Annotated in this window: 103 protein-coding genes (2 of these 103 cut by a window edge); 54 read left to right on the forward strand and 49 right to left on the reverse strand. The window is 67.1% G+C overall.

Annotated features, from left to right (window positions below; genetic code table 11):
* Window positions 1-443 carry the 5' portion of an outer membrane lipoprotein gene (locus AC1DOP_RS06905; RefSeq protein ID WP_442124100.1) on the reverse strand. Its footprint begins 64 nt before the window's first position, so the window shows 443 of its 507 coding nt (coding positions 1-443); the start codon lies at window positions 441-443; the stop codon falls past the left edge of the window.
* 208 nt (window positions 444-651) lie between these two features.
* Here AC1DOP_RS06905 and AC1DOP_RS06910 point away from each other — a divergent pair, with 208 nt between their 5' ends.
* The 3 genes from AC1DOP_RS06910 to AC1DOP_RS06920 all read left to right on the forward strand — a co-directional run bounded on the left by AC1DOP_RS06910 (window position 652) and on the right by AC1DOP_RS06920 (window position 3,022).
* On the forward strand, window positions 652-1,182 hold the full coding sequence (locus tag AC1DOP_RS06910) for a hypothetical protein (RefSeq protein ID WP_442124101.1): 531 nt from the start codon (window positions 652-654) through the stop codon (window positions 1,180-1,182).
* 88 nt (window positions 1,183-1,270) lie between these two features.
* Window positions 1,271-1,585, forward strand: coding sequence for a BON domain-containing protein (locus AC1DOP_RS06915; RefSeq protein ID WP_442124102.1), 315 nt, complete (start codon window positions 1,271-1,273; stop codon window positions 1,583-1,585).
* Window positions 1,586-1,738: 153 nt separating this feature from the next.
* Window positions 1,739-3,022, forward strand: coding sequence for an AI-2E family transporter (locus AC1DOP_RS06920; protein ID WP_442124103.1), 1,284 nt, complete (start codon window positions 1,739-1,741; stop codon window positions 3,020-3,022).
* A gap of 173 nt (window positions 3,023-3,195) precedes the next feature.
* Here AC1DOP_RS06920 and AC1DOP_RS06925 read toward each other — a convergent pair whose 3' ends face one another.
* Together AC1DOP_RS06925 and AC1DOP_RS06930 are read right to left on the reverse strand one after the other, a co-directional pair.
* Window positions 3,196-4,215, reverse strand: a complete 1,020-nt coding sequence (locus AC1DOP_RS06925) for a YihY/virulence factor BrkB family protein (protein ID WP_477250599.1) — start codon at window positions 4,213-4,215, stop codon at window positions 3,196-3,198.
* Window positions 4,216-4,336: 121 nt separating this feature from the next.
* Entirely contained in the window at window positions 4,337-5,368 is a 1,032-nt protein-coding gene (locus tag AC1DOP_RS06930) for an OmpA family protein (RefSeq protein ID WP_442124105.1), read from the reverse strand.
* A gap of 609 nt (window positions 5,369-5,977) precedes the next feature.
* Here AC1DOP_RS06930 and AC1DOP_RS06935 point away from each other — a divergent pair.
* The 5 genes from AC1DOP_RS06935 to phbB all read left to right on the forward strand — a co-directional run bounded on the left by AC1DOP_RS06935 (window position 5,978) and on the right by phbB (window position 9,946).
* The gene (locus tag AC1DOP_RS06935) at window positions 5,978-6,583 is read left to right on the forward strand and encodes a winged helix-turn-helix domain-containing protein (protein ID WP_047825542.1); all 606 of its coding nucleotides are present in this window, start codon (window positions 5,978-5,980) and stop codon (window positions 6,581-6,583) included.
* Between the two features lie 187 nt (window positions 6,584-6,770).
* Window positions 6,771-7,541 carry a glutathione peroxidase gene (locus AC1DOP_RS06940; RefSeq protein WP_442124106.1) on the forward strand — a complete coding sequence of 257 codons (771 nt, stop codon included), beginning with the start codon at window positions 6,771-6,773 and terminating at the stop codon, window positions 7,539-7,541.
* Window positions 7,541-8,416 carry a M90 family metallopeptidase gene (locus tag AC1DOP_RS06945; protein ID WP_477250736.1) on the forward strand — a complete coding sequence of 292 codons (876 nt, stop codon included), beginning with the start codon at window positions 7,541-7,543 and terminating at the stop codon, window positions 8,414-8,416. Before AC1DOP_RS06940 ends, AC1DOP_RS06945 begins: the two co-directional genes overlap by 1 nt.
* Window positions 8,417-8,505: 89 nt before the next feature.
* The gene (locus AC1DOP_RS06950) at window positions 8,506-9,060 is read left to right on the forward strand and encodes a hypothetical protein (protein ID WP_442124107.1); all 555 of its coding nucleotides are present in this window, start codon (window positions 8,506-8,508) and stop codon (window positions 9,058-9,060) included.
* A gap of 127 nt (window positions 9,061-9,187) precedes the next feature.
* Window positions 9,188-9,946 carry an acetoacetyl-CoA reductase gene (gene phbB, locus AC1DOP_RS06955; RefSeq protein WP_477250600.1) on the forward strand — a complete coding sequence of 253 codons (759 nt, stop codon included), beginning with the start codon at window positions 9,188-9,190 and terminating at the stop codon, window positions 9,944-9,946.
* Between the two features lie 12 nt (window positions 9,947-9,958).
* Here phbB and AC1DOP_RS06960 read toward each other — a convergent pair whose 3' ends face one another.
* The 8 genes from AC1DOP_RS06960 to AC1DOP_RS06995 all read right to left on the reverse strand — a co-directional run bounded on the left by AC1DOP_RS06960 (window position 9,959) and on the right by AC1DOP_RS06995 (window position 17,181).
* Window positions 9,959-10,342, reverse strand: coding sequence for a TraR/DksA family transcriptional regulator (locus tag AC1DOP_RS06960; RefSeq protein ID WP_442124109.1), 384 nt, complete (start codon window positions 10,340-10,342; stop codon window positions 9,959-9,961).
* Window positions 10,343-10,425: 83 nt separating this feature from the next.
* Window positions 10,426-10,935 carry a hypothetical protein gene (locus AC1DOP_RS06965; protein WP_442124110.1) on the reverse strand — a complete coding sequence of 170 codons (510 nt, stop codon included), beginning with the start codon at window positions 10,933-10,935 and terminating at the stop codon, window positions 10,426-10,428.
* 21 nt (window positions 10,936-10,956) lie between these two features.
* Entirely contained in the window at window positions 10,957-11,823 is an 867-nt protein-coding gene (locus AC1DOP_RS06970; protein ID WP_477250601.1) for a hypothetical protein, read from the reverse strand.
* An 84-nt stretch (window positions 11,824-11,907) separates the two neighbouring features.
* The gene (otnI, locus tag AC1DOP_RS06975; protein WP_442124112.1) at window positions 11,908-12,687 is read right to left on the reverse strand and encodes a 2-oxo-tetronate isomerase; all 780 of its coding nucleotides are present in this window, start codon (window positions 12,685-12,687) and stop codon (window positions 11,908-11,910) included.
* A 10-nt stretch (window positions 12,688-12,697) separates the two neighbouring features.
* A complete protein-coding gene (locus tag AC1DOP_RS06980; protein ID WP_442124113.1) occupies window positions 12,698-13,996 on the reverse strand; it encodes an MFS transporter in 1,299 nt (432 codons plus the stop codon).
* Between the two features lie 21 nt (window positions 13,997-14,017).
* Window positions 14,018-14,452, reverse strand: a complete 435-nt coding sequence (locus tag AC1DOP_RS06985) for a MarR family winged helix-turn-helix transcriptional regulator (RefSeq protein ID WP_442124114.1) — start codon at window positions 14,450-14,452, stop codon at window positions 14,018-14,020.
* 173 nt (window positions 14,453-14,625) lie between these two features.
* The gene (locus tag AC1DOP_RS06990) at window positions 14,626-16,083 is read right to left on the reverse strand and encodes a DEAD/DEAH box helicase (protein WP_442124115.1); all 1,458 of its coding nucleotides are present in this window, start codon (window positions 16,081-16,083) and stop codon (window positions 14,626-14,628) included.
* A gap of 318 nt (window positions 16,084-16,401) precedes the next feature.
* On the reverse strand, window positions 16,402-17,181 hold the full coding sequence (locus AC1DOP_RS06995; RefSeq protein WP_442124136.1) for an inositol monophosphatase family protein: 780 nt from the start codon (window positions 17,179-17,181) through the stop codon (window positions 16,402-16,404).
* 65 nt (window positions 17,182-17,246) lie between these two features.
* Between AC1DOP_RS06995 and AC1DOP_RS07000 the strand changes: the two genes are divergently transcribed.
* The 8 genes from AC1DOP_RS07000 (at window position 17,247) to AC1DOP_RS07035 (ending at window position 23,711) form a co-directional block, all read left to right on the forward strand.
* Window positions 17,247-17,381 carry a hypothetical protein gene (locus AC1DOP_RS07000; protein WP_477250602.1) on the forward strand — a complete coding sequence of 45 codons (135 nt, stop codon included), beginning with the start codon at window positions 17,247-17,249 and terminating at the stop codon, window positions 17,379-17,381.
* The gene (locus AC1DOP_RS07005) at window positions 17,362-18,117 is read left to right on the forward strand and encodes an RNA methyltransferase (protein WP_442124117.1); all 756 of its coding nucleotides are present in this window, start codon (window positions 17,362-17,364) and stop codon (window positions 18,115-18,117) included. Before AC1DOP_RS07000 ends, AC1DOP_RS07005 begins: the two co-directional genes overlap by 20 nt.
* Before the next feature lie 312 nt (window positions 18,118-18,429).
* Window positions 18,430-18,951 (forward strand): twin-arginine translocation signal domain-containing protein, encoded by a 522-nt coding sequence (locus tag AC1DOP_RS07010; RefSeq protein WP_442124118.1) that lies wholly within the window; start codon window positions 18,430-18,432, stop codon window positions 18,949-18,951.
* Between the two features lie 9 nt (window positions 18,952-18,960).
* Window positions 18,961-20,643, forward strand: a complete 1,683-nt coding sequence (locus AC1DOP_RS07015; RefSeq protein ID WP_442124119.1) for a GMC family oxidoreductase — start codon at window positions 18,961-18,963, stop codon at window positions 20,641-20,643.
* Between the two features lie 7 nt (window positions 20,644-20,650).
* Window positions 20,651-21,580 (forward strand): esterase/lipase family protein, encoded by a 930-nt coding sequence (locus tag AC1DOP_RS07020; protein ID WP_442124120.1) that lies wholly within the window; start codon window positions 20,651-20,653, stop codon window positions 21,578-21,580.
* Between the two features lie 41 nt (window positions 21,581-21,621).
* Complete coding sequence (locus AC1DOP_RS07025) at window positions 21,622-22,383, forward strand: response regulator (protein WP_442124121.1); 762 nt, start codon at window positions 21,622-21,624, stop codon at window positions 22,381-22,383.
* A gap of 84 nt (window positions 22,384-22,467) precedes the next feature.
* A complete protein-coding gene (locus AC1DOP_RS07030) occupies window positions 22,468-23,148 on the forward strand; it encodes a TetR/AcrR family transcriptional regulator (RefSeq protein ID WP_442124122.1) in 681 nt (226 codons plus the stop codon).
* A complete protein-coding gene (locus AC1DOP_RS07035; protein WP_442124123.1) occupies window positions 23,145-23,711 on the forward strand; it encodes an LOG family protein in 567 nt (188 codons plus the stop codon). The genes AC1DOP_RS07030 and AC1DOP_RS07035 overlap by 4 nt, the downstream gene beginning before the upstream one ends.
* On the opposite strand, the gene AC1DOP_RS07040 is transcribed toward AC1DOP_RS07035, so the two are convergent.
* Both AC1DOP_RS07040 and AC1DOP_RS07045 read right to left on the reverse strand, forming a co-directional pair.
* Complete coding sequence (locus AC1DOP_RS07040; protein WP_442124124.1) at window positions 23,708-24,820, reverse strand: diguanylate cyclase; 1,113 nt, start codon at window positions 24,818-24,820, stop codon at window positions 23,708-23,710. The two genes, AC1DOP_RS07035 and AC1DOP_RS07040, sit on opposite strands and share 4 nt — an antisense overlap.
* Window positions 24,817-27,510 carry a bifunctional diguanylate cyclase/phosphodiesterase gene (locus tag AC1DOP_RS07045; RefSeq protein WP_442124125.1) on the reverse strand — a complete coding sequence of 898 codons (2,694 nt, stop codon included), beginning with the start codon at window positions 27,508-27,510 and terminating at the stop codon, window positions 24,817-24,819. The genes AC1DOP_RS07040 and AC1DOP_RS07045 overlap by 4 nt, the downstream gene beginning before the upstream one ends.
* Before the next feature lie 333 nt (window positions 27,511-27,843).
* Between AC1DOP_RS07045 and AC1DOP_RS07050 the strand changes: the two genes are divergently transcribed.
* From AC1DOP_RS07050 to AC1DOP_RS07080, 7 genes are all read left to right on the forward strand, one after another.
* Complete coding sequence (locus AC1DOP_RS07050; RefSeq protein ID WP_477250603.1) at window positions 27,844-30,639, forward strand: type VI secretion system Vgr family protein; 2,796 nt, start codon at window positions 27,844-27,846, stop codon at window positions 30,637-30,639.
* Window positions 30,639-32,192, forward strand: coding sequence for a hypothetical protein (locus AC1DOP_RS07055; RefSeq protein ID WP_477250604.1), 1,554 nt, complete (start codon window positions 30,639-30,641; stop codon window positions 32,190-32,192). Before AC1DOP_RS07050 ends, AC1DOP_RS07055 begins: the two co-directional genes overlap by 1 nt.
* 25 nt (window positions 32,193-32,217) lie before the next feature.
* Window positions 32,218-33,198 carry a hypothetical protein gene (locus AC1DOP_RS07060; RefSeq protein WP_477250605.1) on the forward strand — a complete coding sequence of 327 codons (981 nt, stop codon included), beginning with the start codon at window positions 32,218-32,220 and terminating at the stop codon, window positions 33,196-33,198.
* A 46-nt stretch (window positions 33,199-33,244) separates the two neighbouring features.
* The gene (locus AC1DOP_RS07065; protein ID WP_477250606.1) at window positions 33,245-33,508 is read left to right on the forward strand and encodes a PAAR domain-containing protein; all 264 of its coding nucleotides are present in this window, start codon (window positions 33,245-33,247) and stop codon (window positions 33,506-33,508) included.
* Window positions 33,509-33,562: 54 nt separating this feature from the next.
* On the forward strand, window positions 33,563-33,976 hold the full coding sequence (locus AC1DOP_RS07070) for a DUF2946 domain-containing protein (protein WP_477250607.1): 414 nt from the start codon (window positions 33,563-33,565) through the stop codon (window positions 33,974-33,976).
* Window positions 33,977-34,115: 139 nt separating this feature from the next.
* Window positions 34,116-36,398 (forward strand): TonB-dependent receptor, encoded by a 2,283-nt coding sequence (locus AC1DOP_RS07075; protein WP_477250608.1) that lies wholly within the window; start codon window positions 34,116-34,118, stop codon window positions 36,396-36,398.
* Window positions 36,386-37,798, forward strand: a complete 1,413-nt coding sequence (locus AC1DOP_RS07080; RefSeq protein ID WP_477250609.1) for a PepSY-associated TM helix domain-containing protein — start codon at window positions 36,386-36,388, stop codon at window positions 37,796-37,798. The genes AC1DOP_RS07075 and AC1DOP_RS07080 overlap by 13 nt, the downstream gene beginning before the upstream one ends.
* A gap of 15 nt (window positions 37,799-37,813) precedes the next feature.
* On the opposite strand, the gene AC1DOP_RS07085 is transcribed toward AC1DOP_RS07080, so the two are convergent.
* The 4 genes from AC1DOP_RS07085 to AC1DOP_RS07100 all read right to left on the reverse strand — a co-directional run bounded on the left by AC1DOP_RS07085 (window position 37,814) and on the right by AC1DOP_RS07100 (window position 42,835).
* Window positions 37,814-40,498: a sensor domain-containing diguanylate cyclase gene (locus AC1DOP_RS07085; protein ID WP_442123116.1), complete on the reverse strand. Its 2,685-nt coding sequence runs from the start codon at window positions 40,496-40,498 to the stop codon at window positions 37,814-37,816.
* A 170-nt stretch (window positions 40,499-40,668) separates the two neighbouring features.
* Window positions 40,669-41,187, reverse strand: a complete 519-nt coding sequence (locus AC1DOP_RS07090; protein ID WP_442123115.1) for a M48 metallopeptidase family protein — start codon at window positions 41,185-41,187, stop codon at window positions 40,669-40,671.
* Window positions 41,188-41,361: 174 nt separating this feature from the next.
* Entirely contained in the window at window positions 41,362-41,694 is a 333-nt protein-coding gene (locus AC1DOP_RS07095; protein WP_442123114.1) for a KGG domain-containing protein, read from the reverse strand.
* 118 nt (window positions 41,695-41,812) lie between these two features.
* Window positions 41,813-42,835, reverse strand: a complete 1,023-nt coding sequence (locus AC1DOP_RS07100) for an NADP-dependent oxidoreductase (protein WP_477250610.1) — start codon at window positions 42,833-42,835, stop codon at window positions 41,813-41,815.
* 132 nt (window positions 42,836-42,967) lie between these two features.
* On the opposite strand from AC1DOP_RS07100, the gene purU reads away from it, so the two are divergent.
* The 3 genes from purU to AC1DOP_RS07115 are packed head-to-tail and all read left to right on the forward strand — an operon-like array spanning window position 42,968 to window position 44,876.
* Window positions 42,968-43,837 (forward strand): formyltetrahydrofolate deformylase, encoded by an 870-nt coding sequence (gene purU, locus AC1DOP_RS07105; protein WP_442123112.1) that lies wholly within the window; start codon window positions 42,968-42,970, stop codon window positions 43,835-43,837.
* A gap of 25 nt (window positions 43,838-43,862) precedes the next feature.
* Entirely contained in the window at window positions 43,863-44,411 is a 549-nt protein-coding gene (locus tag AC1DOP_RS07110) for a YaeQ family protein (protein WP_477250611.1), read from the forward strand.
* Window positions 44,412-44,426: 15 nt separating this feature from the next.
* Complete coding sequence (locus tag AC1DOP_RS07115; RefSeq protein WP_477250612.1) at window positions 44,427-44,876, forward strand: copper chaperone PCu(A)C; 450 nt, start codon at window positions 44,427-44,429, stop codon at window positions 44,874-44,876.
* Between the two features lie 34 nt (window positions 44,877-44,910).
* Here the strand turns inward: AC1DOP_RS07115 and AC1DOP_RS07120 are convergent, their stop codons facing one another.
* The 3 genes from AC1DOP_RS07120 to AC1DOP_RS07130 form a co-directional block, all read right to left on the reverse strand.
* Window positions 44,911-45,690: a head GIN domain-containing protein gene (locus tag AC1DOP_RS07120; protein ID WP_442123109.1), complete on the reverse strand. Its 780-nt coding sequence runs from the start codon at window positions 45,688-45,690 to the stop codon at window positions 44,911-44,913.
* A gap of 147 nt (window positions 45,691-45,837) precedes the next feature.
* Window positions 45,838-47,133 carry a UbiA family prenyltransferase gene (locus AC1DOP_RS07125; protein ID WP_477250613.1) on the reverse strand — a complete coding sequence of 432 codons (1,296 nt, stop codon included), beginning with the start codon at window positions 47,131-47,133 and terminating at the stop codon, window positions 45,838-45,840.
* Window positions 47,130-48,080, reverse strand: a complete 951-nt coding sequence (locus tag AC1DOP_RS07130; protein WP_477250614.1) for a hypothetical protein — start codon at window positions 48,078-48,080, stop codon at window positions 47,130-47,132. Before AC1DOP_RS07130 ends, AC1DOP_RS07125 begins: the two co-directional genes overlap by 4 nt.
* Window positions 48,081-48,203: 123 nt before the next feature.
* Between AC1DOP_RS07130 and AC1DOP_RS07135 the strand changes: the two genes are divergently transcribed.
* Window positions 48,204-48,677: a DMT family transporter gene (locus tag AC1DOP_RS07135; RefSeq protein ID WP_477250615.1), complete on the forward strand. Its 474-nt coding sequence runs from the start codon at window positions 48,204-48,206 to the stop codon at window positions 48,675-48,677.
* Between the two features lie 112 nt (window positions 48,678-48,789).
* Window positions 48,790-49,911 carry a type IV pilus twitching motility protein PilT gene (locus tag AC1DOP_RS07140; protein WP_477250616.1) on the forward strand — a complete coding sequence of 374 codons (1,122 nt, stop codon included), beginning with the start codon at window positions 48,790-48,792 and terminating at the stop codon, window positions 49,909-49,911.
* 94 nt (window positions 49,912-50,005) lie between these two features.
* On the opposite strand, the gene AC1DOP_RS07145 is transcribed toward AC1DOP_RS07140, so the two are convergent.
* The 3 genes from AC1DOP_RS07145 to AC1DOP_RS07155 form a co-directional block, all read right to left on the reverse strand.
* Complete coding sequence (locus AC1DOP_RS07145; RefSeq protein ID WP_477250617.1) at window positions 50,006-50,851, reverse strand: PEP-CTERM sorting domain-containing protein; 846 nt, start codon at window positions 50,849-50,851, stop codon at window positions 50,006-50,008.
* 185 nt (window positions 50,852-51,036) lie between these two features.
* Window positions 51,037-52,293 (reverse strand): c-type cytochrome, encoded by a 1,257-nt coding sequence (locus tag AC1DOP_RS07150; RefSeq protein ID WP_477250618.1) that lies wholly within the window; start codon window positions 52,291-52,293, stop codon window positions 51,037-51,039.
* Window positions 52,290-53,045, reverse strand: a complete 756-nt coding sequence (locus tag AC1DOP_RS07155; protein ID WP_477250619.1) for a c-type cytochrome — start codon at window positions 53,043-53,045, stop codon at window positions 52,290-52,292. Before AC1DOP_RS07155 ends, AC1DOP_RS07150 begins: the two co-directional genes overlap by 4 nt.
* 180 nt (window positions 53,046-53,225) lie before the next feature.
* Between AC1DOP_RS07155 and AC1DOP_RS07160 the strand changes: the two genes are divergently transcribed.
* On the forward strand, window positions 53,226-54,866 hold the full coding sequence (locus AC1DOP_RS07160; RefSeq protein WP_477250620.1) for a hypothetical protein: 1,641 nt from the start codon (window positions 53,226-53,228) through the stop codon (window positions 54,864-54,866).
* 14 nt (window positions 54,867-54,880) lie between these two features.
* Here the strand turns inward: AC1DOP_RS07160 and AC1DOP_RS07165 are convergent, their stop codons facing one another.
* The 3 genes from AC1DOP_RS07165 to AC1DOP_RS07175 are packed head-to-tail and all read right to left on the reverse strand — an operon-like array spanning window position 54,881 to window position 56,565.
* A complete protein-coding gene (locus AC1DOP_RS07165; protein WP_442123100.1) occupies window positions 54,881-55,258 on the reverse strand; it encodes a c-type cytochrome in 378 nt (125 codons plus the stop codon).
* A 53-nt stretch (window positions 55,259-55,311) separates the two neighbouring features.
* Window positions 55,312-56,010 carry a 3'-5' exonuclease gene (locus AC1DOP_RS07170; protein WP_442123099.1) on the reverse strand — a complete coding sequence of 233 codons (699 nt, stop codon included), beginning with the start codon at window positions 56,008-56,010 and terminating at the stop codon, window positions 55,312-55,314.
* 18 nt (window positions 56,011-56,028) lie between these two features.
* Window positions 56,029-56,565 carry a ProQ/FINO family protein gene (locus AC1DOP_RS07175; protein WP_442123098.1) on the reverse strand — a complete coding sequence of 179 codons (537 nt, stop codon included), beginning with the start codon at window positions 56,563-56,565 and terminating at the stop codon, window positions 56,029-56,031.
* Between the two features lie 600 nt (window positions 56,566-57,165).
* On the opposite strand from AC1DOP_RS07175, the gene rpoD reads away from it, so the two are divergent.
* The 3 genes from rpoD to AC1DOP_RS07190 all read left to right on the forward strand — a co-directional run bounded on the left by rpoD (window position 57,166) and on the right by AC1DOP_RS07190 (window position 61,762).
* Window positions 57,166-59,898 carry an RNA polymerase sigma factor RpoD gene (rpoD, locus tag AC1DOP_RS07180; protein ID WP_442123097.1) on the forward strand — a complete coding sequence of 911 codons (2,733 nt, stop codon included), beginning with the start codon at window positions 57,166-57,168 and terminating at the stop codon, window positions 59,896-59,898.
* Window positions 59,899-59,990: 92 nt separating this feature from the next.
* On the forward strand, window positions 59,991-60,806 hold the full coding sequence (locus AC1DOP_RS07185; protein ID WP_477250621.1) for a transporter: 816 nt from the start codon (window positions 59,991-59,993) through the stop codon (window positions 60,804-60,806).
* Window positions 60,807-61,024: 218 nt separating this feature from the next.
* Entirely contained in the window at window positions 61,025-61,762 is a 738-nt protein-coding gene (locus AC1DOP_RS07190; protein ID WP_442123095.1) for a hypothetical protein, read from the forward strand.
* A 51-nt stretch (window positions 61,763-61,813) separates the two neighbouring features.
* Here AC1DOP_RS07190 and ppc read toward each other — a convergent pair whose 3' ends face one another.
* On the reverse strand, window positions 61,814-64,633 hold the full coding sequence (ppc, locus tag AC1DOP_RS07195) for a phosphoenolpyruvate carboxylase (protein WP_477250622.1): 2,820 nt from the start codon (window positions 64,631-64,633) through the stop codon (window positions 61,814-61,816).
* Window positions 64,634-64,803: 170 nt separating this feature from the next.
* Between ppc and hemC the strand changes: the two genes are divergently transcribed.
* The 5 genes from hemC to ppa all read left to right on the forward strand — a co-directional run bounded on the left by hemC (window position 64,804) and on the right by ppa (window position 69,563).
* Window positions 64,804-65,784, forward strand: a complete 981-nt coding sequence (gene hemC / locus AC1DOP_RS07200) for a hydroxymethylbilane synthase (protein ID WP_477250623.1) — start codon at window positions 64,804-64,806, stop codon at window positions 65,782-65,784.
* On the forward strand, window positions 65,784-66,554 hold the full coding sequence (locus tag AC1DOP_RS07205) for a uroporphyrinogen-III synthase (protein WP_442123121.1): 771 nt from the start codon (window positions 65,784-65,786) through the stop codon (window positions 66,552-66,554). The genes hemC and AC1DOP_RS07205 overlap by 1 nt, the downstream gene beginning before the upstream one ends.
* Complete coding sequence (locus tag AC1DOP_RS07210; RefSeq protein ID WP_442123092.1) at window positions 66,551-67,723, forward strand: uroporphyrinogen-III C-methyltransferase; 1,173 nt, start codon at window positions 66,551-66,553, stop codon at window positions 67,721-67,723. The genes AC1DOP_RS07205 and AC1DOP_RS07210 overlap by 4 nt, the downstream gene beginning before the upstream one ends.
* A 10-nt stretch (window positions 67,724-67,733) precedes the next feature.
* Window positions 67,734-68,930, forward strand: a complete 1,197-nt coding sequence (locus tag AC1DOP_RS07215) for a heme biosynthesis HemY N-terminal domain-containing protein (protein WP_477250624.1) — start codon at window positions 67,734-67,736, stop codon at window positions 68,928-68,930.
* Between the two features lie 96 nt (window positions 68,931-69,026).
* Window positions 69,027-69,563, forward strand: coding sequence for an inorganic diphosphatase (gene ppa / locus AC1DOP_RS07220; protein WP_442123090.1), 537 nt, complete (start codon window positions 69,027-69,029; stop codon window positions 69,561-69,563).
* A 64-nt stretch (window positions 69,564-69,627) separates the two neighbouring features.
* Here the strand turns inward: ppa and AC1DOP_RS07225 are convergent, their stop codons facing one another.
* The 11 genes from AC1DOP_RS07225 to AC1DOP_RS07275 all read right to left on the reverse strand — a co-directional run bounded on the left by AC1DOP_RS07225 (window position 69,628) and on the right by AC1DOP_RS07275 (window position 81,158).
* Window positions 69,628-70,035, reverse strand: coding sequence for a hypothetical protein (locus tag AC1DOP_RS07225; RefSeq protein WP_442123089.1), 408 nt, complete (start codon window positions 70,033-70,035; stop codon window positions 69,628-69,630).
* A gap of 129 nt (window positions 70,036-70,164) precedes the next feature.
* Window positions 70,165-71,637 (reverse strand): PA domain-containing protein, encoded by a 1,473-nt coding sequence (locus AC1DOP_RS07230; RefSeq protein ID WP_477250625.1) that lies wholly within the window; start codon window positions 71,635-71,637, stop codon window positions 70,165-70,167.
* Window positions 71,624-72,064 carry a post-PEP-CTERM-1 domain-containing protein gene (locus tag AC1DOP_RS07235; RefSeq protein ID WP_477250626.1) on the reverse strand — a complete coding sequence of 147 codons (441 nt, stop codon included), beginning with the start codon at window positions 72,062-72,064 and terminating at the stop codon, window positions 71,624-71,626. The genes AC1DOP_RS07230 and AC1DOP_RS07235 overlap by 14 nt, the downstream gene beginning before the upstream one ends.
* Before the next feature lie 12 nt (window positions 72,065-72,076).
* The gene (locus AC1DOP_RS07240; protein WP_442123086.1) at window positions 72,077-72,742 is read right to left on the reverse strand and encodes a choice-of-anchor J domain-containing protein; all 666 of its coding nucleotides are present in this window, start codon (window positions 72,740-72,742) and stop codon (window positions 72,077-72,079) included.
* Between the two features lie 245 nt (window positions 72,743-72,987).
* Complete coding sequence (locus AC1DOP_RS07245; protein WP_442123085.1) at window positions 72,988-74,052, reverse strand: branched-chain amino acid ABC transporter permease; 1,065 nt, start codon at window positions 74,050-74,052, stop codon at window positions 72,988-72,990.
* 2 nt (window positions 74,053-74,054) lie between these two features.
* Window positions 74,055-75,080 (reverse strand): branched-chain amino acid ABC transporter permease, encoded by a 1,026-nt coding sequence (locus AC1DOP_RS07250; protein WP_442123084.1) that lies wholly within the window; start codon window positions 75,078-75,080, stop codon window positions 74,055-74,057.
* Window positions 75,081-75,087: 7 nt separating this feature from the next.
* A complete protein-coding gene (locus AC1DOP_RS07255) occupies window positions 75,088-75,813 on the reverse strand; it encodes an ABC transporter ATP-binding protein (RefSeq protein WP_442123083.1) in 726 nt (241 codons plus the stop codon).
* Complete coding sequence (locus AC1DOP_RS07260) at window positions 75,806-76,585, reverse strand: ABC transporter ATP-binding protein (RefSeq protein WP_477250627.1); 780 nt, start codon at window positions 76,583-76,585, stop codon at window positions 75,806-75,808. Before AC1DOP_RS07260 ends, AC1DOP_RS07255 begins: the two co-directional genes overlap by 8 nt.
* Window position 76,586: 1 nt before the next feature.
* The gene (locus tag AC1DOP_RS07265) at window positions 76,587-77,780 is read right to left on the reverse strand and encodes a substrate-binding domain-containing protein (RefSeq protein WP_442123081.1); all 1,194 of its coding nucleotides are present in this window, start codon (window positions 77,778-77,780) and stop codon (window positions 76,587-76,589) included.
* Window positions 77,781-77,813: 33 nt separating this feature from the next.
* Complete coding sequence (locus AC1DOP_RS07270) at window positions 77,814-78,686, reverse strand: alpha/beta fold hydrolase (protein WP_442123080.1); 873 nt, start codon at window positions 78,684-78,686, stop codon at window positions 77,814-77,816.
* A 66-nt stretch (window positions 78,687-78,752) separates the two neighbouring features.
* Window positions 78,753-81,158: a TonB-dependent receptor gene (locus AC1DOP_RS07275; protein WP_477250628.1), complete on the reverse strand. Its 2,406-nt coding sequence runs from the start codon at window positions 81,156-81,158 to the stop codon at window positions 78,753-78,755.
* A 273-nt stretch (window positions 81,159-81,431) separates the two neighbouring features.
* Between AC1DOP_RS07275 and AC1DOP_RS07280 the strand changes: the two genes are divergently transcribed.
* Window positions 81,432-82,352 (forward strand): LysR family transcriptional regulator, encoded by a 921-nt coding sequence (locus tag AC1DOP_RS07280; RefSeq protein WP_477250629.1) that lies wholly within the window; start codon window positions 81,432-81,434, stop codon window positions 82,350-82,352.
* Complete coding sequence (locus tag AC1DOP_RS07285; RefSeq protein WP_442123077.1) at window positions 82,349-82,837, forward strand: GNAT family N-acetyltransferase; 489 nt, start codon at window positions 82,349-82,351, stop codon at window positions 82,835-82,837. The genes AC1DOP_RS07280 and AC1DOP_RS07285 overlap by 4 nt, the downstream gene beginning before the upstream one ends.
* Here AC1DOP_RS07285 and fliD read toward each other — a convergent pair.
* The gene (gene fliD, locus AC1DOP_RS07290) at window positions 82,827-84,155 is read right to left on the reverse strand and encodes a flagellar filament capping protein FliD (RefSeq protein WP_442123076.1); all 1,329 of its coding nucleotides are present in this window, start codon (window positions 84,153-84,155) and stop codon (window positions 82,827-82,829) included. The two genes, AC1DOP_RS07285 and fliD, sit on opposite strands and share 11 nt — an antisense overlap.
* Before the next feature lie 168 nt (window positions 84,156-84,323).
* Here fliD and AC1DOP_RS07295 point away from each other — a divergent pair, with 168 nt between their 5' ends.
* The 12 genes from AC1DOP_RS07295 to AC1DOP_RS07350 are packed head-to-tail and all read left to right on the forward strand — an operon-like array spanning window position 84,324 to window position 96,120.
* The gene (locus AC1DOP_RS07295) at window positions 84,324-84,974 is read left to right on the forward strand and encodes a cytochrome c3 family protein (protein WP_442123075.1); all 651 of its coding nucleotides are present in this window, start codon (window positions 84,324-84,326) and stop codon (window positions 84,972-84,974) included.
* Window positions 84,971-87,832: a 4Fe-4S dicluster domain-containing protein gene (locus AC1DOP_RS07300; RefSeq protein ID WP_477250630.1), complete on the forward strand. Its 2,862-nt coding sequence runs from the start codon at window positions 84,971-84,973 to the stop codon at window positions 87,830-87,832. The genes AC1DOP_RS07295 and AC1DOP_RS07300 overlap by 4 nt, the downstream gene beginning before the upstream one ends.
* Window positions 87,829-89,205 carry an NrfD/PsrC family molybdoenzyme membrane anchor subunit gene (nrfD, locus tag AC1DOP_RS07305; protein WP_477250631.1) on the forward strand — a complete coding sequence of 459 codons (1,377 nt, stop codon included), beginning with the start codon at window positions 87,829-87,831 and terminating at the stop codon, window positions 89,203-89,205. Before AC1DOP_RS07300 ends, nrfD begins: the two co-directional genes overlap by 4 nt.
* Entirely contained in the window at window positions 89,202-89,747 is a 546-nt protein-coding gene (locus AC1DOP_RS07310; protein ID WP_442123072.1) for a DUF3341 domain-containing protein, read from the forward strand. The genes nrfD and AC1DOP_RS07310 overlap by 4 nt, the downstream gene beginning before the upstream one ends.
* Entirely contained in the window at window positions 89,744-90,373 is a 630-nt protein-coding gene (locus AC1DOP_RS07315; RefSeq protein WP_477250632.1) for a c-type cytochrome, read from the forward strand. Before AC1DOP_RS07310 ends, AC1DOP_RS07315 begins: the two co-directional genes overlap by 4 nt.
* Window positions 90,370-91,404, forward strand: coding sequence for a hypothetical protein (locus tag AC1DOP_RS07320; RefSeq protein WP_477250633.1), 1,035 nt, complete (start codon window positions 90,370-90,372; stop codon window positions 91,402-91,404). Before AC1DOP_RS07315 ends, AC1DOP_RS07320 begins: the two co-directional genes overlap by 4 nt.
* Window positions 91,397-91,729 (forward strand): hypothetical protein, encoded by a 333-nt coding sequence (locus AC1DOP_RS07325; protein ID WP_477250634.1) that lies wholly within the window; start codon window positions 91,397-91,399, stop codon window positions 91,727-91,729. The genes AC1DOP_RS07320 and AC1DOP_RS07325 overlap by 8 nt, the downstream gene beginning before the upstream one ends.
* Window positions 91,726-92,562, forward strand: coding sequence for an SCO family protein (locus tag AC1DOP_RS07330; RefSeq protein WP_477250635.1), 837 nt, complete (start codon window positions 91,726-91,728; stop codon window positions 92,560-92,562). The genes AC1DOP_RS07325 and AC1DOP_RS07330 overlap by 4 nt, the downstream gene beginning before the upstream one ends.
* The gene (coxB, locus tag AC1DOP_RS07335; RefSeq protein WP_442123067.1) at window positions 92,559-93,509 is read left to right on the forward strand and encodes a cytochrome c oxidase subunit II; all 951 of its coding nucleotides are present in this window, start codon (window positions 92,559-92,561) and stop codon (window positions 93,507-93,509) included. Before AC1DOP_RS07330 ends, coxB begins: the two co-directional genes overlap by 4 nt.
* On the forward strand, window positions 93,484-95,115 hold the full coding sequence (ctaD, locus tag AC1DOP_RS07340) for a cytochrome c oxidase subunit I (protein ID WP_442123066.1): 1,632 nt from the start codon (window positions 93,484-93,486) through the stop codon (window positions 95,113-95,115). The genes coxB and ctaD overlap by 26 nt, the downstream gene beginning before the upstream one ends.
* Before the next feature lie 5 nt (window positions 95,116-95,120).
* Window positions 95,121-95,783 carry a cytochrome c oxidase subunit 3 family protein gene (locus tag AC1DOP_RS07345; RefSeq protein WP_477250636.1) on the forward strand — a complete coding sequence of 221 codons (663 nt, stop codon included), beginning with the start codon at window positions 95,121-95,123 and terminating at the stop codon, window positions 95,781-95,783.
* Window position 95,784: 1 nt separating this feature from the next.
* On the forward strand, window positions 95,785-96,120 hold the full coding sequence (locus AC1DOP_RS07350; protein ID WP_477250637.1) for a cytochrome C oxidase subunit IV family protein: 336 nt from the start codon (window positions 95,785-95,787) through the stop codon (window positions 96,118-96,120).
* Between the two features lie 18 nt (window positions 96,121-96,138).
* Here AC1DOP_RS07350 and AC1DOP_RS07355 read toward each other — a convergent pair whose 3' ends face one another.
* From AC1DOP_RS07355 to AC1DOP_RS07390, 8 genes are all read right to left on the reverse strand, one after another.
* Window positions 96,139-97,326, reverse strand: a complete 1,188-nt coding sequence (locus AC1DOP_RS07355) for a family 1 glycosylhydrolase (protein WP_477250638.1) — start codon at window positions 97,324-97,326, stop codon at window positions 96,139-96,141.
* Complete coding sequence (locus tag AC1DOP_RS07360) at window positions 97,323-98,483, reverse strand: alpha-hydroxy acid oxidase (protein ID WP_442123062.1); 1,161 nt, start codon at window positions 98,481-98,483, stop codon at window positions 97,323-97,325. Before AC1DOP_RS07360 ends, AC1DOP_RS07355 begins: the two co-directional genes overlap by 4 nt.
* A gap of 12 nt (window positions 98,484-98,495) precedes the next feature.
* Window positions 98,496-100,127 (reverse strand): GMC family oxidoreductase, encoded by a 1,632-nt coding sequence (locus AC1DOP_RS07365; protein ID WP_477250639.1) that lies wholly within the window; start codon window positions 100,125-100,127, stop codon window positions 98,496-98,498.
* Window positions 100,127-100,744, reverse strand: coding sequence for a gluconate 2-dehydrogenase subunit 3 family protein (locus tag AC1DOP_RS07370; protein WP_477250640.1), 618 nt, complete (start codon window positions 100,742-100,744; stop codon window positions 100,127-100,129). Before AC1DOP_RS07370 ends, AC1DOP_RS07365 begins: the two co-directional genes overlap by 1 nt.
* Window positions 100,741-101,637, reverse strand: a complete 897-nt coding sequence (locus AC1DOP_RS07375) for a hypothetical protein (RefSeq protein ID WP_477250737.1) — start codon at window positions 101,635-101,637, stop codon at window positions 100,741-100,743. Before AC1DOP_RS07375 ends, AC1DOP_RS07370 begins: the two co-directional genes overlap by 4 nt.
* Before the next feature lie 68 nt (window positions 101,638-101,705).
* Window positions 101,706-103,490 carry a thiamine pyrophosphate-requiring protein gene (locus tag AC1DOP_RS07380; protein ID WP_477250641.1) on the reverse strand — a complete coding sequence of 595 codons (1,785 nt, stop codon included), beginning with the start codon at window positions 103,488-103,490 and terminating at the stop codon, window positions 101,706-101,708.
* Entirely contained in the window at window positions 103,487-104,248 is a 762-nt protein-coding gene (locus tag AC1DOP_RS07385; protein ID WP_477250642.1) for an SDR family NAD(P)-dependent oxidoreductase, read from the reverse strand. The genes AC1DOP_RS07380 and AC1DOP_RS07385 overlap by 4 nt, the downstream gene beginning before the upstream one ends.
* A gap of 66 nt (window positions 104,249-104,314) precedes the next feature.
* Entirely contained in the window at window positions 104,315-105,466 is a 1,152-nt protein-coding gene (locus AC1DOP_RS07390; protein WP_477250643.1) for a GNAT family N-acetyltransferase, read from the reverse strand.
* A gap of 31 nt (window positions 105,467-105,497) precedes the next feature.
* On the opposite strand from AC1DOP_RS07390, the gene AC1DOP_RS07395 reads away from it, so the two are divergent.
* From AC1DOP_RS07395 to AC1DOP_RS07405, 3 genes are all read left to right on the forward strand, one after another.
* Window positions 105,498-107,588 (forward strand): NAD(+) synthase, encoded by a 2,091-nt coding sequence (locus tag AC1DOP_RS07395; RefSeq protein WP_442123228.1) that lies wholly within the window; start codon window positions 105,498-105,500, stop codon window positions 107,586-107,588.
* Between the two features lie 14 nt (window positions 107,589-107,602).
* Window positions 107,603-107,941: a P-II family nitrogen regulator gene (locus tag AC1DOP_RS07400; RefSeq protein ID WP_477250644.1), complete on the forward strand. Its 339-nt coding sequence runs from the start codon at window positions 107,603-107,605 to the stop codon at window positions 107,939-107,941.
* Window positions 107,942-108,059: 118 nt separating this feature from the next.
* Window positions 108,060-108,401: a response regulator gene (locus AC1DOP_RS07405; protein ID WP_442123226.1), complete on the forward strand. Its 342-nt coding sequence runs from the start codon at window positions 108,060-108,062 to the stop codon at window positions 108,399-108,401.
* Between the two features lie 6 nt (window positions 108,402-108,407).
* Here the strand turns inward: AC1DOP_RS07405 and AC1DOP_RS07410 are convergent, their stop codons facing one another.
* Window positions 108,408-109,013, reverse strand: coding sequence for a trimeric intracellular cation channel family protein (locus AC1DOP_RS07410; RefSeq protein ID WP_442123225.1), 606 nt, complete (start codon window positions 109,011-109,013; stop codon window positions 108,408-108,410).
* Window positions 109,014-109,068: 55 nt separating this feature from the next.
* A protein-coding gene (locus AC1DOP_RS07415; RefSeq protein ID WP_442123224.1) for an ATP-binding protein crosses the window boundary here: on the reverse strand, window positions 109,069-111,268 show its 3' portion. Its footprint extends 20 nt past the window's final position; the window shows 2,200 of its 2,220 coding nt (coding positions 21-2,220); its start codon lies off the right edge, out of view; its stop codon occupies window positions 109,069-109,071.

Raw genomic sequence — 111,268 nt, forward strand, 5'->3', positions numbered from 1 at the left:
TTGTCCTGCACGATGGTGCGGTATTCGCCGTTGTCCATGCGGATATTCACCGCATAGGCCTGCTGGCCGTCGCCGGCATTGCGGTTGCGCTCGACGTTGTTGCCGATCGCCGCGCCGGCCACGCCGCCGGCCACGGTGGCCGCGGTGCGTCCGCCGCCGCTGCCCACCTGGTTGCCGGCCAGTGCGCCGACCAGGCCGCCGACGATGGCGCCGGCGCCGCTGGTGCGGGCTTCCGCATTCGTCACCTGGATCGATTCGATGGTGCCGTAGCCGGCCGAGGCGCTGTCGCGGTAGCCGTCATTGCGATAGCCGTCGTTGCGGTAGCCGGTGTCGGCACCGCGGTAGCCATTATTGCCGTAATAGGGGTCAGGGCTGCTGCTGGCGCAACCGCCAAGGACTGCACCGGCCGCGACCAGGGCGGCGATAGTTCGGATAGCTTTCATGACTTGTTCTCCTGGCAAAGATGTAAGCCCAGATTAAGCAGCGGCATGCCTGAGGTCTGTGCGATGACGCACCCTATCTCATTGCATCTGATCCATGTCCTTACAACACCTTTTGACTGTGTTCGGCACCGAACAGAACTCTTCGTTACGGCAGAGTAAAACATCACCTGAGTGTTTAAAAAGGAGAAAAACAATGAGGACACCCCATATGATTTTATTGCTCGGCGCCGCCATGCTGTGGGCAGCGCACGTGCGGGCGGCAACGCCGGAGTCCAAGCTCGCCTACCAGCAGGCGCGTGAACAGGCGGCCGCCAATTACAAGAACGCGCGCGCCCAGTGCGATGCCGTGACCGGCAATCCGAAGGATCTGTGCGTGGCAGAAGCCAAGGCGGTGCGCGTGCGGGCCGAGGAAGAGGCGCGTGCGAAATACGAAGACACGCTGAAGGCTTACACCCGCGCCCGCCTGAAGATCGCGGATGCCAACTACGACCGCGACAAGACGCGCTGCGCCGGCCTGGCCGGCAACGACAGGGACGTCTGCCAGGCCCAGGCCAAGGCCACGCTGGTGGCCGCGCGCGCCGACGCCAAGGCCGACCAGAAGACCATCGAAGCGCGCAATGAGGCCCGTGACGACAAGCTGGAAGCCGCATGGAAAGTCGCCAAGGAACGCTGCGACGCCTTTGCCGGCGCCGCCCGCGACCAGTGCATGTCGGACGCCAAAGCCCAGTTCGGCAAATGAGGTAAACGCGAACCACAACCCGATTTATAACCGGCCTCAAGGCCATCCCGTATCACCCGTGTGATGCATTGACAACAAGGAGCTCATCATGACCATGACCAAACGTATCGCCACCGCCGTCTTCACCGCCACTGTCGCTTTCGCCGTCGTCGGCTGCGCCCAGACCGCCACCCACGAAAGCACCGGCCAGTACCTGGACGATGCCGGCATCACCACCAAGGTGAAGGCCGCCTTCGCCGCCGACCCGAACGTCAAGGCAACCGAGATCAACGTCGAGACCTATCAGGGCACCGTCCAGCTGTCTGGCTTCGTGGCCAATCCGGCCGACGCCCAACGCGCCGCCGACATCGCGCGCGGCGTGAAAGGCGTGTCCTCGGTCAAGAACGACATTCGCGTGAAGTAAGCCGGCGCGTAGAATGAGCTGACGCCGGATGGTGTGTTCCGGCCGCGCGGGGGATCCCTGTTTGACTCACCAGGGGGTCCGCCCGGGCGCGTCGGCTGGACAGCAACATATCGGCCAGCCCCAGGGTTGGCCTTTCTTTTTTCAGGTATCGACATGCAGCTCGCTCCCACCGCCAAGACTTCGGCCGAGCAATCGGACCACCCAACCCCGGCGTCAGCCACCGAGGAGCCGCGCTCGCCGGAAGAGGCTGCGCGCGAAGCCGGCCTGCTGAGCGCAGAAGGCGCCCCTACCGGCGAAGAGCTGGGGGCCCAGCACGGCGCCCTGCGCCTGCCGGTCCACGTCAACGCACGCGGGATGTCGCTCGGCATCCTGGCCACCGTCGCCTTCATTTTCGCCCTGCAATGGGCCAAGAATTTCCTCGTGCCGCTCCTGCTCGGCATCTTCCTCGCCTACACCCTCAGCCCGGTGGTGCGCTGGCTGGAGCGCTGGCACGTCAAGCGCGCGATCGGCGCCACCCTGGTCACGGCCGCGATCCTGGCCGGCATGGCGCTCACCGCCCAGCGCCTGCAGGGCGAGTTCTTCAATATCATCGACGGCCTGCCGGCGCTGACCCACAAGGTCACCAGACTGATCACCCAGAATTCCGACGGCCAGCCCTCGACCATCCAGCAGGTGCAGGCCGCCGCCGCGGAGATCGAGCAGGCGGCCGCCCACGCCGCCGGTGCGGACGCGCGCCGCGCCCAGCAGCAAAAGCATCCGGCGCCGGCCGGCGTGCCGGGGGCCAGCAATTTCCGCGTGATGGACTGGCTGCTGGCCGGGTCGGTGGGCCTGGCCAGCTTCATCTCCCAGGCCACCATGGTGGTCTTCCTGGTGTTCTTCCTGCTGCTGGCGGGCGACACCTTCAAGCGCAAGCTGGTCAAGCTGACCGGGCCTTCGCTGACGCGCAAGAAGGTGACCGTGCACATCCTCGAGGACATCAACACCTCGATCCAGAACTATATGTTCATGCTGCTCGTCACCAACACGCTGCTGGCCCTGCTGATGTGGGGCGTGCTGCGCATGATCGGCCTGGAGAACGCCGGCGCCTGGGCCATCTTCGCCGGCGTCGCCCACATCATGCCTTACTTCGGGCCGCTGCTGATTACCTCGGCCACCGGCCTGGTCGCCTTCCTGCAGTTCGAATCGCTGCGCATGGTGATCCTGGTGGCCGGCGCCTCGCTGGCGATCGCGACCCTGGTGGGCATGGTGGTGACCACCTGGATGACCGGCAAGATCGCAAAGATGAACCCGGCCGCCGTGTTCGTCAGCCTGCTGTTCTGGGGCTGGCTGTGGGGCATGTGGGGCTTGCTGCTCGGCGTGCCGGTGGTGGTGGTGGTGAAGGTTGTGGCCGAGCGGGTGGAAGGGATGGAGGTGGTGGCGGAGTTGTTGGGGGAGTGATTTCACCCGCCGTTCCCGCATCTCCCCGTCATTCCCTCCACGCCGAGCGGCCGAAGCCGGTACTCTCCGAAACGCGGCAGGGATATCGGATGACCTGAATCCGGTTGTTCAGCATGGATCCCCGCCTGTGCGGGGAGTCATTTCGGGCAATGTCCGGAATGACGCTGACGTGTTCAGGCATTGTGGCCGACAGCCACTCCCAACCGCCGATCCGGCGCCCCGCCCGTGCGTCGATCACGCGAGCCCGCGGTGCGGCGTTCGCGGATGCGGCGTTCCGGCCGGCCATCCGGCAGGTCGCCCAGCGGGGACACTTCCTTGCCTTCCTTCTTGCTCAGGCTGCCCATCTGGATCGCGTACTGGCGGGCGAATTCGGCGCCCAGGAAGAAGATCTGCGCCGAGTAGTACACCCACAGGAGCAGGGCGATCAGGGAGCCGGCCGCGCCGAAGCTGTTGGTGGTGCCGCTGTTGCCGATATACAGGCCGATCGCGTATTTCCCCAAGGTGAACAGGACCGCGGTGCCGAGCGCGCCGATGGTGACGTCGTGCCAGGACAGCTTGATGCGCGGCAGCAGCTTGTAGATCACGCCGAACAGGGTGGCGATCACCAGGAAGCTGAAGGCCCAGGCGACCCAGCCGAAGATGACGGTGGCGTTATGCCAGTAGCCGCCGAGGAATTTCTCGGCCACGGTCAGCGCCGCCGATACCACGAGCGAGGTCATCAGCAGCAGGGCCAGGGTCAGGATCAGGCCGAAGGACAGCAGGCGGGTGCGAATCGTGTCCCAAAAGCTGGCGTCCTTGGGCGGCGGCACGCCCCAGATCTCGTCCAGGCTGTCCTTCAGTTCGGCAAAGGCGGTGGTGGCGCCGATCACCAGCAGCACGGTGGCGACGATGGTGGCGAACAGGCCACTGTCCTTGTTCTGGGCGCCGGCCAGGATGGCTTCGATGGTTTGCGCGCCCTTCGGGCCGACCAGGCCGCGCAGTTCGCCGATCAGCTGGCCCTGGGCCGCTTCGGCGCCGTAGAAGAAGCCGGCGACGGCGATCACCAGCACCAGGATGGGCGCGAGCGAAAACAGCGAATAGAAGGCCAGGGCCGCGCCCTTGCTGGATGCGCGGTGCTCCATCCATTCGGTGACGGCGCAGCGCATCACGTGGATGACCTTGCGCGAAAACGGTGCCCAGTTTTTTACATCCATATCGCTTCTCCAAAAAAAGAACGCGCCCGAAGGCGCGTCGAGTGACCAGCACGGGTCGGGGTCCTGCGGGTGGCCGGGCCGGCGGGAACGCGTGCGCTCCCGCTCATGTTCACCCTACTGCTTACTGCACGCGGCGTTCGACGGTGATCTGCTCGACTTCCACGCGACGGTTCGGCGCCAGGCACGCGATCAGCTCCGAACGCTTCTTCTGGTGGCAGTCGGTGACCACCGGATTCTTCTCGCCCTTGCCGTAGGCCTTCAGGCGGTTCGCGTCGACGCCCTTGCCGACCAGGTATTCGCGCACGGCGTTGGCGCGGCGCTCCGACAGCTTCTGGTTGTACTTCGGCGAACCGATGCGGTCGGTGTAGCCGGTGATGTCGACGTCGGTGATCGACGGATCGGCCTGCAGGGCGGCGGCGATGTCGTCCAGCTTGGGCTGCGGCATCGACAGGGTGGCGCTGTCGAAGGCGAACAGTTCGGTCGCCGACAGGGTCACCTTCTCGAAGCGGGCCGGCGGCGGCGGCGGCGGCGGGGCTTCCACGACCGGGGCCGGTGCCGGTGCCGGGGCTTCCACGACCGGAGCCGGGGCCGGTGCCGGCGGTGCCGGCGGCGGGTTGAAGGCGTAGATCAGGCTGAAGCCGACATACTTGGTGAGGGCTTTCGAGAAGCCGAATTCGTCGTCGTGGCGCAGGTTGCTCTTCACGGCGCGGCCGTCGAGCTGCACCGACCAGCGGTCGTTCAGGCTGGCCTGGACGCCCAGGCCGGCGGTGTAGTACGGCGACCAGCCGGAGGCGTTGTAGTTGCCACGGCTTACGCGGTCACGCTCGCCACCGACGCCGACCAGCAGGAAGGGGCGGATCTGTTTGCGCGAAAGCATCAGCAGCGCGTCGACACCAACCAGGGTCTGGCGGTAATTGGTGAGGCTGTTGTCGGAGCGGGCATGGGTCGCGCCGATCTGGATGTCCCACAGCGGGTGCACCGGTTTACCGAACTTCAACCCGCCGCCCCAGTCCTTGTCGCCGACGCCGAAGTCGTGGTCGGGCTTGATGCCGACGACGGTCGGCGCAATGTACCACGACGGATTGATGACTTCTTGAGCCAGCGTCGAACCAGCCGAGCAGAGCAGGGCGGCAGCCAGAGCGATCTTCTTCATATTATTCACAGGTAACTCCCATTGGTTGTAAATGTGCTTACATCGCGTGCCTAAACAGTGATGTTGTGGTCAAGAATACAAGCCTGTGTTTCCCAGGGTCCGTGCGCTACCGCACCAAGGCAACTGTGTTTGTGACAAATTCGCAACGCGACAGTTCCATTTTTTTCCTGCTCAGCCACAAAGGGTGGCTTAAGATGGGCTCATCTTCGGCTATGTCGTTGATAAATTCCCCGTACGCAAGAAAACTAGAGAAAGTGTTATCACTAACTGTTTCATTTTGTAATAGTTGTTCGATCGCGGTGTAACGATCTTTATCTTCTTCCCCGGACATACAGCCTGGGACACCCGGTCACTTACTACCGTGGCTGTCATAAAAACCGCTGTTCTTTCCCGTTTTCTCAATTAAACGCTTGTGCCGCGTCAATACGCTGGCTCACTTAATAACTTTGAGAAATTTTCGGCAATGTTGGCTGGCGCACAGAACTCCGGGTCTGACGCAGGCAACCTTGTATCCAGTTAAGCGGAACCGGCGAGTTGTCTGGGGGTCATACAGAAAAACGCCGGTCCGGGCCACACAGAACACAGTCTCATTAAATGGAGTAAACCAACATGCATGCAGCGACTCACCACAATGCGGTGCAAGGCGACATCGGCGCAGTGCACACTTCCAGCAACTCTGCACTGATCGAACGTGTCCCGCCGCAACCGACCGAACGCGCGCCCATCTCGCTGGCGCCGATCGAGCGTGTGCGGTCGACCTCGGCCACCCAGCGCCGCATCGAGAACATGCAGAAGCTGATTGGCGAGCTGCAGACGCACGAAATGCTGGCCGACGAAATCGCCTGGTTCCTGAAATTCTCGCCGTCGGGCGCCCGCAAATACATCCGCGACCTGCGCGAAGCCGGCGTGATCGAGCTGGCCCGCTATATCGAGGGTACCGCCACCTACCTGGGCAAGGCCGTGTACCGCATCTCCCCGGATCCGGAACGCGTCAAGGCCTTCCTGGCCGCGATCTGCCAGCCGAAGCGCGAAGGCGCCGCCCCCCGCAAGGAGCGCCCGGGCCTGCGCGAACAGAGCATGGCCGGCACCGGCCGCCATTTCCACATCCTGGCCGACGACACCCACTACGCGATCCGCGTGAACCGCAGCCCGGTTTCCCGCGATCCGCTGGTCGCCGCCCTGTTTGGCCCGGCCCCGAGCCAGGTCGCCAAATAAGCCGGCCAGCACCGAATCTGCCCTGACCCCGTACGCGGCACAGACAGCCGCCATGCGGGGAAACGGCACGATGCGCGCCACCGCCTCCGGGCGGTGGCTTTTTTTTTACCAATTGAAAAGTCGATAAGGGCTCCCATATGCGGCGGGAAGCGGCAAGTCGCCGCGCCCGTCAACCACAGGAGATCCCATGTTACCGAGTGCCGAATCGCTGGAAGGAAAGCCCGTTCCCCAGGTCACGTTCAAGGCGCGGCCCGACGAGCAGTGGCGCGACATCACGACCGACGAGCTGTTTAAGGGCAAGACCGTGGTCGTGTTCGCCTTGCCGGGCGCCTATACGCCGACCTGTTCTTCCGCCCACCTGCCGCGCTATAACGAACTGGCGCCGGTGTTGCGCGATAATGGCGTGGACGACATCGTCTGCATCACCGTCAACGATCCCTTCGTCGTCAACGAGTGGCAGCGCAGCCAGGAAGCGGACAATATCACCATGATCCCGGACGGCAACGGCGATTTCAGCGAAGGCATGGGACTGCTGGTCGACAAGCGCGAGCTCGGCTTCGGCAAGCGCTCCTGGCGCTATTCGATGCTGGTGAAGGACGGCATCGTCGACAAGATCTTCATCGAGCCGGACAAGGAGGGCGATCCCTTCGAAGTGTCGGACGCCGACACCATGCTGCGCCATATTAATCCGGAAGCGAAGCCGATCGAGCCGGTGGTCATGTTTTCCAAACCCGGCTGCCCGTTCTGCGCACGCGCCAAGGCGGTGCTGAAGGCGCGCGGCATCGCCTTCACCGACATCCCCCAGGACCAGAAGATCACCACCAGCGTGCTGCGCGCCGTCTCGGGCGAGATGACCTGGCCGCAGGTGTTCGTCGGCGGCACGCGGATCGGCGGCGCCGATGCGGTCGAGGCGCATTTCGGGCAGTCCGGCGCGCCGGCGGGCGCCCAGGCCGCGTGATGGAGACCGGCGCCGCCATCGCCTGCGCCGCCATCGCGGCCGGGCTGCTGCTGGCCTGGGGCCTGCCGCGCTGGCGCCTGGGGCGGGCGCTGGCGCGTCCCCTCGACGCCGCCCAGCTGGGATTCATCGAGCGCAACGTGGTCCAGTACCGCGGCATGCCGGCGCCGCTGCGCGAGCAGCTGCAGGTCCTGGTCAAGCGCTTCCTGCACGAGAAGACCTTCGTCGGCTGCGCCGGGCTCGAGATCACCGAGGAGATGCGGGTGACGATCGCGGCCCAGGCCTGCCTGCTGCTGCTCAACCGCACCACCGAGGTGTACCCTGGCCTGCACGCGGTGCTGGTGTATCCGGGTGCCTTCCTGGTGCCGCGCAAGGAGGTCGATGCCGGCGGCGTGGTCACCGAGACGCGCCAGGACCTGCTGGGCGAATCCTGGGGCGACGGCCGCGTGATCCTGTCCTGGGACCACGTGCAGCGCGCCGGCCACCAGCCGGAAGGCGCGCAGAACGTGGTGCTGCACGAGTTCGCGCACCAGCTCGACAGCGAATCCGGCAGCACCAACGGCGCGCCCATCCTCGGCAGCACGGAAAGCTACCAGCGCTGGTCGGCGATCCTGTCGCGCGACTTCGAGCTGCTGCGCCGCGATACTTACTGGGGCTACCGCGACGTGCTCGATCCCTACGGCGCCAGCAGCCCGGGCGAATTCTTCGCGGTCGCCACCGAGAGCTTCTTCGAGCAGCCGCACGCGCTGGCGGCGCGCCATCCGGACCTGTACGCCGAATTCAGGCGTTATTTCCGCGTCGATCCGCGCGACTGGTTCCCGCAGCCGCTATGGCAGGAAGCGGAGCCGCAGGGCATGGTCTACGGCCAGTGGCGCTGACTGCGCCAGGCTGCGTGCGTTTGCGCACAGAGCGCCGGCAGCCGCTCGCGCATGCTCTGCAGTAATAACGAATCCAGGAGGGTTGACCAATGTCCATGATCATTGCAGGGCACTTTCAGCTGCTGGAAGACATCGAGCAGGCGCGCCGCGCCCTGCTCGACGCCGGTTTCGCGGGCGAGCGTATCAGCGGCTTCTACCTGAGCCAGCCGGGCCAGCACGACCAGACCCCGATCGGCGGCGACCACATCCAGTCGCCGGGCGCCAAGGAAACGCCGTTAGGCGTGGTGGAGGGCGCCAGCGCTGGCGCGGTGATCGGCGCGGTGGCGGGCGCGGCCACGATCCCGTTCACCGGGCCACTGGGGCCGGTGGTCGGCGGCCTGGTCGGCGCCCACGTCGGCTCGCTGTTCAGCTTTTCGAAGATGAAGGAAGCCGGCGAGCGTGAAAAGGGCGGCGAGGCGCCGGCCGAGATCCGCCATGCCGGCATGCTGGTCGCGGTCGCTTTCGACGATTCGGGCATGGAGGCGCGGGCGGTGGACGTGCTGCGTGGCCTGGGCGCCACCCAGATCGAGCGCGCAAGGGGTAATATCGTGGATGGCGACTGGGCCGATTTCGAGCCGTGCAGCACCCCCGACATCATCCGCTGAGCATTTCCCGGACATTCCCCGGGTCAGGGCTGTTTGAGATTTGTCAACGCTGAGTACGGCAGCGCTTCTAGACTCGGTGTTTCCGCCGCGCTCACGGCGCGGCCTTACCGGCGAGGAGACGACAGACATGCACGAAGACAAAGCAGCTGCAAAAGTAGCCTTGGTAACGGGGGGAATGGGCGGGCTGGGCACGGCGATCTGCCGCCGCCTGCACGACGAGGGATTCCAGGTGGCGGCGACCTGGTCGCCGCACAACCCCGCGCCGGAAGCCTGGCTGGCGGCCCAGCGCGACGACGGCTACCGCTTCCAGGCCTACAAGGTCGACGTCACCGACTACGGCGACTGCGAGTGGATGATGCAGAAGCTCTTGTCCGAGATGGGTCGGCTGGACGTGCTGGTGAATAATGCCGGCATCACGCGCGACCGCAGCCTGCGCAAGATGAGCCTGGAGGATTGGCAGGCCGTGCTGCGCGCCAACCTCGACAGCGTATTCAACCTGAGCAAGCAGGCCATCGAACCGATGATGGCGCGGCGCTGGGGCCGCATCGTCAACATCTCCTCGGTCAACGGCCAACAGGGCGCCTTCGGCCAGACCAACTACGCCGCCGCCAAGGCCGGCATGCACGGTTTCACCAAGGCGCTGGCGCTGGAGATGGCGCGCCACGGCATCACCGTCAACACGGTGTCGCCCGGCTACCTGCGTACCCGCATGGTGGAGGCGGTGCCGCCGGATGTGATGAGCGGCAAGATCCTGCCGCAGATTCCGATGGGCCGCCTGGGCGAGCCGGGCGAGGTGGCCGGCCTGGTGGCCTATCTGGTGTCCGAGGATGCCGGCTTCATGACGGGGTCGAATTTTGCCATCAACGGCGGCCAGCACATGTACTGATCGTCGGGATCGTCAGCGGGAGCGCTCGGCGCGCGTCTGGCAGGCGATACACAGGCGCGCTTCGGGCTTCGCCAGCAGGCGCGACTCGCCGATAGCCTGGCCGCACATTTCGCACAAGCCATAGCTGCCGTCTTCGAACTTGGCCAGCGCGTGGCGCAGCACCTGCATCTCGGCCGCATGGTGGCCCGCCGCTTCGCGCGAAAGGTCGTTCAGCAGGCGCACGGTGGCGCGGTCGAGCGGCGAACTTTCCACTTCCGAAACCGGCAGCTCGCCCTCGGCGGCTTGGGGCGGCGCCGCGCTCTCCAGCGCCCGCAGGCGCTGCTCCAGCATCGATTTCAGACGTGCGAGCAGGTCCAGGTCCGCGCCGCCGGACTGGACGCTTGGATTGACGCTCATGGGAAGGGCCCTCCGATGGATGCTGCGCGAGAACCCAGTGTAGCGCAAACTTCGAGCGCCTAACAAAAACCCTGGGGCTTCTGTCAGGCGCTCGCGGCCGGCGGCGCCTCGTGCATGGCAATGACGTCGAGCTGGGTCTTGAGCTGGGAGATCGCGGCCAGGATCGGCAACACCTGGCCGGTGCTGGCCGCCGCGGCCAGGCCCAGCAGGCGGGCGACCAGGGTGATGCCGTCGCCGATGCGGGTGATCTTGCGGATCTTGTCGGCGGCGTCCAGAGTGAGGGCGACCAGGTGCTGCTGGGACTGGCCGAGCGAGCCGACCACGCAGGCGGCGGCGTCGTCGTAGAGGCGGTTGGCGCGCTGGCGCAGCTCGATCTCGGCGTCGAGCAGGGCACGGGCCACGGCCTGCTCGGATTCCGGCACCTCGCCGTGGTGCTGTTCCTGGCTCTGGTGGATGTCGCGCATCACCCGCTCGTGGATGCTGTCGGCGCAGGCGGACAGCTTGTCGGCCAGTTCCTCGACCTGCTTCGCGGTGGACAGGGCCTCGGCCGGGGTCGGCGGCGCCTTGGGCGGGGTGGGCTTGTCGTTTGCCATGGGTTTCCTCGGGCTCGGGAATCAGGGGGAGTCGGACAGGGCGTCGCGCAGGGCGATCAGGTCGCGCCCATAGGCGGACAGCAGCGCGCGCACCTCCGGCGACGTCAGATTGTGCAGGTTCTCGCGCATCTTCTGGTGGCCTTGCGCCACCTTGGTCAGGCCCTGCATGGCCGCGTCATAGCGCTTGTCGATCAGCTTGTATTCGTTGGCCTTGCTCATGTAGTGCACCTTGGCCAGGGTCACCAGCATGCGGTCCGAATTCTTGGTCGAGAATGGGATCTCGACGTCGAAGATGCCGAGGATGGTCTTCTTCTCGTTCTCGTTGGTCTTCGCGTACAGGCGGGTCAGGGCGATCATCGCGTCCAGCAGTATCTGCACGTCGGCGTCGCCGTCGCGCACCATGGTCTCGACGCTGCGGTTCTGGTAGCCGGAGGCGATCGCCCGGGTCAGCAGGCGGGTCAGCCCGGTATAGGCGGCGATGTGGCGCTGCTGCAGGCCGGACTCGGCATTCGCCTTCAGGCCGTTGCCGAGATCGTCGAGCTGGGGCGAGAGGTCATAGCGGGCATCGCCGGCCAACAGGCTCAGGGTCTGCATATACAGCACCAGGCTCTTCTGGATGCTGATGTAGTCTTCGTAGACGGCCTTGCGGCGCGCATCGTTCTCTTTCGCGATGCGGTCGGCGGCCGGCGACAGGTAGGGCTGCTCGCGCTCGTAGGTGTCGCGGTAGCGCCTGGACAGCTCGGCATGGCCGCCGAGGCGGGCCGAAGCGTCGGCGAACTGCCGGACTTCGGCCAGGCTGAGCTGGCCGCCGGGACCGGCGCAGGCGGCCAGCGTGAGGCCGGCGGCAAGGACAAGCAGGTAACGCGTGAGAGTGCGACAGATGTCCATGGGTCCTTTCTAGCCGGCAAAAGGCCGCGCTCGAAAAACCCATTCTTTCAAAGTTGCCTGCTGGCTACCTTGCCTCGGATCAAGTCAGCGGACGAAAGCCTCACGCCAGCTCAGGCCCGCCACGGTATCGCCCTGCGGGATGTATTCGCAGCCTACCCAGCCTTCGTAGCCGAGCTGGTCCAACAGGCGGAACAGGAAGGGGTAGTTGATCTCGCCGCTGCCCGGTTCGTGGCGGCCCGGCACGTCGGCGATCTGGATGTGGCGGATCAGCGGCAGGCGCTCGCGCAAGGTATTGGCGAGTTCTCCCTCCATGCGCTGCATGTGGTAGACGTCGTACTGCAGGAAGAGGTTGGGGGCGCCGCATTCCTCGATGATGGCGGCGGCCTGGCTGCTGTGCGTCAGGAAGTAGCCGGGCATGTCGCGATCGTTGATCGGCTCGATCAGGACCTCGATGCCGTGGCGCGCGCAGGCGTCGGCGGCGAAGCGCAGGTTGGCCACGAAGGTGGCGTGGGCGCGCGCCGGCGCCACGTTCGACGGCAGCTTGCCGGCCATGCAGTGCAGGCGCGGCACGCCGAGTTCGGTCGCATGGTCGAGGGCCTGCTCGACGCTGTCCTGGAATTCGCCGACCCGGCGCGGATCGCAGGCGAAGCCGCGCTCGCCCGCGGCCCAGTCGCCGGGCGGGAAATTGTGCAGGACCAGCTGCAGCTTGTAGCGCTGCAGGCGGCCCAGGATCTGTTCCGGCTCGAAGGCATAGGGGAACAGGAACTCGACCGCGTCGAAGCCCGCCGCGCGCGCCGCGGCGAAGCGTTCGAGGAAGCCGAGCTCGTTGAACATCAGGCTGAGGTTGGCGGCGAATTTTGGCATAAGATTAATTTTAGCTTATTGACGCCGGCGGCGCGGCGTCGGCCATCTTCGCCATCGGCGTGAACAGCCAGGCCGCCAGGGCCGCCACGCTCAGGCCCAGGCCGGCGCCGACGAACAGGCTCGCCAGGGTGACGGCGCTGGCCAGCCAGCCGGCGACCGCCGCGGCCAGCGGCGCCAGGCCCATGAAGACGAACATGAAGATGCTCATCATGCGTCCCAGCATGCTCGGCGCCACGCGCTGCTGGATCCAGGTGAACACGGCCACTTGCACATAGCCGCCCAGCACCCCGATCGCCGCGAGGATCAGCATGCCCTGCCAGCTCGCCGTGACCAGCCCCAGCGGCATCAGGAGGAAGCCGGCCAGGCCGTCGACCAGTAGCAGGGTCAGGCCGAGACTGCCCAGGCGGCGCCTGCCGAAGCTGCCGGACAGGGCCATGCCGGCCAGCGCGCCGGTGCCGTGGGCGCCCATCAGCAGGCCGAGGGCGGAGGCGCCGTGCAGGCGCTCGCTGGCCAGCAGCGGCATCGCCACCTGCATCACGCCGCCGGTCACGCAGGCGCACAGGCCCCAGTAGAAGAAGGCGGTGCGCAGGGTGGTGTCGCGCCATACGGTCGCCAGGCCGGCGCCGACCGCGCGCAGCACCGGCTCGCGTGCCTGCTGCGGCGCGCTTGCCGCCAGCGGCCTGACTTTCGCCAGGGTCCAGGCCGACAGCGCGAAGCTGACGGCGTCGAAGCCGAAGGCCAGGCCGAGGCCGGCGGCGCCGCCGCCGCGAACGCCGGCGCTGCCGTCGCCGGCCAGCAGGAACAGCAGGCCGGCCAGCAGCGGCCCGGCCAGCATCGTTACCTGGCGCACCGCCATCATCATGCCGTTGGCCGCCTGCAGGTGCTGCAGCGCCACCGCCTGCGGCAGCATCGAGGTGCCGGCCGGGATACTGAAGGCCGAGGCGATGCTCAGGACCACGGCCAGCGCCGTCACCAGCGGCAAAGTCGCGCGGCCGCTCAGCACCAGGGCCGCAAGCAGGCCCAGCAGCACTGTGTTGACGTGCTTGGTCAGCATCAGCACCCGCTTGGGCGAATGGCGGTCGACCAGGGCGCCGCCGAACAGAATCAGGACGGCGCGCGGCACGCCCATCACGGCCACCATCATGCCGAGCGCGAGCGGATCGTGGGTCAGCTGCAGCACCAGCCAGGGCAGGGCGATCATGGTGAACTGGTCGCCGAGGGCGGAAATCACGCCGCCGCTCATCAGCCAGGCGAAGTTGGGGTCGCGCAGCAGGGCGCCGCGCCGATGGTGTTGATCCTTGTTGTCCATGGCGTTCCGATTGAAGAAGGATTATTGGCCGCCGCCCGCCAGCTGGGCCAGCAAGGCCGAGGTCGCTTCCAGCTGGGCCCGCGACGGCGCGCCCAGCATGGCGCGGCTGATGTCGTCGACCACGGCGGTGGCATTGCTTACCATGTCGTTGCCGGTGGCCGTGATGATGGCGTAGCCGACGCGGGCGTCGCGCGGATCGCTCTGGCGGTCGACCAGGCCGATCTTTTCAAGCGGCAGCAGCGAGCGGGTCACGCCGGAAGCGGTCAGGCCCAGCTTCTCGGCCAGGTCGACGCGGCGCAGGCGTCCGCCGGGCGCGCGCTGCAGGTGCAGCAGCATCTGGTAGTCGGCAAAGCTGATGCCGAAGTGGCCGCCGAGGGCGCTGTCGAGGCGGCGCGAGAGGGTGGCCCAGGCGCGTCCCATGCGCAGGCAGAATTCGGTGGTGAGGGTGTCGCTCATGATGGTCCTCCAATATTTGAAAAGTACTTGACTGCTCAAATATATAGGGTTTTGCAACGCTTGCAAAGTACTTGAGTGCTCAACTATCTCATCGAGGCGTAAAAAAACCGGGGCCGCGCAACAGGGAAGTTTGCGCGGCCCCGGTTTCTCAGGCCCTGAGGCGTCTGTCCGGCTTAGCGGCCACCGCCGCTGCGTGCATTGGCCGGACGCGGACCACGGCCGCCACCGCCGCCATTGCCACCGTTGCCGCGTGCGCCGCCGCCATTGCCGCCGCGGTTGGCGCCGGGCTGGCCACCGTTACGCGGCGCGCCGCCTGCCGGTGCGCTGCCGCGCTGACCGGCCGGCGCGGCGCTCCTGCCCGCCGGCGCTGCGCCGCGCGGAGCACCGCCGCCAGGACGTCCACCGCCCGGACGGCCGCCACGGCCGCCATGGCCGGGCGCGCCGCTGCGCAACTGGATCGGCTGCGCCTTGGCGTTCGGATCCGGCTCGAAGCCCGGGATCACCTGGCGCGGCAGGGTTTGCTTGATGAGCTTCTCGATGTCCTTGAGCATCTGGTGTTCGTCGACGCAGACCAGGGACACGGCCTCGCCGGTGGCGCCGGCGCGGCCGGTGCGGCCGATCCGGTGCACGTAATCTTCCGGCACGTTCGGCAGGTCGTAGTTGACCACGTGGGGCAGCTGGTCGATGTCGATGCCGCGCGCCGCGATGTCGGTGGCGATCAGGGCGGTCAGGCTGCCGTCCTTGAACTCGGCCAGGGCCTTGGTGCGCGCCGACTGGCTCTTGTTGCCGTGGATCGCCATCGCGCCGATGCCGTCCTTGCCGAGCTGCTCGACCAGTTTATTGGCACCGTGCTTGGTGCGGGTGAACACCAGCACCTGTTTCCAGTTGTTGGTCTTGATCAGGTGGGCCAGCATCGGGTGCTTCTTGTCGCGGTCCACCGGGTGGATCATCTGCTCGATGACTTCCACGGTCGAGTTGCGGCGCGCCACTTCGATCAGTGCCGGGTTGTTCAGCAGCTTGTCGGCCAGTGCCTTGATCTCGTCCGAGAAGGTGGCCGAGAACAGCAGGTTCTGGCGCTTCGGCGGCAGCACGGCCAGCACCTTCTTGATGTCGTGGATGAAGCCCATGTCCAGCATGCGGTCGGCTTCGTCCAGCACCAGGATCTCGATCTTGTCGAGCTTGATGGTGCCCTGGCCGACGTGGTCGAGCAGGCGGCCCGGGGTGGCGACCAGGATGTCGACGCCGTTGGCCAGCAGCTTGATCTGCGGGTGGATGCCGACGCCGCCGAAGATCACGGCGGAGTTCAGGTTGGTGTACTTGGCGTAGGTGCGGATGTTTTCTTCGACCTGGGCCGCGAGTTCGCGGGTCGGGGCCAGCACCAGGGCGCGGATCGGGCGCTTCGAGCTTTTATTCGCCAGCGCCAGGCCGGCCTTGTCGGTCGACAGGCGGTGCAGCACGGGCAGGGTGAATCCGGCGGTCTTGCCGGTGCCGGTCTGGGCGCCGGCGAGCAGGTCGCCGCCGCCGAGCACGGCCGGAATGGCCTGTGCCTGGATCGGGGTCGGCGCGGTGTAACCCGCTTCAGTAACGGCACGGACGAGGGCGTCGGTCAGACCGAGAGTATTGAATGACATAGTTTTTCTGTAGGGATCGGCCCGTCGTCCTCGCATCGAAGACGCCAGTCCAGCCGATCGGATTACACGACACGAGGAGGCCGGTACTGGAGCCGGCACACACCGAGAGGCGCGGCGCCGGCAAAAGAGGGTCGGCGCCACACGGCATTATAGTTAAAAATGTTTCGCTATGGAAATTTTAGCGCGGCGACATTGCCGGTGGAAGCGGGCAGCGCGGCGCCGTGACTGGCGCTGAAGCACTGGCCGCGCCGGGCCTGCTCTTGCGAGCGCCCGGACTGACACGGCCTCTATTCTACGCGAAAGGCCGCAAGAACGTTTTTATGCGAACGGTTTCAGGACCGCGACCATGCCGGCGAAGACCTTCGGGCCGGCGGCAATGATGTCGCCCTTGTTCAGGTATTCGGATTCGCCGCTGAATTCGCCGACGATACCGCCCGCTTCGGTCACCAGCAGCGAGCCGGCGGCGATGTCCCAGATCTTCAGGCCCTTCTCGAAGAAGCCGTCGACGCGGCCGGCGGCCACGTTGGCCAGTTCCAGCGCGGCCGAGCCGCTCGAGCGTACGCCGTGGCAGCGCTGGGCCACCACTTCGTACATGCGCAGGTATTCGGCCAGCGCGCGCGGGTCGGTGCCGTGGCCGGAGCCGATCAGGGCCTTGTTGATGCGTTCCGGGTTGCGCACGCGGATGCGCTTCTCGTTCAGGTAGGCGCCGGCGCCCTTGGTGGCGGTGAACAGGTCGTTGCGGACCGGGTCGTAGACCACGGCCTGGGTGATCATGCCGCGTTGCTGCAGCGCGATCGAGATGCAGTAGTTCGGGTAGCCGTGCAGGAAGTTGGTGGTGCCGTCGATCGGATCGATGATCCAGACGTATTCGCTCTCGTCGTTCAGGTTGCTCGATGCGCCGGTCTCTTCGCCCAGGATCGCGTGGTCGGGGTAGGCCTTCAGCAGGGTCTCGACGATCGCCTGTTCCGAGGCCTGGTCGATGTCGGTGACGAAATTGTTATGGCTTTTTTCGCTGATGGTGATACGGTCGAGATCGAACGATGCGCGGTTGATGACCGTGGCGGCGCGGCGGGCGGCCTTGATGGCCGTGTTGAGCATTGGGTGCATGAGGGCTTCCTGAAAAATGCTGACGCCCACCGCGCAGCAGGCGCCGTGAACGATCCATGAACGAGAATGACAAAGAGCAAAGCGGTGCCGAAACCGTTAAAATCGCCGCCGGATCCTTCGACCCAGACTGCATTTCAACCGCTCGTCACCGCGCGATGGCGCTATTTTACAATGAACCCGACCGAAACTGACATATCTCTCTTTAAACGCCTACGCTTTGTGCTAGTGGAAACCAGCCGCGCGGGCAATGTCGGCTCGGTCGCGCGCGCCATGAAGACCATGGGCTTCAGCGACCTGGTGCTGGTGTCGCCGCGCTGCGACAGTCCGCTGATTGATGCCGAGGCGGTCGCCTTCGCCAGCGGCGCCATCGACGTGCTGGAGGGGGCGCGCATCGTCGGCAGCGTGCAGGAAGCGCTGGAGGGCTGCAATTTCGCCGCCGCGGTGTCGGCCCGGCTGCGCGAATTCTCGCCGCCGGTGTGGTCGCCACGCGATTTCTCTGCCCATGTGGCCGCGATGGCCGACCTGCGCCCGGCCCTGATCCTCGGCAACGAGCGCGTCGGCCTGCCGAACGACATCGTCGCCGGCTGCAACGTGCTGATCAACATTCCGGCCAACCCGGCGTATTCCTCGCTGAACCTGTCCCAGGCCGCCCAGGTGCTGGCCTACGAATGCCGCCTGGCCGCGGAAGGGGAGAACCGCACCCAGGCCGGCATCGGCTTCCAGGGCGAGGCCGCCACCATGGCGCAGATCGAAGGCATGTACGCCCACCTCGAAGAAGCGCTGGTCGCCATCGGCTTCCTGAACGCCGACAACCCCAAAAAACTGATGCCGCGCCTGAAACGCCTGTTCGCCCGCACCCAGCTCGAAACCGAAGAAGTCAACATCCTGCGCGGCATCGCCCGCCAGATGCAAAAGCACCGCGACTAAAATTCGGGGTCAGAGCACTTTATTGTTTAAATTCGGGGTCAGAGCACTTTTCTGAACAAGGGCTCACCGGAATGGCAGGCAAAGGAAGTTTGCCGTCCAGGCCTCCAGCGCAAACGAAATCTGGCATTCTGGCCGTCCATGCAAGCGAGCTTCGCCTGGGCCGGCAAGGTGAAAATCGCTCTGACCCCGAATTAAGTCAGAAATGTGCTCTGACCCCGAATTTTGGCGGCTAGACGCGGCGCTCTAGTTTTCGGCGTTTTGCTGTCGGATCTTTCGCTTACACTAGGCAAAAAAGCAAGATAGGGGTTCGATATGGAGACTGGCCGCAGATCCTTCCTCAAGGCGGGCGCCCTGGCGACGCTCGTGCTGGCCGCCGGCGGCGGCCTCTACCGTTATGCGCATCCGCCGGCGCCCCGGCGTTTCGTGCTCGACGGCGAGGCGCGCAATGCCCTGCATGCGATCGTGCCGGCGGTCCTGGCCGGCGTGCTGCCCAGTGAACCGGCGCAGCGCGCCAGGGCCATCGCGTCAACGACGGAAAGGCTGAACCAGACCATCCACGGTCTGCCGCTGGCCACCCAGCAGGAGGTGCAGGATCTGTTCGGCCTGCTCGCGCTGGGACCGGCGCGGCGCCTGCTGACCGGCATCCCGCACGGCTGGCTGGAGGCGAAGGACGATGAAGTGAGCGCCTGGCTGCAGGACTGGCGCACCCACCGGCTGGCCCTGTTCCGCACCGCCTACCAGGCCCTGCACGACCTGGTGCTCGGCAGCTGGTACAGCGACGACGCCAACTGGGCGGCGATCGGCTATCCGGGACCGCTGAAGGAACTCGCATGAGGAGCGCGCATGAGTAATACCGCCATCATCCCCGACCCATACGAAGCCGGCCTGGCGCGCGGCTGGAAGATCGTCGACGGCGCCCGCCTCGACACCGATCGCACGCTCGACGCCGACGTCGTCATCGTCGGCAGCGGCGCCGGCGGCGGCGTGACGGCCGAGATCCTGGCACTCAGCGGACTGTCCGTGATCATCGTGGAAGAGGGCGCGCTGAAATCCTCGCGCGACTTCAAGATGCGCGAAGCCGACGCCTACCCCACGCTGTACCAGGAATCGGCCGCCCGCAAGACCAAGGACAAGGCGATCACCATCCTGCAGGGCCGCACCGTCGGCGGCTCGACCACGGTCAACTGGACCTCGAGCTTCCGCACCCCGCCCGACACCCTCAAGTTCTGGCAGCAGCGCCATCGCCTCGACACCTACAGCGAACAGGACCTCAAGCCCTGGTTCGAGCTGATGGAGGCGCGCCTGCACATCGGCGACTGGCAGGCCGCGCCGAACGAGAACAACGACCTGCTGCGGCGCGGCGCCGACAGGCTCGGCATCCCGACCGGCTTCATCCGCCGCAACGTCAACGGCTGCTGGAACCTCGGCTATTGCGGCATGGGCTGCCCGACCAATGCCAAGCAGTCGATGCTGGTATCGACCATTCCGTCAAGCCTCGACCATGGCGCCACGCTGGTCACGCGCGCCCGCGCCGAGCGCTTCCAGATCGAAGGCGAAAGGATCGCGGCGCTCGACTGCAGCTTGCTGGACGCCGGCGGCATCCAGCCCACCGGCCGCAAGCTGCGCCTGCGCGCGAAACACTATGTGCTGGCGGGCGGCGCGATCAACTCGCCGGCGCTGATGCTGCGCTCGAAAGCGCCGGATCCGAACGGACTGCTGGGCAAGCGCACCTTCCTGCACCCGACCTTGATCTCGGCCGCGATTTTCCCCGAGCGCGTCGAAGGCTATGCGGGCGCGCCGCAGACCGTGTATTCGGACCACTTCCTGCACACCCAGGCGATCGACGGCCCGCTCGGCTACAAGCTGGAGGCGCCGCCGCTGCACCCGGTGCTGTTGTCGACCACCATGACCGGCTTCGGCGTCCGGCATGCGGAGATGATGCGCCAGTTCCCCCACCTGCAGGGCATGCTGGCCCTGCTGCGCGACGGCTTCCACCCGGACTCGCGCGGCGGCAGCGTCCAGCTGGGCGCGGGCGGGGCGCCGGTGCTCGACTATCCGCTGAACGATCCGGTCTGGGACGGCGCCCGCCGCGCGCTGTTGACGATGGCCGAGATCCAGTTCGCGGCCGGCGCCGACGCCGTGCAGGTGGCGCACGAGACCGCACCGCGCTACGCGTCGTGGAAGGAAGCGAAGGAGGGCATCGCCGCGCTGCCTTACCGCCCGCACCTGCCCAAGGTGGCCTCGGCCCACGTGATGGGCGGCTGCATGATGGCGGGCGACCCGCGCGCCGGCGTCACCGGCCAGGACGGGCGCTACCACGGACTGGCCAACCTCTCGGTGCACGACGGTTCGCTGTTCCCGACCTCGATCGGCGCCAATCCGCAGCTGTCGATCTACGGCATCACCGCGCGCCTGGCCAGCCAGCTCGCGCAGTCGCTCACCGGCCGCCCGGCGGCACGCCCTGTCGCCGCACCGGCGCCGGCAGCGGGCAAGCCGGTGGCCGCGATCCAGCCCGCGGCCGCGTGAGGGCAGCATGAAGAGCGCGCGCCGCCTGCTGTGGGCGCTGCTGCTGGTGCAGCTGGCGGCGGCGCTCCTGATCGGCTGGAGCGCCGTGGCTTTCCTGGAGATGGCGCCCTGGCGGGCGGCCCTGCTGGGCGCGGGCAGCGTGGTGCTGGTGCGCCTCTTGATCAACATGAACAACTTCGTGATGGCGGCCCACTTCGCCAGCGCCACGCCGCCGGCCTTCCGCCTCGGCGCCAGGGCCCGCCTGCGCCTGCTGGCCGAGGAATTCCGCGCCAGCATGCTGGTGACGTCCTGGTTCGTGCCCTGCGCGCGCGCGGCCACCCGCATCTACCCGGACAGCCGCCAGCCGCCGGTGCTGCTGCTGCACGGTTACGGCTGCAACAGCGGCTACTGGGCCCACCTGCTGCCGCTGCTGGATGCGGCCCGCATCAGCCACGCGACGGTGGACCTGGAACCGGTGGCCGCCGACATCGACGACTACGTGCCGCTGGTCGAACGCGCGGTGCGCGAGCTGTGCGCGGCCGCCGGCACCGACCGGGTGGCGATCGTCGCTCACAGCATGGGCGGACTGGTGGCGCGGGCCTGGATGCGCGCCCACGGCAGCGCGGCGCTGGCGCGCGTGATCACCCTCGGCACGCCGCACCACGGCACCGCGCTGGCGCGCTTCGGCCTGGGCAAGAATGCCTTTCAGATGCGGCCCGGCAGCGACTGGCTGCGCGCGCTGGCGGCAAGCGAGGACGGCGCTGACCGCGCCCTCGTCACCTCGCTCTACACCCACCACGACAACATCGTGTCGCCGCAGGAATCGAGCCGCCTGGAAGGCGCGCGCAACATCGAATTCGGCGGCGTCGGCCACGTCGCCCTCGGCAGCAATCCGCGCGTGCTGGCCGCGGTCATGGACGAGCTGGCGGCACTGGCTTCCGGCGCGCCCCGGTGCTAGAGTAAAACGTGTAAATACAAGGCCGAACCGTGGAGTCCACCATGCCAGCGCGCATCCTCATCGTCGAAGACGACCCGCCCACCCGCGAGCTGATGGCATGGCTGTTGCACGCGGCCGGGCACACGGTGAGCGAGGCCGGCGACGGCGCGGAAGGCCTGCGGCTGGCGCTGGACGGCCGGCCCGACCTGGTGGTGTGCGACCTGCGCCTGCCTTCGATGGATGGCTATGCGGTGGCGCGCGTCCTGAAGCGGGAGCCCGGCTGCGCGGCGATCCCGCTGCTGGCCGTGAGTACGCTGCGCCCGGAACAGGACCGCGAGCGGGTGCTGGCGGCCGGCTTCGACGGCTATGTGTGCAAGCCGATCGAACCGGCCAGCTTCGTCGCCGAGGTCGAGGCCTTCCTGCTGACAGCACCTGAAGCGCCGGCGCTGCCGACCCTGCTGGTGGTCGACGACGACAGCTTCATGCGCGAGGTGCTGGTCGACAGCCTCGAGGGCGAGCCCTGGCGCATCCTCAGCGCCGGCTCGGCCGAGGAGGCGCTCGACCTGCTGGCCCGCCATCCGGTCGACGTGATCCTGTCCGACCAGTGCATGCCGGGCATGCAGGGCACCGAACTGATGGCCCATGTCGGCCGCCTGTATCCGCACACGGTGCGCCTGATCCTGTCCGGCCTGTCCGAGCGCGAGCCGATCGAGCGCGCCTGCGCCGCCGGCCTGGTCGACCGCCACCTCGCCAAGCCCTGGGCCGCCGGCGCCCTGCGCGAGGACCTGCGCGCCGCCTTCCGGGAGCGCAGCGCCGGCAGCTGAGCCGAAGATCGGCCCGCCCGCCGATATGGCCGAGGCCGACGGTCGGTGTTATCCTTGCGGGTGAGTTCAACCATGCCGTCTTCCATGCAACAAAAAGCGCCCCGCCGGACCCGCGAACGGATTCTCGAATTGTCGCTCAGGCTGTTCAACGAATTCGGCGAGCCGAACATCACGACCACCGTGATCGCCGAAGAGATGAACATCTCTCCGGGGAACCTGTATTACCACTTCCGGAACAAGGACGACATCGTCAATTCGATCTTCGCCCAGTTCGAGGCCGAGATCGGGCGCATGCTGACCGTGCCGGCCGGACGCCGCTCGAACCTGGAAGACGTCTGGCTCTACCTGCGCATGATGTTCGAGCTGATCTGGCGCTACCGTTTCTTCTACCGCGACCTCAACGACCTGCTGTCGCGCAACCGCAAGCTGGAACTGCACTTCAAGGCCATCCTGGCCCACAAGATCAAGGTCGCGCGCCAGCTGTGCGAAGACCTGCGCAGCGAAGGCTCGCTGGAAGCCGGCGACAGCCAGATCGGCGCGATGGCCACCAATATGGTGGTGGTGGCAACCTACTGGCTGTCCTACGAATACGTGCGCAACCCGCGCAAGTACAGCGAACAGCAGGCGATCGCCGACGCCCTCGCGCGCGGCTGCTACCAGGTGCTGTCGATGCTCGGCCCCTACCTGCGCGGTGAGACCCGTGACCTGTTCGAGCGCCTCGCCGACGACTACCTGAAGCAGCTGCCCCCCGAAGGAAAAGCATGAAAGCCATTGCCGTCTACTGTGGCGCCTCGCCCGGCGCCGATCCCCTGTATGCCGACGCCGCGCGCGGCCTGGCCCGCGTGCTGGTGAGCCGCAACATCGGCCTGGTCTACGGCGGCGGCAAGGTCGGCCTGATGGGTGTGATCGCCGACGAAGTGCTGCGCCTGGGCGGCGAAGCCACCGGCGTGATCCCGCGCGCCCTGCTCGAGCGCGAAGTCGGCCACACCGGCCTGACGCGCCAGTTCGTGGTCAAGGACATGCACGAGCGGAAGGCGATGATGTCGGACCTGGCGGACGGCTTCATCGCCATGCCGGGCGGGATGGGCACGCTGGAAGAACTGTTCGAGATGGTCACCTGGGCCCAGCTGGGCATCCACGCCAAGCCGATCGGCCTGCTGAACGCGCACGGTTTCTGGAACGGCTTGTCGGCCTTCGTCGGCCACATGGTGGAGCAGGGCTTCGTGCGCCCGGCGCATGCGGGCCTGATGATGCTGGAGGCCGATCCGGACGCCCTGGTGGCGCGTCTACAAGCGGCGGCGCCGCCGCGCGCAGAGCCTCTCGTCTAAGCCGAGACGACGCGGTCGCGCCCCGCGGACTTGGCCTGGTACAGGGCCTTGTCGGCGCGGTTGACGGTATCGGCCAGCGCTTCGCCGCCGCGGCGCGCGGTCAGGCCCGCCGAAAAACTGATCCGGTGTCCGTCCGCCACGCCCTCGACGGCCAGGGCGCCGACGCGCGCGCGGATGCGCTCGACCACGGTCCGGGCTTCCGGCTCGCCGCTATCGGGCAGCATCAGCAGGAATTCTTCGCCGCCCCAGCGCGACAGCACATCGCCCGCGCGCAGCTCGCCGCGGGCGGCGGCGGCAAAACTGCGCAGCACCGTGTCGCCGGTGGCGTGGCCGTAGCGGTCGTTGATCTGCTTGAAGAAGTCGATGTCGAGCAGGGCGATGCAAGTCCCGCGGTCCGCCGTTCCGGTGCCTGCGCCGTGGCGCCGCTCTTCCTGCGCCAGCACCTCGTTCATGTGGCGGCGGTTCGACAGCGCGGTCAGCTCGTCGACCGTGGCCAGGGTCCGGATCGTCTCCAGTGCCTGCTCCAGCGCTTCCTTCTTGCCCTTCAGGCGGGCGCGCAGCTTGCTGGCCTCGCCCGTCAGCAGGGTCACCGACATCGAGCAGCCCGCCATGATCATGAAGGTCACGGCTTCCACCAGCGGCGGATAGTTGTCCGGATCGTGGGCCTGGTGCCACCACATGGTGACGCCCATGGCGCCCACGGCGGCTGCGGTCAGGACCAGGGTCTGGCGCGGGCGCAGTGCGAAGGTGCAGAACACCACCACCACCATCAGCCCCATCAGGATGGCGCCGCGCAGCGGCCCGAAGATCGAATACGCCCATATGGTGCAGGTGATGGCGAACACGGCCTGCAAAGCGGCGGCGCCGGTCGGCGCCAGCCCGATGCCGGCGCTGAAGCGCACCAGCAGGTAGGACAGGACGATGCAGCCGGCGGTATAGCTGGACAGGCCGAGCGCGGCGCGGTGGTCGATCAGGCCGCGGCTGCCGGCCGCGATCAGGATGGCCATGAAGACCGTGTACAGCGCCGCCGTCGCGCCCCAGTAGGTCATCATGCGGCGCAGCTTGGGGTCGGCGCCGAACAGGGCGCGGGACCATCCCGATGGGTTCATGCGGCGCGCTCCGTCTGTACCTGGGCCAGCAGCATCTCCGTGATGCGTTCGGCCGGCACCGGCGGCGAGAACAGATAGCCCTGCATCTCGTCGCACTCGTTGGCGACCAGGAATTCGCGCTGCTCCTCGGTTTCCACGCCTTCGGCGATCACCCGCAGCTGCAGGCGGTGGCCGAGCGAGATCACGGCCAGCGCGATCGCCTGGTCATCAAGGCTGTGGCCCAGGTCGCGCACGAAGCTTTTATCGATCTTCAGGGTGCTGATCGGGAAGGACTTCAGCGCCGACAGGCTGGAATAGCCGGTGCCGAAGTCGTCGATCGACAGCGAGACACCCATGTCCTTCAGCCCGCGCATGCGCTCGACGGCCTGGGTCATGTCGCGCATCAGCAGGCTCTCGGTGACTTCCACTTCCAGCGCGGAGGGCGGAAGGCCGGTATCGCGCAGGGCCGTGGCGATGCGCTCGACCAGGTGCTTTTCCTCGAACTGGCGGGCCGAGACGTTGACCGACACCGTCAGCGGCTCGAGGCCGGCGGCGCGCCAGAGCTGGGCCTGGCGGCAGGCGGTGCGCAGCACCCATTCGCCGATCGCGACGATCAGGCCGGATTCCTCGGCCAGGCCGATGAAGCGCGGCGGCGGCACCATGCCGTGCTCGGGGTGGCGCCAGCGGATCAGGGCTTCGACCCCGAAGATGCGGCCGGTGCGCAGGTCGACCTTGGGCTGGTACATCAGGAAGAAGCGGCCGGCGGGCGCCGGCACCGCCGGCGAGTCGCCGCCCTGGGTCGCATCGAAGGCTTTGCGCAGGCCTTCCAGCAGCATCAGTTTTTCTTCAACGCTCGCGTTCATCTCGCGGGTATAGAACTGGAAGTTGTTGCTGCCCAGGTCCTTGGCGCGGTACATCGCGGCGTCCGCGTTCATCATCAGGGTCTTCGGATCGTCGCCGTCGCGCGGGTAGATCACCACGCCCATGCTGCAGCTGATCTGGACCGCCTGGTCGCCGATCGGCACCGGCTCGGTGACGGCCTGGCGGATCTTTTCCAGCACCGGCGTGAGCGCCAGGGCGTTGTCGGAGACGTCCGGCAGCAGGATCACGAATTCGTCGCCGCCCAGGCGGCCCAGGGTGTCGTTGCGGCGCAGGCAGGCCTGCATGCGGCGGCCCACCTCCTTCAGCAGTTCGTCGCCGGCGCTGTGGCCGAGACCGTCGTTGACCAGCTTGAAGCCGTCCAGGTCGACGAAGGCCAGCGCCAGGTGCTTGCCGTTGCGCTGGGCGTTCAGCACCGCCTGGTCGAGGCGGTCGCGGATCAGGCTGCGGTTCGGCAGGCCAGTCAGTTCGTCGTGGTGGGCCAGGTGGCGGATTCGCTCCTCGGCCTGCTTGCGCTCGGTGATGTCGCGCACCATGGCGACCGCGCCGCCTTCGACCGGCACGATCTGGCGCTGCAGCCAGCGGCCGACGGCCGGCGAGGTGGCGGCCTGCCACTCGGTCTCGACCGCCTTGCCGTCGACTACCACCGAGACCAGTTCCTCGAACATGCCGTTCATGCGGTAGAAGGGCAGCAGCTCGCCCATCAGGCGGCCGCGCAGCTGTTCCTTGGGGATGCCGGTGACCTGCTCGGCGCGGGTGTTGGTCTCCTCGACCAGGAAGTCGACCACCTTGCCGTCGGCATCGAGCACGCTGCGCAGCACGAAGAAGGCGTCCAGGCTGGCCTCCGAGGCCGCCGCATAGGTTTCCTGGGCGCGCCGTTCGCGCCGGCGCGCCTTGGCCAGCTGCCAGGACCAGGCGCTGATCAGGCCAACCAGCGCGATCAGGAGGGCGCTGGCGGCGGCCGCGGCCACCAGAAAACTGCCGCGGCGCTCTTCGTAGTCCGTCATCTCCTCGCTCTCGGCCAGGCCGATCACGGCGGCCAGCGGAAAGCCGTGCAGGCGGCGCACGCTGACGTAGCGCGCCACGCCGTCGGGCGCGGTGGGGTGGGGGTCGAGGGCGTCGCTGGCCATGTTGTCGAGCGCCACCTGCTGGCCCCACGAGACCTTGTCGCCGACGCGCAGCGCGCGCGCCACGCCGTCGCTGCCGATCAGGCCGACCAGCCCCAGCTCGCCCTCGCGCGAACGCTCGTAGGTGCTGGTGAAATAGGCCGGGGCGGCCGCCACGATGGCAACCCCGGCGAAGCGGCCGGCGGCATCGTCGATGCGGCGCGAGAAATGCAGGTGCGGCTCGACCCGGGCGGCGTCGCCGACGGCCTGGCTGACGAAGGGCGCCGCCGATGCGCTGGCGCGGTGGGCCGTGAAGAAGGTCTCGTGCGAGACGTCCCGCGGCCGCATGGCCGGGTTGCTGGCGACGATGCGGCCATCGCGGTCGGCGATTCCGACCACGAACACCAGCGCGGGCGGCAACAGGCCCTCGCGGCGCAGCTCGTCGATGGCCGCCGCCGGACCGTGCTGCTCGGCCGCGTACTTCAGCACCTTCAGGGTCTGGTCGATCGCGGTCAGGCGGTGCGCCATCTGGGCTTCGTAGGTATCGACCAGTTCGCGGGTCGCTTCGCGCGCTTCCGTGACGGCGGCTTCGCGCTCGGCGGCGATGAAGTGGAAGGCCGCGATCCAGATCGCCACCAGCGGCAGCAGTGCGAACAGCGGCAGCGCGATATAGGTCTCGAGCGCGTGACCGAGCAGGCGGGAGAGGCGCGGTGCACGCGGGAGCAACTGGAGTCGACCGGGAGAGTGTTGCGGCATCACTTACATATTGGACGGAGCAGGCAGCGAAATTGACTTTATACGTAGGGATACCGAAAGTCGATAGCTAACTTCTAATGCTCAAGGGAATCAATCAATCTGTTGCGTATCGGCAACATGAGTTTTTGAGTTCTGTGATGGATGGCATGGGGCAATGGTCCAGATCGAAGCACGGGTAAAGCTGACTAGCTCGAGAATTTTTTCGCCGGAGAGCACTAGATGTTTGTAGTGACCAGCCTCAAGTGGCGCAGCTGATTACCGTGGCAAGTTCTTGTGCGAATCTTTTTAACCTGGAGAGCGCACATGAATTCACTGAACCTGCCTGGGCTGCATCCCGGTCCAACGCAAGCGCATCGTCCGATTCGCGTACGTTTGGCACACCAAAGTTCAGTTCTTGAGGACGTTTTACTCGTCAAGCATGTCAGCGGTCAGGAAACGCTCTGCGGCGGGATCGAGTATCGACTCCTGTGCGTTTCCATGCAAGCAGCACTCCCTCTGAAAGAATTCATCGCACTGCCGGCCGAACTGCAATTCGTCACGGATCGTGGCGAGCTGCGTTCGGTTTGTGGCGTTGTGGTGCAAGCATCGGCGGGTCAGAGCGACGGCGGACTGGGAACCTATCAATTGGTCATTCGTGATGCGTTGAGCTTGATGGAGCAGTCAACCAATACCCGCGTTTTCCGCTGTCGAAACGAAGTCGATATTTCCCTGGCGTTGGTAAGCGAATGGCGCCACGTTAACCCAATTCTGGCTAATGCTCTTGAAGTCGATGTTTCTGGCATTTCTGGCACATACCCAGCGCGTGAGTTCGCAATGCAGCACAACGAATCGGATGCAGCCTTTGTACGTCGGCTATGGAAGCGGCGCGGCATTGCCTGGTTCTTTCGGGCTGGCCAGTCGGGCCAACCCCACAGTTCGTCTGTGCCTGTCCATACATTGGTGCTGTTCGATACGCCGGAGGCGCTGGCGCAAAACAGTGCAGGAGCCGTGCGCTTTCATCGCGATGCAGGAACCGAAACCCGTGATGGGATTTTCAACTGGAGCGCCGTTCGCTCCTTGAAAGCCGGTAACGCCACTCGCCAAAGCTGGGACTATCTTCAAGGCCGAATGATGTCCACGCACGCCCCGACCACCATGCAGCAAGGCGAAGCCGGCGACCAGTTTGCATTCAGTCTTGACGATTACAGGATCGACCCACCGCACTTTGGGAATGACAACAGCGACTTCCGAAGACTGGGAGAATTGCGGATGCAGCGCTACGAGTACGAGGCCAAGTGCTTTTGTGGCGAGAGCGGTGTCCGAGATTTGCGCGTCGGTGAATGGTTCCAGCTCGATGGGCATCCCGAAATCGATACACATCCGAACGATGAACGTAAATTCGTCCTGACGGAGCTATTCGTGGCAGCAGAAAATAACCTGCCCGAGGATATCGACGAACGCGCACAACGCCTTTTTTCCGCTAATGGCTGGTACCAGAGCGCTGATAATTTCGGGCTTGAGCAAGCTGGCAATGAACGGGATGTCAAATACACCAACCGCTTCACTTGCGTTCGCCGCGGCATACCGATGGTGCCGGGTTTCGATCCGCGCACCGACCTTCCGCCTGTGCATTTACAGTCAGCGATTGTGGTCGGACCGCCGGGGGAAGAAGTGCATTGCGATGCATTTGGACGTGTCAAGCTGCGCTTTCCTGGAACGCGCGAAAAAGACCATATGGATGGTGCCGGTGCCAGTGATACGGATCGGGATTCGGCCTGGGTTCGTGTTGCCAGTCATTGGGCGAGCGACCGTTGGGGCAACACTACCTTGCCACGGGTTGGAGATGAAGTACTCGTGGACTTCCTGGGAGGTGATCCAGACAAGCCGATTGTCGTGGCTCGCGTGCATGGCGCCATCGCTCTTACGCCCGCCTTCAGCCATACGGGTGGGTTACCAGGCAACCGCTTCCTTGCGGGCATCAAAAGCAAGGAAGTGCATGGCATACGTTACAACCAGCTCCGGCTGGATGACACCCCTGGACAGATCAGCGCGCAACTGGCCTCGGAGCATGGACACAGCCAGTTGAATCTCGGCTGGTTGACACATCCGCGAAGCGATGGCGATGGCCAGGCGCGCGGCGAAGGGGCCGAATTACGGAGTGATCAGTCCGTTGTGGTGCGCGCCGCCCGGTTGATGCTGTTGACTACCCAAGCCATGCTTGGTGCGGCAGGGAAGCAACTTGAACGCGAGCCTTTGCAAGCCCTCCTCGGAGCTTCGCAGGCGCTACTCAAGGAATTAGGCGAGTTCGCGGAACAGCATCAGTCCATGCCGGTCGATCTCGCGCCACACCGCGAGCTGGCGGAAGGCCTGATCGATGCCGAGAAAGGCGGTGCCCCGCTGATCGCCCAGTATTCACATGGTGGATTTGTCAGCGCCACGCCAGAATCCTCCGTCAGTTACAGCGGTCGGCAGCAGAACATTCTGGCGCAACAGAGTATCCAGGCGTTTGCCGGGCAGCGTGTGAATATCAATGCGGGAAGGGGTATTGCGCTGTTTGCGCACCAGGATGGGATAAAACACATTGCTAGAACCGGCAGGGTCGACATCCAGGCCCAGCAGGACAGTATCGGAATTGCTGCCGATCGCGATGTCAAAATCACCGCCAGCCAAGGCGACGTCGTGATTGCCGCCAAAAAGAGCCTCACGCTGTTATGCGGCGGCGCGTATATCAAGATCGTGGACGGCAAGATCGAGCATGGCTGCGGCGGTGATTTCATTGTGAAAGCCGGGATGCACAAATGGGACGGCCCTGCGCGGCAAGACGCTGACCTGCCGTTTTTCCCTGCTGCCGATCACACCAATTGGCTGAAGCTCGACCTCGACGGCTACCAAGGGGCGCCAATGGCTGGCGTGCCCTATACCTTGTATTTCGCAAACGGCCAGCAGAAAAGTGGCACTCTCGACGGCAACGGCATGGCCGAAGAGCGCAACCTGCCGGAAACCATTACCAAAGTTGTCTATCACAACGCACCTGCCGCCAAGGATGCAGCACGGCCAGAAACAAGTGACTTCCTGTCCGGGCTCGATCCGCTCATGGGCGAAGAACGAGGAGGCAACTAATGGCGACCACCAACGACACGCTGGGCGCGTTGAATGAAGTCCAAGGACAGGAAAAACCCGAAGAAATCGGCTTGGGCGAATGGGTCTGGGGTGCGCTGCAAGGCGACTTCAATGCAGATCGCTCTGCCGGACAGATCGGATTCGATATGGTGGTCTCGTTGATCCCGGTGGTCGATACCGTATGCGACCTCCGCGATCTATGTGCGAACATCCGGCAATTCTGCAAGGAGCCTTCCAACAAGGTCACCTTGTTCTTTATCGTGACGACGATTGTCGGGTTTGTCCCGGAAATTGGCACGGTCGTCAAAAGTACGCTGCGCCTTGTCTGGGTATATCTCAGGCCGATCATCCAGCATGCCGACGATATCGTTAACGTCGAGAAGTTATTGGCTGCTGCCCATCGGGCGTGCGATGCCGCCCTCCCTAAAATTACCGAGTATCTGCAGCACAATCGGGTAGTGAAATGGGCAACCGATGGAAAATTGCCTGACGTATACCGTTTCGTGTCGACAACCATTCGCGAAGCATCGGACAAGCTCAGTCCTGCCATGCTGGGGCGTCTGCTGAATGCGAAATGCGACGACTTGAAGAGCCTGTTGCAAAAGATCCGGCCTATCGTGCCGAGCACCATCCGCGAACGTATCGATGACTTCATCAAGCTGATCGATACGAAAAGACGCGCCATGAACAGCGCAATCCAGGAACTCATCCAGCCAGTGCGGACCGTATTGAAAATCGTTGCCAAACGGCTGGATGACCAGGCATGGCATGTGCAGACATACCAGACTAATCGGGGTTGGATCGCACCGATGTCGGAATTGGGCTCGGCGAAGTTGATCAATGGGAAGCCGCCGAAGTGGGTAAAAAAAATTAAACGACAAACGAAATATCCACGTTTGGAATTGGACGACAAGGAAATTCAAGCATTGACGAAAGCACACCCGAACCATCCGCCTCTTCAGGACTGGCTTGTTAAAACCTTCGCAAAGAAAGACGGCGGTATCCGAGCCGGTGCTATTGCGGGGCCAGCAAAGCTCTATCGTATTGTTGATCCCTCAAATGAGGGCGCGGGAATTTTTTGGATGACGGAAGCAGAGTACAAGGCACTCAAAAATCGTGATGAATGGCGCAGTAGATTCGCCGTCAAGCCGGAGTGGAATCAGAATGGATGGGTCGTCGAATACGAAGTGAAGGCTGGTGAAACACTCCCTGTTTGGCGAGGCCCTGCCGCTAGTCAAAAGCTTGAAGGGACTGAATATTACCTTGAGGGAGGGGGCGAGCAGATAGTATTCTTTCCCGGCAGTCGTGACGAGATGGTTAACGCGATGCCGAGGGTGGATCGAAATACTGGGCAATCCTTGAGGGATCATGCAGGTAATGAAGATCGCAGAATTGAATATGTTGACGTGGCCGGGGAATCCACCTCCGTGAAGCTACGAGCACGCATTACAGATCCACGCATCAAAGGTCCGAGCGAAACCGGATGGGGAGCGACAGATTACACGCCGCAGGAAGCACAACGCATTTTGTTAACGGTCCCTGCATCAGCGTAAATTTTTACTTATGGAGAAGGAGTACATGCGAAATCTGAATTTGGAAGCCGGCATATGGAATCTTTTTGCGTCGGCCGAATTTTTCGAAGCTGCTGCGCGTGAGTGCGACGATACGATGTCGTGGTTTGGAACCCTTGCTGTTTCGCGTGGTGCCGCCAATTATGGAAGAAATGGCCAGATCTATGACGTATGCAAAAAATGGGCACGTGATTTCAGACGTGGCGCCGAACTGGCGAGGTTAGGTGATTTTAAGTCGATATGGAATACCGCAGGCTATGTCAGCGGAGATGTCCACGGTATGCTGGAACAGCCGTTGCATGGTTGGATGACCGAGGCTGAGTATAAAGAGTTTAGCAATATCAGGATTAGCCGAATATTAAAGTATGCTGGAAGAATTGAAGCAGTACTTAACAATGCGATGGTCGGGGCCAACAGCTTTTTCGACCCGGATCCAGATTGTCCTGAGCGAAGTAACGATGATGATGGATTTCCCGGCGACGATATACTACGCTGGTATGACGACTACAAAAATTCACAAAAAGGCCCGTTTTTCCCTGTACTTCCTGACCCTCTGTCGGAATACGTCGTTGATAGAACCATCGCATGCGAAACGGGAGAGGAGGTACCTCAAACCGGGGTTTGGTATCCCATAACAGGGTTGGAAAGACACAGTCTCACCTTTGCCATCAAGGGATTACGGATGCAACCAGCTTTTCGAATAATTAAAACTACGGAAGAACTTAGAACTGCAGACTGTATGTTTCCTTCCCCGGAAACAGTCGCCGTCGCCACTACCTGGCACCCCCTGATCCCATCCGGCCGTACCGTCACTGTCGACAGGAATGAAGAACTACGGGCAAAAGCCGGGCAACTCTGCCCTAAAGCCGGCATTTGGCAATCGGCCGATCCCGGCGCAGCGCGACGCTTCTACAAAGCTGGCGAACCGATGGCCGATCTAAAATCCGCTTACGGCTACACGGTCTGGCAGTGGGTAAGCGACCGATGATCCAACAATCCTGCGAGGGCAATCGGTCAAGCTTGGGAGGCAGAAGATGAAAGGTGTTATCCGATTAGGTGACGCAACCAGCCACGGCGGCAAGGTGATTGCCGCCTCTGGCACCTCGTTCGTCAACGGCATAGCGGTGGCCCGTCAAGGAGACGCATGTGTTTGTCCGGTCAATGGCCATGCTTCTTGTGTAATTGCGGAAGGCGATCCAATGGTGCTGGATAGAGGAATGCCGGTGGCCTTCGAAGGACATAAAACATCGTGTGGGGCAACGCTGATCTCGTCCACGCCGTCGTCGGGCAAGATTTAGCTACCTCGCAGAATCGTTTCGAACCCTCGCCCGACTGTGCTCTATAATTCGGGCATGCATACCCCGACACGGCATTGGCGCACACGCGCGCGGATCGCCTGGATCGCCTGCCTGGCCATCCTGTTCAACGTGTTCGCCCCGCTGGTATCGCATGCGATGGAACCCGCTACCCGCGCGCCCCTGGTGATGGAGATGGAAGTCTGCACCGCGATGGGCATGACCAGCATGCCGGTCGTGCTGGCGCCCGCCGGTACCGACGAGTCCACCGCGGGCAAGCTGCACAAGAACATGAACCATTGCGGCTATTGCGCAGCCCACGCCAGCGCCCACGGCCTGCCACCGCCGATGGATGCCGCCTTCGCCCCGCTTGCCGGCCGGGATGTCTATCCGCCGCTCTACTATCACGCCTCGCGCCCGCTGTTCCCGTGGTCGCTGGCGCAGCCGCGCGCGCCGCCTTTCCTTGCCTGACCCCGGCGGCCCCGCGCCGCCAGCTCAGACCCGCACCGTCAGGCCCCGGTCCCGCTTCGCGCAAGGGCTGGTGGTTTGACGTGTGCCGAGCGCCCCATCGGGCGACTGAACCAATCCCAGGTCAAGCACAGGAACAACAATGAAAAATACAAGCACAGCGCTGGCCCTGACGGCGCTGGCCGCCGCCATGTCCACGGCCTTTGCCCAGGACGGGCCCGGCCAGGAAAGCCAGCTCGGGACCGTCATCATCACCGGCAAGCACCCGACCTCGCTGCCGACCCAGATCCCGACCACGATCGAGACCATCACCGGCGACGAGATCGCGCGCGGCATCAACGCCAGCGACGCCGAGGACGCCCTGAAATACCTGCCCAGCCTGCTGGTACGCAAGCGCTACATCGGCGACTACAACCACGCGGTGCTGTCCACGCGCGCCTCGGGCACCGGCAACAGCGCCCGCTCGGCCGTGTACGCGGACGGCATCCTGCTCTCCAATTACCTCGGCAACGGCGCGGCCTTCGCGCCGCGCTGGGGCATGGTCAGCCCGGAAGAGATCGAAAGGGTCGATGTGCTGTACGGTCCGTTCTCGGCGGCCTATGGCGGCAACTCGGTGGGCGCCGTGGTCGACTACGTGACGCGGATGCCGTCCCGCTTCGAGGCCCACGCCAGGCTGTCGGCCTCCCTCCAGCCCTTCAAGCTGTACGGCACCGACGATACTTACCATGGCCGGCAGGGCAGCGTCTCGCTCGGCAACCGCGCCGGCCGCTGGTCCTGGTATTTGAATGTCAGCCGCCTCGACAGCGACGGACAGCCGCTGACCTTCCCGACCCGCTACCCGGCCGCTATCGGGTCCGCGGCAGGAACGCCGGTGAGCGGCGCCGTGCCCGGCCAGGACCGCACCGGGCGCGACTGGCTGATCCTCGGCGCCGCGACGCGCTACCACACGGTGCAGGATCACCTGAAGGCCAAGCTGGCCTACGATTTTTCGCCGACTTTGCGCGCCACCTATGTGTTCGGGCTGTGGGACAACGATTCCCAGGGCCGTCCCGAGTCCTACCTGCGTGATTCCGCCGGCCAGCCCGTCTACAGCGGCATGGTCAATATCGGCGGCCGCGCCTACACCCTGGCACCCGCCGACTTCAACCAGTCGAACGAAAGCCTGCACCACCTGATGCACGGCCTGACCGTGAAGAGCAGCACCCGCGGCAGCTTCGACTGGGAAGTCGCCGCCAGCCTCTACGACTACGACAAGGACAGCCTGCGCGCGCCGACGGTCGCCCTGCCGGCCGCCGCGAACGGCGGGGCGGGGCGCATCGTCGACCAGCACGGCACCGGCTGGCACACCTTCGCGGCCAAGGGTGTGTGGCGGCCGGACGGTGTCGCCGGCGCGCATGTGGCCGAATTCGGCTGGCAGGAGGAAAGCTACAAGCTGCGCAGCATCGAGAACGCGACCGCCGACTGGCTGAACGGCGCGCCCGGCGCGCGCAACCAGGCCTTCAGCGGCCGCACCGGCATCGACGCCCTGTATGCCCAGGACACCTGGAAGTTCGCGCCGCGCTGGAAGACGGTGCTGGGCCTGCGCTACGAGCGCTGGGAGGCGCGCGAGGGCAGGACCTCGAACGCCACCACCACCGTCAGCCACGGCAGCCGTCGCGAGGATTATTTTTCGCCCAAGGCCGCGCTGGCCTTCCAGGCGAGCGACGACTGGCTGCTGAAGGCCTCGCTGGGACGCGCGCTGCGCATGCCGACCGTGTCGGAGCTGTACCAGGGCGGCATCAACGCGGCCGGCACCCTGATCAACAACGACCCCAAGCTGAAGCCGGAAAAATCCTGGACCGGCGAGCTGACGGCCGAGCGCAAGTTCGAGACCGGCCAGCTGCGCCTGACGGCCTTCGGCGAGCGCACCCGCGATGCCCTGTACTCGCAGACCAATGTGCTGGTGGTGCCCAACGTCACCAACGTCCAGAACGTGGACCGCATCGCCACCAAAGGACTGGAAGTCGCCTACGCCGCCAGCGACGTCGTCCTGCGCGGCCTCGACCTGAATGCCAGCCTGACCTGGACCGATTCGAAGATCGGGCGCAATGACAAATTCCCGGCCAGCGTCGGCAAGTGGCAGCCGCGGATTCCGGAATGGCGCGCGGCCGGCCAGGCGACCTGGCGCTTCGACGACAGGCTGGCGGCCACGCTGGCGGCGCGCTACAGCGGGCGCCAGTACTCGACCCTGGACAATTCGGACCCGAACGGCTTCGCCTATCAGGGCGCCAGCAAGTACTTCACGACCGACCTGCGCCTCACTTGGCGGATCGACCGGCAGTGGTCCGCCGCCCTCGGCATCGACAACCTGAACAACTACAGGTACTGGAACTTCCACCCTTATCCCCAGCGCACCTGGGTGGCGGAGCTGAAATGGGATCTGTGACCATGGAGGACAGCGTCGACAGCTTGTCCAGCCTGGCGGCGCGGCGCCGCAGCCTGTTCTGGCGCATCCACTTCTGGGCGGCGCTGATCGCCTCTCCCTTCGCTTTGGTAGCGACCCTGACCGGGCTGGCCTACGTCTTCACGCCGCAGATCGAAGCGCGGTTGTACGGCGGGCTGGAGCGGGTGGCGCCGGAGGGCGCGCGGCTGCCGCTCGATGCTGCGGTAGAGGCGGCGCGCAGGGCGGCGCCGGACGGGCTCGTGGTGCAGGCGGTGATCCCGCCCGCGGCCGCGGAAGACGCGGTACGGGTGAGCTTCGGCCAGCCCGCGCCGGGCGCCGGCGAGCATGCGGGCCACGGCCAGCCGGCCGGAGCGGCAGCGGCGGCAGCGGCAGCCGCTCCGGCGCCGGCGGGCGCGCGGCCGGGGCGGAGGGGGGGACAAAGCAGCGACCGCGTCACCGTGTTCGTCGACCCCTACCGTGCCACGGTGCTCGGCAGCCAGCGCGACCAGGACCGCTTCAGTGAATGGGCGCGGGGCCTGCATTCGCGCCTGCTGCAGGGCGAGTCGCTGCGCTGGATGATCGAACTGGCGGCCAGCTGGATGCTGGTGATGCTGCTGACCGGCGTGGTCCTGTGGTGGCCGCGACCCGGCCAGCCGGGCCTGCCGCGTGCCTCGGCGCGCGGGCGCGCCGGCTGGCGCCAGTGGCATGCCTTCCTCGGCACCCTGCTGAGCGTGCTGAGCCTGGCGATGGTCCTGACCGGCCTCACCTGGAGCAAATACGCCGGCGACAACGTGCGGACCCTGCGCGACTGGGCCGGACAGGCCGGGCCGCGGGTGCCGGAGCGCCTGCATTCGATGCCCCAGGACCGGCCGCAGATGAATTTCCAGCAGGCCTGGGACCGTAGCCGCGCCCTGGTGCCGGGCGTGACGCCGTCCTTGATGCCGCCGCGCGGCCCGCATGGGGTCTGGCGCGTGGCCTCGGCCGACAGGCGCCATCCGGCCAGCCGTTTCGACCTGGTGCTGAACGGCTATGACGGCCAGGCGCTGTACTACGCGGGCTGGGACCGGCAGACGGCCTTCGGCAAGGCCACCACGGTCGGCATCCCCTTCCACCGCGGCGAGCTGGGCATCTGGAACCAGGTGCTGCTGTGCGTGTTCGCGGCCGGGGTGCTGTTCTCGCTGGTGTCGGGCTGGGCGATGTTCTTCAAGCGGCGCCGCGCCGGCCTGGCCGGCCTGCCGGCACTGCTGCCGGGCGCCTGGCGCTCGGCGTCGCCTGCCGCCGTCGCGCTCGCGATCGGCCTGTGCGCGCTGATGCCGCTGCTGGCCCTGAGCGCGGCCGGGCTGGCGGCACTGGAAGCGGCGCTGGCCTGGCGCCGCCGGCGGGAAGGACTGGCCGCCGCCTGAGCCGTCCGAGCCGCTTCAGGCGTGGGCCGGGACCTGGCTGTGGCCGAGGCGCAGCATCGCATAGGTGCCGCGCCCGGCTTCCTTGGCGGTATACAGGGCGCGGTCGGCGGCGTCGAGCAGGCGGCTCGGCGACAGCTCCGGCTGTTCCGCCAGCGCCGCCCCGATCGAGGTGCCGACCTGCAGGATCAGCGTGCCCACTTCGAAGGGGGCGCGCATCGCCGTGAGGATCTTCCGGGCCACCAGTTCGACGTCGGCCTCGCCGGCCACCTCGTTCAGCAGCACCGTGAATTCGTCGCCGGCCAGGCGCGAGACCAGGTCGGAGCTGCGCACTGCGCCGCCCAGGCGGCGCGCGAACTCCACCAGCACGGCGTCGCCGACGGCATGGCCATAGCGGTCGTTGATCTGCTTGAAGTGGTCGACGTCCAGGTAGAGCAGGGCGGTGCCGCGGCCCGGCCGGGGCGCGCGCTCCGCATCCTGCAGGGCGGCCTGGAAGCGGCGCCGGTTCGGCAGGCCGGTCAGGGTGTCGGTATGGGCCAGCGCGTGCAGGCTGCGCTCGTGCATGCGCGAGGCGGTGGCGTCCGTGGTCAGCACGTAGACGCCGGTCACGGCACCGTCGCGCAGCTGCGGCAGGAAGGTCGTGTGGGCGATCCGCATCTGCTTCTTGCGCACGATCTCGTGCTCGCACTGCGAGGCCTGGCCGCGCCAGGCCTGTTCCAGCGCCGCCGCCTGGGGCGCGAGGTAGTCGGCGCCGAAGGCTTCTTCCATGGTCTTGCCGAGGATCTCGCCGGCGGGCTTGCCGAGCCAGGACTGGTGCACGGCGTTGGCGAACACGTAGCGGCGCTCGCTGTCGAGGTGGGCGATCAGCACCGGCACGTTGTCGGTGATGGTGCGCAGCCTCTCCTCGCTCTCGGCCAGGCGCAGCTCGCTGGTCTTGCGCTCGGTGATGTCGAAGGCCATCGCGTAGAAGCCGTCCGGCTGCCCGCCCGCGGTACGCTGGGGGACCAGGCAGCACTGGAAATGCTGGGCCCGGGCGTCGCTGCCGGACACGAATTCGAAGAAAACCCGCTCGCCGGCCGCCACCCGTTCGATCCAGGGGACCAGTCGCGCGTAGTCCTCGGGACGGTAGGCGCTGGACACGTGGCGCCCGAGCAGCTCGTCGGCGCGCTTGCCGTACATCTTGAGCGCGTAATCGTTCAGGAAGACGAACTCGCCGGCCGCGTTCAGCTTGCCGATCATGGCCGGCAGGTTCTCGGTGATGGCGCGCAGGCGGCGCTCGTTGGTTTCGAGCTGCGCGCGCGAGGCATTCGCTTCGGTGACGTCCTTCATCACCACCACCGCGCCCAGCGGACGGCCGGAGGCGCTGCGCAGCGGCCGGCCGCTGACCAGCACGGTGTGCGGCGGACCGTCCGTGCGCGCGATGACGACGGCCTCGTCGCGCACCGTCTCGCCGGTCAGGGCGCGCGCCAGCGGCACCTCGTCCATCGCCAGCGGGGTGCGGCCGTCGGCATGGCACAGCGCGTAGTGTTGCGCCCACTCGGCCGGCGCGATGGCCTTCATGTCGCGTCCGAGGATGCCGCGCGCCGCGCGGTTGAACAACGCCAGGTTGCCGACCGCGTCGCACAGCACCACGCCGACGTCGATCGATTCCAGCACGGCGTCCACCAGTTCCTGCTTTTCCTCAAGCTGCTGGCGGGTGCGGATGCGTTCCGAGATATCGTTGATGAAGGCGCCGACGCAGCGCTTGCCCTTCCACTCGTAGCTGCTGATGGTCATCTCGATCATGATCTGGCGGCCGCTCGCGGTCAGCGCCGGCAGTTCGAGCTTACGGTCCAGCATGGCGGCTTCGCCGGTGGCGTGCCAGCGCCGCATGCCGGCGTCGTGCAGTGCGCGCAGCGGGGGCGGCACCAGCAGCTCGGACAGGCTGCGGCCGAGGGCCTCGGCGCGGGGCCAGCCGAAGATCCGTTCGGCCGAGGCATTCCATTCGATGACGCGGCCTTCGGCATCGGCGCCGACGAAGCCGCTCCAGGAGGCGGCGACGATGGTGCGGTTCCAGTCCTCGCTGTGCTGCAGCGAAACCTCGACCGCCTTGCGGTGGGCGATCTCCTGCGACAGTTCGGCCAGCTTGCCTTCGAGTTCGGCGGTGCGCTCGGCCACCCGCTGCTCGAGCTGGGTGTTCAGCGCCTTCTGGGCCTGCTCGGCCATCAGGCGGGCGGTGACGGTCTTCACATGGTTCAGCTCGGCCTCGGCCAGCTCGGCGAGGTCGCGCAAGGCCTGGCGCTGCTCTTCCGTAAACACGCGCGGCGCCGAGTCGGCAATGCACAGGGTGCCGACCGGCTGGCCGTTGCTATGCAGGGGCTGGCTGGCGTAGAAGCGGATGTGCGGCGCCCCGGTCACCATGGGATTGGCGGCGAAGCGCGGATCGGCGGCTGCATCTTCGATCACCAGCATCTCGTCCAGGGTCACCGTATGGCTGCAGAAGGCGACCGCGCGCGGCGTCTCGGAGGCCTCGATGCCGCAGCGTGCCTTGAACCACTGGCGGGTGCCGTCGACCAGCGAGATCGCCGCTGCCGGGACCCCGAAGGTCATTGCGGCCAGTCGCGTGAAACGGTCGAAACGCTGCTCCGCCGGCGTGTCGAGGACATGCAGCGAATCGAGTGCGTTGAGTCGGTCTTGTTCGGAAGAAGTGATCGGGTGGGGCATGGCCGCTCCAGGAATCCGGATGGACAACGGCGGGGTAGGGGCCGGGACGTCATCGGCGCCGGGGACGGGGGGCAACCGATGAGCACATCCTATCATGCGTTCCGCATGGAAACTATTTCCGCGTAGATACTCATGGCGGAGTGTTGCGCGCCAGCCTTGACCTTTCGGCATTACCCCCACAGCCGCTCGCCGCCCAGCTCCAGCTGGGTCAGGTAGAGGCGCAGGTCGAATTCGAACTGGTGGTAATCCGGTTCCATCCAGCAGCACAGCTTGTAGAAGGCCTTGTCGTGCTGCTTTTCCTTCAGGTGGGCCAGTTCGTGCACGACGATCATGCGCAGGAACTCGGGCGGCGCATCGCGGAACACGCTGCCGATGCGGATCTCGTGCTTGGCTTTCAGCTTGCTGCCCTGGACGCGGGAGATGGCGGTGTGCAGGCCGAGGGCTTGCTGGACGATGCCGATCTTGCTGTCGAAGCCGACCTTGGCGACCGGTTCGGCGTTGCGCAGGTATTCATCCTTCAGGTCCTGCACATAGCCGTAGAGGGCCTTGTCGGTGCGTACCGCGTGGGCTTGCGGATAGCGGCGCAACAGGTGCTCGCCCAGGCGGCCCTCGGCCAGCAGGCGGTGGACCTGGTCGAGCAGGTGGGCGGGATAGGCCTTGAGGTATTTAAGGGTATTCGGGTCGGACATGGGCTACGCACTCTAGCACAGGATGAGACAGCCGGAGTGCGCAGCCGCTTGGCGTGATCGTTGAAGAATGGGGCCGGTGAAGATCAACCGGTAAAGGGAATCGCCGCGCCCGATGCCGGCGGCGCAATCATTCCCTGGTCAGGTAAGGAGCCTGGCGATGCCGCTTTCCTTATCTTATTCCGCCTTGCCGCCCTGGCGGTTGCCTCCCTTGGCGGCGGCCGCGGCGCGGTTGGCCGATTGCCGGCTTTCTCCGCCCTTGCGGCCGATGTCGGCCATGTGGGCGCGGTTGCGGCTGACCACTTCCCCGCCTTTCTGGCCTGCGCGGCGCGCTTCCTCCGAGTCGAACTCGTGCGCCGTTCCCTTCTGGTGGGCGGCCTGGCCGCCCTTGCTGGCGATTTGGCGCTGCTGGTTCTGGTCCATCGCAGCGAAACCGCGCTTGGCAGGCTGGCTTTTCTGCTCGTTGCCGCCCGAGCTCGCGCTCTTGCCGCCGTCCTTGCTTGTCGCCATATCGATCTCCTTGTGCCTGTCGGTGAACAATCAAACCCGAGCGTCACGGATGCGCTCGTGCGTTTAGAGAGGCGGGGGAGGCAATAGTTCCGGCCGATGGCGACGGCAATGGCGCGTTTCAGGCGTCGGCGATCTTCAGCACCAGTTTTCCGAAGTTCTTCCCTTCGAACAGCATCAAGAGCGCGGCCGGGAAGTTCTCGAGGCCGTCGACCACGTGCTCGCGGTGCTTGACGCTGCCCTCCCGCAGCCATTGGGCCAGGCGGGCCACACCTTCAGGATAGCGCGGGGAGAAATCGAACACCACCATGCCCTCCATGCGCGCGCGGTTCACCAGCAGCGACAGGTAATTCGCCGGGCCGCGCACGGGCGTGGTGTTGTTGTACTGCGAGATCGCGCCGCAGATCACGATCCGCGCCTTCAGGTTGATGCGGGTAAGGACGGCGTCCAGGATCTCGCCGCCGACGTTGTCGAAATAGACGTCCACGCCGTCCGGGCAATGCTGCTTCAGGCCCGGGCCGATCGGCCCCTCCTTGTAGTCGATGCAGGCGTCGAAGCCGAGTTCCTCGACCACGAAGCGGCATTTGTCGGCGCCGCCGGCGATGCCCACCACGCGGCAGCCCAGGTGTTTCGCGATCTGCCCGACCGTGGCCCCGACCGCGCCGGCGGCGGCCGATACCAGCACCGTCTCGCCGGCTTTCGGCTGGCCGATGTCGAGCAGGCCGAAGTAGGCGGTCATGCCCGGCATGCCGAGCACGTTCAGCCAGGCCGGCAGCGGCGCCAGGCCGGGGTCGATCTTCGCCAGGCCGCCCTGGTCGTCGGCTTGGCCGGTCCAGAAGCGCTGCACGCCGAAGGGGCCGCTGACGTGGTCGCCCGCTTTGAAGCGCGGCGAACGCGATTCCGTCACCACGCCCACCGCGCCGGCGCGCATCACCTCGCCGATCGCCACCGGGCGGATATACGACTTCCCTTCGTTCATCCAGCCGCGCATGGCCGGATCGAGCGACAGGTACAGCACCTTCACGCGCACCTGGCCGTCTTCCAGCGGCGCCAGGGCTTCTTCGGTGAGCTGCCAGTTCTCCGCGGTCGGCATGCCGACGGGGCGGGAGGCCAGGCGGAATTGCTGGTTGGTTTGGGTGGACATGGGGGTCTCCTTGTTTGACATGTTGGCTTGTCAACTATAGCGGAACGAGGTGCGAATGTCGCGTACATGCTCATCCTGCAACTCATGCGACAATGCTCCGACCGTCCTCATCCTCCACGACCTTCCAAGACCATGAAGCACCCCGAATTCATCCTGACCCTGTCCTGCCTGGACCAGCGCGGCATCGTCCTGCGCGTGTCCGGCTTCCTGGCCGAGCACGGCTGCAACATCATCGATTCCGACCAGTTCGGCGACCCGGAATCGAAGCTGTTCTTCATGCGCATCCACTTCGCGCTGGAAGATCCGAACGTCGCGGAGGCCACCCTGCGCGCCGGCTTCGACGCCCTGTGCGCCCACCTGAATGCTGCCGGCCAGCTGCACGACGCCGCGCGCAAGCCGCGCGTGCTGATCATGGTCTCGAAGATCGGCCACTGCCTGAACGACCTGCTGTTCCGCTACCGCAGCGGGCTGCTGCCGGTGGAGATTCCGGCCATCGTCTCGAACCACATGGACTTCTACCAGCTCGCGGCCAGTTACAATATCCCCTTTCACCACTTGCCGCTCGAGGCCGGCGCCAGCGAAGCCGACAAGCTGGCGCAGGAAAGCCGCATCATCGAGCTGCTGGACCGGCACCAGATCGACCTGGTCGTGCTGGCGCGCTACATGCAGATCCTGTCGCCGGGACTGTGCGAAGCCTTGAAGGGGAGGGCGATCAATATTCACCACTCCTTCCTGCCCAGCTTCAAGGGCGCGCGCCCGTATGCCCAGGCGCACCGGCGCGGCGTCAAGCTGATCGGCGCGACGGCCCACTTCGTCACGGGCGACCTGGACGAAGGGCCGATCATCGAGCAGGACGTCGAGCGGGTCGACCACGCGATGAGCGTCGAGGCCCTGACGGCGATCGGGCGCGACGTCGAAAGCGTGGTGCTGGCGCGCGCGGTCAAGTGGTTCGTGGAACACCGCATCCTGCTGAACGGCGACAAGACCGTCGTGTTCAGCTGATTACACTGAAAGACAGAAGAACCAGATGGCCCTGAAAGCAACGATCTACAAGGCAGACCTGAGCATCGCGGACATGGACCGCAATTACTACCAGGAGCACGCGCTCACCATTGCGCGCCATCCGTCCGAGACCGACGAGCGGGTGATGATCCGCCTGCTCGCCTTCGCCCTGCACGCCGACGAGGCGCTTACCTTCGGCAAGGACCTGTTCGACGTCGAGGAGCCGGCCCTGTGGCTGAAGGACCTGACCGGCGCGATCCAGACCTGGATCGAGGTCGGCCAGCCGGACGAACGCCGCATGATGAAGGCCAGCGGCCGCGCCGAGCACGTGGTCGTGTACAGCTTCAGCGCCGTCAGCCACATCTGGTTCAAGCAGGTGGCGAAACAGATCGACCGCGCCCGCAACATTACCATCGTCAACATCGCGGCCGAGACCGCCTCAGCGCTGGAGCGCATGTGCAAGCGCAATATGCAGCTGCAGTGCACGATCCAGGACGGCCAGGTATGGCTGACCGACGGCCTTGAGACCGTGCAGGTCGAACGCGATACACTGCTTTCAGAACGCAATTATTGATCGAACAGGCGGAATATGAACCGACGTCTTCTCGCGCTGGCCCTGGCCAGCCTCGTCTCCCTGCCGGCGCTGGCCCAGGTCAGCGTCAGCGAACCGTGGATCCGCGCCACCGTGCCCCAGGCCAAGGTGGCCGGCGCCTTCATGCAGCTGAAGTCCGCGAAACCGGTGAAGCTGGTGGAAGTGAAGAGCCCGGTCGCCGGCCGGGTCGAGCTGCACCAGATGGCGATGGAAGGCCAGACCATGCGCATGCGCCAGGTCGAGTCCATCGACCTGCCTGCCGGTCAGGTGGTGAACCTGGCATCCGGCGGCTACCACCTGATGCTGTTCGACCTGAAGCAGCAGCTCAAGGAAGGCGAGCAGGTGCCGCTGACCCTGACCGTGGTCGACGCCGCCGGCAAGCGCGAGAACATCGCGCTGTCGGTACCGGTCAAGCCGCTGGCTTATACGGCGCCGCCAGCTCATTAATTCGTAGGTGGGCACGGCGTGCCCACCTACGCGATCAGCGAGGCGCCGGGCCGAGACGGCGCGCGCCGCCGGAGCCGACCACGGACTTGCTGACCTGCGGGTCGCCGTAGTAATTGACGTCGCCGGAACCGGCCACCGTCATGCTCAGGCTGTCGCGCACCCACAGGGTCGCGTCGCCCGAGCCGGCCACCGTCACGCTGGCCCTGTCGACGCGCACCCGCGTCATGTCGATGGTGCCGGAGCCGCCGATCGAGGCCGACAGGCTGCGCGCGCCGCCCTCGATCACCTTCAGGTCGCCGCTGCCGCCCAGGTTGACGTCGATCGATTCTCCCTCGGCCTTGCCGACCTTGATGCTGCCCGAGCCGCCGACGTCGAAACGCACCCGCTTGCCGGCGACACGGTCGGCATCGATATTGCCGGAGCCGGCCAGCGCCAGGCGGTCCAGCTCGCGCGCCTGCACCACGATCTTCAGGTTGCGGGTCTTGAGGTTGACCTTGCGCTTGCTGCGGATCTTCAGGGTGCCGTCCTCGACCACGGTTTCGATCAGCGGCAGCAGGTTCTCGTCGGTTTCGATGCTGAGGCCTTCGCTGTTGCCGGTGCGGATTTCCACATCGCCCGGCAAGGCCATCGCGAGGCCGTTGAAGTGGCCGATGTTGCGCGCCTGGCGCACGATCTTGCCGTTGCCCTGCACCTGTTCGCTGCGGCCGAAGCTCCATTCGGCCAGTGCCGGCACGCTCGCCGTGCCGGCCGCGAGGGCGAGGGCGCAGGCGGCCAGCAGGCGGCGGCGGTTCGGCGAAGTCGGGGTCTGGGTCATGTTTCCTCCTTGCTTATTGTTGTCGGTGATCGATGGGTGCATCTTAGACAAGCCCGCCAGGGAGCGCGGGCGCTTTGCGACGAACTGCACGGCCGGCGGGCCGGATTGCGGATAGGCGGAACAGGCGGCGCGAATGCAGGGGCCGCTTCATCGCGCCGCCCCCACCGCGCAGGCCAGGCATATGGCGAAGACGACGAGGCTGGCGCGGTCGGTGCTGACGTAGAGGACCGGATCCTCGTTGACCTTGCCGCGGTAGGCCAGGATCCACAGGCGCCCGAGCCACAGCACCAGCAGCGGCAGGATCGCCAGCAGCCAGGTGCGGTGCGGGTAGAGCGCAATCACGTTGCTCGAATTGAAGTAGAGCAGGACGATCAGGACCGACAGGAAGGCGCTGTTGATGCCCATGATGCCGACCGCCGCTTTGTCGGCGGTGGTATAGCCGCGTCCCCGCGTCTTTTCGCGCCCCGCGCGCTTCAGGTTGAACAGTTCGCTGTAGCGCTTCAGCAGCGCCAGGCTCAGGAAGAGAAAGAAGGAAAAGGCGATCAGCCAGAAGGAGGGCGCGATGCCGGTGGCGGCGCTGCCGCCCAGCACGCGCAGGCTGTACAGGATCGCCAGCGCGATGATATCGACCATCATCAGGCGCTTCAGCCAGGTCGAGTAGGCCAGGGTGCTGACGAAATAGAAGCCGGCGACGGCGGCCAGCACCGGGTGGAACAGCAGGGCTAGGCCGAGGCCGACCAGCGCCAGGGCCAGGCTGGCGCACAGGGCCAGCGGGATGCCGAGGGCGCCGGAGGCGATCGGGCGGGCGTGCTTGGTCGGGTGCAGGCGGTCGTCGTGGGCGTCCAGGCTGTCGTTCAGCAGGTAGGCGCTGGAGGCGCACAGCGAGAAGGCGGCGAAGGCGACCGCCGACGCGGCCAGCGCCGGCAGGCCGAGCTCATGGCCGGCCAGCATCGGCACGAAGACCAGCAGGTTCTTCAGCCACTGGCGCGGACGCAGGGCGCGCAGCAGGGCGCGGGCGCTACCGCCGCGCCGGCCGGTGGCCGCGTGGGAGGCATCGACGATTTCGTAATCGTGAAGGCCGGCGCGCCTGCCCGGCGCTTCCGCCAGCACCAGGTCGAACAGGCCGAGGTGGGCCGCCACGCGGCGCGCGAAGGGCGGGCTGGCGCCGGCCGCGAGGACGATGCGGCGTCCGCAGGCGCGTTCGGCGGCCAGGTGCGCCAGCAGGGCGCGGTCGTAGGGCAGGGTGGCGGCATCGAGGGCGGCCGCGGCGTACAGGCGCCGCGCGAAGCGGGCGCGGTCGCGCAGCAACCAGAGCGGCAGCATCCAGATCCGGCGCAGGTCCTGTTTCAGGAAGGCCAGCAGGCATTCCCACAGCAGGCCGGAGCGGACCAGGGCGCCGTCCAGCATGACCAGCAGCGGGCGCGAGAGCGGCGGGCCCTTCACTGGGCGGGCGCCTGCGGTTCCGCCTGCGGGGTGCGCAGGTAGGAGGCCGCGAACGGGATCAGGAAGGGGTAGAGTCCCCACACGATGCGGCCCTCGACCCGCACGCACAGGGCCGCATACAGCGGCGGCAGGGCCATCAGGAACAGCAGGCTGCGCAGCGGCTTGAGCGGCGCCGGCGTCTGGCGCCAGCCGAGGACCGCGAGCGGCACGATGGGCAGGCAGGCGCCGGCGATCGAGGCCAGCGAGCGGACGTCGCGCAGCGCGTGGTTGACGGTCCACCAGCTCGGCGCCCAGGTATAGGCGGGCAGGCCCGGGATCAGCCAGAAGCGCACCGCCAGCAGCCAGGCGCCGGCCGCGGCCAGCGCCGCCAGGCCGCCGGCCAGCGGGATGCGGCGCATGGCGAGCAGCCAGACCAGCAGCAGTATGTTTTCTTCGCGCACCGCGGTGCCGAGCAGGCCGGCGAGGGCGGCCAGCCAGGGCTGGCCCGCCAGCACCGCCAGCACGAAGGCGCTGCGGGCGCAGATCGACCCCGGATCGACCAGCAGATACGGGGCGTACCAGAAGGTCGGCAGCGCCACCAGCATCAGGACCCCGGCGCCGGTCGCGCGCTTGCTGTCGAGGCCTGCACGCAGGGCCGCCGCGGTCATCAGGCAGGCGCTGGCGGCCATGAACAGCCAGTTCAGGCCGGCAAACGCCTGGCGCAGGTCGCCGGGCAGGGCGGCGGCGATGGCGGGCACCAGGGTCCGGTAGGGGAAGGGCGGGCGCAGCTGGGCGATGCCGATCTCGCCGCGGAAATAGCGGGCCGTGTCGAAGTAGGCCTGGGAATCCTCGATCGTCCCGCCCCAGCGCCACATCATCAGCGACAGCGCGAGCAGGGCGAACATCAGGAACAGGACCGGCCAGCGGATCGGCTGATCGGCCAGGCGCGCATTGCTGGGTGTCGTCATGGGGCACATTTTGAACGTAACGACGCGAAGTATATGCGCAGACATGTTGTCTGACTAGCCATACGGCTTCGCAAGCCCGTCCGGTTTCGCTACAATCCTGCGCTTTTTCGTCTGCATTTCCTCATGAATCTCCTGTTGCTCTTCATTGCTTTCGGTGCCGGCATCGCCGTGTCCTTCCAGGCTGCCATCAACAGCCAGATGGCGGCCGCGGTCGGCGCCAATTCGGTGGTCGCCGCCCTGGTGTCCTTCATGTGCGGCACGGCGGCGCTGGCGGTGGCGGCCTTCGTCCGCGGCGGCCTGCCCGACGCCCTGGCGGTCCTGCCGCAGCAGCCGCTGTGGAAGTTCTCCGGCGGCTTCCTCGGCGCCGCCTTCATCTTCTGCACCGTGTTGCTGGTGCCGCGCATCGGCCTGCTGAACCTGGTCGTGCTGGTGATCGCCGGCCAGCTGCTGACCTCGATGGCGATCGACCACTTCGGCCTGGTCAATGTCGCCATGCGCAAGGTGTCGGCGGTGCGCCTGGCCGGGGCCGCCGTCATGATCGTGGGCGTGGCGCTGGCCTTGTTCGGCGACCGCATCGTCCAGGCGCTCGACCGCTGAGTTGTTGTAAGTTTTTCACACGAAAAATTCTCTTTCCAAGTGGAACTTTCCGGTCGCTGCTGGTTTTATAATTAATGCATCGTAAGTTTCCACTTCAATCATCGATCGCCCGATGGAACACCACCAGTCCTCGCAGATTCCCACCCTGACGTATATCGAAAACGAAGACCATCCCGTCTTCGGTACCCTGGTCGAGCAGATCCTGCACCTGCTGAATTCGAAGCTGGTGTTTTCGGACATCATCATTCACCAGAACAGTCCGCTGATGCTGCGCCAGCCGAAAGGCCTGGTGGCGGTGACGGATTCGCCGATCACCAAGGAAGAGCTGGAAGAGTTCTTCGACGTCATCGAGCCGAACTGGGCCGACCGGATCCAGGAACGCGCCTTCGACCGCTCGATCGATTTGCACACGGCGCGCATCCGCGCCAACTGCTTCAGCTTCCAGGGCAAGAAACGCCTGGGCTGCGTGATCCGCCGCTTCCCGAAGGAGCCGCTGGCCCTCGATACCCTCGGCCTGCATCCGGACGAGCAGGAATTCGCGCGCCTGACCAGCGGCCTGGTGTTGATCATCGGCGACACCTGCCAGGGCAAGTCGACCACCATCGCGTCGATGCTGGACGAGATCAACAAGCAGCGATCGGGCCACATCATCACCATCGAAGACCCGGTCGAGACCCTGATTCCCCAGCGCAAGTGCATCATCACCCAGCGCGAAGTGGGCGAGGATGCCGACGTCGGCAGCTATTATCTGGGCGCGCTGGACGCACTGCGCGAGCGTCCGGACGTGATCGTGATCGGCGAGATCCGCGACGCCCAGACCGCCCAGGAAGCGCTGGCGCTGGCCGAATCGGGCCCGCTGGTGCTGGCCACCCTGCACGCGCGCTCGACCGAGCTGGGCCTGCAGAAGATGCTGCGCCTGCTGGGCAATTCCGACGTCCAGGGCCAGGCCCTGGCGCACGCCCTGCGCGGCGTATTGTGCCAGGCGCTGCTGCCGTCCAGGCAGGGCAACCGCTACCATCTCGCCACCGAATGCCTGAGCATCAGCCCGCAAGTGGCCGGCATGATCGAGCAGGGCGACCTGGGCGCCATCCGCGCCCACATGAACGCTGGCCGCGAGCCGGGCTGCCACACGATGAACAGCGTGCTGGAAGGTCTGCTGGCCTCGCACAAGGTCGGCGTCGACGAGGCGCGCGCGGCGACCACCGACCGGATCGGCTTTGCGGAGATGGTGTAAGGACTGTTCTGCGATCGGCCATGAAAAAACCGGGCATTGCCCGGTTTTTTTATCGCTTGCCGGCGGCTGGCGGGGCCAGCCTGCCGGCAGGAAATCAGCCGCGGCGACGACGCAGTGCGGCGCCCATGCCGATCATGGCCAGGCCCATCAGCGACAGCGCGCCCGGTTCCGGCAGGGCGTATGCCTGGCCCGGATCGTCCACGCGGAAGCCCAGGATGTTGGTGCCGCCATTCCACTTGGAATTGTAGTTATAGCTGTTCTTGAAGCGCAGGTCGCGCAGGCCCAGGGTGTTGGCGAAGTAGTCCGAGTTCAGCTGCTCGCTCCACAGGCCTTTGGTCGACATGTCGACCGATGCATACGAATCGGCGATGCCGGTCTGGCCGTTGCTGCTCGGGACCACGCTGCCGACGATGGTGTTCGAGGCATTGCCGGTGTCCATGCCGGTGTCGAAATACAGGCGGGCCAGCAGGGTGCCGTCGGTGTAGCCGTTGGCGCAGGAGTAGCCGCAGCGGATGCCTGCAGCGGAAGAGGCCAGCGAGGTGGCGGTCATGCCAGGCACACTCAGGTCGCGCCAGTACAGGTCGAGGTAGCCGCCGGTGGCCGGGAACGGGTTGGTTGCCGATGGCGAACCGGCCTGGATGCCGTAGAACATGCCGGTGATCTGGCCGCCGCTCAGTTTGTTCACGAAGAAGGCGCCGTCGCCGCTCGGATCGATCGAGTCGTGCGGCGTGTTGACGTCGCCGGTTTCCATGGTCGAGACGACGAAGACGCCCCAGTTGATTTCTTTGCCATCGGACCAGGTATGGGCACCGTTGATGGCGATCTGCTCCTGACCGGTGAATTTCAGGTAAATCGGGCCGGCTGGCAGAGGAGTTGCCGGCGCGGCGGTAGCGCCGGCGGTAACGAAGGCGGCTGCTAAGGAAAGGAGAATTTTTTTCATAGTATGGATAAGAAGTTGACGACGATTACCCCATCCCACATTAAGCAGCTTTCGTGCCAGCAATTAGTTGAGCTATTGTAAGTCCTTGTATTCATGGGGGGTTTTTTAGTTACGTTAGTAAACTCACATTGCCCTAAAAGCATTTAAATTATCGAGTGTAAAAAATCTCGACAAACCTGGCCACGTCAATCGAGCGGCACCGCGCGATAGCCGTTGACCTCGGCCGGCGTCACCATGCGTGCCGCATTGCCCCAGCTCGCGCGCGCATAGCTCACCACCGCCGCGACTTCGGCATCGTTCAGCACCGGGCTGTAGGGCGGCATGCCGTAAGGGCGCGGATTGCCCGCGGTCGAGGGCGCGAAACCGCCGTTCAGCACGATGCGGATGGCGTTGACGGGATGCGCCAGCTGGAGCGTCCGGTTGCCGGCCAGGGCCGGATAGGCCGGGCCGCCATCCTCGCCGGCGGCACCGCGTCCATCCTTGCCGTGGCAGTCGGCGCAATGCTGGCCGTAGAGCCGGCCGCCGAGCTTCATTAGCGCCTCCGGCGGCGGCTCTGCCGGCGCGCGCTCGGCGGCGTCCGCCGGCAGGGATGTCAAATACACCGAGATCGCGCCGATGTCGCCGTCCGACAGGTGCTGCAGGCTCTGCCCGACCACCTCCGCCATCGGCCCGAACACGGCGCCGCGCGGCGAGACCCCGCTGCGCAGCAACTGGGCCAGCTGCGGATCGTTCGATGCCAGCGGAGGCGCATACCAGCCCAGCACCGGGATCAGGCCGCCGTGCAGGCCTTCGCCGCTGGCGCCCAGGCCGTTGCGCGGGCTGTGGCAGGCGCTGCAGTGACCCAGTCCGTCGACCAGGTAGGCGCCGCGGTTCCAGTCGGCGCCGCGCGCGGGCTCGGGTGTGAAGACGCCGGGCTTGAAGTAGAGCAGGCGCCAGGCCGCCAGCGCCGCCTGGCTGCCGTAGGGTGCGCTCAGCGCGTGCGGCTGGCGTGCATTGCGCTGCGGCGGCAGGCTGCGCAGGTAGGCGAACAGGGCGTCGGCATCGTCGCGCGTGACCTTCGTATAGTTCGGGTAGGGGAAGGCCGGATAGAGCAGGCGGCCGCCGGGCGCGATGCCGTTGTGCAGGGCGTTCCAGAAATCGTCGGCGCTCCAGGCGCCGATGCCGGTCTCGCGGTCGGGCGTGATATTCGGCGCCATCACCCGGCCGAAGGGCGTGTCGACCGCGCGTCCGCCGGCATAGGCGGCGCCGCCGCGCACCGTGTGGCAGGCGGCGCAGTCGCCGGCGCGCGCCAGGTAGGCGCCGCGCGCGATGTTGCCGGCCTCCGACGCCCAGGCTTGCGGCGAGCGCGAGGGGATGAATTCGGCGCGCGGCCAGGCCAGCAATGCCGCGGCGACGGCGAGGACGAGAAGGACGCCGAGGGCGATCAGGATGCGGCGCTTCATGGCTTCGGCTCCGGGGCGCTGCCGCAGGCCAGCGGCAGGGGATGGGAAAGGGATGGCGCCGGGCTCGGGTCGGCCGGCAAAGCTTCGCTGGCCAGCCAGGCCGAGATCGCCGAGACGTCGGCGAGGCTCAGGCGCGAGGCGATGCTGCCCATGCAGTCCGGGGCGAGGGCGTGGCGGCTGCCGTTGCGCCAGGCGCCGAACTGGGCGTTGATGTAGTCGCGCGGCAGACCGACCAGGCCGGGGATGGCGGGCAGGGCGCCGGTCAGGCGCTCGCCATGGCAGGCGATGCAGGCCGGCACCTTCAAGGCGGTATCGCCACGCGTGACCAGCTGGCGGCCGCGTTCCAGTTCGGCGGCCGGCAGGCTGGCGCGGTCGAGCACCGGCGCCGGCAGGTGCTGGGCCGAGAAATAGTCGGCGATCTCGCGCAGGTAGTCGTCGGACAGGTGCTGGACCATCCAGGTCATCAGCGGGTACTGGCGCCGGCCTTCGCGGAAATTGCTCAATTGGTTATACAGATAGCCGGCCGGCTTGCCGGCAATGCGCGGATAGTACTGGCGCTCGCTGCCGGAACCGGCCGCCGCCGGCGGCGTGGTCGCGCTGCCGTGGCAGGAGGCGCAGGCGGCCAGGCGCTGGGCCAGGGTGCCTGGCACGCGCTGTTGCTGTGCCTTTACTTGCGCCTGCACTTGCGCCTGTACCGCTGCGGGAGCCGCCAGCGCGCAGGCAAGCAGGAAGGGGCGGATGAAACCTCGCATGATGAATTCCGGTTGGGAATGCTGCTAGGGCACGGCAGGCGGCCGCGGCGTTTTTGTCTTCCGAGCAATATTGTAAACGAATAAGCATTGGAGGCGGCAGTGCGGTCGGTATCGCTTCCTTCTCCCGCGGCAATGTTTTTATGCTAAATTTTCTTACTTGCAATTCTGGAAATATGCTCCATGCATAAACTGTCTTCCCTGATCCTTTTCGCGGCCGCCTGGGCCGGCGCCGGCCACGCCGCCGAAGTCGATGTCCGGCTTCGCCTGCTGGCCGCGGATGCGCTGGAAGTCAGCTACACCTTGCCTCCCGCTTGCCATGGCCTTGTTTTCCTGAAGGGCGGCGAGGCCGGCCGCGAGACGCGCGCAGGCTGGCTGCCGCAGGGGCAGGAAGGCGTGGCCGGTGCCGACCGGCTCGAACGGCGCGGCGAAGCGTCCGCTTCGGTGCCGACAACGCTGCGTTTCCGGGTGCCGGCCGGGACCCGCCACATCGGCTTTCCGGCCGCCTTTCCGGTCGGGCAGGGACTGTACGTCCACCTGTCGAACTATGCGGTGGATGGCAGTTGCGGCAAGGTGATATACCGGCTGGCGGCGCCCGGCATCGCCGTCGCTGGACACGCTTACCGGGATGCCGCGGTGGCCGCCGAGGGCGCCGACGCCGCGGTCCTGCTCTTGATGGCGCCGCTCCCGGATCGGGATGGCGCGGTGCCGGCCTATTTCGATCCCCGGCTGCCGGCCGCCGCGGTGGCGCAGATCAGGGCGGTGGCGGACGGCACCGTCGAAGTCCTGCACGGCGCGCTGCCGCATGCCCGCTTCACGCGCCCGATCGTGGCCGCGGCCTATGCCGAGGAGCCGGGCGGCCCGAACATCGGCGGCGACGCTGCCGGCGTGCTGCGCCTGGCCCTGTTCAACTGGCCGCGCGAAGCGGGACCGAACGAGCAGGCCCAGCTGACCCGGCTGGTCTCGCATGAATTCAGCCACCGTTTCCAGTTGCGCGACGCGGCCGACGTCTACCCGGACGCGCGCCTGATCCACGAGGGCGGGGGCGAATTCCTGCGCTGGATGGTGTCGCTGCAGAAGGGCTGGCTGACGCCGGAGAAGGCGGCGGCCGACCTCGACCAGGCGCTGGCCGACTGCATGCTGTATACCGAGGGGCGCAGCTGGCGTTCGCTGTCGGCGCGCGAGATCGCCGGCAACCGCCTCGAATACCGCTGCGGCCTGCCGGCCTGGGCGTATGTGCTGGCGGCGCGCCAAGGCAGCGGCACGGCATTCGCGCGCATCGACGGCTTCTACCGCGAACTGGGCGCCGGCCGCCGGCCCGACTTTGCCCAGGCGCTGGAATGCGGCGAGACGCCGGCATGCCGGGCCCGCCGGCTTCCGGCGCTGCTGGGCGCGGATGGCGCGATGGAGGCGCAATGGGCCGGCCTGTTCGGCGAGACCGGCCTGGCCGCCCCGGTGGCGCCGACCCGGGCGCAGCAGAACGCGATGGTGTTGCGCGCCATGATCAAGCTGATGAAGGACGACTGCGGCGGCGCCAGTGGCACCACGGAAACGCCGGACGGCGTCATCCTCGACGGCATGAAGTCCTGCAAGACCTTCTCCCGCGACGCCTACGTCACCACGATCGAGGGCTTGCCGGTATTCGGCGACCCCGCCACCGGTGCCGCCATGACGGCCGCCTGCACTGCGCGCCATGCGCTGGTGCTGGGCCTGAAGGACGGCGGCACGCTCAGCGCGCCTTGCCCCGAACCCTACCGGATGCGCACGGCCTTCTACCAGGTTGACATCGGAAAGCTGCTGGCCGCGCTGCGGCGCGCGGAATAGCCGCCGAATGACCGCTAGCGCGCATCCTGGTAGCTGCGCAGATAGGCCTGCAGCGCGAGGATCTGGTTGGCGTCGCTGATGCCCCAGAAGCGCATCTTCGTGCCGGGCACCGCCTTGCCGGGGTCGCGCAGGAAGGCGGCCAGGGTCTGTTCGTTCCAGACGATGCCGGCGTTCTTCATCGCCGTGGAATAGGCGTAGTCGGGCGTGGAGCCGGCGCGGCGGCCGAACAGGCCGTTCAGCTGGGGGCCGAAGCCGCCGTGAGCGTTGGGGCCGACCTGGTGGCAGGAGGCGCATTGCTGGAAGATGCGCTGGCCGGTGGCGGCGTCGGTGCCGGAGGGGGCGCAGCCTTGCAGCAGCGATGTTGCGAGCAGGAGAGTGACAAAATGCTTCATGCCGCGATTATAGGCTGCCGGCCCAGACCGGACCGGTAGCCCGGCGGGCGGCGTCAGGCGCTGGCCTGGGCTTGCGCTTGTGCCTCGGCTTGCGCCGCGGCACGCACTGCCAGCCGGGCGGCGTTGCCGGCGGCGCTCTCGGCCGCGGCCGGGAAGTGTTCGCGCCAGTGGCGGTAGATGCGCAGGGCCACGTGGGCATCGTCGGCCGCGTACTGGATCTGCTGTTCGGACAGGCGCGGCAGCGCCCAGTTGGTGGTGGTGATACGGCGCGACTTCTGCAGCCGCTTGCCGAAGAAGCGCGCGACCGCGGTCTTCGCGCCCCAGGCGTTGCGATCGCGCGGCTGGACCGAGCGCAGGGCGGTGGCGAGGTCGATCACGTTGCGGGTGTCGATGCCGAGCTTGGCGCGCAGGCGGCGCAGGTCGTCGCCGAGGCCGAAGCCGACCTTCAGGATCGCCGGCGACTCCAGCACTTGGCGCAGTACCTCGGCCAGGTGCGGCGCGGTGGCGGAGCCGGTCTGGAACAGCCAGGCGCGACGGTCGTCCGCGAGCTGCACCAGATGCGGCCCGGTCGATACTTCGCCTTTCTGGAAAGTCGGCTTCGATTCGGTATCGAAGCCGATCGCATCCGCGGCCAGCAGGGCGGCAAGCGCGGCCTGCGCATCCTCACTGGAACGCACCAGCCGCACGTCCGCCAGCGCGATGCCCTGGTAGGGCGGCAGCTCGTCTTCGGCGGCCGGGATGGGTTCGCTCATATGATCAGTTTTATCTGCTCATTTGCGCGAGAACTTCGACGCCAGCTGCTGCAGCTTTTCCTGGCGCTTGCGCTCCGCCTCTTGCTGGGCCGCGGCTTCGCGCTCGGCCTTCTTGCGCTCGGCTTCCTTCTTGAAGCGCTGCTGCAACAGTTCCTTGGCGTGCTGGCGATGGGTGTCCGTCACCTCGGCGCCCGGCTTGCCGTCCAGGTCGTAGCGCACCGTCGCCTTTTCCATGGCGCGCAGGTAGCGCATCGAACCGGTGTGGATGCCGAGTGCGGCGCGCATCAGCTTGCGGTTCAGGCTGGGCAGGCGGGCCAGCAACTGCTTGTCGATGCCGATCTCGAGCGGCAGGCAGTTGCGGAACGCTTCGAACTGCTGCTGCAGTTGCTTGAGCAGGGCGCGCGGAGAATCCGCGGCCGGCGTCCCGGCGGCCGGCGCTCCGGCGGCCGGCGCATCGGCCGGCGTGGTGGCGGCAGCGACCGGCTCCGGCGTGGTGTCGGCAGCGTTGTTTTCGTTGGCCTCGGGGGATTCGGCGACGTTACTAATCGTATTCATTGACTTCATGGTAAGAACAGGAAGCGGAAGGATAGCATGGCAAGGCGGCAGATGTACCGCTGAGCCGTGTAAGGGTTCGTCGACTCCGCCGGCAGACCGTGATTTCCTTCGCGTGCGGCGGGCGCGGCAGCAAGAAATCGTGTATGATCCGCCCCTTTGCTTGCGCACGGCTTGCGCCGACGCAGACCGGCCAGGGGTCGGAGAATGCAGCGCCAATATGCGGATTCGTTATATCCATTATCGGATATTTCAATTATCGCTAAATATTTCCTTGGTGCATAATATGCCTGTCTCCTCTATTTCTCCCTTTGGAAAATAGCTCAAGCCCGTTCCTTGACGGGCTTTTTTTCGTTCCGACATGCTAAACCGCGATTTCAACCATTTTCCGAGCTGCTCTTGCCCTCCGTCCGTGCGTCCCGATGCCGCCAGTCCAGGCCGCGTCCCACGTCCGCCGGCAAGCGCTGTACGAAGTGCTTGATATCCGGCCGTCTGCCCTTAGTTAGGGCCATCCCGTTATTCCTCGCCCGAGGTCCGCAAGCGGACCAGGTGGCTTATTGACTTCGCAGGCGCGCATCCCGCCTCGACTGGAGAATGTTAATCATGAAAAACACCGCCAAGACATTGACACTGACAGCGAAGAAGGCGCCGGCGAAGAGCACGGCCCAGCTGTCCGTGCCGAAAACCGCGACCTCCTACTTCCTCGAAACGGAAGCGGCGGCAGGCGGTCCGGCGGCCAAGGTCACGGTGGTCAAGACGCGTTCCCGCCTGGCCTCGCTGAAAGCGGCCCAGGCCGAGCAATCGGCCGCCGCCAGCAGCCCCGCCGAAGTCCAGGCCGCGCAACTCCAGCCGGAGCAGTTCGAACGGTCCGCCGCTGCGGAAGCCGTCGCCGAAGGTGAGCAAGCCGCCGAGATCGTCGCCGAGACCGTGGACGACGCCGCACCGGAGGCGGCACCCGTGGTTGGCGCAGTTGCCGCGGTCGCCGCCGACGACGCCGATCCTGTCCCGATGCCGACGGCTCCGGCCGCGCCGCCGGTGATCGTGCGCAAGCGCACCTCGAAGCTGGCCGCCCTGAAAGCCGCCGCCGACACCGCCGTCGTAGCACCGGCCGCGGCACCCGCCGCCGCCGCGGCACCGGTCGCCGAAGAAGCGCCGGCCGCGCGCGTGGTCCGCACCCGCACCCGCCGCATCGACCCGTCGGCGTCGCCCGCCGCCGCGCCGACCGGCAGCGTCAGCACCACCACCGACGCCGCCGCGCTGGCCGCGATCGACACCTCCGGCTATCTGCTGCCGCAGGTGAAGGTGCCGGGCCGCCGCGGCCGCAAGCCGAGCGAGTTCGTGCCGGAGAACGACGAGATCGCCGCGCTGAACGCGGTCGAGCGCGCCGAAATGAAGGCGGCGTCCAAGCTGCGCGAACGCAAGGCCAAGGGCATCCCGGCCATGCTGGGCGCAGAGCAGGGCTTCTCGGGCGAGGAGCTGGAAAAGCGCCGCACCCAGCTGAAGAACCTGATCAACATGGGCAAGGAGCGCGGCTACCTGACCCATGCGGAGATCAACGACCACCTGCCGGAAAACATCATCGATCCGGAAGCGATCGAAGGCATCATCGCGACCTTCAACGACATGGGCATCGCCGTCTACGAGCGCGCTCCGGAAGCCGAAATGATGCTGCTGTCGGACGCCGTCGTGACCCCGACCAGCGAAGACGAAGTCGAGGCCGCCGCCGCGACCGCGCTGTCGACCGTCGACTCCGACTTCGGCCGCACCACCGACCCGGTCCGCATGTACATGCGCGAAATGGGCGCGGTGTCGCTGCTGACCCGCGAAGGCGAGATCGCGATCGCCAAGCGCATCGAGGAAGGCCTGAAGGACATGGTGCAGGCGATCTCCGCCTGCCCGGTGACGATCTCGGAAATCATCGCCCTGTCGCACAAGATCGCCAGCGACGAGCTGAAGATCGATGACGTGGTCGACGGCCTGATGGCGCCGGACGAAGGCGCCCCGGCCGCGCCGGCCAGCGCATCGTCGGACGAGGACGACGAGGAAGAGCTGGAAGACGAGGAAGAGGAAGAAGGCGCTACCTCCGGCAGCGCCGCCGCCGGCTACTCGGCCGAGCAGCTGGCCGCGCTGAAGAAGACCGCGCTGGACAAGTTCTCCATCATCGAGAAGCAGTTCGACAAGATGGGCCACGCCTTCAAGACCCACGGCTACGGTTCGCTGCAGTACATCGCGGCCCAGGACGTGATCTCGACCGAACTGCTGGGCATCCGCTTTACCGCCAAGATCGTCGAAAAGCTGTGCGACACCCTGCGCGGCCAGATGGACGAAGTGCGTTCGATCGAGCGCGCCGTGCTGGACATCTGCGTGAACCGCTGCGGCATGCCGCGCGCCCACTTCATCAAGGTCTTCCCGGGCAACGAGACGGACCTGGAATGGGTGCAGCGCGAAGTCGATTGCGCCTACCCGTACAGCGCCGTGCTGTCGCGTAACGCGCCGGCCATCATGGAACTGCAGCGCCGCATGATCGACCTGCAGGCGCGCGTGGCGCTGCCGCTGGCCGATCTCCGCAAGATCAACAAGCAGATGGCGGCCGGCGAAAAGCGCGCCCGCACCGCGAAGCGCGAAATGACGGTGGCCAACCTGCGCCTGGTGATCTCGATCGCGAAGAAGTACATCAACCGCGGCCTGCAATTCCTCGACCTGATCCAGGAAGGCAATATCGGCCTGCTGAAGGCGGTCGACAAGTTCGAATACCGCCGCGGCTATAAATTCTCGACCTACGCGACCTGGTGGATCCGCCAGGCGATCACCCGTTCGATCGCCGACATGGCCCGCACCATCCGCGTGCCGGTGCACATGATCGAAACGATCAACAAGATGAATCGCATCTCGCGCCAGATCATGCAGGAAACCGGCAGCGAGCCGGACATGGCGACCCTGGCGGCCAAGATGGAGATGCCGGAATCGAAGGTCCGCGAGATCATGAAGATCGCGAAGGAGCCGATTTCGATGGAAACCCCGATGGGCGAGGACGGCGATTCCCAGCTGGGCGACTTCATCGAGGACAACGCGACCCTGGCGCCGCTGGAAGCCGCGATGCACGCATCGATGCGCGGTGTGATCAAGGAAGTGCTGGACTCGCTGACCCCGCGCGAAGCCAAGGTCCTGCGCATGCGCTACGGCGTCGAGATGTCGAACGACCACACGCTGGAAGAAGTCGGCAAGCAGTTCGACGTGACCCGCGAGCGTATCCGCCAGATCGAAGCCAAGGCGATGAGCAAGCTGCGCCAGCCTTCGCGTTCGGACAAGCTGAAGACTTTCCTGCAGAATCAGTAAGCCTCGCGCTTTCTTCTAAAACGCCCCGGTCCGCCGGGGCGTTTTTTTGCCAGGAACAGGGGCGCCAGCACAGGCGCGCTAGAATAGGTCACATGACGAACCGACGACTTCTTTCACTGGCGGCGGCCATCCTTTGCGGCCTGGCCGCCGCCGGCGCGCGCGCCGATGACGGCGATGCAATCTCCACCGACCGTCCCGGCTTTGCCGAATCCAGCCAGACCGTCGGCAAGGGCCGCGTCCAGCTCGAGACCAGCCTGCAGTGGGACCGCCAGCGCGACGACGAACTCCATACCCGCACCTTGAGCACGCCGACCCTGCTGCGCATCGGCCTGGGCGCGAGCAGCGAGCTGCGCATCGAGACCGATGGCCGCACCGTGGTCCACGCCAGCGAGCCGTCCAGCGGCGTGCACACGACCGTGGCCGGCTATGCGGACACCGCGCTCGGCATCAAGTGGCACCTGGCCGATGCGCAAGCTGAAGGCCTGGCCGGCCGGCCCTCGCTGGGCCTGCTGCTGCACGCCGACCTGCCGAGCGGCAGCCGCGAGCTGCGCGGCCATGGCCTGCGGCCCTCGCTGCGCCTGGCGGCCGACTGGGACCTGGCGCAGGGCACCACCTTCAGCCTGATGCCGGGCCTGGCCACCGACAGCGACGACCAGGGCCAGCGCTACGGCTACGGTCTCCTGGCCGCCAACCTGGGCCGGGAATTCAGCGAGCGCCTGCGTGGCTTCGTCGAAGCGGCGGCGACCCAGATCGCCAGCGCCAGGCATGGAGGCACCCAGGCCAGCGTCGACGCCGGCCTGGTCTACCTGGTGAACAAGGATTGCCAGCTCGACGTCTCGCTGGTCCATGGACTCGACCGCCGCAGTCCGGACCTGAGCCTGGCTTTCGGGCTGTCGCTGCGCCGCTAGTGCGGCGGCTCGATCGCCAGGTACATGACGCCATGCAGCAGGGCGTACCAGGACAGTCCGAATTCCTTCGGCAGGCGTGGATGGACGCGATTCCAGGGCCAGGTGTCCGCTTGCGGACACTGTCCGCCGGCTTTCCCTCAGCTGTGGTGTGAGCAAATTGCAGTCTTGCAATCTGGCATGTTAGGATATTTTTAACTTAACATTTGCACAGGCAAGCCATGGCAGAGCTGGAAGTCGCCAAGCACGGCAAGAACGTCATTCACCTGATGACGAAAAAGGAACACAAGGTCTCGCACCGGATCCGCGAAATCGTCATCGAGATCGCGATCATCGTGTTTGCCGTCACCATGAGCATCTGGCTGCATGGCCTGAGCGAGCACCATCACCAGCAGCAGGAGGTGAGGACCTTCCTGATCGGGCTGAAGAGCGACCTGGCCGAGGATGCCGCCTCGCTTGCCGGCATCAAGGAAGGCTACCGCGGCTTCGATGCGAACTATGCCTACCTGGCCAGCCTCGATCCGGACAAGCAGCCGGACTGGGCGAAATTCCGGACCGCCTACGCCGGCTTCGACAGCAACTGGTTCTTCATCCCGACCAGGAGCCGCTACGACGGCTTCCTGATGAGCGGCAAGCTGACGAACATCGAGGACCAGAAGCTGCTGGCCGCCATCCTCAACCTCTACCAGTCCTTGCTCCCGCAGATCCAGACCTCGGAGGGAGGATGGCTGACCCGCCAGCGCAAGCTGCGCGACTATCGCGACGACAAGCTGGAGGCCGATGACGACCTGGCGCATTACCGATTCCTGACCGCGCCGAAGGCCAAGCGCCTGGTGGGGCAGATGCAGACCAGTCCCCAGCTCTACGAGCGCTACCAGGCCTATATCGACCAGAGCAGGCAGATCATCAAGACGGTCGACGCCCTCTATCCGGACCAGGCCGGCCGCAAGGCAAACTGAGCGGGAGGGAACCGTCGCTCCCGCTTTCGCGGGGACGACGGCAATGTCGGATCAGCCGGTGTTGCGCAAGCCAGCCGCAACACCGTTAATCGACAAATGAATCCCCCGATGCACCCGCACATCGATCTGCTCGGGATCCTGCGACAGCGCCCGGTGCCGCTGGATCAGCTCGACCTGCAAGTGGTTCAGCGGATCCAGGTAGGCGAAGCGGTTCTGGATCGACCTTGCCAGCAGCGGGTTCGAGGCCAGGCGGTAGGCAGCGCCGGTTACCTGTTCCAGGCAGCGCAGGGTCGCGCCGTACTCCGCCGCGATGCGCTTGAAGATGCGCTCGCGCAGCTCCACGTCCGGCACCAGCTCGGCGTAGCGGCCGGCGATCGGCAGGTCGGTCTTGGCCAGCACCATGTCCATGTTCGACAGGAGCGTCGCGAAGAAGGGCCACTGCCTGAACATCTCCTGCAGCAGCGCCAGGCGCTCCTCGCGCTTGCCTTCATCTTCGCCAAGCCAGCCCGAGACGGCGGCGCCGAAGCCGTACCAGCCCGGCAGCAGCAGGCGGCACTGGCCCCAGGAGAAGCCCCAGGGGATCGCGCGCAGGTCTTCGATGCGGCGGGTCGACTTGCGCGAGGCCGGGCGCGAACCGAGATTCAGTTCCGCGATCTCGGCGATCGGCGTGGCGGCGAAGAAGTAGTCCGTAAAGCCCGGGGTCTCGTACACCAGGTTGCGGTAGGCGCGATACGCCCGTTCCGACAGCTCGGCCATCACCTTTTCGTATTCGGCCAGGCGCGCCACCTGCACCGGGTCGACGCCGTGCGGCATCAGGCCGGCTTCCAGCGTGGCGGCCACCAGCAGCTCGAGGTTGCGGCGGCCGATTTCCGGGTTCGAGAATTTCGAGGAGATGATCTCGCCCTGTTCGGTCAGGCGGATCTGGCCGTTCACGGTGCCCGGCGGCTGGGCCAGGATCGCATCGTAGCTCGGGCCGCCGCCGCGGCCGACGGTGCCGCCGCGGCCATGGAACAGGCGCAGCTTGACGCTGGCCTGCTCGAACACCTTCACCAGCTTCAGCTCGGCCTGGTAGAGCTCCCAGTTCGAGGTCAGGAAGCCGCCGTCCTTGTTCGAATCCGAATAGCCGAGCATGACTTCCTGCAGCCGGCCCTGGTGCTCGATCAGCTCCTTCACGCCAGGGATCGCCATCCACTCGCCCATGATCTCGCTGGCGCGCTGCAGGTCGGGGATGGTTTCGAACAGCGGGATCACCATCACGTCGCATTCCTTGTCGCCGGGGCGCAGCAGGCCGGTCTCCTTCTGCAGCAGCAGCACTTCCAGCAGGTCGGACACGGTCTCGGTGTGCGAGATGATGTAGTTGCGGATCGCGCGCGCGCCGTAGCGCTGGCGGATCTCGCGCGCCGCGCGCAGCACGCCCAGCTCGGACTGCGTCTCGTCGGAGTAGGCGGCGTAGGGCGTGGTCAGCAGGCGCGGGTGGGCGATCTCGGCCAGCAGCAGCTTCACCTTGGCGGCTTCGTCGAGGCCGGCGTAATTCGCTTCGACGCCGGCGCCCTTGAACAGCTCGGCCAGCACGCGCTCGTGGATGTCCGAACTCTGGCGCATGTCCAGCGAGGCCAGGTGGAAGCCGAAGATGGCGACCGCGCGCAGCAGGCCGGCCAGGCGCGGCTTGACCAGGATGGCGCCGTGGTTGTTGGCCAGCGAATCGGCCAGCACCTGCAGCTCGGCCTGCAGCTCGGCCGGGCCGCCGTAGGCGTCGGCGTGGCCGACTTCCTTGCGCAGCGGATTGGTGGCGCCCAGCAGCCGCGCGGTCGAGGCCAGGCGCGCGTAGATGCCGATCAGGGCGCGCCGGTAGGGTTCGTCGGCGCGGTGCGGCGAGGTGTCCGGCGAGGCCGCCGCCAGGGCTTCGAGAGCGGCGTCGGCCGGCACCAGCAGGGTCGAGGTCGACAGCTCGGCGCCCAGCGCGTGCACTTCGTCGAGGTAGAAGTCGAAGATGGTGGTGGCGTGGCGCACCAGGGCGCGCTGCATGGTGCCGGCGTTGACGTTCGGGTTGCCGTCGCGGTCGCCGCCGATCCAGCTGCCCATCTGCAGGTAGGTGGCATCGCCCAGCTCCGCCTGCAGCTCGTCCTCGATGTCGTCGTACATGGCCGGCAGTTCGCGCAGGAAGGTCGTGCGGTAGTAGGACAGCGCGTTCTCGATCTCGTCGGCCACGGTCAGCTTTTCGTAGCGCAGCATGCGGGTCTGCCACAGCGTCGCCACGCGCGCCTGCAGCAGCATCAGGTTGTGGGCGCGCTCCTTCGGCGTCAGCGGCAGGTCGCGTTCGGCCAGCAGGCGGGCGATGTCGTGCTCGGCGTCGAGGATGGACTTGCGCTGCACCTCGGTCGGGTGGGCGGTCAGCACCGGCGAAATCAGGGCTTCGCGGAGAAAAGCCTTCACCTGCTCGCGCCCGACGCCGGCATCCTGCAGGCGCGCCAGCGCATAGGCCACGCTGGCCGGCTGGGCCTTCGATCCGGCCAGCTGGTGGGCGCGGCGGCGGCGCACGTGGTGCTGGTCTTCGGCGATGTTGGCCAGGTGCGAGAAATACGAGAACGCGCGCACCACCGAATTGGTCTCTTCGCGCGTGAGCTTCTTCAGCAGGGTGGTGAGTTCTTCGCCGGCCTGCGGATCGTCTTCGCGGCGGAAGCGCACGGCGGTCTGGCGAATGGTCTCGACGACGTCGAACACCGCTTCGCCCTCCTGGTTGCGCAGCACGTCGCCCAGCAGGCGGCCGAGCAGGCGGATGTCTTCTTTCAGCGGCGCGTCCTTGTCGCCGGCCTGGACAGGGGCGGCGGTTTGCGGATCGGCTTGGGGATCAAGGTTTGCAGCTTTGTTCATTATCGAGCACAGGTTGAATGATCGGGGTCCCATTGGGGGCACGGATGTACAACGATGCCATGGCGGTTGCCACGGTTCTGCAAGGGGCCGCATGCTAGAATTTGTGGTTGCAGGCATGCCGCCAACCGGCGTCGGCCGATCCTGGCACAACGACAGTGAAAGAAATTGTTTTGAACGCTAATAACGACACGACGCAGCGCGTTCCAACCCGCCTCATTATCGCATCCCGCGAGAGCCGGCTGGCCATGTGGCAGGCCACGCACGTGCGCGACCGCCTCGCGGCATTATATCCGCATTGCCAAATCGATATTCTCGGCATGACCACCCGCGGCGACCAGATCCTCGACCGCACCCTGTCCAAGGTCGGCGGCAAGGGCCTGTTCGTGAAGGAGCTCGAGGTCGCGATGCAGGAGGGTCGGGCCGACCTGGCGGTGCACTCGCTCAAGGACGTGCCGATGGAATTGCCGGAAGGCTTCGAACTGGCCGCCGTACTCGAACGCGAGGATCCGCGCGACGCCTTCGTCTCGAACGACTACGCCAGCCTGGCCGGACTGCCGGCCGGCAGCGTGGTTGGCACCAGCAGCCTGCGCCGCCAGGCCCTGATCGCGGCGCGCTATCCGCAGCTGGTGATCAAGCCGCTGCGCGGCAACCTCGACACCCGCCTCGGCAAGCTCGACCGCGGCGACTACGCCGCCATCATCCTGGCCGCCGCCGGGCTCAAGCGCCTGGGCCTGGAAAGCCGCATCCGCGCCTGTCTGCCGCTGGAAGAAAGCCTGCCGGCTGCCGGCCAGGGTGCGATGGCGATCGAGATCGCTTCCGCCGAACGCAGCGACGGCGTCGACCTGCGCGCACTGCTGGCGCCGCTGAACCACGACGATACGTCGCGCGCCGTGGCCGCCGAACGCAAGGTCTCGCGCGTGTTCGGCGCCAGCTGCCAGATCCCGCTGGCCGCCCACGCTACCGTCGACGGCGCCACGCTGCACCTGCGCGCCATGGTCGCGACCCCGGACGGACGCCGCAGCGCCTTCGCCGAAAGCCACGGTCCGGTGGACGGACCTGAACAGCTGGGCCAGCAGGTATCGGACCGCCTGCGCGAACAGGACGCCGACGCCATCCTGGCCGAGTGCAAGGCCGAGTCGGCCGCACCCTGATGACCGGCGCGGTCGTCATCACCCGTCCCCGCCAGCAGGCCGAGCCGCTGGCGCGCGCCGTGGCCGCCCTCGGCCGCAGGCCGGTGCTGCTGCCGCTGCTGGAGATCTCGCCGCTTTCTGAAACGGAGCAGGGCGGGCTGCGCCGGGTGCTGGCCGGCCTGGACGCCTATGCGCTGGTGGTGTTCGTCTCGCCGAACGCGATCGACGCCGCCTTTGCCCACCTCGCGCACTGGCCCGAGGGCGTCGACATCGGCGTGGTCGGCGAAGGCAGCCGCGCGGCGCTGGCCAGGTACGGCGTGCCGGATGCCGGCGTGCGCGTCCATTGCCCGGCAGACCCGGCCCACAGCGATTCCGAACACTTGCTGCAGGCGCTCGACCTGCGGGCGCTGGCCGGCCGCCGCGTGCTGGTGGTGCGCGGCGACGGCGGGCGCGAGCTGATGCCGGACGCGCTGCGCGGCGCCGGCGCCACGGTCGAGACGGTAACGGCCTACCGTCGCGCGGTGCCCGAGCTGACCCAGGCGCTGGCCGAACAGCTGTCCGGCTTGCTGGCCGCGCCGAACGACTGGATAATCACGAGTTCGGAAGCCCTGCGCGGACTGGTATCCCTGGTCGAGCGCATGGGCGAGTCCCCACAGCGGCTGCGGCGCCAGCGCCTGATCGTGCCGCATGCGCGCATCCACGAGACGGCGCTCGCGCTCGGGTTCGAACAGCTGGTCCTCACCGGTTCCGGCGACGAACGCCTCCTTGCCGCGTTACAATCACAAGCATGAACGAATTGCCCAAACATTCCGAACAACCGAGCACGGGCGGCCAGGTGGTCCCGGAGACCTATATCTCGCCTTCGCCCGCCGAACCGCGCGTGCCGGAAGGCCCCCGCGTGGGCGGGCTGCTGAACAAGCCGCAGAACGTCGCCATCATCGTGCTGGCCCTGCTGCTGGGACTGCAGACCTGGTCGACCCACAGCCGCTTCAACAAGCTGCGCGAAGACGTCGCCAAGACCCTGCAGAAGGATAACGCCGCCAACGCCGAGACGTCCCAGCGGTTGGCAGACACCCAGGAGACGGCCAAGGAGCTGCAGGTCAAGGTCGGCGTGCTGGAAAGCCGCCAGACCGAGTCGGCCAGCCAGCAGGCCGCGCTCGAGCAGATGTACCAGGACATCTCGAAGAACCGCGACGAATGGGCGCTGTCCGAGATCGAGCAGGTGCTGTCGACCGCCAGCCAGCAGCTGCAGCTGGCCGGCAACGTGCAGGGCGCCCTGATCGCGCTTGCCAACGCCGACCGCTCGCTGTCGCGCTCCGACAAGCCGCAGTTCATCACGATCCGCCGCGCGATCGCGCGCGACATCGACAAGCTGAAGGCGCTGCCCCAGGTCGACCAGGCCGGCATCGCCCTGCGCCTCGACAACGCGATCTCGCAGATCGACAACCTGCCGCTGCTGGCCGACGAGAAGCCGGCCGAGCCGATCGCGCAGACCCGCGTGAATCCGCCGGCAAAGGCGGCAAAGCCGGCGACCGGCGCGGTGGCCGGTGCGAACGCGGTCCCGGCGGAAGAGATGTCGCTGGGCCGGCGCATGATCGGCACCTGGCGCAACTGGAGCCAGGAGATGTGGGACGACATGCGCCAGCTGATCCGCGTGCGCACCGTCGACCATCCGGAGGCGCTGATGCTGTCGCCGGGCGAGGCCTATTTCGTGCGCGAGAACCTCAAGCTGCGCCTGCTGAACGCGCGCCTGGCCCTGCTGTCGCGCAACGAAGGCACCTTCCGCGACGATATCGGCAGCGCCCAGGAGACGCTGGCGCGGTATTTCGACACCAAGGCGCGCTCGACCCAGTCGGTGCAGGCACTGCTGCGCCAGGTCCAGGCCAACAACGTCACCATCGAGGTGCCGGACCTGTCGGAGAGCCTGAACGCGGTGCGCAACTACAAATCGAAACCATGAGGAGCTGACGATGCGCTTGCTCCTCTGGTTGGTCGCCCTGATGGCGACGGCGATCGGCATCGCCGTGACCGCCCGCTTCAACCCCGGCAACGTGGTGTTCTTCTACCCGCCGCACCGGATCGATCTGTCGCTGAACCTGTTCGTGGTGCTGGCGGCGCTGCTGTTCCTGGTGCTCTACGTGCTGTTGCGCGCGGTGCGCGCCACCCTCGGCATGCCCGAGCGCGTGGCCGAGTACCGCCAGCGCAAGCGCGAGCGCGAAGCCAACCGCGGCCTGCGCGAAGCCCTGAAAGCCCTGTTCGAGGGCCGCTTCGGCCACGCCGAAAAGGCCGCCAAGCGCGCCGCCGAACTGCCCGAGAACGCCGGCCTGGCGGCCCTGATCGGCGCCCGCGCCGCCCACCGCATGCGCGAACCGGCGCGCCGCGACGCCTGGCTGGCCGGGATCGTGCACGACCAGTCGCTCAAGACCGCGCGCCTGATGACGGTGACCGAACTGCTGGTCGACGAGCACAAGCCGGAAGGCGCGCTGGAAGCCGTGGCCGAGCTGAACGCCAGCGGCCAGCGCCACATCCACGCCCTGCAGTGGGCGATGAAGGCCAACCAGCAGGCGCGCAACTGGCCCGAGGTGCTGCGCCTGGTGCGCACCCTGGACAAGCGCAACGCCCTGCATCCGGCGCTGTCGAGCCGCCTGCGCGAGATGGCCTACGAGGCCCTGCTGTCGGAAGGCGGCCACGATGCCGAATCGCTGCGCCGCATGTGGTCGACGGTGCCGAACGTGGACCGCTGCAAGCCGTATATCGCGGCGCGCGCCGCTAGCGCCTTCAATGCGCGCGGCCTGCACGACGAAGCCCGCCTGATCGTCGAGAACGCCTTGGCGTCCGAGTGGGACGAGCGCGTGGTGCGCGCCTACCGCGAAGCCGCCGGCCCGGAAGGCTCGGCCACACTGCTGGCACAGATCGAGAAGTGCGAGGGCTGGCTGCGCGAGCACCCGGGCGACCCCGAGCTGGCCCTGACCCTGGGCGCGCTGTGCCTGCGCCAGAAGCTGTGGGGCAAGGCCCAGCGCTACCTGGAGGACGCGCTGGTCGATGCGACCAATCCGGAGCACGTGCGTGAAGCCCATCTGAAGCTTGCTCAACTGCACGAAGCCCTCGGCCAGCAGGACGATGCGAGCCGCCATTTCCGCCAGTGCGCGCTGGCGACGGTGCTGTAAGCGGCGTCCGCTCGGGCTTGTGCGGCGCACAAGCCCAGGCCGATTCGCTATAATGGCCCCCTTTATTATTCCTACAGCAACCAAGCAAGGACCACCATGAGCCTGAACAACGTCAACGCCGGCCGCGACGTGCCGAACGATTTCAATGTCGTCATCGAAATCCCGATGAACGGCGACCCGGTCAAATACGAAGTGGACAAGGAATCCGGCGCGATCTTCGTCGACCGCTTCATGGGCACCGCGATGCACTATCCGTGCAACTACGGCTACGTTCCGAACACCATCGCCGACGACGGCGACCCCTGCGACGTGCTGGTGATCACCCCGTTCCCGCTGATCCCGGGCGTGGTGGTGCGTTGCCGCGCGCTGGGCGTGCTGAAGATGACCGACGAAGCCGGCGGCGACTCGAAGGTCCTGGCCGTGCCGGTCGAGAAGCTGGCGCCGCTGTACGCCAACATCAAGACCCATGAAGACGTGCCGGAACTGACCCTGCGCCAGATCCAGCACTTCTTCGAGCACTACAAGGACCTGGAGAAGGGCAAGTGGGTCAAGGTCGAAGGCTGGGAAGGCCCGGAAGGCGCCAAGGCCGAGATCCTCAACGGCGTGAAGACCTACGACGCACAGGCGAAGTAATCGAAGTCTTTGCTGAAAAAACAGAGCCGGGCTTGCCCGGCTTTTTTCATGGTCGCTGCTTTATTCAGCGGCAGTCGTCCGGATGCAGCGCGACCCGGGTGGTGCTGGTGTGGTCGTTGAGCGTCTTCGGCGGGATCCGGATCTCGAATTCGACCGAGACGCCGGCGTTCACGAAGGCCGTCATGTCCTTGCAATACTTCGTCTTGAGGCCTTGCTCGACCGACTGCGCTTCTTCCGGCGAGCGTTCGAACCAGGTGCTGGACTTGGCGTCGTAGTGCAGCGTCCTGTTTTCGTAGGAAACGTCGGTCAGCTCGATCTGGTCACTGATCTTCACCGGCAGCATGGCCTGCTGCTTGGCCACGAGCTGAGGAATTTCCTCGTCGGCCCGCTTGCCCTGCCTGTCGTGGATGAAGGTTTTCGCTACCGCGATCACGACGACAGCGACCAGAAAGACTTTCAGATATCGCCACATTGCCGACCCCAGGTTTGTATTTTTAGATAATGTTGATTCCTGGAAATTTTACAACAAGTTATAAATAATTGCCGGAATTACACATCAACACAACCCCTGGGTGGCCTGCTTCTCCTCACCAGCCGCTCGTCACCAGCCAATATCCTGCAGCAGCGGATAGGTCAAATCGCGCGACGGCGTCACGTCATGCGTCAGGTCGTCGTTGATCGACGGTTCCATTAGCTGGTTCGGCTTGGCCTCGGTGGTGTAGTGCGACACCGTCGAGCCGGGCGAGTAGATGGTCGGCGTGTACATCAGGATCCGGCCCTGCGCATCGGTGCCGGCCAGCCGGTTCTGGTTGATGCCCAGGCTGGCGACCACGCCCGACTGGGTGCGCGAGCGGCGCTGCAGGCTGGCCTTGATCGACACCCCGTTGGCCTGGGTGATGCGCACCGAGGGGATGGCGATGGTCGGATCGTTGCCGCTCATGCCGGCGACGTCGCCCGGCTGATTGTCCGCCACCACCATGCCGATCGCGCCGGCGGTCTGCACGTTCTTCGCCTTGGTGACGAAGTCGCAGCTGCCGCGGTCGACCAGGGCGATGTTGCCGCGTACGGCCAGCGCGTTCAGGGCGCTCAGCGGCGTGCAGGCCAGGCCGTTGCCGTCGCCCTGGTCGACCACCGGCATCAGCTGGCCGCTCACCGGCGGATTCGCCAGCGGCGGGCCGAAGGAGGCGTCGCCGACCTCGTAGTTGCCGGCGGCCTGGCCGGCGGCGCTGCCGGAGACCGCCAGGTTCGACATCGGCGCCAGCACCTGGGGCACGGCGGCGGTCACGCGCGGACCGTTCCACGACAGTCCGCGCCAGGTCACGGCCGACTGGGCGCGCTCGGCGGCGGTGCTCTCGACCCAGGTGCGTTTGGTCTGGTTGTTCAGCAGGTAGTAGTCCCAGATCGAGGGAATGTCCATGATCTCCTGGCCGGTCTCGTCGTCGGTGAAGGTCTGGAAGCCCAGGCCGTGGGCGAACTCGTGCAGCAGCACGGTGACGAGGTCGATCTGGTCGCCGAAGTTGCGGTCCAGGCCGAGGTAGAAGCCGGAGCCGGGCAGGCAGTCCGAAAACAGGCCCAGACGCGAATTGAAACGCGCGATGATGTGCGGCTGACCCGGGGTGGCGACGTCTTCGCCGGCCAGCTTGCTGGCCAGGGCGCTCGGATACCAGGTATTGGCGCGCGGCGCGTTCGGAAAGTCGCTCCAGATCTCGTTGGCGCCGGCCGAGCCCAGCACGGCGCTGGTGGCGGTGCAGGACAGCGGCACGAAGGAAGCGCCGATGCGGATCGTGACGTTGCTGCTCAGGGTCGAGCCCCAGATGCCGGCGGCGTTCTGGAAGGCGACCAGGCGCTGCTGGCCCAGGGTGGTGCCGGGATTGCCGCCGACCGGGGTGGCCGGGGTCGGGTCGTTGAAGCCGACGCCGGGATCGTTCAGGTTGACGATCACGATGTTGGCGGCCGCATGCGCGCTGGTGACGGCGCCGATGGCCAGCGCCAGGGCCAGGGCGATGGTGGCGACGGCGGCGCCGGCGGCCTGCTGCAGGCGCGGATGGCCATTCGGCTTGTCAGCGGGCTTCATGGCTGTGCTCCTTGTGCTCGGCGTTGGCGGGATGGTGCAGCGCATCGTCGGCGGCGGCATCGCCCTGCACGCACTGGCTGCTCAGCTTGCCGTCCGGGCCGCGCGTGACGACCTCGTAGACCAGGTTCTTCTCGCCCAGGCGCACGCCGCGCGCGCCGTCGCGCCGCGTCAGGGCCTTGTTCTGCTGCGGCGTGCCGCTCAGCGCGGCGGCCGAGGGCGGCGCCTTGGCGCGCAGGACGCGCAGTTCTTCCGGCGTCGGCGCCCGCATCTTGCCGGTCTGCGGATCGCGCACCACCACCATGCCTTCCTGGCGGTCGCCCCGGTCCTGCTTTTCCTGCTGGCCGGCGGCCTTGGCGTGCATGGCAAGCGAAGCCAGCACGCACAGCGCGGCCAGCATGCTCATGGTCATCATCTTCTGTCTGGACATGGCATCCTCCGGTCAGGCTTGCGATTTACGGCGGCGCAGGCCGAGCAGGCCGAGGCCGGCGCCCAGCATCGCCCAGGCGGACGGCTCGGGCACCGCGGTCACCACGCTGACCGAATCCAGGCCGACGTAGCTCAGGGTGTCGGCCGGTCCATGGTAGCGGAAGGCGAAGCGCCCGGTGCCGCTGGCGTCCAGCGTGGCGCTGAACTGCTGCCAGTCGGTGGGGTAGTCGGCATTCCCGCCGATGGTGGTGAGGATGGTGGTGAAGCCGGCCGGATCCAGGCTTGAACCGGACGAGAAGCGCACTTCGAGCAGGTCGTTGAAGCCGGGATCGGCAGAGTAGCGGGTAGCGAAGTTCAGCACCGTGATGCCCGACAGGTTCAGGGTCGGGGTGATCAGCCAGTTGTCGACCGTGCCCATGCCGTTGGCCGCGCCGAGGAAGTTGGCGGCGGCATAGGCGTCGGCGGCGCCGGCCTGGGCGGAGAAGATGGCGGTGTTGCCCTGGAACCAGCCATCGCCCGCCGCCGGCAGGCTGTTGTTGACCTGGGCCCATCCGCTCAGGCCGCCGACATTGCCGAATCCTTCGTTGAGTACTTCGACCCCTTCGGCCTGCGCGGCCGGGGCGCCGATCGCGGCCAGCGAGAAGGCCGCTGCCGCAATCACATTGTTGACGGGTTTCATTGAAAGCCCTTTCCTGTTAGCCAGTAGGATGGTGAACCGCTCGCGCTGGCTGATCGACGAGGCCATGCTGAACTCATCATATGATCGAGATGACAACAGGCGTTGATATCCAACTAAGGTGCGGGCTGGACTTTGGAAGTACCGCCGCGCTGGCTGGAAGGGGGCGTGGAGTGGGACTGGGGCGGGACGAAAGAGGCGGAGAGAATGAGGCATGTCGCTCCCGCGAAAGCGGGAGCGACGGGGCATCATTTGCGGCGGAACCGCAGCTTGCCGACGATGCCGATCGGGAAGAAGTAGATCGAGAGGATGAACAGCACACCCAGCCACAGCATCCAGCGGTCGGGATGCAGGGCGGCGGCCAGCATCGGCAGGCTGGACAGCGCCTCGGAGGCCTGGCCCATCAGGGTCTTCAGGTAGTTCTGCGCGATGATGAAGAGGGCGGCGCCGACCACCGCGCCGTACATGGTGCCCATGCCGCCGATCACGACGATCAGCAGGATGTCGGTCATCACCTCGAAGCCGAGCGACGTCTTCGGGCCGACATAGCGCAGCCAAAGAGCCATCAGGGCGCCGGCCAGGGCGGCCACGACGGCGGCCAGCACATTGGCCCAGATGCGGTAGACCACGGTGCGGTAGCCCAGCGCCTCGGCGCGGAACTCGTTCTCGCGGATCGCCTGCAGCACGCGGCCGAAGGGCGAATTCACCAGGCGCAGCAGGAACAGGAAGAGGACCAGGCAGCCGAGGAACACGATGTAGTAAGTGATCAGCTTGCCGTCGATCGAGCGCCCGAAGACCTCGTTCTCGACCAGGGTGAAGCCGGGCGACAGCAGCTCGGGCACGCTGAAGGTGCGGCCGTCCTCGCCGCCCGTGAAGTCGGACAGCTGGGACGCCAGCACCGCGAACGAGGACGCCACCGCCAGCGTGATCATGGCGTAGAAGATGGCGCGCACGCGCAGCGCGAACAGGCCGATCACGAAGGCCAGCACGACGGTCAGCAGCAGGGCCAGGCCGATGCCGGCGAAGACGATGCCCCAGCTGGGCTCCTCGCTGCTCGCCAGGGCGATGCCGACGCCGTAGGCGCCGATGCCGTAGAACATGGTGTGGGCGAAGGAGACGATCCCCGTATAGCCCAGCAGCAGGTCGTAGGACGCCACCAGCACGATGTAGACGCAGATGGTCGCCGCGGTGTTCAGCGGCCGCGCGCCGCTGAACAGGAAGGGCGCCAGCAGCAGTCCCAGCAGGGTCAGGAGCAGGAGGGCGGTCAGCGCGCGGCTGCGCGGCAGGTCGCCGGAAAGAAGTTTGATCAGCATGCTCAGCCTCGCGACTTCGAATACAGGCCGGCCGGACGCCATAGCAGGATGGCGATCATCAGCACGATATTGGACACCAGCGCCACCTTGGGCGCCAGGAAGCCGGCATAGTTGGCCAGCAGGGCCATCAGCAGGGAGCCGATGAAGCAGCCGCCCACCGAGCCCAGGCCGCCGATGATGACGACGATGAACACCATGATCATGACTTCGCTGCCCATGCTGGCGACCAGGGTTTCCTTGTACAGGCCCCACATCACGCCGCCCAGGCCGGCCAGGCTTGAGCCAGCCGCGAACACGCCGACGAACAGGCGGCGGATGCGATAGCCCATGGCTTCGACCATTTCGCCGTTCTCGACGCCGGCACGGATCAAGAGGCCGATCTTGGTGCGGTTCAAGGTCAGGAACATCGCGGCAAAGACCAGCAGGCCGACCACCACCGCCAGCAGGCGGTATTTCTCGATCGCGGCGTCGCCGATGAAGATGGCGCCGCGCAGGGTGGCGGGCAGGGGCAGCGGGATCTGCTCGGCGCCCCAGATCACGTTGATCAGCTGCTCGGACACGATCATGCCGCCCATGGTGATCAGGATCTGTTTCAAGTGCTGGCCGTAGACCGGCATGATGACGATGCGTTCGAAGGCCCAGCCGATCAGTGCCGTCACCAGCATGGCGACCAGCACGGCCAGGCCCAGCACGCCGAGGTTGGCGAGCAGGGAATCGGCTTCGAGCCAGCCGCGCATCGGCAGCAGCACCATGGTGGCGCTGAAGGCGCCGACCGAGACGAAGGCGCCGTGGCCGAAGTTCAGCACGCTCATCAGGCCGAACACGAGGGTCAGGCCGCTGGCCATGATGAAGATCATCATGCCCATGGCGAGTCCGGCCACGGTCAGGGTGAGCCAGGTCGGCAGGGAGACGAAGGGCAGCACGGCCAGGGCCAGCGCCGGGACCAGCAGCAGGGGCGCGAGGTCGCGCCGGGCCGCCGGCAGCGGGGCCTCCGCCTGGGATTGGGAGATGGGGAGGGTTGCGCTCATTGATGGCTCATTGATGGGAATCCAGTGAAAGGCCGAGCAGGCGCTGCTGCAGCGCCTCGTCCCCGGCCAGGTCGTGCATCAGGCCGGCATGCGCGACCCGGCCGTCGTCCATCACGCTGACGGTATCGCCGAGGCTGCGAACGAAATTGAAGTTCTGCTCGACCAGCAGGATGGTGGTGTTGGTGTCCTTCAGCTCGCGGAAAGCCATCATCAGGCTCTGCACGATGGCGGGGGCCAGGCCCTTGGTCGGTTCGTCCACCAGCAGCAGCTTCCTCGGCTCGACGATCGCGCGGGCGATCGCCACCATCTGCTTCTGGCCGCCGGACAGGTTGCCGGCCGGGTAGTTCCAGAATTTCTTCAGGGCCGGGAAGAAGCCGCAGATCCAGTCGACGCGCGCCTCATCCAGCGCGCCGTTGCGGGCCGCCAGGTAGAGGTTCTCGCGCACCGTCAGTTCGGAAAACACGGCCATGCTCTCGGGGACGTAGGCGATGCCGGCGCGCGCGATGTCCGGGGTCGACATCCTGGTGATGTCGCGGCCGTCGAAGACGATGCTGCCGGCGCTGGCCTTCCACAGGCCCATGATGGTGCGCAGGGTGGTGGTCTTGCCGGCGCCGTTGCGGCCCAGCAGGACCGCCAGGCCGCCGCGCGGCACCACCAGGTCGACGCCCTGCAGGATGTGGTACTGGCCGATGTGGGTGTGCACGCCGGACAGGGTCAGGATCGGCTCAGACATGTTCCGGAGTTCCAAGATAGGCTTCCTGTACGATTTTCGATTGCATGACTTCGCGCGGCTCGCCGTCCGCGACCAGGGTGCCGTTGTGCAGCACGATGATGCGGTCGGCCAGCGAACGCACCACGTCCATCTTGTGCTCGACCAGCAGCACGGTCCTGTTGCGCTCGGCCTTGACTTGATGGATCAGGTCGAGCACCACCGGGACCTCGTCCACGCTCATGCCGGCGGTCGGCTCGTCGAACATCAGGATCTCCGGTTCCAGCGCCAGCAGGATCGCCACTTCGAGCTTGCGCTGGTCGCCGTGGGGCAGGGTGCCCACCAGTACGTCGCGTTTGGCGATCATCGACACGCGCTCGAGGTAGTGCTCGGCGCGCGCGATGATCTCCTTGTGGCCGAACCAGACCGAGAACATGTTCAGGCCGATGCCGGCGCGGCTCTGCACCGCCAGGCGCACGTTCTCCAGCACCGTCAGGTGAGGGAAAAGATTCGTGAGCTGGAACGCGCGGCCCACGCCGAGGCGGGTGCGTTGCGCCGCCTTGTAGCGGGTCACGTCGCGGCCGGCCACGTGCACGCTGCCGGATGTCGCCGCCAGCTGGCCGGAGATGAGATTGAAGTAGGTGGTCTTGCCGGCGCCGTTGGGGCCGACGATCACGGTCAGGGTGCCCGGGTAGAACGCGGCCGTCACCTCGTTCACCGCGACGTGGCCGCCGAAGCGGATCGTCAGGTCGCGGGTCGCGAGGGAAGGCTGCGCCTGTCGTTCCTTGTCCGCCATGTCAGCGCTTGTTCCGCACCGGCAGCGGCAGTTCGCTGGCCGGGATCTCGCGCACCAGTTCCAGCAGGTCCCACTCGTTCTTCTGGTCCTTCTTGATGCGGAAGTGGTACATCGGCTGCAGGGCCTGGTGGTCTTCCTTGCGGAAGGTCATGGTGCCCTTCGGCGTCTCGAAGGACATGCCTTCCATCGCCGCCGCCAGCTGGTCGCCGTTCGCGTTCGGCACCTTCGACAGCGCCGCATAGACCGCGCCGGCCGCCGCCATGCCGCCCGCCGTGAACATGTCGGGCGGGGCCTTGAAGCGCCTGGTGTGCTCGGCCACCAGCCAGTCGTTCATCTTGTTCTTCGGGAAGCCGTAGTAGTAATAGATGGTGCCTTCGGTGCCGGCGTAGGCCTTCCAGGTCTTCATCACCGGCAGGATGTTGCCGCCCGGGGCCAGCGTGATGCCGTAGCGCTCGGGCTTCATGTCGGCGATCTTGTTCAGCGGGTTCGGGCCGGCCCAGACGATGGCCAGCACGCGCGGCTGCGGCTTGTCCTTGAGGGCGTCGAACAAACGCTGGGTGGGCGCGGTGAAGTCGGTCGAGGCGGCCGGCGCGTATTCCTCGTGCACGACATTGGCCTTGCTGCCGGTGGCGGCCAGGGCTTCCTTGCCGGCCTTGATGGCGTCGCGGCCGAAGGCATAGTCCTGGGCCAGGAAGGCCACGCTGCCGCTCTTCAGGGTCGAGGCGGCGGCCAGCGCGTCCTGCATCGAGTTGCGCGCGGTACGGAAGATGTACTTGTTCCACTTGGCGCCGGTGATCTCGTCGGCCACCGCCGGTTCGACGATCAGCACCTTCTTGTATTCCTTGGCCACCGGCAGCATCGCCAGCGCCGAGCCGGACGAGGTGGTGCCGACCGCGAGGTCGACCTTGTCGTCGCCGTAGGCTTCGGCCAGCAGCGTGCGGCCGAGGTCCGGCTTGCCCTGGTCGTCCTTGACGATCACCTTGATCTTGCGGCCGTTGATTTCCATCTTCCCGCCGGTCAGGTACTCGAGGCCCATCATGAAGCCGGTCTCGGTTTCCTTGGCATAGGATTCCAGGGCGCCGGTCTTGCCGGCGATGAGGGCGACCTTGAGATCGGGCGCGGCGAGGGCGCTGCCGCCGGCGGTGGCGATGAAGGCTGCCAGCAGGGCAGTTGGGAGGGGCTTGATGCGGGTCATGTGGGTCTCCTCGTTTCTCTTACTGCGTTTTATTCAGGGCACGGTCGCCAGGAAGCGGGCGATCGCCTCGAGTGCCGCCGGTTCGGTCAGCATCGGCGCATGGCCGACCTGGGGCACTTCGACGTACTGCATGCCGGGGGCGGCGCGCCGCATCCAGTCGGACTGGCGCGGCTCCAGCAGGTCGGACAGCTCGCCGCGCACCAGCAGGACGGGACGCTTGCGCGCCAGCCGCCGGAAGGCCATGCGGCCCGCCAGGGACGTCGGACGGAGTTTACCGGTTTGTAATGCAATGGCAATGTTTGGATCGTAGCGCGGCGCCAGCCGGCCCTCGCCGTCCTGCTCGAAGGCGCGGCGCGCCCACTTGTCCCACTCCGCATCGGAGTTGTCGGGGAATGCGCACAGGTTGATGTCCTTGACGTGGCGGGCGGCGTCGTTCCAGGACGCCAGCGAGGCGGTCTTGCCGGCATAGCCGGCGATGCGCGCCAGGCCTTTTTCGGACAGCACCGGACCGATGTCGTTGATGATGGCGGCGGCGATCAGCTCGATGTCCCGGGCCGCCAGCGCCATCGTGATCAGGCCGCCCATCGAGGTGCCGATGAAGACCGCGCGGGCGATGCCGAGGTCGGACATCAGCTTGACCACGTCGCCGGCATAGACGTTCGGGTTGTAGTTGTCGGGATCGGGATCGCGCTGCGAGCGTCCGCGTCCGCGCACGTCGAGCGCCAGCACGCGCCGCGACAGCGCCGCGATCATCGGCGCGAGTTCGTCGAAGTCGGCCGAGTTGCGGGTCAGGCCGTGGATGCAGATCACTGGCAGGCGCGCGGGTCCCGAGGCGGAGGCGTAATCGCGTGCGTACAGCTGCAGGCCGTCATCACTAGTAAAGCTGATTTCAGTGTAGTTGGACATTGGACCCCGTTGTGATTTTAAAAAAGGGCGCCCCGCGGGACGCCCTGCAGCCATCGGGCGGGGCGATCAGAACTTCACGTTGAGGGTGGCGCGCACGGTGCGCGGGTCCCCGTAGAACGCGGTCACGGTATTGAAGAAGCCGGAGAAGTTGTAGCCGGCGGTCTTGTAGCGCTTGTCGGCCAGGTTGCGGCCATGCAGTCCGACCTGGATCTTGCGGTCCGAACTGGTCCAGACCACGCCCGCATCCCACAGCGCATAGCCATCCTGGGCCAGCATCAGGTTGCCGGGGATGGTCGCGTCCAGGGTGGCCACGCCGGTGCTGCGCGCGATCTCGGTCTGGTACACCTTGCTCTTGTAGGAGACGCTGTTCATGAAGCTCATCGAACCCGAACGGCCCATGATGCTGACCGGCCAGTCGTAGTTGATGGCGATGTTGGCCGAGTTCTTCGGGGTGTTCTGGAACTCGGTGCTGCCGGCGATGTTCACCAGGCTGGCGCCGTTCGCCACCATCCACTCGTTGTACTTGGCGTCGATGTAGCTGTACATCGCGTTCACGCTGAGCTGGTTGGTCAGGTAGGCGACCGCTTCCAGTTCCAGGCCCTTGATCTTGGCCTTGCCCGCGTTGGTCAGGCTGCCGGCGAAGCCGTTCACGCTGCCGTCGGCGGCATAGGTCGGGATCGAACCCGGGATCTGCACGTTCTTGTAGTCGGTGTAGAAGACCGCGGCATTGGTCTGCAGGCGGCCGCCGTTCATCGACGACTTCACGCCCAGTTCGATGCTGCTGACTTCCTCAGGGTCGACGCCACGGCGCTTGGCCAGCGACACCACGGAGTTCGGGCCGCCGGTGGCGGCCAGGTCCATGCGCGGATCGAACATGCCGCCCTTGAAGCCCTTCGACCAGGTGGTGTACAGATTGTGTTCCGGGGTCAGCTTGTAGCCGAAGCCGAGTTTCGGCGTGAACTTCTTGTCGGTGCGGTGCAGGGCATCCTTGCCGAGGTTGGTGTTCGGCGCGCCGAAGGCGACAGCGCCGGCATTGCCCAGGCGCGGCGAATCGTTCAGGCCCAGGTAGGTCTGCTTGAAGATCTCGGCGCGGCGCTCGTCCTCGGTATACCGGCCGCCCACCGTGACGCTGAAGGCATCGGTCACGTTGTAGCTGGCGTCGGCGTAGGCGGCCCAGGTCTTGGAGTCGATGTCGTCGTGGGTCAGCAGCGACAGGCCGCCGGCGGCGTTGTACAGCACGTCGAAGTCGTTGTAGGCATTGGTCTTCATGTAGAACAGGCCGGCCACGCCCTGCACCTTGTCGCCGGTGTAGGTCAGCTGGAATTCCTGGCTGGTCTGGTTGTCCTTGTAGAAGGACGGCGCTTCCCACAGCGGCAGTTCGAGCGAATCGAAGTCGATCGGCGCATAGGACTTCGACTTGCGGTAGGCGGTGATCGACTTCACCGACAGGGTCGGGTTGATCGTGTATTCGGCCAGCAGCGAGCTGCCTTCGGTGGTGACCTGCTGCTCGTGGCCCAGCACCTTGTACAGGTTGGCGCGGGTGTCGTAGGTGCCGGAGGCCGGCTGGATATTGCCAGGTGCCGGGCCCAGGGTCAGGCGCCGGCCCTGGCGCGCCTCGGAATCGTCGACGGTCTTGTCGGTGGCCAGGCGGATGAACAGCTCCGGGGACGGGGTCAGCTCGAGGCTGACGCGGCCGGCGACCACGTCCTTGTTGTAGTTCTGGCGGCCGTTCAGGATGTTGTGGCCGAAACCGTCGCGGTTGAAGGTGCCGACGGTGGCGCCGATGCGCAGGATGTCGGAGATCGGCATGCTGCCCTTGACCACCAGGTCCTTCTCGCCGTAGTTGCCGAAGGTGAGCTTGGCGTCCAGGGTGGGCTTCGGCGCCAGCTTGCGGGTCACGTACTTGACGGCGCCGCCGATGGTGTTGCGGCCGTACAGGGTGCCTTGCGGGCCGCGCAGCACTTCGATGCGTTCGAGGTCGTAGATGTCGGTGAGGGCGCCTTGCGGACGGGCCAGGTAGACGTCGTCGAGGTAGATGCCGACACCCTGCTCGTAGCCGGCGACCGGATCCTGCTGGCCGATGCCGCGGATGAAGGCGGTCAGCGTGGTATTGGTGCCGCGCGACGCCTTCAGGGTGGTGTTCGGGGTGGAGTCGGTCAGGGCGGTGATGTCGGGCACGGCCTGCTTTTCCAGCTCGGCGCCGGAGATGGCGGTGACGGCGCCCGGCACGTCCTGGATCAGTTCGGCGCGGCGGCGGGCGGTGACGACCACCTGGTTGATGTTGTCGCCGTTGGCATTGGCATTGGCGTTGGCGGTGGCGGTGGCGGTGGCGGCGGGCGCGGCGCTGGCGGCGGCGTCCGCACCTTCCTGGGCATGGGCTACCCCGACCGCGGCGCCGTAGAGCGCCAGCAGGACGGCGGTGGAGATGGCGGAACGGTTCAGCAGCATCAGTCTGTTTTCGGTACGACGCATTGTATGTCTCCTAATATTATTGATAGCGCATGCGTTCAGGTTTTTTCGCACGGAGGGAAGTTTGCCCCGCACAAGACTGGTTGAATAGATAACAACGCGCTCAACAGGTGTGCAAAAATGCACAGGGATGTTTTGAGACGCACCCATGTGTGACCTGAAAACGCCGGGTCTCACTCTGGCGGTAGGCGGCCGAAGACCTGATTCAAGGAAAGTCTTGGCGCCAAAATGTGCACTGGTGCACAATAATTGTTGCTGATATCAGACAATCAACCTATGAATACCTTGCCCGAGTGGACTGACCTGCGTTTCTTTCTTGAACTGGCGCGTGCGGGGACCCTGTCGGGCGCCTCGCGCCGGCTGGACGTCGAGCACACCACCGTGGCGCGGCGCATCGACCGCCTCGAGAGCCAGCTCGGGACCACCCTGTTCGACCGCTCGCGCGAGGGTTACGAGCTGACCGAGATGGGCCACGCCCTGCTGCCGCATGCGGAAGCGATGGAAGGGGCGTCGCTGGCCGCGCTCGAGCGGCTGGGCGGCACCGAGGTCGGCGCCCAGGGCGTGGTGCGGCTGGGCGTGCCGGACGTGTTCGGGGTGAGGGTGGTGGCGCCGCTGCTGGTCAAGCTGCTCGACACGCATCCCGACCTGTCGATCGAGATGCTGTCGCTGGCGCGCTTCGCCAACCTGGCCAACCGCGAGGCCGACCTCGGCGTGATGCTGGATCCACCGGCCACCGGCCGCTACGTGGTCACGCGCCTGGCTTCCTTCCGCTTCTACCTGTACGGATCGCCCGCCTACCTGGACCGCCATCCGCCGATCCGTACCCACGCCGACCTCGAAGGCCACGATTTCGTCGATTATGTGCAGGACCGCCTGGCGAGCCGCGAGCTGTCCTACCTGAACGAACTCGGATTCACGCCGCGGCGACGCTTCTGCTCGCTCGGCATGGGCGCCCAGGTCGAGGCGGCGGCGCTGGGCATGGGCCTGATGATGGCGCCGCCTTATGCGATCCCGGACGACGGCCGCCTGGTGCCGGTGCTGCCGGGCTTCTACGCCGAACGCTCCTTCTGGCTCGCCGCGCCCACCGACCTCTATCGCCTGCGCCGGGTGAAGGTGGTATGGGACCTGCTGCGCGACCTGGCCGACAACAATCCCTCGCTGTGGTGGATCAAGGACGACATCGGGCGGGCGGCATGATCCGCGTTCGCCCGTATGCGGACGGCGACCGCGAGCTTGTGAACGCGGTGGCGCGCGCCGCCTTCTTGCAGTATTCGCGGGATTACGCCGACTGGCCCAGCTTCATCGAGGGGATAGCGCGGATGGCCGATCTCGCGGCAGGCGCGGATATCCTGGTGGCCGAACAGGCGGGCGAGATCGTCGGCGCGGTCGCCCACGTCGGGCCCGGCCGGCCGCGCGCCGCCTTCTTCCCGATGGCGTGGTCGGTGATCCGCATGCTGGTGGTGGATCCTCGGCGGCGCGGGCAGGGCGCGGGGAGGGAACTGGTGGCGGGCTGCCTGCGCCTGGCGCGGGACGCCGGGGCGCCCGCGGTTGGCCTGCATACGAGTCCGATCATGGCCTCGGCGTTGCGCATGTACGAGGCGCTCGGCTTCGTGCGCGACGCCGACCTGCCGCCGATCCGCGGCGTGCCCTACGGACGCTACGTGCTGCCGCTCAAGCCATGAAGTCGAACAGCGACATCGGCTTGACCTGACCGTTGCCGAACAGCGCGCTGCCGCCGATGCCCGATCCGGCCAGCGAATACTGCTGCGCCAGCATCGCCGCCTGGCGGCTGACGGTGTCGACGATCTTCGCCTTCTTGTCGCTCAGCTTGTCGGCATCCTGCTTGACCGCGTGAGCCTGGTTCGCGACCGTGCCGCCGGTGGCGATCTGCTCGCCGGCGCGCTTGGCCAGCTGTTCGGCCAGGCCCTTGCCGCCATTCGCGAACAGCGCCGTCACCTTGCCCGGGTCGGCGGCGATGGCCGCCTTCAATTTGGTCTCGTCGAGCACCAGGGCGCCGCTCTTGCGCGTAACGCCGATCTCGGCCAGCGCCTTCGGGTCGGCGGCGTCGAGCACCTGGTTGATCTGCGCGGTCACCTGGTTCAGCGCCGAGTCCGAGCCCGGGTCGCCGCTGCGCAGCGTGGCCAGCTGGCTGCCCATGGCGTTGAAGGCGCTTACAAGGCTCTTCACGTTGGCGGCGATCGCGGACGGATCGCGGGCCACCTGCACCTCGCTCTTGCCGACCGCGCCCAGGGTCAGCGAGACGCCGGCGATGGCCTTGTCGACCTTGTTCGTGCTTGCCGTGACGGTCTTGCCGTCGACCACCAGCTGGGCGTCCTGGGCCGCGGTCTTTTCCGTCATCGCGCTGTTGCCGCCGTTGCCGTAGGAGAGCAGTCCTTGCACTGCCGGGTCGCCGCTGACGCTGATGCGCATGCCGTTTGCCGCGCCGCTGGTGCCGGTCAGCCTGAGGGCGAAGCCCTTGCCGTCCTGCACCACCTCGGCGTTCAGGCCGGCGTCGCGCATGGCCTTGGCGATGCCGTCCAGGGTGTTGTTGCTGCCGTCGATGCGCAGCGATTTGGACGCCGAACCGGTGTCGATCTTGATCACCGTGACGGCGCCGCTGCCGATCGGGGCATCGCGGGCGGCCAGGGCCTTGCTGGCCAGCTGCTGGGCCTGGGCCAGCTGTTTGACCTCGACCGTGTGCGAGCCGGCCGTGGCGGTGGCGCCGCTCAGGCTGGCCTCGACCGCCTTGGTGCTGCTGCTGGCCGACATGTCCATCCCGGCGGCGGACAGGCCGCCGGCGGCGTTCCGGAAGCCGTCCAGCGCGAGCGCCATCCTGCCCAGGCTGGACAGGCGCGCATTGTCGCGCTGTAGTTGGGTGTCGATGAGCTTGACGGCCGGGTTCTTCGCCAGCAGCGACTGCGTAGCGCTGGTGTAGAGGCTGGACAGGCTGCCGCTGGTGGCGCCAAGGCCCGGCGACGAGGTCGAGGTCGAGATAGTCATGCGCTCATTATGGGCCAGGCGGCTCCCTCTCGATGTATTCAATTGCAAGGGGTTTACCCGTCAATTCAAGCGTGCGGACCGATTGCCGGCACTCGCCTATACTAGGTAAAGTATCAAAAAAACAACTACATAGCCACCAATCCATTCCTTTAGCTGATAAGCAATCCAATGGCACCGCCGTTTTCCAAGCCTGCCGTGCTGGTCGTCAAACTGGCTTTACTGCTCATCCTCGGCATCGCCGTGGCGGCGGTGGCGGTGGCACGTTGGGAGATGACGCCGCGTAACGGCATCTACGAACCGGTCAACCAGCCGATCGCCTTCAGCCACAAGCACCACGCCGGCGACGACGGCATCGATTGCCGCTATTGCCACACCTCGGTCGAAAAATCCGGTTTCGCCGGCATGCCCTCGACCGGCATCTGCCTGAGCTGCCACTCGCAGCTTTTCCTCGATTCGCCCGCGCTGGCCCCGCTGCACGAGAGCGCGCGCAGCGGCCGGCCGATCCACTGGGTGAGGGTGCACGACCTGCCCGACTTCGTCTATTTCGCACACGATATCCACGTGAACAAGGGCGTCGCCTGCGTCGAATGCCACGGCCGCGTCGACCAGATGCCGCTGACCTGGCGCACCGCCACCCTCGAAATGCAGTGGTGCCTGGGTTGCCACCGCACCGCGCCGCAGCACGTCCGCCCGCTCAGCAAGGTGCTGTCGATGGCGCCGCAGCGGCCGCTGACGCCGGAGGAAGTGCGCCAGCTCGACCGCCTGTACCGCCTGCGCAGCACGAATGCGCTGACCAACTGTTCGACCTGCCACCGATGAAAAGAACCGGCCATCCCGTCATCCCCATCCACGGCCACGATCACGATCACGATCATGATCACGGCCAGGACGAGCCGTCGCGGCGCCGCTTCCTGAAGCTGATGGCGGCTTCCGCGGCGCTGGCCGGCGCCGGCTGCAGCGGGCCGCCGCCCGAGGCCATCGTGCCCTATGTGCGGATGCCGGAGCAGGACGTGCCGGGACTGCCGCTGTTCTACGCCACCGCCTTCGTCCGGCGCGGCTTCGCCCACGGCGTGCTGGTCGAGACCAATATGGGCCGGCCGACCAAGGTCGAGGGCAATCCCGAGCATCCCGTCAGCGGCGGCGCCACCGACGTCTTCGCCCAGGCCTCGATCCTGCAGATGTGGGATCCGGACCGTTCGCAGACGGTGCAGCAGGGTACGGAGCTGTCGAGCTGGTCGGCCTTCGAGGCGGCCCTCGAAGCGCGCCGCCCGCGGTTCGCGCGCGACGGCGGCGCCGGCCTGCGCGTCCTGAGCGGCCCGGCCACCTCGCCGACCCTGGCGGCCCAGCTGGCAGCGCTGCAGAAGAAGTATCCGGCGATGCGCTGGCACGCCTGGGATCCGTTGCACGACGACGGCGCCGCGGCCGCCTCCAGCCTGGCCTTCGGGCGTCCGCTCGACACCCTGTACCGGCTCGACAAGGTGGCCGTGCTCCTGACCCTGGACGCCGACCTGTTCGGCGCCGAGGGCGGGCGGGGCGGCAGCCTGGCGCATGCGCGCGCCTTCACCGCGCCGCGCCGGCTGGGCGCCAGCGTCGCCGCCAACCGCCTGTACGCGATGGAGTCCACGCCGACCCTCACCGGTGCCTACGCCGACGAGCGCCTGGCGCGGGCGCCGCACGAGATCGAGGCCTCGCTGTGGCGCATCGCCGGCCTGCTGGAAGCGGCGCCCGGCGGCGGCACCGCGCCGGATCCCGCCGTCGCGCGCTGGGAGACGGCGGTGGCGATGGCACTGCGCGGGGCGCGCGGCCATGCGCTGGTGGTGGCCGGACCGAGTTTGAGCCCGGCCGGCCGCGCCCTGGCCCACCTGCTCAACCAGCGCCTGGGCGGGCAGCAGGGGCCCATCGCCCATATCGAGCGGGTGGCGCTCGGCGCGCCCGAGCATGGCGCCACGCTGGCCGGACTGGCGGCCGACATGCAGGCCGGCAGGGTCGACACCCTCTTGATGCTGGACACGAACCCGGTCTACACCGCGCCGCCCGCACTCGGCTTCGCCCAGGCCCTGCGTCGCGTGCCGTTGAGCGCCCACCTCGGCCTCTACCGCGACGAGACCGCGCGCGAGGCCGGCTGGCACCTGCCGCTGGCGCACGGCTACGAAGCCTGGAGCGATGCCCGCGCCATCGATGGCACGGCCAGCATCGTGCAGCCGCTGATCGCGCCCCTGTATGGCGGACGCTCCGCGCACACGGTGCTGGCGACCCTGCTGGGCGAGGGCAGCCGCGACGGCCTGGTGCTGGCGCGCGCCGCCTGGCAGGCCGCGCGTCCCGAACTGGCCGGCCCGGCCTTCGACGCCTTCTGGCGCGAAGCCCTGCGCCGCGGCCTGGTGGAGGGCAGCGCGGCGCCGGCGGTGACGGTGCGCGAGGTGCCGCCGGTGGACATGCCGAAGCTGGAAACGCCGCCGCTGGTGGCGTGCTTCGTGCCCGATCCGGCCGTCGATGGCGGCGAGTTCTGCAACAACGCCTGGCTGCAGGAGCTGCCGCGGCCGCTGACCTCGCTCACCTGGGACAACGCCGCCCTGATCGGTCCCGCCACCGCCAGGCGCGCCGGCCTCCTCGATGGCGGCGTGGCCCGGCTGACGGTGGACAGCCGCAGCATCGAGGCGCCGGTGATGGTGCTGGCGGAGCAGGCCGAGGGCGTGGTCACGCTGCCGCTCGGCTACGGGCGCAGTGGCGCCGGCTCGGTCGGCAATGCGGTCGGCTTCGACGCTTACCGCCTGCGTCCCCAGGCCGCGCTGGGCGGACCGGTGCCGCTGCGGCTCGATGCCACCATGGGCGGCCATGTGTTCGCGCTGCGCCAGCGCGAGGTCGACATGCACGGGCGCGATCCGGTGAAAGTGGCGCAGGCCGGGGCGAAAGCCGCGCCGAAGAACCGCGAAGAGCAAGAGGGCGGCAAGACCTCGCTGTATCCGGAGTACCGCTACGACGAGTACAAATGGGGCATGGCGATCGACCTCAACGCCTGCATCGGCTGCGCCGCCTGCACCGTCGCCTGCCAGGCCGAGAACAATATCCCGGTGGTCGGCAAGGAAGAGGTGATGCGCGGCCGCAGCATGCACTGGATCCGGGTCGACCGCTACCGTCTCGGTGCGCGCACCTTGTTCCAGCCGGTGCCCTGCATGCATTGCGAGCATGCGCCCTGCGAAGAGGTGTGCCCGGTCGGCGCCACCGTGCACGACGACGAAGGCCTGAACGTCCAGGTCTACAACCGCTGCATCGGCACCCGCTTCTGCTCGAACAACTGCCCCTACAAGGTCCGCCGCTTCAACTTTCTGCAGTATTCGAACCAGAAGCTCGAGAGCCTGAAGGCGCTGCAGAACCCGGAAGTGACGGTGCGCCGGCGCGGGGTCATGGAAAAATGCAGCTACTGCCTGCAGCGCATCACGCGCGCCCGCATCGACGCCGAGAAGCAGGGCCGCCGCATTGCCGATGGCGAAGTCGTCACCGCCTGCCAGGCGGCCTGCCCGACGACGGCGATCCACTTCGGCGACCTGAACGACCCGCGCAGCGACGTCCTGGCGGCCAAGTCCTCGCCCTTCGACTACGCCCTGCTGCAGGAACTGAACACCCGGCCGCGCACCAGCTACACCACGCGCCTGATCAACCCCGACCCGGAGCTGGAATGAGCGCGCCGCAGCCCAGGTCCCGCGACACCCCGGAACTGCGCGCCGGCTGGGGCTATGCCGACGTCAGCGACAAGATCGCCGGCATCGTCCTGTCCGGGACGTTCGGCTGGAAGTGGTGGAGCGCCTTCCTGGTCGCCTCGGCCGGCGTGATGGCGCTGCTGGTGGCGGTCAGCTGGCTGCTGGCGAAGGGCATCGGCATCTGGGGCGTCGACATCCCGGTGGCCTGGGGCTTCGCGATCGGGAACTTCGTCTGGTGGATCGGGATCGGCCACGCCGGCACCTTCATCTCGGCCGTCCTGCTCCTGCTGCGCCAGCGCTGGCGGACCTCGATCAACCGCTTCGCCGAGGCCATGACCCTGTTCGCGGCCAGCATCGCCGGCCTGTTCCCGATCCTGCACCTGGGCCGGCCCTGGTTCTTCTACTGGATCGTGCCCTATCCGAACGTGATGAACGTGTGGCCGCAGTGGCGCAGCCCGCTGGTGTGGGATTTCTTCGCGATCGCCACCTACCTGCTGGTGTCGCTGATGTTCTGGTACGTGGGCCTGATTCCCGACCTGGCCACCCTGCGCGACCGCGCCGGCGCGCGCGGGCAGCGCGGGGCCCAGGTCGCCTACGGCCTGCTGGCCCTCGGTTGGCGCTTTGATGCGCGGCATTGGGCGCGCTTCGAGAAGGCCTATCTGCTGCTGGCGGGGCTGGCGACGCCGCTGGTGGTGTCGGTGCACACCATCGTGTCGCTCGACTTCGCGGTCGGGAACACGCCCGGCTACCACTCGACCGTGTTCCCGCCTTATTTCGTGGCCGGGGCGCTGTTCTCGGGCTTCGCGATGGTGCTGACCCTGGCGATTCCGCTGCGCGCGGCCTTCGGGCTGCAGGACTTCATCACCGGACGCCACCTGGCGAATGCCGCCAAGGTGCTGCTGGCGACCAGCTGGATGGTGGGCTACGGCTACCTGTCCGAGATCTTCACCGCCTTCTACAGCGGCGACAAGTACGAAACCTACATGACGATCAACCGCTGGGTCGGGCCGTATGCGCCGGTCTACTGGAGCATGCTGACCTGTAATATCGTGCTGCCGCAGATCCTGTGGTGGCGGCGCGTGCGCCAAAGCGTGCCGGCCCTGTTCCTGCTCAGCCTCGCGATCAACTGCGGCATGTGGATGGAGCGCTTCCTGATCGTGGTCTCCTCGCTGCACCGGGACTTCCTGCCATCGAGCTGGGGCATGTTCTACCCGACCCGCTGGGACTGGATCACGCTGTTCGGTTCGATCGCCTTCTTCGTCTGGCTGTTCCTGCTGTTCGTGCGCTTCCTGCCCCTGATCTCGATGGCCGAGATGCGCGAGCTGGTGCGCGACACCGCGGAGGGCAAGAAATGAGGCAAAAACCGAGCCGGGCAGTGTACGGCCTGCTGGCCGAATTCCCCAACGCGGACAGCCTGTGCGCGGCGGCGAAGGAGGCGAGGGCGCACGGCTACACCCAGGCCGAAGCCTACAGCCCGTTCCCGGTCGAGGGCCTCGAAGAAGTGCTCGGCACCCGGCGCAGCTGGGTCGCGCCGGCGACCCTGATCGGCGGCGTGCTGGGCGGCGCGGCCACCTATTTCCTGCAGTGGTATGCGGCCGTGATCGACTACCCGATCAATGTCGGCGGCCGGCCGCTCCATTCCTGGCCATCCTTCATTCCGCCGACCTTCGAGCTGACCATCCTGGGAGCGGCGGTGGCGGCGGTGCTGGCCATGCTGATCCAGAACGGCCTGCCGCAGCTCTATCACCCGCTGTTCGAGGTCGAGGAATTCGAGCTGGCCAGCCGCAACCGCTTCTTCCTCTGCCTGCCCGCCCACGACCCTGTGTTCGCGCCGGGCCCGGCGCGCGATCTGCTGGAAGGCCTGCATCCCATGCTGCTGCGCGAGGTGCCGGCATGAGATTCCTGCCCGGCCTCCTGTTGCCGCTGGTCTTGCTGGCTGCTTGCGAACGGGCCAAGCAGGACATGTACGACCAGCCGCGCTACAAGACCTTCGCCGCCAGCACCCTGTTCCCGGACGGCGCCTCGGCGCGCATGCCGCCGGCCGGCACCCAGCCGCGCGCCCGCGGCGCCTTTTCCGACAGCACCGGCGGGCGCAAGGGCGGCACCGCCGTGCAGGAAGACATCGCCGCCGAGACTGCGCAGACGAATCCCTATCCGGTCGACCTGCGCCTGCTGGAGCGGGGCCGCGAGCGCTACATGATCTACTGCCTGCCCTGCCACAGCCCGGTGGGCGACGGCGACGGCCTGGTGGTGCGGCGCGGCTTTCCGGCGCCGCCGACCTATCACCAGCCGCGCCTGCGCGAAGCCCCGGACCGCCACATCTACGAGGTGATCACGAATGGCTACGGCGTGATGGTGCCCTACGCCGACCGCATCGAGCCGGCCGACCGCTGGGCCATCGTGGCCTTCATCCGCGCCCTGCAGCTGAGCCAGAACGCGCCGGCCGACGGCCTGCCGCCGGATATCCGGGCCAAACTGGACGCGCAACCCGAAACTGCCGCCGCCGCCGGAGCTACGCCATGAGCCGCACCGTGCTCGCGATCGCCGCCGTGGCGACAGCCGCCGTGCTGGCCCTGATCGGCTGGCGCATCGACCTGCGCGCACTGCTGGCGGGCTACCTGGTGCTGTGGTGGTTCGTCACCGGCGCGCTGCTGGGCGGGCTGGCGAATGTCTGGCTGCACCAGCTCACCGGCGGCGACTGGGGAGAAATCATCCGCACGCCGCTGCTGCGCGCGGCGCGCTGGCTGCCGCTGGCCTGCCTGCTGTTCCTGCCGGTGCTGGCCGGCATGCATCTGCTCTATCCCTGGGCCGGCGCCGGGCCGGTGGCGCCGGAAACCGCCTTCCGCAAGCTGTGGCTGAGCCCCGGCTTCTTCGTGGCGCGCAGCCTGGCCTACCTGCTGCTGTGGAGCGCGCTGGCCTGGATCGAATTGCGCGCCCGCCACCGTTCGGCTGGCCGCGCCGCCGCCTGCCTGCTGGCCTTCGTCTTCTCGAGCGGACTGGCGTCGGTCGACTGGCTGATGTCGCTGCGGCCGGAATGGTATTCGAGCGTGTTCGGCTGGCTGACCGGCACCGGCCAGATGCTGAGCGGGCTGGCGCTGGCGGTGCTGCTGATCGACAGGGAGGCCGCGCGCCAGCGCCTGCCGGACTTCGGCAACCTGCTGGTGATGTATGTGCTGACCTGGGCCTACCTGGCCTATGTGCAGTTCCTGATCATCTGGTCGGCCGACCTGCCGCGCGAGATCTCCTGGTACCTGCTGCGCGCCACGCCGGGCTGGAAGGCGGTGGCCTGGACCCTGGCCGTCGTGCACTTCGCGGGGCCGCTGCTGATCCTGCTGTCGCGCCATGCCAAGCAGGCGCCGACGATGATGGGGGGACTGGCCGCGCTGCTGCTGGCGGTCCACCTGCTCGATTGCTGGTGGCTGGTGCTGCCCTCGGTGACGGGCCTGACGGATCACTGGACGTGGCTGGCGCCGCTGCCGGTGCTGGCCGGCGTCCTGCTGGCCTGGCTGGCCTGGCGCGGCGCGGAGACGAAGAGGAGGGCGGCCCATGCCTGAGAGCGAAGACAGCGGCATCCACGTCCGCGCGATCCGGCGCGGGGCGCTGGCGATCGCGGGCGGCATCGTGTTCGCGGTGGCGGGCTCGTGGTGGCTGCTGCACAGACTCGGTCCGGTGGCGAACACGGCGAAGCCGCCGGCCGCGATCCCGGCGCCGCGCCTGCAGCCGGCGCCGCAGGACGAGCGTGCGGCTTACTTCGCGGAAAAAGAGAAGCGCCTCGGCAGTTACGGCTGGGTCGACCGCCAGGCCGGCGTCGCCCACATTCCGCTGGACGAGGCGATACGGCTGATGGCGGCGCGCCGGCAGCAGGAGAGCAAGCCATGATCCGCTTGTTACGCTTGCTACGGCTGCTGGTGGCGGCCTGCTTCATGCTGGCGCTGTGCCGGGGGACGGCCGGCGCCCAGGCCATGCGCCTGCCGGCCCAGCCGGCGGCGGATTTTTCGCCGGCGATCGGCACCCGCCTGCCGCTCGACGCCATGCTGCGCGACGAAGCCGGCCGGCCGCTCCGCCTGGGCGAGCTGTTCGGCGCCGCGCCAGTGGTGCTGGTGCCGGGCTACTACAGCTGTCCGAACCTGTGCAGCACCCTGTTCGAGGGCGTGCTGCAGGCCCTCTCGCTGGGCGGGATGGCGGCCGGCAGCTACCGCCTGGTCGGCTTCTCGATCGACCCGCGCGACGGCGCCCAGGCAGCAAGCTCCAAACGCCAGGCCTATGCTTCCCTGCTGCCCGGCGGCGCGGCCGACCTGCGCATGCTGACCGCCGATGCGCCGGCGCTGGCGCAGATCGAGGCGGCGCTGGGCTACCGTGCGCCGCGCGACCAGGAGACGGGGGAATTTGCCCATGCCGCCGGCTTCGTGGTGGTCGATGCCGGCGGGCGCGTCACGCAATATTTCCCCGGCGTGCGCTTCGATCCGGCCGCCCTGCGCACGGCGCTGCAGGCGGCTCGCGATGGAGGTATCGGCAGCAATAGCGGCAGCGGCGCGGCCTCCCTCGGCGAACGCCTGCTGATGCTGTGCACCCATTACGACCCGGCGCTCGGCAGGAACAGCGGCGCGGCGATGGCGGCGGTGCGCGGCGGCGTGCTGCTGGCCTTGCTGGGCCTGGGCGGCTGGCTGTGGCGCCGGCGCGGCTTCGATGCCACGAAGGAGGGCAGGCCATGACGGTGCCTTTCCACCTGTTGCCGGCCGACGGCGCCGCGTCCGCCACCCGCCTCGACAGCCTGGCGCTGTGCCTGCTGCTGCTGACCGGCGCGGTGGCGCTGGGCGTGCTGGTCATGATGATCGTGTTCTGCGTGCGCTACCGCGCCCGCTCCAAGGCCGACCGCAGCCACGTGCCGTCCAGGGACCTGCCCGTGGAAATCGCCTGGACCGCGATCCCGATGCTGCTCTTCCTCGGCCTGTACGCCTGGGGCGCGATCGACTATGCCGCCCTGTACCGCCCGGATCCCGCCGCCACGCCCGTCTTCGTGGTGGCCAAGCAGTGGATGTGGAAGGCCGAGCACCGCAACGGCCGGCGCGAAGTGGGCCAGCTGCACCTGCCGCTGGGGCGGCCGGTACGCCTGGTGCTGACCTCGCAGGACGTGATCCACAGCTTCTTCGTGCCGGCCTTTCGCATCAAGCAGGACGCGGTGCCGGGGCGTTACACCTCGATCGGCTTCACGCCCAGCAAGGCCGGCGAATACGAGCTGTTCTGCGCCGAGTACTGCGGCACCGAGCACGCCATGATGACGGGGAAGATCGTGGTGCTGCCGCCCGCCGAGTACGGACGCTGGCTGGCCGAGGGCCCGCGCCAGCCAGGCATGGCCGCGCGCGGCTTCGCGCTGTTCCGCCAGTACGGCTGCAGCGGCTGCCACGCCGCCGGCTCGAGCGTGCACGCGCCCGACCTGACGAACCTGCTGGGACGCCGCGTGCACCTGCAGGACGGCCGCGAGATCATCGCCGACGAAGCCTACGTGCGCGATTCCATCTACCTGCCGCGCAAGGACGTGGTGGCGGGCTACGAACCCATCATGCCCTCGTTCGCCGGCCAGATCGGCGAGGAGGACCTGCTGGCGATCATCGAATACATCAGGGAGAGCGGACATGACCCGTCCACAGAGCGACCTTAGCCTGATCGAGGAAGACGACACCCGGGCCGGCCGCAGCTACCTGTCGGAAGGCTGGACCCTGGGCTCCTGGCTGGGCACGCGCGACCACAAGCGCATCGCGCTGCTGTATGCGGTGTCGATCACGCTGTTCTTCTTCCTGGGCGGGATCGCGGCGGCCCTGATCCGCCTGGAGCTGGCCACGCCGCAGGGCGACCTGGTCAGCGCCGACACCTACAACAAGCTGTTCACCGCCCACGGCGTGATCATGGTATGGCTGTTCCTGATTCCCTCGATTCCCTCGGTGCTCGGCAACTTCCTGATGCCGATGATGATCGGCGCGCGCGACCTCGCTTTCCCGCGCCTGAACCTGGCCAGCTGGTACCTGTACATCGCTGGCGGCGCGATCGTCCTGTGGGCGCTGCTGGCCGGCGGCGTCGACACCGGCTGGACCTTCTACACCCCGTTCTCGACCATGTTCTCGAACTCGCACGTGGTGCTGGCCCTGACCGGGGTGCTGGTGGTCGGCTTTTCCTCGATCCTGACGGGGCTGAACTTCATCGTCACGGTGCACACCATGCGGGCGCCCGGCATGGGCTGGTTCCGGCTGCCGCTGTTCGTGTGGGCCAACTATGCCACTTCGCTGATCCTGGTGCTGGCCACGCCGGTGCTGGCCATGACCCTGGTGCTGGTGGCCGTCGAGCGCCTGTTCCAGGTCGGGATCTTCGACCCCGCGCTGGGCGGCGACCCGCTGCTGTTCCAGCACCTGTTCTGGTTCTACTCGCACCCGGCGGTGTACATCATGGTGCTGCCGGCGATGGGCGTGGCCAGCGAGATCATTCCCTGTTTCGCGCGCCGGCCCGTGTTCGGCTACCGCTTCATGGCCTATGCGATCCTGGCCATCGGCGTGATCGGCTTCCTGGTCTGGGGCCACCACATGTTCGTCAGCGGCCAGTCAGTGTATGCGGGCATGGTGTTCTCGCTGCTGTCCTTCATGGTCGCGGTGCCGTCCGCGATCAAGGTCTTCAACTGGACCGCCACCCTGTACAAGGGCCGCATCAGCTTCAGCGCGCCGATGCTGTACGCGCTCGGCTTCGTCGGCCTGTTCACGATCGGCGGCCTGACCGGGCTGTTCCTGGCCGCGCTGGCCCTCGACGTCCACCTGTCCGATACCTATTTCGTGGTCGCCCACTTCCACTACATCATGGTCGGCGGCTCGGTGATGGCCTACCTGGGCGGCATCCACTTCTGGTGGCCGAAGATTACGGGACGCATGTACTCGGAGGCCTGGGGCAGGCTGGCGGCGGTGGTGATCTTCGCCGGCTTCAACCTGACCTTCTTCCCGCAATACCTGCTCGGCTATGCAGGCATGCCGCGCCGCTACCACAGCTATCCGGAGGAGTTCCAGATGCTGCACGTGCTGTCCTCGGCCGGCGCGGTCACGCTGGCGATCGGCTACCTGCTGCCGCTGGGCTACCTGGCCTGGTCGCTGCGCTATGGCCGGCCGGCGCCGCCGAATCCCTGGCAGGCCACCGGGCTCGAATGGCAGGCGGCATCGCCGCCGCCCGTCCACAACTTCGCCCAGCCGCCGGTGGTGGCGCGCGGCCCCTACGCCTACCATACCGATTGAATCCCATGACTACGGTCAAGCAGCCCCACGCCGAGCAGTTCACCAGCCGCGAGCAGCAATCCTTCGCCGGCACCTTCGGCATGTGGGTGTTCATCGCCAGCGAACTGCTGTTCTTCGGGCCGCTGCTGTTCGGCTACCTCTACCTGCGGGTCCACTATCCCGAGGCCAGCGCCGCCGCCAGCCGCCATACCGACTACCTGCTCGGCACGGCCAACACCGCGGTGCTGCTGACCAGCAGCTTCCTGATGGCGCTGGCGGGCAATGCCGCGGAAAGCGGCCGGCGGCGGCGCGCCATGCGGCTGTTGTGGGCGGTTGCGGCGCTGGGCTTCGTCTTCCTGGTGCTGAAGGGCTGGGAATACCACAATGATTTCCAGGACAAGCTCTTCCCCGGTCCCGGCTTCCGGCCGGAGCATGGCGGCCACTTGCAGCAGATGCCCGGCATGCAGCTCTTCTTCATCCTGTATTTCGTCCTTACCGGGCTGCATGCGGTCCACCTGACGATCGGCATCCTGGTGTGCCTGGCGATGGCCTGGCGGCTGCGCCTTCCGCCGCCAATGGGGGTATCCGCCGATGCGATCGAATACGCGGGCCTGTACTGGCACTTCGTCGACGTGGTCTGGATCTTCCTGTATCCGCTGCTCTACCTGGTCGGCAGGGCGGGAGGCTAGCATGGAGCGCGATACCCGCATCCTTCGCCGTCCCCCGGTCCTGACCTGGCTGGCCTTGCTGGTCCTGCTGGCGATCAGCGCCGGCACGTCCTGGCTGCAGCTGGGCTGGATCAATACGGCGATCGGACTGGCGGTCGCCACGGTCAAGGTGGTGCTGGTGGGCCTGGTCTTCATGCGCCTGCGGGTGACCCATCCGCTGCTGCGCCTGACGGCGCTGGCGGGACTGGCCACGCTGGCCCTGCTGTTCATCCTGTCCGGCGCCGACTACGCCACCCGCAGCGAGGTGCAGGCGCCCTGGCAGCATCCATCCACGGTGGCGCCGCGCCTGGGACGCTGATCCGGCCCGGGTCCGGTTTCAGGCGTCCAGGCGGACCGCCCAGTCGGCGATCAGCTTGCGGTAGGCTTTGCCGACCGGCCGGATCTTGCGGTCCAGGTCGAACAGCCCGCGCGGATTGACCACGCCGCGCTGCTCGCGCAGTTCGATGTCCCAGTCGACCTGGTCGGTGACCGAATACCAGGTGAAGCCCGTCACCGCGACCCCGGCCCGCATCAGGCCGCGCACCAGCGCCCATTGCCTGGCCAGCCAGGCGCAGGCTTCAGTGCCCTGCGGTCCCTGGTCGCGGTTGGTCTCGGTATGCATCAGGGGCAGGCGGTAGCGCTCGGCGTATTCGCGGGCGATCACCGCATAGCCCAGCAGTTCGTCGACCGGATGCATGCCGCCGTCGGCCTCGACGTGGTGCTCGTTCGAGCGGTAGTAATCGGTGCCGAGGATACAATGCTTGCGCAGCGCATGGTTCTCGAAGAAGCGCAGCTCTTCCTCGCTCATGCCGTTGTCCAGCACGAAGCCGCGCAGCGTGGGTTCCAGCTCGCGCCCGTAATTGAGGTCGAGGGTAAGGAAGCGCCGCAGGTTGCGCGTCTCGGCGATCGGTTCGGCGTCCGGCTCGGTGGCGTGGAAGTATTCGCTGGACTCGCTCTGGATGAAGCGGGTACCGGGACGCAGGGCGCGGATCGCATGCATGGCCAGCAGGTTGGCCTTGACCAGGTGCTTGATGGCGGTGACGTAGGCATGCTCGTCGCTCAGCTGTTCGTTCCACAGGCCATAGAGGGCGGAGAAACGCGCGCACACATACATCTCGTTGACCGGCGTGAACATGTGGATCCAGGGATAGCGCTGGGCGAAATCGGCGGCATAGCGCGCGAACAGCTCGGGGAAATCCGGATTCTGGAAATTGCCGATCCAGTCCGGCACGCCGAAGTGGCAGAGGTCGGCGATCGGCTCGATGCCGAGGCGGCGCAGCTCGGCGAAGGCCTGGTCGGCGAAATCCCAGTCGTAGCGCTGCGGGGCCAGCCAGCTGCGGTGCAGGGGCACGCCGTAGCGCAGGGTGCGGATGCCGAGCCCGTCCGCCAGCGCGAAGTCGGTGCGCCAATGGGTGTAATGGCCGCATTCCTCCATCTGGTCGCGGCGGATGCGGCCGTGGCCGATGGTGGGGCTGCTGTTCTCGATCCCGCTGGCGAACTTGAAAGAGGAGGGTGGCGCCGTCATCGGCGTCCTCCGAGCGGCGGCTGCGGGGTGACGACGCCGGGCGGGACCTCGGACACGCTGGACAGCCCGGACAGCATCATGCAGTCCTGCAGCTCCTGCTCGAACAGCTGCAGCGCGCAGTAGACGCCGTCGCGGCCCTTGGCGCACAGGCCGTACAGGCAGGCGCGCCCGCTCAGGCAGGCTGAAGCGCCGAGGCCGAGGGCCTTGACGATGTCGCCGCCGGTGCGGATGCCGCCGTCGAACAGCACTTCGATGCGGCTGCCGACCGCCTCCGCGATCTGCGGCAGCACCGAGATCGAGGAGGGCGCGCTGTCCAGCTGGCGCCCGCCGTGGTTGGAGACGACAATGGCGTCGGCGCCGATGTCGAGGGCGCTGCGCGCGTCGTCTGGATGCATCACGCCCTTCAGGATCAGCTTGCGCGGCCATTCCTTGCGCACCCAGCGCACGGTGTCGAGGTCGAAGCTCGGGTCGAACTGGGCTTCGATCCACTTCGACAGCGAGCCCACCGAGCCGCCTTCCTTGATCTCGTGTTCGAGGTTGCCGAAGGTGTGGCGGCGGCTTCCCGCCATGCCGGCCAGCCAGCGAGGATGGGTCAGCATCTCCATCAGGTTCTTTGGCGTCAGCCGCGGCGGCACGCCCAGGCCTTCCTTCTCGTCGGCCCAGCGCTTGCCCTGGGTGTGCAGGTCGATGGTCAGCACCAGCGCCGAACAGTTGGCCTCCAGCGCGCGGCGGATCAGGTTTTCGTTGACCTTTTTATCCTTCATCAGGTAGAGCTGGAACCAGAAGGGCTTGCCGCTTGCCTCGGCCACGTCCTCGATCGAATTGATCGAGCAGGTCGACAGGCAGTAGGGCACGCCATAGTCCGCCGCCGCGCGCGCCGCCTCGCACTCGCCGTTCGGCCACATCAGCCCCGCCAGCCCGGTCGGCCCCACCGCCAGCGGGATGCGGGCGGGGTCGCCGGCCATGGTGGTGGCGGTGTCGCGCCTGGCCACGTTGCGCAGGCTGTGCTGGCGCAGCGCCAGGGCGCGCAGGTCGTCCAGGTTGCGCTGCAGGGTCAGCTGCTGCTCGCTGCCGCCGTGGATGTAGTCGAACAGCACGCCGGGCAGGCGGGACCTGGCCAGGGTTTCGAGGTCGAAGATGCTGGCGATTTTGCTCATGGCTTGGTCATGTCAGAGTTCTCCACGGGCGGCCAGGATGCGGATGCGGTCGCCGATGCGGCAGGCCAGTGCCTGGATCGTGAGCGAGGGGTTGACCCCGCCGCTGGTCGGGAACAGCGAGCCGTCGCAGACCCACAGGTTACGCACGTCCCAGCTGCGCCCGTCGGCGTCGACCACGCTGGTGTCGGGATCGAAGCCCATGCGGCAGGTGCCGAGGATGTGGCTGGTGTCTTCGCTGGTCCACAGGTCCTTGCCGCCCGCCGCCTCCAGCATCCGGCCCATGTAGCGGCGGGCATGTTCCTGCATGCGGCGGTCATTGTCGGAGTACGAGAATTCGACGTGGGCGATCGGCAGGCCATGCTGGTCGCGTTCGCCGGCCAGGATGACGCGGTTGCCGGGCCGCGGTTCGGTCTCGGCCACCGCCACCAGGCCGCTCATGTAGTTGTAGTCGAGCATGGCCTGGCGCAGCCGCGCGCCCCACAGCTGGCGCGAGGTGGCGACCAGCTGGGCCCAGGCGCGCGGCAGCGGGCCCTGGCTCATGAAGGCATAGCCGCCGGCGAAGTCCTTGCCTTCGTCGGCGTAATTCCAATGCTCGCAGACGGCCATGTTGGGCGGCCCCTTGTTCCAGCGGATTTCCTCGTCGAAGCGCGCCCACACGCCCGGTCCCGCATGGGTGGTCAGGTGGGTGCCGACCAGGCCGGAGCGGTTGGCCAGGCCCTGGGGAAAGGACGGGCAGCTCGAATTCAGCAGCAGGCGCGGGGTCTCGATCGCGTAGCCGGCCACCACCACGTTGCGCGCGCGCTGGAAGCGCCATTGCCCGCTGCGGCGGTAATGCACGCCGCTGGCCAGGCCATTCGCGTCCAGTTCGATGCGCCCGGCCATGGCGAGGTCGCGCACCTCGGCGCCGGCGCGCAGCGCGCGCGGGATCCAGACCACCAGCGCGCTCTGCTTGGCATTCGTCGAGCAGCCGAAGTTGCAGAAGCCGCGGTAGACGCAGGGCGGCGACTTGCCGCGCGGCGCCGACACCGTCGCCAGCGGCACCGCCGACCAGGCCACGCCCATGCGCTCGGCGCCGCGCGCCAGCACCAGGCCGGCGGCGTTCATCTCGTGCTCGCGGTAGGGATAGCGACGGTGCGGCGGGCCCCAGGGATAGCGCAGCGGGCCGGCAATCGCCAGCGCGTGCTCGGCTTCCTCGTAGTACGGCGCGATCTCCTCGTAGCTGAGCGGCCAGTCGAAGCCATAGCCGAGCAGGCTGCGCGAACGGAACCACTCGGGCCGGAAGCGCAGCGAGATCATGCTGAAGTGGACCGTCGAGCCGCCCACGCCCCAGCCTGAATTATTGCCGCCGAGGGCGATCGGGTCGTCACCGGAGGTCAGGCGTTCGTCCAGCCAGTACAGCTGCTGCTGGGCTTCCTCGTCGGAGGCGAAATCCTCGAGCGGGCGCCAGAACGGACCGGCCTCCAGCACGACGACCGAGAAGCCGGCCTCGGCCAGCTTGCAGGCGAGGGTGCCGCCGCCGGCGCCGGCACCGACGATGGCGAAGTCCACGGCGGCATCGTCGCGGTACTCGCGCATCGGCATCCAGCCCCCGCGTTCGAACACGTCGGGCGCGCGTCCTTGTCCGGTGCGTGGCTGGTAGTCCATCAGCCCGGGTCCTCCGCCTTGCCTGCGCGCGCCTCCCATGGGTCGCGGCTGTCGAATCCGAGGCGCACGTAGCCGCGCGGGCTGGCCGGGCCGCCGAACCCGATCTCGCTCCAGGACCAGGGGTGGGCGTAATAGATGCCGGCCGCGGTCTTGAGCAGCCAGTGCGTGAAGAAGCGTTCCGAATGCAGGGCCTGCCATTGCGGCGAGCGCACGTCCTGGTCCGCCAGCGCCTGCAGCACGGCATCCTGTTCCGCCGCATCGAGTGCCGTGAAGTCGCGGCCGTGGCGGCAGCGGGCCTCGTCGGCGAGGGCGGCGAGGCCCAGGCGCCAGCATTCGCGCAAGGGAGGCATGTCCGGATGGCGGAAGCCTTCGCCGCGATCGTCATGCAGCATGGCGTCGATCCAGGGCGTGATCGGGATCGGTTCGAGACGGTCCGGCTGGGGCAGCAGGTGCCGGTTGACGGCTTCCAGCAAGTCCCATTCGGCTTCGCTCAGGAAGCGGCGCGGTGGAACCTGGTCCAGGCGTTGGGCCAATACGCGCCGGGTGGTGTCGTCGAAGGAAGGGCTGTCCCACTTGGCCAGCACGTCGTAGCCGGGATAGCGGGCGTTGGTGTTCATGCCGCCTCCCGCCAGGCCGGCTCGCGGGCGCGCAGCGCCAGGGCGGCGCGTCCGGCCAGCGCCAGCGCGGAAAAGCTGGGCGGCGCCGGCAGCGGCGGGCCGCTCAGCAGGTTCTGGCTCCAGTTGCGCCAGCCGCCCATCTGGCGCGCGATCCCGAAGGCGTGGAAGGCGACGCCCCCAGCGCCCAGCCAGGCGGTGGCGGCCAGCCAGCCGCGTGCCAGGCGCGAACGCCTGCGCGATGGCGCCGCCGGCGCGCTCGCCGCTGCCAGCAGCGCGGCGCCGACCGGCGGCAGGCCGACCGGCAGCCACATCGCCGGGTTGTGGTAGGCGCCGCGGAAGTGCAGCAGTGCCGCTTCCATGCTGGTGCCGGCCAGGCCGGCCGCCGCCAGCATGCCGAGGGCGCGGCCGCGCGGCATGCCGGCCAGGGTCGGCTCGCCACGCCCGACCTCGCGCGCGGCCAGCCCGAGCAGGCCGGCCAGGGACAAAGCCGCCGGCGCGCCGACCGGCGCCGCATAGAACAGATTGCCCCAGGACAAGCCGCCGGGCCGGCGCAGCACGTTGTAGACGTGAAAGCCCAGACCCGCCACGCCGATCGCGCAGGCGGCGCCGAAGGGCAGGGCGGCCACGCGCCGGCCGGGTTGCCGCGCCGCCTTCGAGGCGCCGGCCAGGACCAGGGTGGCGCTCGCCAGCGGCGCGAACATGCCCGGGTTGTCGAAGCCGCCGCGATAGTGTTCGAGGGCGCTGTCGCTCAGCACCGAGGCGGCCAGCATCGCCGAGGACAGGTAGAGCTGGCCTGCGGCGCGGGTTTCGGCGTCGGCGGCGCGCGGCGCTGCCGGGGAGCGCACCGGGCGCACGGAACGCGGCCGCGAGCGCGCCGCCAGCACCGCCGCCAGGGCCAGGCCGAGGGTGACGGCGCCCAGCGCCCGCGCCCCCGGCCCGGACTCTGTGCGCGCCAGCCGGGTCACGGCTTTTCCTTGGGCAGGATGCCGCTCAGCACCTGGCGCGCGACCCCGGCCAGCATCGAGCCTTCCTTGGGATCGCCCTTGACGACGGTCTCCATGAAGGCCTTGGCCTGTTCCAGCGTGATGTGGGAGGGCAGCGGCGGCACTTCCGGATCGGTCCTGAACTCCAGCACCACCGGGCGGTCGGCGTGCAGGGCTTCGCGCCAGGCGGTGCGGACTTCTTCCGGATTGTCGCAATAGATGCCCTTCAGGCCGATCAGCTCGCCGAACTTGTGGTAGGGCACGTCGGGGATCTGCTGGGTGGCATTGAATTTCGGATCGCCTTCCATCACCCGCTGCTCCCAGGTCACCTGGTTCAGGTCGCCGTTGTTGAAGACGCAGACGATCCAGCGCGGATCCTTCCACAGGCGCCAGTACTTGGCCACCGTGATCAGCTCGGCCATATTATTCATCTGCATGGCGCCGTCGCCGACCATGGCGATCACCGGCCGATCCGGGTGCGCGAACTTCGCCGCGATCGCGTACGGGACCGCCGCGCCCATCGAGGCCAGGCCGCCGGACAGCGAGAACATCTGGCCGCGCCGCACCTTCAGGTCGCGCGCATACCAGTTGGCGCAGGAGCCGGAGTCGCTGGTGACGATGGCGTCGATGGGCAGCTGCGGTGACAGGTCCCAGGCCACGCGCTGCGGATTGATCGGATTGGCCGGCTGCAGGGCGCGGTTCTCGAGCAGCTTCCAGGAGTCCGCCACTTCGCTCTCGACGTGGCGGCGCCAGTCGTCGGCCTTCTGTTCCAGCAGGGGCAGCAGCAGGCGCAGGGTCTCGGCGCTGTCGCCATGCAGGTTGACCTCTGCCGGGTAGCGGATGCTGAGCATGGTCGGGTCGATGTCGATCTGCACCGCGCGCGCCTTGCCTTCTTCCGGCAGGAACTCGGCGTAGGGGAAGCCGCTGCCGATCATGAGCAGGGTGTCGCAATGCGTCATCAGGTCCCAGCTGGCCTTGGTGCCGAGGATGCCGATCGAGCCGGTGACCCAGGGCAGCTCGTCGGGCAGGACGCCCTTGCCGAGCAGGGCCTTGGCGGCACCGGCCTGCAGGCGGTCGGCCACGGCGATGACTTCGTCGGTGGCGTGCAGGGCGCCGGCACCGACCAGGATCGCCACCTTCTTGCCGGCGTTCAAGACCTCGGCCGCGCGCCGCAGGTCGGCCTCGTGCGGCACCACGCGCGGCTTGCTGTAGCCGATGCCGGACCGGACCGAGCCGTGCTTGCGCGGCGGATCTTCGTAAGGCAGTTCCTGCAGGTCGCCGGGAAGGATCAGCACGCCGACGCCGTTGCGCCCGAGCACCGTGCGCATCGCACGGTCGACCAGGTGGCGCACCTGGGACGGGGCCTCGGCCTCGTAGACGTAGTCGGCAACGTCCTGGAACAGGCGGTCCAGGTTCAGTTCCTGGGTGTAATGGGCGCCGCGCGCGGTGCGCGGGGCCTGGCCGCAGATCGCCAGCACCGGCATGTGGTCCATCTTGGCATCGTACAGGCCGGTCACCATGTGGGCCGCGCCGGGGCCGCCGGTCGACAGGCAGACGCCTGGCTGGCCGGTGAACTTGGCATGGGCGGACGCCATGAAGGCCGCCATTTCCTCGTGCCGCACCTGGATGAAGCTGATCTTGTGCTTGGACCGCTGGAGGGCGCCCAGCACCCCGTTGATGCCGTCCCCGGGATAGCCGAAGATGGTGCGTACGCCCCAGTCGTACAGGCGCTCGACGAAGAAATCACCGACGGTCTTGCTCATCCTTTCCTCCTTTTGCTCAATCCAGGCAGGCGCACGCCCAGCGCGGCGGCGCCCCACCGCCAGCCGCGGTGCTTCGCCGCCCAGAATTCCGGGCTGACGGTCCAGGCGCCGCGGTCGAAGCTGGCGTGGGCGGCGAAGGGCCGCGGCACCGGCTTCCACAGCTTGTCCGGCCGGTCGGCCGGAATCGCTTCATCGGTCTGCTGGCCGGCGATGCCGGTTCGGGCCCGGTAGCGGTCGAGCAGGTGGGGCACGAATTTCTCGGCCAGCACCGCGCCCAGGGTCGGATAGCCGAGGCAGATCTCGGCGCGCCGGGAATGCGCGGCCCAGTAAATGGCGCGACCGGCCACCTCGGGCCGGTAGCAGGCGGCGGTCGGCCTGGGATGGCGGTGCAGGGTGGTCTTGCACCACTCGAACTGCGGCGTGTTCACGCCCGGCATGTCGACGATGACGAGGTGGACCTTGCTGCGATCGTGCTCGCGTTCGGTGTGCAGGGCTTGCGTGAAGCCCTTGATCGCATGCTTTGCGCCGCAATACGGCGACTGCAGGGGAATCGAGCGGTAGGCGAGGGCGGAACCGACCTGCAGGATGGTGCCGCGGTCGCGCGCCCGCATGCGCTTGAGGGCCACCATCGCATTGTTGACCCAGATGGCTATCGGGCCCAGTTCCTGTTCTGCGCGCTCGGCGGCAGCGTCCGCCGCGCGGCCGATGCCCGCGTTCGCGCCGGTGATCACCACCACTTCTGCGGCTCGGTCCGGCATGCTCTCTCCTTGCGTTTGCCAGGAATGAGGGAAGCTTAGCACCGCGCGGCTTGACGCCACGTTCCGTTAGGTTTGTGCAAATGTTCCGGGCTTGAAGGGATTGCGATCGTTTAACTCATCGATATAGTCGTCGATCCCGCCGCTTTCCCTTTCCAGGAAGCGCTCGACCGCATCGGCAAACGAGGGATGCGCCAGCCAGTGTGCCGACCAGGTGCGGGTCGGCAGGAAGCCGCGCGCCATCTTGTGCTCGCCCTGGGCGCCGCCCTCGAACACCTGGATGCCCTGCTCGATGCAGAATTCGAGCGGCTGGTAATAGGCGGTCTCGAAGTGCAGGCAGGGCACGTGTTCGAGCGCCCCCCAGTAGCGGCCGTACAGCGTGGTCTCGTCATGCACGACCAGCGAGGCGGCGATCGGGTTGCCGTCGCGCTCGGCGATGACGAGCAGCAGATTGCCCGGCATCTCGCGCCCGATGCGGCGGAAGAAATCCAGGTTCAGGTAGGGCTTCGAGAAATGCTCGGCATAGGTGTGGCGGTAGCAGCGGGTGAAGAAGCGCCAGTCCTCATCAAGCGCGTCGACGCCGCGCACCCGGCGCATCGTGATGCCCGCTTCGGCCACCTTGCGCCGCTCGGCCCGGATGTTCTTGCGCTTCTTTTGCTCCAGGGTCGCCAGGAATTCCTCGAAGTTCGCGTAGCCGGCGTTCATCCAGTGGAACTGCACGCCGCTGCGCAGCAGGTAGCCTGCGTCCGCCAGCTGCCTGGCCTGCTCGTCCGGCGGGAACAGGATATGGGTCGAGGAGACATCGGCGGCCTGCTGGGTCGCGCGCAGCACCTCGACCAGGGCCGCGCGGGCGGCGTCGTCGCGGGCCAGCAGGCGCGGTCCCGTCACCGGCGTGAACGGAATCGCCGACAGCAGCTTGGGATAGTAATCCAGGCCGTTGCGCTGGTAGGCGTCGGCCCAGGCCCAGTCGAACACGTATTCGCCGTAGGAGTGTCCCTTCACGTAGAGGGGCAGGGCGGCGGCGAGTTCGTCATCGTCGTAGAGGGCGATGAATTGCGGCTGCCAGCCCGTTTCCGGCGTGGCGCTGCCGGATTCGTGCAGGGCGTGCAGGAAGGCGTAGGAAAGAAAGGGATTGGGGTTGTCTTGCCGGGCCAGCAGGCTGTCCCAGGCCCCCTGGCCGATCTCTGACAGAGAGGAAGCGATATGCGTGCGATAATTCAAGATGACTTCCGAATATGAAAAGCTGACTTCAATGGATAAGCGATTCTTCAACCTGTACTCGCACGATTTCGCGCGCGTGGCAGTCGCCAGTCCGCGTTGCCGCGTGGCCGACCCCGCCTTCAACGTCCAGGAAACGCTGCGCCTGGCGCGCGAAGCGGCAGACCAGGGCGCCGTGCTGGCCGCCTTCCCGGAACTGGGCCTGTCCGCCTATACCTGCGACGACCTGTTCCACCAGCGCGCCCTGCTCGACGCCGTGCTCGACGCCTTGCAGCAGCTGGTCGAGGCCTCGCGCGAGTTGCCGCTGGCCATGGTGGTCGGGGCGCCGCTGCGCCTGAACCACGTGCTGTTCAATTGCGCGGTGGTGGTGGCGGCGGGGCGCATCCTGGGCGTGGTGCCGAAAAGCTACCTGCCCAATTATGGCGAATTTTACGAAAGCCGGCAGTTCAGCGCGGCGGACAACGCGGCGGCCGACCGCATCACGCTGCTGGGCCAGGACGTGCCCTTCGGTCCGGAGCAGATCTTCGAGCTCGAGGGTGTGCCGCTGTTCCGCTTCCACGTCGAGATCTGCGAAGACGTCTGGGTGCCGGTGCCGCCGTCGTCCTTCGCGGCCCTGGCCGGTGCCACCGTGCTGGTCAACCTGTCGGCCTCGAACGTAGTGGTGGGCAAGAGCGGCTACCGCCACCAGCTGGTCAGCCAGCAATCGGCGCGCTGCCTGGCGGCCTATCTGTACACCTCGGCCGGCCTGGGCGAATCGACCACCGACATGTCCTGGGACGGCCAGTCCCTGATCTACGAGAAGGGCGACCTGCTGGCCCAGTCGCCGCGCTTCCTGCAGGACTCGCACCTGATCTTCGCCGACGTCGATCTCGAACGCCTGTCGCTGGACCGCATGCACACGACCACCTTCGCGCAGTCGGTGCGCCGGCATGCGGCGGAGGTCGAGCGCTTCCGCAGCACGCGTTTCGCCCTCGCGCTGCCGCTCGACAAAGACCTGCCGCTGGCGCGCACCATCGAGCGCTTCCCCTATGTGCCGGCGGACGGCAAACGCCGCGACGAGCGCTGCACCGAGGTCTACAACATCCAGGTCCAGGCCCTGCTGCAACGCCTGCAGTCGTCCGGCCACCAGAAGGTCGTGATCGGCATCTCGGGCGGCCTCGATTCGACCCATGCGCTGCTGGTCTGCGCCAAGGCCATGGACCGCCTCGGCCTGCCGCGTTCGAACATCCTGGCCTATACGATGCCCGGCTTCGCCACCAGCGAGCGGACCCTCCAGCAAGCGCGCCAGCTGATGGAAGTGGTCGGCGCCACCGCCCACGAGATCGACATCCGCCCGAGCTGCATCCAGATGCTGAAGGATCTCGGCCATCCCTATGCCGAGGGCAGGGAAGAATACGACGTCACCTTCGAGAACGTGCAGGCGGGCGAGCGCACCAGCCACCTGTTCCGGCTGGCGAACCACCACCATGCGATCGTGATCGGCACCGGCGACCTCTCCGAGCTGGCGCTGGGCTGGTGCACCTACGGCGTGGGCGATCATATGTCGCACTACAACGTGAACGCCAGCGTGCCGAAGACGCTGATCTCCCACCTGGTGCGCTGGGTGGCGGACACGCAGCAGATCGGTGAGAACGGCGCCGACGTCCTGATCAAGGTGCTGGAAACCGAGATCAGCCCGGAACTGGTGCCCGCCAAGACCGGTACCGGCAAACAGGCCGGCATCGCGCCGGCCGGCAAGCCGGCCCAGGTGACGGAAGACTTCATCGGGCCCTACGAGCTGCAGGACTTCAACCTGTATTACACGCTGCGCTACGGCTTCGCGCCGACCAAGGTGGCCTTCCTTTCGTACAGCGCCTGGCACGACCGCGATGCCGGTCCGTGGCCTGAAGGCGGCAGCCCGGCGCGCAACGAGTACGGGCTGGCGGCGATCAAGAAGAACCTGGGCATCTTCCTGTGGCGCTTCTTCAAGACCAGCCAGTTCAAGCGCTCCTGCGTGCCGAACGGGCCGAAGGTCGGCAACGGCGGTTCGCTGTCGCCGCGCGGCGACTGGCGGGCACCGAGCGATTCCGAAGCCACGGTATGGATGGAGCAGCTGGCGCGCATCCCGGACCAAGAATCAACCTGAAAGGAGAAAACCCCATGAAACAGATTACCTGCGTAATCAAACCCTTCAAGCTGGACGAAGTGCGCGAGGCGCTGGCGGAAGTGAACGTCACCGGCCTCACCGTGACCGAGGTGAAGGGCTTCGGCCGCCAGAAGGGCCATACCGAGCTGTACCGTGGCGCCGAGTACGTGGTCGATTTTTTGCCAAAGGTAAAAATCGAGGTGGTGGTCGACGATTCGATGACCGAGCAGGTGGTGGATGCCATCATCAAGGCCGCGCGTACCGGCAAGATCGGCGACGGCAAGATCTTCGTGCAGGAAGTCGAGCAGGTGATCCGGATCCGTACCGGCGAAACCGGCGCGGACGCGGTCTGAGCCCGCTTCCGTCAATTCGATCAAATCCGCTTGTCGTTCAGACCAGGCTCATGTTACATTTCCATTTTGAAATGTCACATTGGCCTGGGCGGCCATTCAGCATGCGGATGAGTCTACGGTGAAGCATATCCTGGTAGTCGACGATGAAGAAGCGGTAGGGTACGTGTTCGAGCGCTACCTGGCTATCAAGGGTTACCGGGTGTCGGTGGCTTACAGCGGAGAACAGGCGCTGGCGGCCTTCGAGGCCGACCGGCCCGACCTGGTGGTCACCGACTACAAGATGCCCGGCATGAACGGCGCCGAGCTGCTGCTGCGCCTGCGCGCCATCGATCCCGCCCTGCCGGCGGTCATGATTTCGGCAAATCCCATCGAGGTCGGCCCGACCCTGGAGGGCGTCCGCTTCTTCCCCAAGCCGGTGTCGCTGGAGACCCTGGTCGAGCATATCGGCACCGTCATCTGAGCCGCCTCAGCGCCCTACCTGCAGGTTGAACTTCCAGGTCAGCAGGCGCAGGCCGCTGATGAAGAAGGCGCTCGACCACAGCGCGAACTCGCGCGGTACGCCGTACATCCCCATCAGCAGGAACATCCAGCTGCCGAGGAAGGCGCAGATCGCATAGGGCTTGCCGTCGCGGAAGACCATCGGCACCTCGTTGCACACGATGTCGCGCAGCACCCCGCCGAAGATCCCGGTGATCACCCCCATCATCGAGGCGATGAACAGCGGCATATGGGCTTCCATCGCCGCCGATGCGCCCGCCACCGAGAACAATCCCAGCCCGAAGGCGTCGGCGATCACGATCAGGCGTTCGGAAACGATGTGCCGCAGGGTGCGCATCAGGGGCGAAGCCACCAATGCCAGTACGAAGATCAGGATCGCGTACTCCTGGTGCTGGACCCAGAACAGCGGTCTTCGGTCGAGCAGGATGTCGCGCAGGGTGCCGCCGCCGAATGCGGCGATGAAGGCGACGGTGAATACGCCGACCAGGTCCATGCGCTTGCGCCTCGCTTCGATGAAGCCGGAGAACGCGGCGACCAGGACCGCCGTGATTTCGATAATGGTGACCAGTCTCATGCAATGCGGGCAAGTGGCAACGTTGCTAGACTAACATGCCGAGCCCGACATTGGCTTAATCCTGAGCCGCGAGCGGCAGCTGCACCGTGAATATCACCGCGCTGGTGCCCTGGCCGCCGGCGCCGGCCTGGTGGCGGTAGGCGATCTCACCCTGGTGCTCGCGCACGATCTGCTGGGCGATATAGAGGCCCAGGCCCATGCCGGTGCGGTTGCGCGGATTGTTCAGCGAGCTGCGCTTGAAGGGATTGAACAGGCCGGACTCGATCTCGTGCGGGATCGGCGCACCGGCATTCGCGATGCAGACCTCTGCCCGGCCGTCGTCGCGGCGCAGCAGGATCTCGATCGGCTGATTCGGCTCGCCATGGTGGCGCGCATTGCTCAGCAGGTTGGACAGCACCTGGCCCAGGCGGCCGCTGTCGGCCATGACCACGGCCGGGCCATCGATCTTCAGCTCGTAGACGATGGTCGGGTAGGCCAGGCGGGCCTCCTCGACCATGTCCTCGACCAGCGCCGCCAGGTCGACCCGCTCCAGCGCCACGCCGAGGCCCATGCCGCGGTCGATGCGGCTCATGTCCAGCACCTGGCCGATCATGCGCTGCATGCGGTTGCTGGACGACTGGATGCGGCGTCCCAGGGTGCCGCCCTTGCTGGCGCTGTCGGTCTTTTCCAGCACGATGCCGGCCATGTTGATGGAGTGCAGAGGGTCGCGCAGGTCGTGGCCCAGCATCGCCAGCAGTTGGGCGCGCGTCGCTTCGGTCTGGGCGCGGCGCGCGTTCGAGACCCGGGCCAGTTCGCCCAGGGTCATGCGGGCATGGATCAGGACGCCATCTTCCCATTCGTGGGCGCAGCCGCGCACTGTTTCATGCCAGGCGTCGAAGGAGCCGCGCGGGGTCAGGCGTTCGCCCATCGGCCCGATCTGGCCGCTCTTGTCCGGCTTGCCGCCCCAGGCGACTTCCTCGATCTGTTCATGGCGCAGCAGCAGGCACCAGCCCTTGCTGGGCGGGTCGTAGGGCAGGCCCAGCATGCCGGACCACTTTCCCAGGCCTTCACGCGCCTCCTCGGGCCAGTCGGCGGAACATTGACGCACCAGCAGTTCGTGCACATTGTCCGGCAGGGTGGCGACGATGGCCTCGCCGCTGCCCTGGTCGATGCCGCGGCAGACCACGCGGTCGAACTGGGTCGCGATCATGGCCTGGGCGCGCGCCGCGACCAGCATGCCGTCGGCGTGCTCGATCAGGGCCTCGAGCGGATCTTCTTCCAGCAGCAGCGATTCGACCAGGCTGGTACGGACCTTGGCGGCGCGCTCGACCAGTTCGGCTTCCTCGCGCGATTCCAGGCCCTGGATCGTCGAGGCGATGACCTGGGCCAGCACGTCGGCCGCCATGCGGATCGAGTAGGGTACGCGCTTCGGGCCCATGTGGTGGCAGGCGAGCAGGCCCCACAGGCGGCCGTTGATGACGATCGACACGCTCATCGAGGCGCCCACGCCCATGTTCTGCAGGTACTCGACGTGGATCGGCGAGACGCTGCGCAGCAGCGCGAAGCTCATGTCCAGCGGCGCGGCGCCCGGTGCGCCGACCAGGGGCACGGCGTGATAGGTGACGTCGGCGATCATGCGCAGGGTGTTCAGCACGTACAGGCGGCGCGCCTGCGGCGGGATGTCGCCGGCCGGATAGCGCTGGCCGAGGTAGGGCACGAGGTCGTCGCGGCGCGCCTCGGCCACCACGTCGCCGCTGTCGTCGGGGCGGAAGCGGTAGGCCATCACGCGGTCGAAGCCGGTGAACTCGCGCACCTGGCGCACGGCGGTGTCCAGCAGGGCGTCCACGTTCTTCTGGCGGCGCAGGCGGTCGATCGAGGAGTGGGCCTTGATGGCGAACTGGGCGACGGTATCGGCGGCGACCTCGCGCGCCTCGAACTCGGCGATCACGCGGCCCTCGTGGGCATGCACGACGCAGTCGTATTCGGTGTCGCCGACGGTAATCGCGGCAACCATCGGCATGGCCTCGCCCTCGCTCATGCTGTCCAGCGATTCCTGGATCAGCTCGGTGACTTCGGCCGGCAGGCCGAGTTCGCCGAAGGGCTTGGCGAGTTCGAGATGGGCGGCGAGGGCGGCGGGGGCGTTTTCGGTCCAGCCTTCGACCTCGCCGGCGGCGGTGAAGAAGATCAGTGCTCCGTGCGGCTGGATCGAACCCGGGATGTGGATCGGTTCATCTGCACAGTTGAGCAGGTCGACACGCATCGGGGCGCCCATCGGC

This window comes from Massilia sp. 01N410, from assembly GCF_056399665.1.

What these genes read in the sequence shown, in the direction of transcription:
- AC1DOP_RS07250 (WP_442123084.1), bottom strand. Translation starts at nt 75,080, where the DNA reads ATGAGCGCAACCCTCCCCATCTCCCAATCCCAGGCGGAGGCCCCGCTG.
- AC1DOP_RS06930 (WP_442124105.1), bottom strand. Translation starts at nt 5,368, where the DNA reads ATGAAGAAGATCGCTCTGGCTGCCGCCCTGCTCTGCTCGGCTGGTTCG.
- AC1DOP_RS07000 (WP_477250602.1), top strand. Translation starts at nt 17,247, where the DNA reads ATGAACGAGAATGACAAAGAGCAAAGCGGTGCCGAAACCGTTAAAATC.
- AC1DOP_RS07150 (WP_477250618.1), bottom strand. Translation starts at nt 52,293, where the DNA reads ATGAAGCGCCGCATCCTGATCGCCCTCGGCGTCCTTCTCGTCCTCGCC.
- AC1DOP_RS07400 (WP_477250644.1), top strand. Translation starts at nt 107,603, where the DNA reads ATGAAACAGATTACCTGCGTAATCAAACCCTTCAAGCTGGACGAAGTG.
- AC1DOP_RS07030 (WP_442124122.1), top strand. Translation starts at nt 22,468, where the DNA reads ATGCAACAAAAAGCGCCCCGCCGGACCCGCGAACGGATTCTCGAATTG.
- AC1DOP_RS07310 (WP_442123072.1), top strand. Translation starts at nt 89,202, where the DNA reads ATGAGGCAAAAACCGAGCCGGGCAGTGTACGGCCTGCTGGCCGAATTC.
- rpoD (WP_442123097.1), top strand. Translation starts at nt 57,166, where the DNA reads ATGAAAAACACCGCCAAGACATTGACACTGACAGCGAAGAAGGCGCCG.
- AC1DOP_RS07110 (WP_477250611.1), top strand. Translation starts at nt 43,863, where the DNA reads ATGGCCCTGAAAGCAACGATCTACAAGGCAGACCTGAGCATCGCGGAC.
- AC1DOP_RS07205 (WP_442123121.1), top strand. Translation starts at nt 65,784, where the DNA reads ATGACCGGCGCGGTCGTCATCACCCGTCCCCGCCAGCAGGCCGAGCCG.
- AC1DOP_RS06940 (WP_442124106.1), top strand. Translation starts at nt 6,771, where the DNA reads ATGTTACCGAGTGCCGAATCGCTGGAAGGAAAGCCCGTTCCCCAGGTC.
- AC1DOP_RS07215 (WP_477250624.1), top strand. Translation starts at nt 67,734, where the DNA reads ATGCGCTTGCTCCTCTGGTTGGTCGCCCTGATGGCGACGGCGATCGGC.
- AC1DOP_RS07025 (WP_442124121.1), top strand. Translation starts at nt 21,622, where the DNA reads ATGCCAGCGCGCATCCTCATCGTCGAAGACGACCCGCCCACCCGCGAG.
- AC1DOP_RS07155 (WP_477250619.1), bottom strand. Translation starts at nt 53,045, where the DNA reads ATGCGAGGTTTCATCCGCCCCTTCCTGCTTGCCTGCGCGCTGGCGGCT.
- AC1DOP_RS07385 (WP_477250642.1), bottom strand. Translation starts at nt 104,248, where the DNA reads ATGCCGGACCGAGCCGCAGAAGTGGTGGTGATCACCGGCGCGAACGCG.
- AC1DOP_RS07040 (WP_442124124.1), bottom strand. Translation starts at nt 24,820, where the DNA reads ATGAACCCATCGGGATGGTCCCGCGCCCTGTTCGGCGCCGACCCCAAG.
- AC1DOP_RS07320 (WP_477250633.1), top strand. Translation starts at nt 90,370, where the DNA reads ATGAGCCGCACCGTGCTCGCGATCGCCGCCGTGGCGACAGCCGCCGTG.
- AC1DOP_RS06945 (WP_477250736.1), top strand. Translation starts at nt 7,541, where the DNA reads ATGGAGACCGGCGCCGCCATCGCCTGCGCCGCCATCGCGGCCGGGCTG.
- AC1DOP_RS06970 (WP_477250601.1), bottom strand. Translation starts at nt 11,823, where the DNA reads ATGGACATCTGTCGCACTCTCACGCGTTACCTGCTTGTCCTTGCCGCC.
- AC1DOP_RS06965 (WP_442124110.1), bottom strand. Translation starts at nt 10,935, where the DNA reads ATGGCAAACGACAAGCCCACCCCGCCCAAGGCGCCGCCGACCCCGGCC.
- AC1DOP_RS07090 (WP_442123115.1), bottom strand. Translation starts at nt 41,187, where the DNA reads ATGTCCGACCCGAATACCCTTAAATACCTCAAGGCCTATCCCGCCCAC.
- AC1DOP_RS07295 (WP_442123075.1), top strand. Translation starts at nt 84,324, where the DNA reads ATGGCACCGCCGTTTTCCAAGCCTGCCGTGCTGGTCGTCAAACTGGCT.
- AC1DOP_RS06950 (WP_442124107.1), top strand. Translation starts at nt 8,506, where the DNA reads ATGTCCATGATCATTGCAGGGCACTTTCAGCTGCTGGAAGACATCGAG.
- AC1DOP_RS07145 (WP_477250617.1), bottom strand. Translation starts at nt 50,851, where the DNA reads ATGAAAAAAATTCTCCTTTCCTTAGCAGCCGCCTTCGTTACCGCCGGC.
- AC1DOP_RS07135 (WP_477250615.1), top strand. Translation starts at nt 48,204, where the DNA reads ATGAATCTCCTGTTGCTCTTCATTGCTTTCGGTGCCGGCATCGCCGTG.
- AC1DOP_RS07075 (WP_477250608.1), top strand. Translation starts at nt 34,116, where the DNA reads ATGAAAAATACAAGCACAGCGCTGGCCCTGACGGCGCTGGCCGCCGCC.
- AC1DOP_RS06995 (WP_442124136.1), bottom strand. Translation starts at nt 17,181, where the DNA reads ATGCTCAACACGGCCATCAAGGCCGCCCGCCGCGCCGCCACGGTCATC.
- AC1DOP_RS07160 (WP_477250620.1), top strand. Translation starts at nt 53,226, where the DNA reads ATGCATAAACTGTCTTCCCTGATCCTTTTCGCGGCCGCCTGGGCCGGC.
- AC1DOP_RS07345 (WP_477250636.1), top strand. Translation starts at nt 95,121, where the DNA reads ATGACTACGGTCAAGCAGCCCCACGCCGAGCAGTTCACCAGCCGCGAG.
- AC1DOP_RS07140 (WP_477250616.1), top strand. Translation starts at nt 48,790, where the DNA reads ATGGAACACCACCAGTCCTCGCAGATTCCCACCCTGACGTATATCGAA.
- AC1DOP_RS07395 (WP_442123228.1), top strand. Translation starts at nt 105,498, where the DNA reads ATGGATAAGCGATTCTTCAACCTGTACTCGCACGATTTCGCGCGCGTG.
- AC1DOP_RS07240 (WP_442123086.1), bottom strand. Translation starts at nt 72,742, where the DNA reads ATGAAACCCGTCAACAATGTGATTGCGGCAGCGGCCTTCTCGCTGGCC.
- AC1DOP_RS07010 (WP_442124118.1), top strand. Translation starts at nt 18,430, where the DNA reads ATGGAGACTGGCCGCAGATCCTTCCTCAAGGCGGGCGCCCTGGCGACG.
- AC1DOP_RS07020 (WP_442124120.1), top strand. Translation starts at nt 20,651, where the DNA reads ATGAAGAGCGCGCGCCGCCTGCTGTGGGCGCTGCTGCTGGTGCAGCTG.
- AC1DOP_RS07055 (WP_477250604.1), top strand. Translation starts at nt 30,639, where the DNA reads ATGGCGACCACCAACGACACGCTGGGCGCGTTGAATGAAGTCCAAGGA.
- AC1DOP_RS06960 (WP_442124109.1), bottom strand. Translation starts at nt 10,342, where the DNA reads ATGAGCGTCAATCCAAGCGTCCAGTCCGGCGGCGCGGACCTGGACCTG.
- AC1DOP_RS07325 (WP_477250634.1), top strand. Translation starts at nt 91,397, where the DNA reads ATGCCTGAGAGCGAAGACAGCGGCATCCACGTCCGCGCGATCCGGCGC.
- AC1DOP_RS07005 (WP_442124117.1), top strand. Translation starts at nt 17,362, where the DNA reads ATGAACCCGACCGAAACTGACATATCTCTCTTTAAACGCCTACGCTTT.
- AC1DOP_RS07315 (WP_477250632.1), top strand. Translation starts at nt 89,744, where the DNA reads ATGAGATTCCTGCCCGGCCTCCTGTTGCCGCTGGTCTTGCTGGCTGCT.
- AC1DOP_RS06910 (WP_442124101.1), top strand. Translation starts at nt 652, where the DNA reads ATGATTTTATTGCTCGGCGCCGCCATGCTGTGGGCAGCGCACGTGCGG.
- AC1DOP_RS07130 (WP_477250614.1), bottom strand. Translation starts at nt 48,080, where the DNA reads ATGACGACACCCAGCAATGCGCGCCTGGCCGATCAGCCGATCCGCTGG.
- AC1DOP_RS06985 (WP_442124114.1), bottom strand. Translation starts at nt 14,452, where the DNA reads ATGAGCGACACCCTCACCACCGAATTCTGCCTGCGCATGGGACGCGCC.
- AC1DOP_RS07265 (WP_442123081.1), bottom strand. Translation starts at nt 77,780, where the DNA reads ATGACCCGCATCAAGCCCCTCCCAACTGCCCTGCTGGCAGCCTTCATC.
- AC1DOP_RS06925 (WP_477250599.1), bottom strand. Translation starts at nt 4,215, where the DNA reads ATGGATGTAAAAAACTGGGCACCGTTTTCGCGCAAGGTCATCCACGTG.
- ppa (WP_442123090.1), top strand. Translation starts at nt 69,027, where the DNA reads ATGAGCCTGAACAACGTCAACGCCGGCCGCGACGTGCCGAACGATTTC.
- AC1DOP_RS07380 (WP_477250641.1), bottom strand. Translation starts at nt 103,490, where the DNA reads ATGAGCAAGACCGTCGGTGATTTCTTCGTCGAGCGCCTGTACGACTGG.
- AC1DOP_RS07070 (WP_477250607.1), top strand. Translation starts at nt 33,563, where the DNA reads ATGCATACCCCGACACGGCATTGGCGCACACGCGCGCGGATCGCCTGG.
- AC1DOP_RS07260 (WP_477250627.1), bottom strand. Translation starts at nt 76,585, where the DNA reads ATGGCGGACAAGGAACGACAGGCGCAGCCTTCCCTCGCGACCCGCGAC.
- ctaD (WP_442123066.1), top strand. Translation starts at nt 93,484, where the DNA reads ATGACCCGTCCACAGAGCGACCTTAGCCTGATCGAGGAAGACGACACC.
- AC1DOP_RS07065 (WP_477250606.1), top strand. Translation starts at nt 33,245, where the DNA reads ATGAAAGGTGTTATCCGATTAGGTGACGCAACCAGCCACGGCGGCAAG.
- AC1DOP_RS07080 (WP_477250609.1), top strand. Translation starts at nt 36,386, where the DNA reads ATGGGATCTGTGACCATGGAGGACAGCGTCGACAGCTTGTCCAGCCTG.
- otnI (WP_442124112.1), bottom strand. Translation starts at nt 12,687, where the DNA reads ATGCCAAAATTCGCCGCCAACCTCAGCCTGATGTTCAACGAGCTCGGC.
- AC1DOP_RS06915 (WP_442124102.1), top strand. Translation starts at nt 1,271, where the DNA reads ATGACCATGACCAAACGTATCGCCACCGCCGTCTTCACCGCCACTGTC.
- ppc (WP_477250622.1), bottom strand. Translation starts at nt 64,633, where the DNA reads ATGAACAAAGCTGCAAACCTTGATCCCCAAGCCGATCCGCAAACCGCC.
- AC1DOP_RS07285 (WP_442123077.1), top strand. Translation starts at nt 82,349, where the DNA reads ATGATCCGCGTTCGCCCGTATGCGGACGGCGACCGCGAGCTTGTGAAC.
- AC1DOP_RS07300 (WP_477250630.1), top strand. Translation starts at nt 84,971, where the DNA reads ATGAAAAGAACCGGCCATCCCGTCATCCCCATCCACGGCCACGATCAC.
- AC1DOP_RS07175 (WP_442123098.1), bottom strand. Translation starts at nt 56,565, where the DNA reads ATGAATACGATTAGTAACGTCGCCGAATCCCCCGAGGCCAACGAAAAC.
- AC1DOP_RS07060 (WP_477250605.1), top strand. Translation starts at nt 32,218, where the DNA reads ATGCGAAATCTGAATTTGGAAGCCGGCATATGGAATCTTTTTGCGTCG.
- AC1DOP_RS07280 (WP_477250629.1), top strand. Translation starts at nt 81,432, where the DNA reads ATGAATACCTTGCCCGAGTGGACTGACCTGCGTTTCTTTCTTGAACTG.
- AC1DOP_RS06990 (WP_442124115.1), bottom strand. Translation starts at nt 16,083, where the DNA reads ATGTCATTCAATACTCTCGGTCTGACCGACGCCCTCGTCCGTGCCGTT.
- AC1DOP_RS07410 (WP_442123225.1), bottom strand. Translation starts at nt 109,013, where the DNA reads ATGAGACTGGTCACCATTATCGAAATCACGGCGGTCCTGGTCGCCGCG.
- AC1DOP_RS06920 (WP_442124103.1), top strand. Translation starts at nt 1,739, where the DNA reads ATGCAGCTCGCTCCCACCGCCAAGACTTCGGCCGAGCAATCGGACCAC.
- AC1DOP_RS07210 (WP_442123092.1), top strand. Translation starts at nt 66,551, where the DNA reads ATGAACGAATTGCCCAAACATTCCGAACAACCGAGCACGGGCGGCCAG.
- AC1DOP_RS07190 (WP_442123095.1), top strand. Translation starts at nt 61,025, where the DNA reads ATGGCAGAGCTGGAAGTCGCCAAGCACGGCAAGAACGTCATTCACCTG.
- phbB (WP_477250600.1), top strand. Translation starts at nt 9,188, where the DNA reads ATGCACGAAGACAAAGCAGCTGCAAAAGTAGCCTTGGTAACGGGGGGA.
- AC1DOP_RS06935 (WP_047825542.1), top strand. Translation starts at nt 5,978, where the DNA reads ATGCATGCAGCGACTCACCACAATGCGGTGCAAGGCGACATCGGCGCA.
- fliD (WP_442123076.1), bottom strand. Translation starts at nt 84,155, where the DNA reads ATGACTATCTCGACCTCGACCTCGTCGCCGGGCCTTGGCGCCACCAGC.
- AC1DOP_RS06980 (WP_442124113.1), bottom strand. Translation starts at nt 13,996, where the DNA reads ATGGACAACAAGGATCAACACCATCGGCGCGGCGCCCTGCTGCGCGAC.
- nrfD (WP_477250631.1), top strand. Translation starts at nt 87,829, where the DNA reads ATGAGCGCGCCGCAGCCCAGGTCCCGCGACACCCCGGAACTGCGCGCC.
- AC1DOP_RS07370 (WP_477250640.1), bottom strand. Translation starts at nt 100,744, where the DNA reads ATGAACACCAACGCCCGCTATCCCGGCTACGACGTGCTGGCCAAGTGG.
- AC1DOP_RS07225 (WP_442123089.1), bottom strand. Translation starts at nt 70,035, where the DNA reads ATGTGGCGATATCTGAAAGTCTTTCTGGTCGCTGTCGTCGTGATCGCG.
- AC1DOP_RS07355 (WP_477250638.1), bottom strand. Translation starts at nt 97,326, where the DNA reads ATGACGGCGCCACCCTCCTCTTTCAAGTTCGCCAGCGGGATCGAGAAC.
- AC1DOP_RS07270 (WP_442123080.1), bottom strand. Translation starts at nt 78,686, where the DNA reads ATGTCCAACTACACTGAAATCAGCTTTACTAGTGATGACGGCCTGCAG.
- coxB (WP_442123067.1), top strand. Translation starts at nt 92,559, where the DNA reads ATGACGGTGCCTTTCCACCTGTTGCCGGCCGACGGCGCCGCGTCCGCC.
- AC1DOP_RS07115 (WP_477250612.1), top strand. Translation starts at nt 44,427, where the DNA reads ATGAACCGACGTCTTCTCGCGCTGGCCCTGGCCAGCCTCGTCTCCCTG.
- AC1DOP_RS07185 (WP_477250621.1), top strand. Translation starts at nt 59,991, where the DNA reads ATGACGAACCGACGACTTCTTTCACTGGCGGCGGCCATCCTTTGCGGC.
- AC1DOP_RS07165 (WP_442123100.1), bottom strand. Translation starts at nt 55,258, where the DNA reads ATGAAGCATTTTGTCACTCTCCTGCTCGCAACATCGCTGCTGCAAGGC.
- AC1DOP_RS07245 (WP_442123085.1), bottom strand. Translation starts at nt 74,052, where the DNA reads ATGCTGATCAAACTTCTTTCCGGCGACCTGCCGCGCAGCCGCGCGCTG.
- AC1DOP_RS07255 (WP_442123083.1), bottom strand. Translation starts at nt 75,813, where the DNA reads ATGTCTGAGCCGATCCTGACCCTGTCCGGCGTGCACACCCACATCGGC.
- AC1DOP_RS07120 (WP_442123109.1), bottom strand. Translation starts at nt 45,690, where the DNA reads ATGACCCAGACCCCGACTTCGCCGAACCGCCGCCGCCTGCTGGCCGCC.
- AC1DOP_RS07235 (WP_477250626.1), bottom strand. Translation starts at nt 72,064, where the DNA reads ATGTCCAGACAGAAGATGATGACCATGAGCATGCTGGCCGCGCTGTGC.
- AC1DOP_RS07035 (WP_442124123.1), top strand. Translation starts at nt 23,145, where the DNA reads ATGAAAGCCATTGCCGTCTACTGTGGCGCCTCGCCCGGCGCCGATCCC.
- AC1DOP_RS07360 (WP_442123062.1), bottom strand. Translation starts at nt 98,483, where the DNA reads ATGAGCAAAATCGCCAGCATCTTCGACCTCGAAACCCTGGCCAGGTCC.
- AC1DOP_RS07015 (WP_442124119.1), top strand. Translation starts at nt 18,961, where the DNA reads ATGAGTAATACCGCCATCATCCCCGACCCATACGAAGCCGGCCTGGCG.
- AC1DOP_RS07170 (WP_442123099.1), bottom strand. Translation starts at nt 56,010, where the DNA reads ATGAGCGAACCCATCCCGGCCGCCGAAGACGAGCTGCCGCCCTACCAG.
- AC1DOP_RS07365 (WP_477250639.1), bottom strand. Translation starts at nt 100,127, where the DNA reads ATGGACTACCAGCCACGCACCGGACAAGGACGCGCGCCCGACGTGTTC.
- AC1DOP_RS07100 (WP_477250610.1), bottom strand. Translation starts at nt 42,835, where the DNA reads ATGTCCACCCAAACCAACCAGCAATTCCGCCTGGCCTCCCGCCCCGTC.
- AC1DOP_RS07350 (WP_477250637.1), top strand. Translation starts at nt 95,785, where the DNA reads ATGGAGCGCGATACCCGCATCCTTCGCCGTCCCCCGGTCCTGACCTGG.
- AC1DOP_RS07330 (WP_477250635.1), top strand. Translation starts at nt 91,726, where the DNA reads ATGATCCGCTTGTTACGCTTGCTACGGCTGCTGGTGGCGGCCTGCTTC.
- AC1DOP_RS07050 (WP_477250603.1), top strand. Translation starts at nt 27,844, where the DNA reads ATGAATTCACTGAACCTGCCTGGGCTGCATCCCGGTCCAACGCAAGCG.
- AC1DOP_RS07230 (WP_477250625.1), bottom strand. Translation starts at nt 71,637, where the DNA reads ATGAAGCCCGCTGACAAGCCGAATGGCCATCCGCGCCTGCAGCAGGCC.
- purU (WP_442123112.1), top strand. Translation starts at nt 42,968, where the DNA reads ATGAAGCACCCCGAATTCATCCTGACCCTGTCCTGCCTGGACCAGCGC.
- AC1DOP_RS07085 (WP_442123116.1), bottom strand. Translation starts at nt 40,498, where the DNA reads ATGCCCCACCCGATCACTTCTTCCGAACAAGACCGACTCAACGCACTC.
- AC1DOP_RS07095 (WP_442123114.1), bottom strand. Translation starts at nt 41,694, where the DNA reads ATGGCGACAAGCAAGGACGGCGGCAAGAGCGCGAGCTCGGGCGGCAAC.
- AC1DOP_RS07275 (WP_477250628.1), bottom strand. Translation starts at nt 81,158, where the DNA reads ATGCGTCGTACCGAAAACAGACTGATGCTGCTGAACCGTTCCGCCATC.